This is a genomic window from Bradyrhizobium sp. USDA 4451 (assembly GCF_054822585.1).
Genome location: NZ_JBTRCH010000001.1, coordinates 2,102,971 through 2,216,682 on the forward strand (window position 1 = coordinate 2,102,971; position 113,712 = coordinate 2,216,682).

Sequence of the window (113,712 nt, forward strand, 5' to 3'; positions counted from 1 at the left end):
AATTGAATCGATTGCTGTTTGCCGTCGCGGCCGTTCTGCTGGTCGTCTGCCAGCCGGCCTTCGCCGAGAAGCGCGTCGCGCTGGTGCTCGGCAATTCGGCCTACAGGAACACCGCGCCGCTGGCAAACCCGGTTAATGATGCCTCGGTGATCGCCGCGACGCTGAAGAACGCGGGCTTCGACGTGGTTGATTTCCGCAAGGACCTGCCGGCGGTCGAAACCCGCCGCGCGCTGCGCGAATTCGCCGACCTCGCCCGCGATGCCGATATCGCGCTGGTCTACTACGCCGGCCATGGCATCGAGGTGGACGGCGCCAATTACCTGATCCCGGTCGATGCCAGGCTGGAGCGCGATACCGACGTCTATGACGAGGCGTTTTCGCTCGACCGCATCCTGGTTGCGATCGAGCCGGCGCGGAAGCTGCGGCTGGTGATCCTCGATGCCTGCCGCGACAACCCGTTTGCCAAGACCATGAAACGAACCTTGGCGACCCGGGCGATCGGGCAGGGGCTCGCCAAGGTCGAGCCGACCAGCCCGAACGTGCTGATCGCCTATTCGGCGAAGGCCGGCTCCACCGCGGCCGATGGCGACGGCAAGAACAGCCCGTTCACGCTGGCGCTGTCGAAGTTCCTGCCGACCCCCGGCCTCGATGTCCGCCGCGCCTTCGGCTATGTCCGCGACGAGGTGCTGAAGACCACCAACAACCGCCAGGAGCCGTTCGTCTATGGCTCGCTCGGCGGCGAGGATGTGCCGCTGGTGCCGGCAGCAGCGAAGCCTGCGCCCGCTGCTGCCGTGCCCGCGGTACCTGCGCCGACGCCGCAATCCGAGGCGCGCCGCGACTATGAGCTGGCGCTGCAGATCGGCAACAGGAACGCGATGAACGCGTTTCTCGCCCAATATCCGACCGGCTATTATGCCAATCTCGCGCGGCTGCAGCTCGAGAAGTTCACCGCCGAGGATGCGCGCGTCGCCGCCACCGAGAAGGCGCGTCAGGCCGAGCAGGAGCGCGCCCGGCTCGCCGCCGAGGGCGCACAGAAGGCGCAGCAGGCCAAGGCCGAGGCCGACGCCAGGGCGGCCGAAGCGGCGCGTCTTGCGGCCGAGAAGGCCAAGCAGGTCGCGCAGGAGCAGGCGGCAGCGGCCGAGCAGAAGCGGCAAGCCGATGCGGCGCTCGCCGATCGAACCGCAGCAGACAAGACGGCCTCTGATCAAGCAGCAGCGCAAGCGGCGGGCGCTCCTCCGCCGGCGCCCGAGAAGACCACGACCGTGGCGGCGCTGGCGACTGGCTCACCCGAGGTCGATGTCGTCAAATCGGTGCAGACCGAATTGCGCAGGGTCGGGTGCCTGACCGGCGCCGTCGACGGCGATTGGAACGCGGCCTCGCAGCGCTCGCTGACGCTGTTCAACCGCTATGCCGGCACCAAGCTCGAGATCAAGACCGCGAACCTCGACACGCTCGACGCCATCAAGCTGAAGCAGGCGCGCGTCTGCCCGCTGGTCTGCGAGCGCGGCTACAAGGCCGATGGCGACCGCTGCACCAGGATCGTGTGCGCCGAGGGCTCGTTCCTCAACGACGACAATGAATGCGAGAAGCGCCGCGAGCGGAAGCCGGTGGCGAAGCGCGACAGCGACGAGCGTCCGTCGCGCCGTGAGCGCGACCGTGCGTTCCGTCCGGAGCGCGAGCAGGGCAAACCGCAGGTCCCATCAGCGGCAATTCCGCGCCCGCAGAAGCGTGCAAGGGCTGAGGGCGGTGGCAGCGGCCAGATCATGTGCGACGCCTATCTATGCCGACCGGTCCGGCACGGCTGCCACCTCGAGTACCGCGGCGGCGGCGGCCCCGGCCTCGGCGTCGGCAATGTCGAGGTCTGCAACTAGGCCTGATGAGGTTAGTCGGAAGCAGGCGGCGGGCACCATTTCACCTCGCCCCGCGTGCGGGGAGAGGTCGGATTGCATCGTAGATGCAATCCGGGTGAGGAGGACTCTCCACGAGCGCAGCTGTTACCGTTTGCGCGGAGACAGCCCCTCACCCCAACCCTCTAAGAGCAAGCTTCGCTTGTCTCGACCCCGTAAGAACGGGGCGAGGGAGCACAGTGCCGTCGCGGTTGCTCTGCGATCCAATCCGATCACGTGCTAGATCGCGCTCGCCGCGATGTTCACCATCAAAGCCAGCAGCGCGGTGTTGAACACGAACGAGATGATGCCGTGCACGGTCGCGGTGCGGCGGATGATCTTGTCGGTGATGCCGACGTCGGAGACCTGCGCGGTCATCCCGATCACGAACGAGAAATAGACGAAGTCCCAGTAATCGGCATCGGCATGCGCATCGCCGCTCGGAAACTGCAATCCGCCGGGCGTCTTGCCGCGATAGAACTCATGGGCGTAATGCAGCGCGAACGCGGTATGCACCGCGGTCCATGACAGCGTGATGGTGACGATTGCCACCGCCAGCCCCGCCGGGCTGCCCTTGGAGGCGCCGAGTTCGAACACGATGGCGAGCAGGCTCGCCAGCGCGCCGAACGCGGTCAGCAGCAGGATCAGGAAACGGCCATCGTCCTGCAGGATCGCGCTGCGCTTGATATGGGCGACGCCACAGCGCAGCATCATCACATAGGCGAGCACGAGATAGAGCGCGGCGAAGGCGTCCCAGCCGGCGAGCAGGCGCGTGACGAGGCGCGTCGCACCGGGGATCAACAGCGCAACGGTGATGCCGAGTGCGAGCGAGACGAAGGTGCGCGGCCGGCCCACGACGACGCGGACCGGCATCGGCAATTTGCGGAAACGAACAAGGCGGTCGTCGAACTCCTTGTTCATTTCACGTCCAGCTAGTTCTTGCGCTCGGCGACGAAGCGCGCCGCGGCACGCAGCACGTCGCCGCGCTCGCCGAACACCGACAATGCGGCATCGGCGCGCGCCAACAGGTCGCGCACGCGCTGCTTGGCGCCATCGATGCCGAGCTGGGTGACGAAGGTGGTCTTGCCGAGCGCAGCGTCAGCGCCGGCCGGCTTGCCGAGCGCGGCGGCGTCGCCCTCGACGTCGAGCAGATCGTCGGCGATCTGGAAGGCCTCGCCGAGCGCTTTGCCGTAATCGTCGAGCGCCTGGTATTCCTTTTGCGAAGCCTGGCCGAGGATCGCGCCGGCGATGCAGCCGAAGCGCAGCAGCGCGCCGGTCTTCATCTGCTGCAGGCGTGCGACGTCGACCGGCTCGCGGTCGCCGAAGCGGCCTTCGCCTGCGAGGTCGAGGATCTGGCCGCCGGCCATGCCGCCGACGCCGGAGGCGCGCGCCAGCGCGCGGGTCAGCAGCAGTCGCACCTGGGCATCCCTGTGGATCGCATCGCGGGTGATGATGTCGAAGGCGATCGTCAGCAGTGCGTCGCCGGCGAGGATTGCGGTGGCATCGTCATAGGCCTTGTGCAGGGTCGGGCGGCCGCGGCGCAGATCGGAATTGTCCATCGCCGGCAGATCGTCGTGGATCAGCGAGTAGCAGTGGATGCATTCGAGCGCAGCGCCGACCAGCAGCGCGGACTCGCGCGGAATGCCGAACACCGCGGCGCTCTCGACCGCGAGAAACGGCCGCAACCGCTTGCCGCCGCCGAGGCTCGAATAGCGCATCGCCTCGATCAGCCGCTTCGGGCGCACGATCTCGTCGTTTTCGGTCGCATCCGACAGCAGTTTCGCGAGCAGGGCTTCGGTATCCTCCGCGGTCTGGTCCAGCCGCTTGGAAAACTCTGCAGTACCGGTCGTCATTAAGAATTGCTCCAGATCGATTTTCGGCCGGACAATCGTTGATGGCACCGGCTTCGTCAATTGCTGCCCTGCGACGGATTGCGCCTTAAAAGTGCTGGAAAAACCGTGAATTATCCCTCAGACGTCTGACGGTGCCGGCCGCATCCTGGCGGGCGGGTCCCAAAATCCCCACTGGAGACGCCCTCCCCGGAAACCCCCGTTTTGCGCATCGTCCGAATTTTATTGCTGCTTTTCCTGGCCCTGCTGTTGCTGCCCTATCTGGTGACGCCGTTCTACCGCACCGGTCAGCCAGTTTCGGCCCTGATGGCATGGCGGACCCTGCGCGGGGCCCCGGTGACCCGGCATTGGATCGAGTTCGGCGCCATGTCGCCCTATTTGCCGCGGTCCGTGGTGGCCTCCGAGGACGCCCACTTCTGCAAGCATCACGGGATCGATTGGGGGGCACTGCGCGAGGCGCTCAACGATGCCGAGGACGGCGAGGCGGCGCGCGGCGGCTCCACTATCACCCAGCAGGTGGCCAAGAACCTGTTCCTGTGGCCGGGTCGCAGCGTGATCCGCAAGGGGCTGGAACTGCCGCTGGCGCTCTGGATCGATTTCGTGCTGCCCAAGCAGCGGATCCTGGAAATCTACCTCAATATCGCGGAAATGGGCCCATCCGGGCAGTTCGGCGTTGAAGCCGGGTCCCAATATGCCTTTGGCCGGTCCGCGGCAGGGCTGTCACCCCGGGAGGCAGCGCTGTTGGCGGCGATCTTGCCGAATCCGGTCAAAAGGAACGCCCGGAGCCCGGGTCCGGGGGTGCGCAGGCTGTCCGGGACCTATATGGCTCGGGCCAACACGGTGACCCACTGCTGGCGCGAAAATCGCGGCCCCTGAGGCCGATTTCGGGCGGATTTTGCGGTCTTCAGCCCTAGCTTTACGCTGGACCTTCCTCTATAAGCGCGGCCTTACCGGCATCGCAGCTGGCGCTTTGAAGCGCTGTGCGCTCGTCCCCATTTCGGACGATGCCTCCGCAACACCCCTAGAGGACACCGTCATGGCCGTTCCCAGAAGAAAAACCTCGCCGTCGCGCCGTGGCATGCGCCGTTCGGCCGATGCGATCAAGACCCCGACCTATGTCGAGGACAAGGACTCCGGCGAGCTGCGCCGTCCGCACCACCTCGACCTGAAGACCGGCATGTACAAGGGCCGCCAGGTTCTGAAGGCCAAGAAAGAGTCCTGATCGGACCTTCGGCTGTCGCGCCGCCGAGTATGATCCGGAAAAGTGTCTAGCGATTTCCGGTCAGATCACGCTCTGGTCAAAACGGCGCTGCGCCCGAATTCGGCCAACGAGTGCGGTCAAGACGGGCGCGTCCGCGGCGAAGCCGATGAGCATCGCCGCATTGCTGGTTCTTCCTGAATAAGGCGCAAGCCCCGATGGTCGGTTTTCCGCTGCTGCTCGTTCCGCTCGCGGTCTACAACATCATCGCTTTCCTGATGCCCGGCGTGTCCTTTACGGACCCGCTGATCAGGCTGACTTTGCTGTCGGGCGAAGTGTGGCAGATCACGCTCGGCGACATGCTGCTCGCCGCCGGCGTGCTGCTGTTGCTGCTCGAGGTCATCAAGGGCGCGCGCCCCGGCGCCAAATATCTCACCGATCATCTGCTGTCGCTGATCGTGTTCGGCGCGGCTGCCGCCGAATTCGTGCTCTGGCCGAAATTCGGCAACTCGACCTATTGCCTGCTCGCGCTGCTGGCGCTGGTCGATTTCATTTCCGGAATTGCGCTGCGCACCCGTCGCCGTGCGGTGGTCGCGGCACCCGCGCCGAGCGTCAGCAAGGCGCAGCCCGAGGCGCCGCAGCCCGCGCCGGCCGTGGCACCTGCGCCGCGTGTCGAGCCCGCGCCTGTCGCCACACCGGCGTCTGCTGCGCCGCCGGCGGCCGCGCCCGTTCCTCCGGCGACATCGGTCGCGGAATCCGTGCTGCTCGATCCGTCTGCGCCGAAGCCGACGGTTGCCTCGCCGGATTTACAGCCGGGCGGCCAGCCATCGTCGGACGCCCCGCAGCGCTAGACGGTTCTCGCGGGAGAGGTCATGAGCCAGCAAGCGCCCCTTCCGATCGCCGATCAGACGACCACCCAATCGATCTTCGACTGGCTCGAACGGTTCGCCGCCTGCGTCAGGGCGGTCGACTATGCCGCCGCCCGTCCGTTCTGGCATTCCGACATCATCTCGTTCGGCACCTATCAGGAGCTGATCCACGGCCGCGCGCGCTGGACCGAGATGCAATGGGACAATGTCTGGCCCCGCACCGCGGATTTCGCCTTCGATCTCGCGCACACCGAGGTGCTGGTGAGTGCCGATGGCGGCATGGCAACGGTGATCACACCCTGGACCAGCACCGGCTTCCATCCGGACGGCAGCCGCTTCGACCGGCCGGGGCGGGCCACGATCATCCTCGCGCGGCAAGCCGACGGGCACTGGCTCGGCATTCACTCCCACATGTCGCTGCGCCGCGGCGTGCCGCAGGACAGCCACGGTAACCGGCCGGTCAAGGCCCGCTGAATTGCTGCTTAGATGATTTGCCTTGTGCGCCGCGTCACGCTGCGGCGTTCGTCGACATGCGGGCCGTAAGCGCTCTGCGCGTCGGCCAATGACCCACGCCGCAGGCCGCGCGTCTGCGGTTCGTGCGCGGCGGTTGCGATCAGGTGCGCCAGAAATGAAGGGTCGCCGTGGGGCAGCGGAATCTTGGGCGCCCAATGGGTGGTCACCGCCAGCGGCACCAGAGCCGTGCTGGTCGCCCCGGCCGCGTCGGTGAACTCGCCCTCCAAGACTTCCAATTGGATTTCCGATTGATCGATATCCAGCATCGCCTGCGACCCGTTGGAGCGTCATAGTTTGGGACGTCACGTCCCTCCGCGACAACCCTCATGGCAAGGGTCATGCCCGCCATCCCCAGTTCGTTCCCGGGCAGTCCAAAACGTGGTTTCCAGATTATTTATCAACTTCTCCTAGCGTTAGATTCACCGGAACCACTATCTTGAGGGTGTGGAGAATCACCGGGCTCCGTCCCAGATCGAGACATGTTCGATGCCGCCTGTCCCGCCAGCTGCCAGCATCCTCGCCTCGCTCGGCCAGGCGACATTCGCCTGGGACCTGGCGACCGACGCGATCGCCTGGAGCGACAATGTGGCGACGGTCTTCCCGGATATCCCTGCCGGGGCACTCGCCAGCGGTGCCGAACTCGCCAAGCTGATCGAGCCATCGCGCGGCATTCGCGCGGATGCGCTCGGCCAGTCGGCGCCGGTGCAGAGCGGGGAGGGCGTGCCCTACCGGATCGAATATGGCGTGCGCGCCGTCACCTCGGCGCCGGTGATCTGGATCGAGGAGACCGGCTGCTGGTTTGCCGGCGCTGACGGTAAGCCGGCGCGCGTGCAGGGCGTCGTCCGCGTCAACAATGAACGCCACGCCCGCGACGAGCAGCTCTTGAAACTGTCGCGGCACGATCCGCTGACCAACGAGCTCAACCGCACCCATCTGGTGGCCTCGCTCGCCGAAGCGATCGAGGAGTGCGCGCGCTTCCGCACCTCCTGCGCCTTCATGCTGATCGGCATCGATCATCTGGCGCGGGTCAACGATGCCTTCGGTTTCGATGTCGCCGACGCGGTCATCGCCGAGGTCGCGAAGCGGATCCGCGCGCGGCTGCGCAGCGGCGACATGCTCGGCCGCTTCTCCGGCAACAAGTTCGGCCTGATCCTGCGCAACTGCACCGTCGACGACACCAACGTCGCGGCCGAGCGCTTCCTCGCCGCGGTGCGCGACGAGGTGGTGCCGACCAAGTCCGGCCCGGTATCGGTGACGGCATCGATCGGTGCCGTCACCATCCCGCGCCATGCGAGGTCGGCGGAGGAGGCGGTCAATCGCGCCCAGGAGACGCTGGACGCGGCCAAGAGCCGCCGTGCCGGAACGTTCGCGCTGTGGAAGCCGAATGTCGAGCGCGATGCGCAGCGCCGCGTCAACATCCGCGTCACCGACGAGATCGTCACCGCGCTGAACGAGCGCCGCATCGTGATCGGCTTCGAGCCGGTGGTCGATGCGCGCCTGCGGCAGCCTGCGTTCTACGAGTGCCTGGTCCGCATGGAGCAGGACGACGGCCGCGCGCTGCTGGCCCCCGATATCGTGCCGGTCGCCGAGCGGCTCGGCCTGATCCGGCTGGTCGATCACCGCGTGCTGGAGCTTGCGATCGCCGAGCTCGCCGCAGCGCCGGGCGTGCAGCTCAGCCTCAACATCTCGCCCGACACCACGATGGATCCGGACTGGTGGGCGACCATCGAATCCCTGATGCGCGCGCATCCCGGCGTCGGCGAGCGGTTGATCGTCGAGATCACCGAGACGGTCGCGATCCAGGATATCGACGATGTCCGCGGCTTCGTCACGCGGCTGAAGAATTTCGGCAGCCGGATCGCGATCGACGATTTCGGCGCCGGCTACACCTCGTTCCGCAATCTGCGCAAGCTCGGCGTCGATATTGTGAAAATCGACGGCGCCTTCGTCCAGAACATCGTGCGCTCGGCCGACGATCGCGCCTTCGTGCAGACGCTGATCGATCTCGCGCGCCGCCTCGAGATCAAGACGGTCGCGGAATGGGTGCAGGACGAGGAAGCTGCCGTGATGCTGCGCGAATGGGGCTGCGACTTCATCCAGGGCCGCCTGATCGGCCTCGCCTCGCCGGACCGGCCGTGGAACGTGCCGGCGGAGAAGACCGTGCCGGCTGCGGGTTAGGTCGGCCGGTCACTCCAAGACCCGTCATCCCCGCGCAAAGGCTCCGCCTTTGTCGCTGGAGGAGCGCGAAGCGCGTCTCGAAGGATGCACGGCCCGGCAGGTGGCCGTCGACCCTTCGAGACGGCCGCTGCGCAGCCTCCTCAGGGTGACGGACACAAAGCTGAACGCACCGCGCGGAAGCGGAAACTCTACTCGTCCTTCTTCGCCGGCTGCGACATGCGCTCGAGGCGCTCCTGCATGTCCTTCATCTGGCGGCGCAGGTCGTCGATGTTGCCGTCGTCAGGCGCGGGCTCCGGCACCTTCTCGGCCTCAGTGCCGCCGCGCTGCGGCACGAACGGCTTGAACATCGAGAAGGTCTGCTGGAACAGCTCCATGTTGCGGCGGACCTGCTCTTCCAGCGGCGCAAACGGCGTCCCGCTCAGCGCGCCCGCGATCTGCTTGCGGAACTTCTCCTGCTCCTTGGTCAGCGTCTCGATCGACTGTTCGAGATATTTCGGCACCACCATCTGCATGCTGTCGCCATAGAAGCGGATCAGCTGGCGCAGGAAGGTGGTCGGCAGCAGGTTCTGCCCGGCCTTGTTCTCCTGCTCGAAGATGATTTGCGCGAGCACGGAGCGGGTAATGTCGTCGCCGGTCTTGGCGTCATAGACGAGGAAATCCTCGCCCTCCTTCACCATCGCCGCGAGATCCTCGAGCGTCACATAGGTGCTCGTACCGGTATTATAGAGCCGCCGGTTCGCGTATTTCTTGATCGTGGTCGGATGTTCAGATTTTGCCATGGGCTCTCACTTCAACACCGAAGAACCTGGAACCCCGACGGCATCGCCGCAGGGCTAAATGCAACGCATCGCAGCAAAGGTAAGCATTTTCAAAGCCGCTCGGCTACCGTTTTGTGCTTTGCGGTTAATTCCAAAGCATAGGATTTGCTCAGGAATGTGCCAAGGGCGTCGTTTTGAGTGCGTCGCGGCGCGATTTGCGCGACAGTTCGATTGACATGGCTCGATGAGCTTTACAGGATGGGCATTAAGAGACAGGCCCGCCAAACTGGCCGCCCGCCGTCGAGAAACCCAGCTACAACCCATAGGAGATGTCCATGTCAGACGATGTCGTCATCGTCAGCGCCGCCCGCACCCCCGTCGGTAGCTTCAACGGCGCCTTCGCCACCACGCCGGCCCACGACCTCGGTGCGATCGCCATCAAGGCGGCGCTGGAGCGTGCCGGCGTCGAGGGTGGCCAGGTCTCCGAAGTCATCATGGGCCAGATCCTCACCGCGGCGCAGGGCCAGAACCCGGCCCGCCAGGCCTCGATCGCAGCCGGCATCCCGGTGGAAAGTCCGGCCTGGGGCGTCAACCAGCTCTGCGGCTCGGGCCTGCGCACGGTGGCGCTGGGCTACCAGGCGCTGCTCAACGGCGATTCCTCGATCGTCGTTGCGGGAGGCCAGGAATCCATGAGCATGGCCCCGCACGCGCAATATCTGCGCGGTGGCGTCAAGATGGGTGACCTCCAGCTGATCGACACCATGATCAAGGACGGCCTGTGGGATGCCTTTAACGGCTACCACATGGGCAACACCGCCGAGAACGTCGCCAAGCAGTACCAGATCACCAGGTCGCAGCAGGACGAGTTCGCGGTCGGCTCGCAGAACAAGGCCGAGGCGGCGCAGAAGGCCGGCAAGTTCAAGGACGAGATCGTCCCGGTCACCATCAAGTCCCGCAAGGGTGACATCGTGGTCGACGCCGACGAGTATCCGCGCCACGGCGCCACGCTCGATGCGATGGCCAAGCTGCGCGCCGCATTCGAGAAGGACGGCACCGTGACCGCCGGCAACGCCTCGGGCATCAATGACGGCGCCGCCGCCGTGGTGCTGATGACCGCCAAGGAAGCCGCCAAGCAGGGCAAGAAGGTGCTGGCCCGCATCGTCTCGTGGGGCCAGGCCGGCGTCGATCCCAAGATCATGGGCACCGGTCCGATCCCCGCCTCGCGCGCGGCGCTGAAGAAGGCCGGCTGGAACATCGCCGACCTCGACCTGATCGAGGCCAACGAGGCGTTCGCGGCGCAGGCCTGCGCCGTCAACAAGGATCTCGGCTGGGATCCGGCCAAGGTCAACGTCAACGGCGGCGCGATCGCGATCGGCCATCCGGTCGGCGCATCGGGTGCGCGCGTGCTGGTGACGCTGCTGCACGAGATGCAGAAGCGCGATGCCAAGAAGGGCCTCGCGACGCTGTGCATCGGCGGCGGCATGGGCATCGCCATGTGCGTTGCACGCGACTGAACAAAAGGCAGCGGGGCCGGTTAGGTGATGAAAAGATCATCTGTCAACCGCGGCGCGAGCTGATAAATAAGATGCCCGGCTTTGCGCCGGGCATTTTGTTTCGGGAGCATGATGCGGAAAAGCGTGAAGCGGTTTTCCGAAAAGATCATGCTCAAAAGAGGGGAGCTAAAGCGCGATGACGATTCAGCCTTATCCCATCGCGCTTCGTTGAGTGAGTGCGAAGGCCGGAGTTATCCGGTTATAAAAGACGGCCAAGGAGGAAACGGACATGGCACGTGTTGCATTGGTGACGGGCGGAACGCGCGGTATTGGAGCTGCGATCAGCAAGGCGCTGAAAGCGGCCGGCTACAAGGTAGCGGCAAGCTACGCCGGCAATGACGCCGCGGCGGAGAAGTTCAAGGCGGAGAGCGGGATCCCCGTCTACAAGTGGGACGTCGCGTCGTTCGACGCCTGCGCGGCCGGCGTCAAGCAGGTCGAGGCCGATCTCGGCCCGGTCGACGTGCTCGTCAACAATGCCGGCATCACCAAGGATACTGCGTTCCACAAGATGACCGTCGAGCAGTGGAACGCGGTGATCAACACCAACCTCGGTTCGCTGTTCAACATGACGCGCCAGGTGATCGAGGGTATGCGCGCCCGCAAGTTCGGCCGCGTCATCTCGATCTCCTCGATCAACGGCCAGAAGGGCCAGTTTGGCCAGGTCAACTACTCCGCGGCGAAGGCCGGCGACATCGGCTTCACCAAGGCGCTGGCGCTCGAGAACGCCAAGGGCGGCATCACCGTGAACGTGATCTGCCCGGGCTACATCAACACCGAGATGGTGCAGGCGGTGCCGAAGGACGTGCTCGAGAAGAGCGTGATCCCGCAGATCCCGGTCAACCGGCTCGGCGAGCCGGAAGAGATTGCGCGCGCGGTGGTGTTCCTCGCCGCCGACGACGCCGGCTTCATCACCGGCTCGACGCTGACCGTGAACGGCGGCCAGTATCACGCCTGACGCCTTTACCTTCATTGCCTGCGACAAATGCAGGCGTTTGCGCGAGTGACGAAGCAATCCAGGTTCGGTATGACGCCGCATGGATTGCTTCGCAGCGCTTTTCATCAGCAAGGCTGTTGTCGGCGAGCACACCGAACTGTAATCCGTCATCCCCGCGCAAAGGCGAAGCTTTTGCGCGGGGATGACGGTGATGCAGCGATGTGCTGGCGCCGGCCAGTTGACCCGCGACGATGAGACAATGACGACCCGAACTGCCACCCTTGTCGGACTGACCGCCATCCTGATGTGGTCGCTGCTGTCGGTCATGACGGTTGCGACCGGGGCGATCCCGGCGTTCCAACTCGCTGCCATGACCTTTGCGATCGGCGCCGCGGTGGCGTTCGCGAGCTTCCTGCTGCGGCCGTCGGCGTTCGGCGCGTTGAGGCAGCCGCTGCTCGCCTGGGTGGTCGGCGTCGGCGGGCTGTTCGGCTATCACGCGCTGTACTTCCTGGCGCTGCGCTTCGCGCCGCCGGCCGAGGCCGGCCTGCTCAATTATCTCTGGCCGCTGCTGATCGTGCTGTTCTCCTCGCTGCTGCCGGGCGAGCGGCTGGCGATCCATCACGTCATCGGCGCGCTGCTCGGCCTTGCCGGCACCGTGCTGCTGTTCGCCGGCAACACCGGCGCCTTCACCCGCGAACAGACTCCAGGCTTCGCGGCGGCTTTCGTCGCGGCGTTCGTCTGGGCCGCCTATTCGGTGATGTCGCGCCGGCTCAAGGCGGTGCCGACCGATGCCGTGGCGGGCTTCTGTCTCGCGACCGCGGTGCTCGCGGCGCTGATGCACATGATGGTGGAGACCACGGTGTGGCCGGCGACGCCGCTGCAATGGCTCGCGGTTGTGGCGCTCGGCATCGGTCCGGTGGGGGCTGCGTTCTTCGCCTGGGACATCGGCATGAAGCGCGGCGACATCCGCGTGCTCGGCGCCGCCTCCTACGCCACGCCGCTGCTCTCGACCGCGTTCCTGATCCTGGCGGGCTTTGCCAAGCCGAGCGCCAACATCGCCATCGCCGCGATCCTGATCGCCGGCGGCGGCCTGATCGCGGCGAAGGACATGGTGTGGAAGCGCTGAGGGTTATCAACTCGTCATTCCGGGATGCGCCACTTGGCGCAGGCCCGGAATCCATTTCACCGCTTGCACTTGCGGCCCAATGGATTCCGGGCTCGCGCTCCGCGCGCCCCGGAATGACGAACTAAGTCGGCTCCCAGCCTTTCGGCGCCAGCTCGAACGTCGCAAATTCGAATCCCGGTGCGACGGTACAGCCGACCAGCGTCCAGTCGCCGCTGCTTTCCGCGGCTTGCCAGGCGCCAGCCGGCACGATGACCTGCGGCTGCTCGCTACCGATGACGTCAGGCCCGAGTGCGATCGCATGCTGCGGCTCGCCGTCGCGCGCGATCCGCAGCGTCAGCGGTGCGCCGGCGTAATAGTGCCACGTCTCGACGGCGTCGATGCGATGCCAGTGCGAGCGCTCGCCGCGCGCCAGCAGGAAATAGATCGCGGTCGAACGCGAACGGCCCTCGGCATCGCGGCGTTCGTCGCGAAACGTCTCGCGATAATGCCCGCCTTCGGGATGCGGCTTCAGGTCGAGCCGCGCGATGATGTCGGCAGCGGAGAGCTGGGACATCAGGATTTGTTCTTGCGCTCGCGGAGCTCGCCGAACACCTGCGCGGGGTCGGCGCCCTTCATGTGCAGCTTCGCCGCAACCGAAGGCTCGTCGGCGCGCAGGAACACGTTGGCCTTCTTCTCGTCGCCGAGCAGCACGGGAATCGTCGGCTTGTTCTCTGCACGCAGCTTTGTCACCTCCGCCGCGCGCGCCTGCAAATGCGGATTGTCAGCCTCGATGGTGAGCGCGAACTTCACATTCGCCGCGGTGTATTCATGGCCGCAATAGAGTCGGAAATCGTCCGGCAGCGAACGCAGCTTCAGAAGCGAATCCCACATCATCGGATAGCTGCCCTCGAACACCCGGCCGCAGCCGATCGAGAACAGCGTGTCGGCGGCGAACACCGCCTTCTCGCCGTCGAACACGTAGGAGATATGGTCGAGCGTATGGCCGGGGGTTTCCACCACGCGGGCCAGGAGACTGCCGACCTTGATGACGTCGGCATTGGCGGCGCGCAGGTCGACATTGGCGATCTTGGCCGAGTGGTCGTGCGGGGCGACGACGCGGCAGCCATATTTCTGCTTCAGCTCGGCGACGCCGCCGACATGGTCGCCATGGTGATGGGTGATCAGGATGTCGGTCAGCATCCAGCCTTCGCGCTCCAGCGCCTTGATGATCGGGCCGGCCTCCGGCGCGTCGATCGACGCCGTTGCCTTGGTCGCGGGATCGTGGATCAGGTAGCCGAAATTGTCGGTGAGGCAGCTGAAGGTACGAATCTCGGCGGTCATGATATCTCCACGAACAAACGGGACGAACATTTCAGAGCATGATCGTCTGGGAAAAACCGGTCGCAACTTTCCCGGGTCATGCTCTTAACGCGCCCAATATAGGTGTGAAATATGGCGTTAACGCTCCGGCGGCAACGCAATTTTCCGCGCAGCCGGCTCACTGCCGGCATGTTAGGCTGGCAACCATGGACGTCATCGACCTCCGCGACTTCTATTCGCAGCGCCTCGGCATCGTGGCGCGGCAGCTGATCAACCGCGGCATCCGCGCACGGTGGCCGAACGCGGACGGCCAGCGTGTGCTCGGGCTGGGCTATCCGACGCCCTATCTCGGCCTGTTCCGCGAGACCTGCGAGCGCTGCATTGCCTTCATGCCGGCGGCCCAGGGCGTGCTGAAGTGGCCGACCGGCCGGCCGGCGCTGGCGACCCTGATCGACGAATTCTCGATGCCGCTGCCGGATGCCGCGGTCGACCGCGTGCTGCTGGTGCACGCGCTGGAGATGTCCGACGATCCCGAGCGGCTGCTGCGCGAGGTGTGGCGGGTGCTGTCACCGTCGGGCCGGCTGATCGCGATCATCCCGAACCGGCGCGGCGTCTGGACCCGCACCGATGCCACGCCGTTCGGCCATGGCCGGCCCTATTCGCGGGCGCAGATCACCCAGCTGTTACGGCAGACCTGGTTCACGCCGGCGTCATGGGGCGAGGCGCTGTTCATGCCGCCGGTGCAGGGCAGCTGGTTCCTGCGCTCGGCGATGGCGTGGGAGCGCGTCGGCGCCGCGCTGTCGATGCCGTTCGCGGGCGTGCATATCGTGGAGGCCAGCAAGCAGGTCTATCGCGCGATTCCCGCGCGCCGCGAACGCACCCAGCTGATCCCGTCATTGCGTCCGGTGCTGGTGCCGTCCTCGACGGCAACGCGCAAATCGAGTCACTCGGAGTCGTAGGGCGCACCCGCCCCTGGAGGGGAGGGTGGCCGCATACGTACCTGCGTTACTCGTTGCCCGGATTGAAGTCGTCGCCGCTCGGCGCGGGCTGCGCCGCCATGTCGGGACGCGGGCTGTGCGGACGGCGGCGGCGGCGCGGAAACCGCTCGCTGCGTTCGCCGCGCTCTGCGCCGCCATTGTTGCCTTCATAGGCCCCGCCATTGACCTGCGGCTGCGCGCCGCCGGTGATGAACGAGGGCAAGCGATCGACGCCGCCGGCATCCGCCATTGCGGGCTGCGGCTGGTTCTGCGGTTGCGGCTGGTATTGCGGCTGCGGACGATGCTCACGCTCGCGATGTTCGCGCGGTTGGTGCTCACGCGGCTGCTGGTCCCGCTCGCGATGCTCGCGCGGCTGCTGCTGATCGCGCTGGTAGGGCTGCTGGCCGTTCTCGCGCAGGAAGGGTTGCTGCTGCTGCGGCACGAAGCCCGGCTCCTGGCCGAAGCTCGAATAGCCGTCGTCGTCGCCGTCTTCGGTTACGACCGGCTCGGCGTCGGGACGCGGCTGCTGCTGATTCTGCCGGAACTGCTCCTGCGCAGCCGCGATGATCCGGTAGTAGTGCTCGGCGTGCTGATAGTAGTTCTCGGCCGCCACCGGATCGCCGGAGGAGCGTGCATCACGCGCCAGCTGGACGTATTTCTCGGCGACGTGGGAGGCGGTGCCGCGGATCTTGATGTCGGGTCCGTTCGATTCGTACACCCGTGTCAGGGGATTCTGGCCGCGCCGGTTATTGTTGTTGTTATTGTTATTATTGTTCCGGTTGCGCATCCGCTTGTTGTTCTGACCGTTTCTCATCTGTCGCCTTTTATTCCAGCCCTGAAGTGATTGCAGTCCGTCATGTTCGATCCGTCACGTTCGATTCGGCGCGCGCCTAGGCACACGGAATCGCAATACCGTTCGAAGTGGCATCGATATCGCCGACCATCTCGTTCAGCAAAGTCGCGTGCAGCAAAGACGCGTTCCCCAACCGCCGGCAACGCCCGCCAGCGACCAAATCATACCGCCCGTTGAGACAGGCCCAGTTCTCGTGCGTAAGTCTTCAAGCGCAATAACAGGCTTTCGTTCGCTTGGCGGTCAGAGCAGCACAGCTTCGGCTATTGCGCTCAATAGACCTGCGTTCCTGGAACCTTTCGATCGGCGGGCTCTGCTGAACCCTGGTCATCACCCGTAACGATTACGGGGCCAGCACCGATGTTGTGCCCGGAACGTAGTCGTTCCCGGGGGATAATCCAAGAGGTTTTTTTGCGTTCCAATAGGACTTTATCGGGGCGGCCGGCGGGCCGAAACGGCCCTCGGAATGCCCCCGAGGTCGGCCCTCGGCGGGCCTGTTGGGGATAACCCGGACGCCGTCATCAGGGCTTCAACGTCGCCGCTTTGGCCCTCCCCGATTTCCACAACCAGAAATCCACCCGAGGCCAGAAGACCCGTAGATTGCGAAATCAGCGCGCGATAGGCGTCGAGCCCGTCGGGACCGCCGTCGAGCGCCGCGCGCGGGTCGTGCGCGCGCACCTCGATGTCGAGACCGGCGATGTCGGCCGAGGGAATATAGGGCGGGTTGGACACGATCAGGTCGAACGTGCCGGTCAGGGCGCTGGCATAGTCGCATGCGATCCATGTCGTGCGCGCGCCGAGTCCTAGCTCGGCGGCATTCCGGCTCGCCGTCTGCAATGCCTCGGCCGAGATGTCGGTGGCGTAGCCATGCGCGTTCGGCAGTTCCGAGAGCAGCGCCAGCAGGATCGCGCCGGAACCGGTGCCGAGATCGGCGATCCGCAAGGCGCGATCCTCCGCGCCGTCGCCGCGCAGCAGCTCGAGCGCACGCTCGACCACGGTCTCGGTGTCGGGGCGCGGCACCAGCGTCGCGGCGGAAAGGAGCAGCGGCAGCCCCCAAAACTCCTTGACGCCGAGAATGCGTGCGACCGGTTCGCCGGCGAGGCGGCGTCGTGCGAGGGCCTCGACACGATCCGCTTCGTCAGAGGTCAGGGTGCGCTTGGCGCCGGTGATCATGCCGGTCAGGTCTAGGCCGAGCGCGGCGCCGATCAGCAGCCGTGCATCGAGCTCGGCCGAGTCGTTGCCGGCGGCCGTAAGGCGCGTGGCGAGCGCGCGACGGGCACCCTCGACGGTCGGGTTGGCGTTTTCAGCTGACGGGCTCATCGCGCGTTGTTAGCCGATGGTCGATGCGGCGTCGATATCGCTTGCGCGGCGCGTGGCCGGCGCGCACGGTCGAAGCCTCAACCGACCGATCCGGAACGCGCGACCATGACGGGCTACGACGACCAGAACATCTTCGCCAAAATCCTGCGCGGCGAGATCCCGAGCTTCAAGATCCACGAGACCGACCGGACCTTTGCCTTTCTCGACATCATGCCGCGTTCGCCGGGGCATACGCTGGTGATTCCGAAGGCGCCGGCGCGCGGCATCCTCGACATCGCGGAGGATGACCTTGCCGCGGTGGTGCGGTCGGCCAGGCGCATCGCCATCGCCGCGATGAAGGCATTCTCCGCCGACGGCATCATCATCCAGCAGTTCAGCGAGCCCGCCAGCGGGCAGGTGGTGTTTCACCTGCACATGCATGTGATGCCGGTGAAGGCCGGCGTCGCGCTGCTGCCCGCGCAGACCGTCAAGGCGGAGATGGATGTGCTCGCCGATCATGCCAAACGCATGATCGCGGCGCTCGCGGACTGAGTTGTTGGGCTACACCCCGAGGTAGCGTTGCAGGACGTCAGGCTGCGCCTTGATCTCCTGCGCCGGCCCTTCATGGACGATGTGCCCATTGTTGATGATGTAGATGCGCTGCGCCAGCGCCAGCGTCGCGGCGAGGTTCTGCTCCACCAGCACGATGGTCTGTCCGGCCTCGGCGAGATCGCGGCAGGCCTTCATCAGGTCGCGCACAATCACCGGCGCCAGTCCCTCGAACGGCTCGTCGAGCAAGATGATCTTGGGATCGCGCACCAGGGCGCGCGCGATCGCCAGCATCTGCTGCTCGCCGCCCGACAGATCGGTGCCGCGATTGCTGCGCCGCTCGCGGAGCCGCGGAAACATCTCGTAGATGCGATCGAGCGGCCAGCGCTGCGAGGCGGTCAGGCCGGCGATCACGAGGTTCTCCTCGACGCTCAGGCTGCCGAAGATGCGGCGCTCCTCATGGACCAGCTGCATGCCGACCTGTGCGATCTTGTGGCTCTTCTTGCCGGCGATATCGATGCCGTCGAACCTCACGGAGCCGCGGCGCGGGGTGACCACGCCCATCAGGCTCTTCAGCGTCGTGCTCTTGCCGGCGCCGTTGCGACCGAGCAGCGCCACCACCTCGTTGCGTTCGACGCGCATCGAGACGTCGAACAGGATGTGGGAATCCCCGTAATAGCTGTTCAGTCCGTTGACTTCGAGCAGGCTCATGCGGCGAGCTCTCCATGCACGCCGCCAAGATAGGCTTCCTGGACGGTCGAATTGTTCTTGATCTCCTCCGGCGTTCCCTCGACCAGCACGCGGCCTTCCTGCAGCACGGTGACGCGCTCGGCGAGCTCGAACAACGCATCCATGTCGTGATCGATGATGATCATGGTGCGGCCCTGGCTGATCGACTTCAGGAGCTTCACGGTCTCTACGCGCTCGCGCGGGCTCATGCCGGCCAGCGGCTCGTCGAGCAGCAACAGGCTCGGCGAGGTCGCTAGCGCCAGTCCGATCTCGAGCCGCCGCTTCTCGCCATAAGCGAGCTCGGAGACCGGCGTATCCGGCCGCGCGGCGAGATCGACCAGCTCGAGCGTGTGCTGCACGCGCTCGGACAGGCCGGGAATGCTGTCGATGCTGCGGAACAGGTCGAGCTTGAACTTACCGCGCAGCCCCGACAGCGCCGCGATCACCAGGTTCTCGCGCACGGTCAGTCCGGCGAACAGCTGATTGACCTGGTAGCTCTTGGTCAGCCCGAGCTGGCAGACGTCGGTGACGTTCATGCCGGTGATGTCGCGGCCGTCAAACAGGATGGTGCCCGAGGTCGGGTGAACCTCGCAGGTCAGCATCTTGAAGAAGGTCGACTTGCCGGCGCCGTTCGGGCCGATGATGCCGCGCAGTTCGCCGTGATTGACGGTAAAATCGATGTCGCTGTTGGCGAGCAGGCCGCCATAGCGCTTGGTCAGGCCTCTGGCCTGGAGGATCGGTCCGGACGGACTGCCCTCGGGGCGAGGCCGCACAGGCGCCGGGGCGGCGGCCGCTGCGATGGCGGCGTGCGGCGCGGTTGCGACGGCGACTGCCTCCGGCTCGCTCTCCTCCGGCTCGCGGGCGTCGCGCTGTCCGGTGAGCAGGTCACAGAGATCGGCGAGGCCGCCGATGATGCCGCGGCGCAGGAAGCACACCAGCAGCACGAACACGACGCCGAGCACCAGCTTCCAGGCCGCGCCGAGCCCGAGCGCCGCTTGCAGGAAGTCCTGCAGCGACAGCCACACCGCGGCGCCGACCAGCGGTCCGAACAACGTGCCGCGGCCGCCGATCGCGGTCTGCATGACGAGCTGCCCCGAGGTGTCGAAGGTGAAGGCGTCGGGCGGCATGAAGGCCTGCAGGACGCCCAGGAGGCCGCCGGCAAAGCCGGCATAGGCGGCGGCGATCACGAAGGCGGTCAGCTTGTAACCGTGGATGTTGTGGCCGACCGCGGTCGCCCGCAGCGGATTGTCCCGGATGGCGCTGAACACGGCGCCGACCGGCGAGCGCACGATGCGCAGCGCGATCACGACGCCGATGAAGTAGCACAGCGCCAGGAACTGATAGAGCGACCAGCCGGTGGTGAAGTGCAGCGTGGTGAAGCCGAGATTGAAGCTCGGGGTCGGCACGCCCGGCAGCCCGTTCTCGCCGCCGGTGAAGTCCGACAGCGGATTGAACTCGACGAAGAAGAATACCTCGGCGATCGCGACCGTGATCATGGCGAAGTAGATGCCGGTGCGGCGCAGCGCGATCAGGCCGATCAGATAGCCGGTGGCGGCAGCCGCGATCATGCCGATGACGAGTGCGAGCACGACGTAGGGGAAGCCGGCGCGGGTCAACAGATAGGCGGCGACGAAGCCGCCGGTGCCGTAAAAGGCCGACTGGCCGAACGACAGCAGGCCGGTGAAGCCGAACAGGATATCGAAGCCGAGGCCGAACAGGCCCCAGACCAGGATCCGGTTCACCGTGTTGGGTGCAAAGCCGAACCACGGCAGCACGAAGGGCGCGACGATCAGGCCGGCGGCGGTCAGGAATTCGATCAGGTACGGGCGCTGTTTCAGCATCTAGATATCCGTCGTCATTCGCGGCCCTGCGTGCCGAGCAGGCCGTGTGGTCGAAGCACGAGCACGAGCGTCATCGCCGCGAACAGCATGACGTAGGCGTAGCCGGGGTTGAACATCGAGGTGATGCTGATGATCTCGCCGGCGATCAATCCGCCGAGGATGGCGCCGGGGAACGAGCCGACGCCGCCGATCACCACCACCACGAAGGTCTCGACCAGGATGTCGTCACCGACACCCGGCGTCAGCGACACCACAGGGGCGTTGATGATGCCGGCAAAGCCCGCGGCCATTGCGCCGATGCCGAACACGATCATGAAGACGCGGTAGACGTTGATGCCGAGCGAATCGACCATCACCGAATCCTCGATGCCGGCGCGCACGATCATGCCGAGCCGGGTGCGATACAGGATCAGGAACAACCCGCCGAGCGCGGCCGCGACGATGCCGACTACGGCGAGCCGGTAGGTCGGGTAGAACAGGAAGCCGAGCGAGGTGATGCCCTGCAGCAGCGCCGGCGGCGGCACCACCTGCGATTGGCTGGTGAAGATCAACCGCACGATCTCGACGAAGCAGATGCCGAGGCCGAAGGTGACCAGCAGCTGGTCCTCATGCGGGCGATGGTAGAAATGGCGGATGATGATCCGCTCCATCGCAACACCAAGCGCCATCACGAACAGCGATCCGGCGAGGACGGCGAGAATGAACGAGCCGGTGTAGGAGTAGGCCACATATCCGGCGTAGCCGCCGATCATGAACATGGCGCCGTGGGCGAGGTTGAGCACCCCGAGCGTGCCATAGATGATCGTCAGCCCGGAGCTGATCAGCGCGAGCAGCGCGCCGAGCGCCAGCCCGTTGAAAAGTTGCGAGACGAAGTTTGGCCAGTTGATCATGGCGTGCGTTCAGTTGGCCCGGTCAATGAAGGATGCGTTCTGACACAAGGCGGCGCCGCGGGTCGGGTCGCCCCGCCCACGGCGCCGAGTCGTCTCACGTCAATCAGGTGTAGTCGCCGAGATGGCAGCCGAACGCGTCCGGCTTCTGCATCAGACCGTCGCCGGGGACGATCTCGACCACCTCGTAATAGTCCTCCTTGTTCTTCATCTCCTTTTCCATCTTGCCGCGGACGATGATGACGGGGCGGACGCACTGGTGATCCTCTGGGCGATAATGCACGTCGCCGACCAGCGACGGGATGGTTTCGCCCTTCTCGTAGGCCTTGATGACGTCGGGCGGAAAGAAGCTGCCGGCCTCCTCGACCATCCGGGCCCAGTGCGCGAAGCTGACATAGGCGTTCTCGGCGCCCCACTCCGGCTTGTAGCCGTACTTCTTCTCGAAGGTCTCGTTGAACATCTTGGCCAGCGGATACTTGTCCTCGATGGTCCACCAATAATCGGTCGCGGCATAGACGCCCTGCATCAGGCCGCCGGTCTCGCGCGCGATGAACGGCACCTGGTAGGGCACCACGAGCTTCATCTTATCGAGCACGCCGAACTGCTTGGCCTGCTGCGTCGACAGCACGGCGTCGTGGCCCCAGTTGACGTTGATCAGCACGTCGGCGCCGGAATTCGCGACGTTGAGCAGGTAGGACGAATAGTCAGGCGCGCCGAGCGGCGACACCTGATTGGTGACCGTCGTCCAGCCCGCCTGGGCGAGGAAGTCCTGCATCGACTTGGTGACGGTGTGGCCGTAGGTGTAGTCGGGCGTCAGGTAGGCGGCCTTCTTGTTCTTGCCGAACTGCTTGATCAGCACAGGCGCGATCGCGGCAGCCGCGGTCTGGCCGAAGAAATTCTGGCGGAAACCGTAACGTACGCAATCCTTGCCGGTGGTGTCGTTCGATCCGGAGATGCCGCAGACGAAGATCACCTTCTCGCGCTGCGCCAGCTTGTTCAGCGCGACCGCGACCGCGCTCGAGGTGCCGCCGGTGATCATGACAGCCTTGTTCTCGGTGATGAAGCGCTGCTGCGCCTGCACCGCCTCGTTCGGCTTCGCCGCGGAATCCGCGACACCGAACTTCAGCTCCTTGCCGAGCACGCCCTTGCTGGTCTTCGGCGAGATCTTCTTGATCAGATCGTGGCCGCTGTTGATGTGCTCGATCGCGAGCTGATAACCCTTGAGTTCATCCTCGCCCTGAACCGCATAGGTGCCGGTGCGCGGCACCGAGATGCCGATGAAGACCGAGGAGCCGGACGTGCCGCCGGGATAGGTCCCGATCGCCGGCTTGTCTTCGGCGAATGCGCGCGATGCGATCGATGCCGGCAGCATGGTGCCGCCGATCAGGCCTGCACCGGCCTGCAACAGGGTGCGACGCGAGACGTTCGATGCTCTGCCCGGCCATAAATCCTTGGTGCTCATCGCTCGATATCCTCCAATTATATTGATTGTTGGCGCGCACGATCATTCGTCGCCGGATCGGGGCGATCGGCTGCGGGATGCGCCGGCTGCGATGGAGCAGCCTGTCACAGCTACAATTCCCCACCGGCATATTTAGTCAATGTCACCTTTCGTCGAATCATATCGATCTACGATAGAATTAATGTCGGTTCACGTTGTATCGAGGGTTTACCGCCCGGGTGCCGGTCCTGTAAGTGAGGGAGCGATGATCGAACAGCCTTCAAATCGCACCGCAAATGCCGCCGAGCATGCCGTGACCGAGGACGGCAGCGCCGAGCCATCGGGCGGCCTGAGCATCCGCGCGCTCAACGTGCTGAAGGAACTTTCGCTCGAGCTGCTCGACGAAGTGCCGCCGAAGCTGGGCTGGACGCCACCGGACGATCTGCTGCGGCTGCTCACTGCGCGCCATCTTGCGACCGCGCGAAATTGCGGGCGGCAAACCATGCGTGAGATCATCGATTGGGCCGCGACGCGCGGGATCTCGATCCCGTCGCCGCATCACACCGGCAAATCGTTGTCGGAGGTCTGGGGCGGTCTGGTCGAGCGTGCCTCGGCCGGGCATCTCACCAAGAGCGAGATCACCGAGGCGCTGGAGAAGTCGATCCGCCGCAGGAGCCCGCGGATCCCGGTCGCGTTCCAGATCGTCCTATTGAAGATATTGAGCTCGAGCTACGATCACTGGCCGCAGCCGTGATCTCGCCTCGCCGGGCCACTCGTCCGTCAAACCGTTGAAAACATGAGTGCAAAGAGCGCCGGCAGGATGGTCCGCCGGGCTCGGGCTTGCTAGCGTCGCGTGGCTCCTGCCGATTGGCAGAGCGAGCCAGCAATGGGACGGCGGAATGCCTCAAGCAAAGCAGCGACGAACGCAAGCCGCGACGGTCGATTACGCGGCGCTGGCCCGGTTCCGCTACCAGCTGCGCAGCTTTCTCGCGTTCAGCGAAGAGGCGGCCCAGCAGGCCGGGCTAACCCCGCAGCAGCACCAGGCGCTGCTCGCCATCAAGGGGTTCTCCGGAACCGAGCCGACCACGGTCGGCGATCTCGCGCGCTATTTGCTGATCCGCCACCACACCGCGGTCGAGCTGGTCAACCGGATGGTGAAGCTCGGGCTGCTCACGCGCACCGTCGATGCCGCTGATGGCCGGCGTGTCCAGGTGACGTTGACGGCGCAGGGCGAGCGCAAGCTGCAGGCGCTGTCGAAGATTCATCTTGAGGAACTGACCACGGCGGGCCCCGCGCTCGGCAAGATCCTGCGCCATTTCAGGCAGTCGCAGAAACGCTGATCCTCAGGCCGCGGCGCCCTGGGCGGCGAGCTGCGCGGCCTGGTGCTCGGTGGTCAGCGCATCGATCAGTTCGCTTAAGCTTTCGCCGGCGATCACCTGCGGCAGCTTATAGAGCGTCAGGTTGATGCGGTGGTCGGTGACGCGCCCTTGCGGGAAATTATAGGTGCGGATGCGCTCGGAGCGATCGCCGGAGCCGACCTTCTCCTTGCGGTCGGCGGAGCGCGCGGCTTCGACGCGCTGGCGCTCGGCGTCGTAGATGCGCGAGCGCAGGATGTTCATCGCCGACGCCCGGTTTTTGTGCTGCGAGCGGCTGTCCTGCATCATCACCACGATGCCGGTCGGCAGATGGGTGATGCGGATCGCGGACTCCGTCTTGTTGACGTGCTGACCGCCGGCGCCGCCGGCGCGCATGGTCTCGATCCTCAAGTCGGTGTCCTTGATGTCGACGTCGACGTCCTCGACCTCGGGCAGCACCGCGACGGTGGCGGCCGAGGTGTGGATGCGGCCCTGGGTCTCGGTGTCGGGCACGCGCTGCACGCGGTGCACGCCGGATTCGAATTTCAGCTTGGCGAACGCGCCGCGGCCCTGCACCTCGGCGATGATTTCCTTGAAGCCGCCGACGGTGCCTTCGCTGGCCGAGATCACCTCGACCTTCCAGCCCTGCAAGGCGGCGAAGCGCTCATACATCCGGAACAGGTCGCCGGCGAACAGCGAGGCCTCGTCGCCGCCGGTGCCGGCGCGGATTTCCAGCACCACGTTGCGGTCGTCCATCGCGTCCTTCGGCAACAGCGCGACGCGGATCTTCTGCTCGAGATCGCCGATCCGCGCCTGCAGCGTCTGAAGCTCGGCCTCCGCCATGCTGCGCATCTCGGGATCGGTACCGGCATCCGCCAGCATCGCCTCGGTGTCGCTGAGTTCGGTTCGGGCCGACCGATACGTCTTCACCGCGTCGATCAGCGGGTTGAGCTCGGCGAGCTCGCGCGTGATCGCAACATAGCGGTCGGACTTGACCTCGCCGAGCAGCTCGGCCTCGAGCGAGGCGTGATGGGCGAGCAGGACGTCGAGTTTGGCTTCGGGTAGCATGGCGGTATCTCGAATTGCAGGAGGCGCGACGGGCGGCGGAAGCGACGACAGCGTCGCTACAAGGCCAGCCCCTCGGTTTCCGCAAACTTGGTCAGCGCCTCGCGGATCGACACGCTGCCGACCGGGGCGTCCAGCAGCGGATTGATCATCGCCTCGGCCTTCTTGGCGTCGAGGTCGAGGATCAACGCCTTCACCGGGCCGTGCGCCGTCGCCGACAGCGACAGCGAGCGATAGCCGAGCGCAATCAGCGCCAGCGCGCCGATCGGCTTCGAGGCCATCTCGCCGCACAGCGAGGCGACCTTCTTCGCGGTCCTGGCCTTGCGCACGATGTCGCGCAGCGCGCGCAGGATCGGCGCCGACAGGATGTCGAACCGCTCCGAGACCTTGGCATTGCCGCGGTCGACCGCGAACAGGAATTGGAACAGGTCGTTGGAGCCGACCGAGACGAAGTCGACCTTCTTCAGCAGTTCGTCGAGCTGGTAGAGCAGCGCCGGCACCTCGACCATGGTGCCGATGTCGATTCGCTCGGGCAGCGAATGGCCGTGCTGGCGCAGATAGGTCAGCTCACGCTCGACGATCGCCTTGGCCTGGTCGAACTCGGCGATGTCGGAGATCATCGGGAACATGATCTTCAGCGCGCGGCCGCCGCCGGCGCGCAGCAGCGCGCGGATCTGGCCGCGCAGCAGGCCGGGGCGATCGAGGCCGAGCCGGATCGCGCGCCAGCCGAGCGCGGGATTTTCCTCGACCACGGTCTCCATATAGGGCAGCGCCTTGTCTCCGCCGATATCGAGCGTGCGGAAGGTGACGGGTTTTGCGCCCGCGGCGTCGAGCACGGTGCGGTACAGCGCGAGCTGGTCGCTCGAGCGCGGCAGGCTCGGGCTCACCATGAACTGCAATTCGGTCCGGAACAGGCCGATGCCGGCGCTGCCGGTGTCCTCGATATGCGGCAGGTCGATGGTCAGGCCGGCATTGATCAGGAGCTCGATCGGCTGGCCGTCTTTAGTCACGCAGGGCTTGTCGCGCAGCGCCGAATATTGTGCCTGCCGCCGCGCCCGGAACCGGACCCGCTCGGCATAGGCCGATTCGATCTCGGTGGAGGGGCGGACATAGATCTCGCCGGAAATGCCGTCGACGATGATGGCATCGCCGGGATCGGCGATGCCGGGCGCGTTCGGCACTTCGCCGACCGCGGGAATGCCGAGCGCGCGCGCCACGATCGAGACGTGGGAATTCGCAGTGCCTTCCTCCAGCACCAGGCCGCGCAGCCGCTTGCGGTCATAGTCGAGCAGCGCCGCCGGGCCCATCGCGCGGGCGATCAGGATGGCATTGTCGGGCAGCTGCTCGCGCGACGGCGCATGGTCCTGGCCGACCAATTGCCGCATCAAGCGATGGCCGAGATCCTCGAGGTCGTGCAGCCGGTCGCGCAGATAGGGGTCGGTCGAACGCAGCATGCGGGCGCGGGTGTCGGATTGCACGCGCTCGACCGCGGCCTCAGCGGTCAGGCCGGTGGCGACCGCCTCATGCAGCTTGTGCGACCAGCCCTGGTCGTTGGCGAACATGCGGTAGGCTTCCAGCACCTCGCGGTGCTCGCCGCCGTCGGCGACGTCGCCGCGCTCCAGCATGCGGTCGAGATCGGCACGCAGGTTGGCCAGCGCGGTGTCGAGGCGCTTGACCTCCTTCGGCAAATCCTCGGCGATGTAGTTGGTGATGACGACGCGCGGCTCGTGCAGCACGACATGGCCGAGCGCGATGCCGTCGGACAGCACCGCGCCGGTCTTGTGCAGCGAGTGCCGTGCGGCGGGCTCGGCGCCGGGCTGCGCCAGCGCGGCAAGCTCGCCGGAGGCGATCATCTCCGCCAGCACCATGGCGGTGGTCTGCAGCGCCTCGACCTCTTCCTCGACATAGGTGCGCTTGGCGCGGTTCTGCACCACCAGCACGCCGAGCGTATTGCCGGCGCGCAGGATCGGCACGCCGAGGAACGAGTGGTAGATCTCTTCGCCGGTCTCCGGGCGGTAGGCGAAGGCCGGATGGCTTTGCGCGTCGGACAGATTGAGCGGCGTCGCCTCGCTGGCGACGAGGCCGACCAGGCCTTCATGCGCGCTCAGCACGGTGCGGTGGACGGCGTCGCGGTTCAGACCTTCGGTGGCGTAGAGCTCGAGCGTGTTGTCGACGCGCAGCACGTAGCAGGAGCAGACCTCGGCCACCATGTTGGCCGCGATCAGCACCACGATCTTGTCGAGGCGCTCCTGGGCGGAGACTTGCTCCGCCATGGTTTCGCGGAGCCGTCTCAACAGGATGCGTGGGCCTCCCGACGCGCTCCGCATATGCTTCAGTCCCTCCCCACGAGGCCGGCGCACCTGGCCGGCCGGCCGCTGGCGCAAAACTCGTCAAAAACAACAATTTTAGTCATTCGGTGTCGCCGCTCGCGCCAGTTCCCGCCGATTCGGGATCGCTCAAACTGTGCCACAGTTTGCGACAGCCTACCTGACTGGCCGTATAGCCAATCGAGGCTGGCTTTGCCAAGCAAAACGCCTGCCAGTAGCAAATAACGTCTGCGTCAGCCCTATGCTGCGCCCGCTAAGAGAAATTCTAACTCCGGGGTGGGCGGAGGCCGGATATCCCGTGCTCTCTCCCCGTCATTCCGGGGCGCGCCCCTTGGCGCGAGCCCTGAATCCATTGGGCCGCAATCCGGGTGGTGGAATGGAGTCCGGGCTCGACGCTTCGCGCGGCCCCGGAATGACAGCGGAGGGTGTCCCGCCTGCCTGTCGGCCCTACGCCTGATCCAGCCCGTACAGCGTGTGCAGCGTGCGCACCGCCAGTTCGGTGTAGGCGGCGTCGATCAGCACCGAGAACTTGATCTCGGACGTGGTGATGGCGCGAATGTTGATGTTGCGGTCGGCCAGCGCCTTGAACGCCTTCGCCGCGACGCCGGCATGGCTGCGCATGCCGCTGCCGATCACCGAGACCTTGGCGACGTCGGTCTCGGTGTCGAGCCGGGCGAAGCCGATCTTGGCCTTGGCGGCGGTAATGGTGTCCTTGGCGCGGTTGTAGTCGGTTGCCGGCACGGTGAAGGTGAGGTCGGTGGTCTTGCCGTCCTCCGACACGTTCTGCACGATCATGTCGACATTGATGTTGGCATCCGCGAGCGGCCCGAAGATCGCCGCGGCGACGCCCGGTTTGTCCTCGATCTGGCGCACGGAAATCTGGGCTTCGTCCTTGGAGAAGGCGATGCCGGTGACGACGTGCATTTCCATGATTTCCTCCTCGCTGCAAATCAGCGTGCCCGGCGGCTGGTTGGCGTGCGGGTCGATATCCTCTGGCTTGTCGAAGCTGGAGCGCACGAAGATCGGCATGTTGTGCACCATGCCGAGTTCCACCGAGCGAACCTGCAGCACCTTGGCGCCCTGCGAGGCCAGCTCCAGCATGTCCTCGAACGCGATCTTGTCGAGCCGGCGTGCCTTCGGCACCACCCGCGGATCGGTGGTGTAGACGCCGTCGACATCGGTATAGATGTCGCAGCGGTCGGCTTTCAGCGCGGCTGCGATCGCCACCGCCGAAGTGTCCGAACCGCCGCGGCCGAGCGTGGTGATGCGGCCGGTGTCGGGGTTGATGCCCTGGAAGCCGGCGATCACGGCGACTTCCTTGCGCTCCTTGAAGCGGGTGATGATCTCGGTGCCGTCGATCTCGAGGATCCGCGCCGAGGCGTGCGCGTCCGAGGTCTTGATCGGGATCTGCCAGCCCTGCCAGGAGCGGGCCTGGATGCCGATGCCCTGCAGTACGATCGCGAGCAGGCCCGACGTGACCTGTTCGCCGGAGGCGACCACCGCGTCATATTCGCGGGCGTCGTGCATCGGCGAGGCGTCGGTGCACCAGGCCACCAGTTCGTTGGTCTTGCCGGACATCGCGGAGACGACCACGGCGACCTCGTGGCCTGCGTCGACCTCGCGCTTCACATGCTGCGCGACGTTGCGGATACGATCGATATTGGCGACGGACGTACCGCCGAATTTCATCACGAGGCGGCCCATGACGACGCGTCTATTCCTTTAAGAGGATAAGTAGGTTAACCCACGCCGAAAACCGCAAGCATGGGGACCGAAAGGCGCGTATACATAGCGCCGCGCCCGGGGGCAAGCCGGTTGGTGGGGCTCTCTTGAGGTCCTTCAGGGGTGTTTTGGCCGGTTGCGGGCGGGCTGTGGCGCAAGGGTGACTCAAGGTGAATCGCCCGGGGGTGACCGGGACGTAATGTGAAGGCGGATTGGATGGCACGTTACATCGACGATATCCTGCAGCCTGGCGAGAAGGTGCTGTATTCCACCAATGCGCACTGGATCTTCTACTGGCAGGCGATCCTGGCCTGGATCGTCGCGCTGGCGCTGCTGATCGCCTCGCGCCTGACGACGGTCGACGGCCTCACGCTGGCCTGCCTGGCGGCCGCCGCCGTGGTCGCCGTCGCGGCGCTGTACTGGACTGCCGCGGCCTGGTTCCATCGCTGGACCACGGAAACCGACGTCACCAATTTCCGCGTGGTGCACAAGAGCGGCTTCATCAAGCGGCGCACCTTCGAGATGAGCCTCGACAAGGTCGAGAGCGTCGACGTCAACCAGAGCATCATGGGACGGCTGCTCAATTATGGCGACGTCACCATCCGCGGCGTCGGCGAGGGCATCGAGATCATCAAGACGATCGCCTCGCCGCTGTCGTTCCGCAATTCGATCACCGCGCGATAGGGGCGCGCGCATCCATGGCGACACAATCAACTTTGTCCAATGCCTCCTCCGGTTCGGTCGATCCGGCCGAGGTCGCGAAATTCTCAAAGCTGTCGGATGAATGGTGGGATCCGCGCGGCAAGATGGCGCCACTGCACAAGATCAATCCGCTGCGCCTGACCTATATCCGCGACGCCGCCTGCCGCAAGTTCGAGCGCAATGCCAAGAGCCTGAATTGCCTGTCCGGCCTGCGCCTGCTCGACATCGGCTGCGGCGCCGGGCTGTTGTGCGAACCGTTCACCCGGCTCGGCGCCCAGGTGATCGGGATCGATCCGTCCGCCACCAACATCGCCGCGGCGAAGCTGCACGCCGACAAGGGCCATCTGTCGATCGACTACCGCTGCACCACGGTGGAGGAGATGGACGCGCGCGAGCGCTTCGACATCGTGCTGGCGATGGAGGTGGTCGAGCACGTCAACGACGTCGGCGCCTTCATCAAGCGCTGCGCTGTCATGCTCAAGCCCGGCGGGCTGATGGTGGTCTCGACCCTGAACCGCAACTGGAAGAGCTTCGCGCTGGCGATCGTCGGCGCCGAATACGTGCTGCGCTGGCTGCCGCGCGGTACCCATGAGTGGAGCAAGTTCGTCACCCCCGCCGAGCTCGAGCGCTATCTCGGCGACGTCAACCTCACCGTCACCGAACAGGCCGGCGTGGTCTACAATCCCCTCGCCGACAAATGGACGGTGTCGACCGACATGGACGTCAACTACATGGTGGTGGCGGAGGAGGTGTAGCCTTCACCTCGTCCTGCTAGCGTAGCCCGGAAGGAGCGCAGCGTAATCCGGGACCGGTCTGTCCGCGGTTGGGGTGGCCCGGATTGCGCTTCGCTGCATCGGGGCTACGGCAGATCGCGGTGGCAGCGCAGCCCTGTCATGCGCCGTTTTGGTTGACCGCATCATCCGCAATCGGCACGCTCGGCGTGTATCCCGCCCCGGCACGCTTTCCTCACCCGCATGTTCACCATCGCCTCGCTCTGGATCCCCTTCACCATTGTCGCTGCGTTCGGGCAGGTGGCGCGCAACGCGATGCAGCGGCATCTCACCGCGCCGCTTGGCACCTGGGGTGCGACCAACATCCGCTTCCTGTTCGGCCTGCCGTTCTCGGTGGTGTTCTTTGCGCTCGCGATCATCGCAACCGGCGATCGCGTGCCGTGGCCGGCGGCCTCGTTTTGGCCGTGGCTGGTGTCCGGCGCGCTCAGCCAAATCGTCGGCACCGGCTTCATGCTGCTCGCAATGAACGACCGCTCTTTCGTGGTGACCACCGCCTATATGAAGACCGAGGCGATCCAGACCGCGATCTTCGGCTTCATCTTCCTTGGCGACCATCTCACGGCATCAAAGGTGATCGCGATCGTGATCGCCACCATCGGGGTCGTCATCACGGCGCTGCGGCCCGGCGGGCAAAAGAGCTTTGCCGATTTGCGCCCGACCGTGCTCGGCCTCGGCGCCGCCGCGGTATTCGCGATCTCGGCGGTGAGCTTTCGCGGCGCCATCATTGCGGTGCCAGGCGTCTCGTTCGTGACGGCGGCGTCCTGCACGCTGATGTGGAGCCTGTTCGTCCAGACCCTGATCCTGTCGGTCTATCTGTTGCTGCGCGCGCCCGACGTGCTGCGGAATATCCTCGGCCTGTGGCGGCCCTCGCTGTTCGCGGGCTTCATGGGCGCGTTCTCGTCGCAATTCTGGTTCCTGGCGTTCGCGCTCACCGCCGCCGCCAATGTGCGCACGTTGGCGCTGATCGAGGTGCTGTTCGCGCAGGGCGTGGCGTATTTTTCGCTCAAGCAGCCATTCTCGCTGCGTGAGGTGTTCGGCATCATCCTGATCGTGATCGGCGTCGCGCTCTTGATCGCCGCCTAGACTCTCGGTTGACGCGTTTTCTTCAGGCGAACCGGTGCCCACTTCGCTCGAAAACGCTATCAGCCCTTGACGGCAATCAGCACCGCGCCGGCGGAGATCAGCGCGATCCCGATCCAGCCATAGGCCGACGGGCGCTCGCCGAGAAAGGCAGCGCCGAACAGCGCCACCAGCACCACGCTGAGCTTGTCGATCGGTGCGACCAGCGTCGCCGGCCCGAGCTTGAGCGCGCGGAAATAGCAGATCCACGAGGCGCCGGTGCCGAGCCCGGACAGCAGCAGGAACAGCCAGCTCCTGGCCGAGATCGGTCCGGCCTGGGTGAATTGCCCGGTCGCGAACAGGATCGCCGACAGCGTGATCAGCACGACCACGGTGCGGATCAGCGTGGCGAGGTCGGAGTTGATGCCCTCGACGCCGACCTTGGCGAAGATCGCGGTCAGCGCCGCGAACACGGCGGACAGAAACGCCCAGACCTGCCAGGAGGAGAAGGTTTCGGGGGTCATGCGAACTCCCTCCTGTCATTCCGGGGCGCGCGAAGCGCGAGCCCGGAATCCATTGGGCCACAGAACCCGCGTTGGAATGGATTCCGGGCTCGCGCCAAGGGCGCTCCCCGGAATGACGAGAGGGGAGTCAATTCCTATCTTCCGGCAGCGTCGGCAGCGGTGAGACCTCGACGCCCTCGTCGATCAGCGCGCGCGCCTCTTCGGGCGAGGCCTCGCCGTAGATCGGCCGATGCTCGATATCGCCGTAATGCATCTTGCGTGCTTCGTTGGGGAAGCGCTCGCCGACATTGTCCGCGTTCTTGACGATGTGGTCGCGCAGTTCCTTCAGCTTGCTGCGCAGCTCGCGCTCCTGCGCCATCATCAGCGAGGTCGATTCGGTGGAAGCTGCCTCGACAGGCGCGACCGGCGGCTTCTGGGCCGGCTCGCGGCCCTTCTTGCTGACGACCCGGGGCGCCATGATGGCGCGCTCGACCTTATCGGAGCCGCAGGACGGGCAATCGATCAGGTGACGCCGCTCCTGCGATTCATAGGCCGAAGAGCTCTGGAACCAGCTCTCGAACTGATGGCCCCGCTCGCAGCGCAACGTGTAGCGGATCATGCCGATCCCCGGACGAGGTGCAGATGCTCCGGGCCCGCCTTGGGGTCGGCGATGCCGAACCGCCTGCCATGCTGCAGCGAGGGAATGGTCTTGCGCGCGGTCTCGACCTTGGCGGGATCGATCTCGGCCAGGAATACGCCAGGCTCGACGCCGCCCTCGGCGAGGATCTCGCCCCAAGGGTCGATGATCAGCGAATGGCCGAAGGTCTCGCGCTTGTTCTCATGCAGGCCGGCCTGCGCGGCTGCGAACACGAAGCAGCCGGTCTCGATGGCGCGGGCGCGCAGCAGCGTGTGCCAATGCGCCTCGCCGGTCTTGCGGGTGAAGGCCGAGGGTACGGTGAGGAACGACGCGCCGGCTTCGGCCAGCGCGCGGTACAGCGCCGGGAAGCGCACGTCGTAGCAGATTGTGAGGCCAATCCGGCCCCAGGGCAGGTCGGAGATCACCGCGGTCTCGCCGGGCTGGTAATTGGCCGATTCGCGGTAGCTCTCGCCGCCGGGCAGGTCGATATCGAACATATGGATCTTGTCGTAGCTCGCGAGGACATTGCCCTCCGGCCCGATCAGGAACGAGCGATTGACCGCCTTCTCCGGCGAATAGCGCAGCGCCAACGAGCCGACATGCAGATGGATCTTCAGCTCGGCCGCCAGCGCGCGGTACGCCTTCAGCGACTTGTCGTCCTCTTCGCTCGCCAAGTGCTCAAACAGCGCCTTGCGGTTGAGCTGCATCATGTTGCTGACCTCGGGGGTCAGCACGTATTTGGCGCCCTGCGCCGCCGCTTCGCGGATCAGCCGCGTGCCCTGCTCGAGGCTCGGCTCCGGCAGCAATCCGGTGCGCATCTGCACCATCGCGGCGGTGAAAATATTGTCCGTGCTCATCAGGCGCCGCCTCCGTTGCTGAGCAGGCCGTCGAGCTTGCCTTCGCGGTCGAGCGCGTAGAGCTCGTCGCAGCCGCCGACATGGGTCTTGCCGATGAAGATCTGCGGGAAGGTCGAGCCCGCGCCGGCGCGATCGTACATTTCGTCGCGATAGGCCGGGTTGCTGGCGACGCTCAATTCGGTGAACGCCGCGTTCTTGCGCGTCAACAGCGATTTGGCCGCGGTGCAATAACCGCAGCCCGGGCGGGTGTAGATTTCAATGGCAGCGGTCATGGTGTGCTCGGTTGAACCAGAATACCGGATTATATGGGAGCGCGGTGCTGGTCGACAACCCGGGCGAACACCAGCACGTCGACCTGCGCGGCCTTGGCGCGCAACAAGGCCCGCGCGCAGGCATCCACTGTCGCGCCCGAGGTCAGGACATCGTCGACCAGGATCACGCGGCGGCCCTGGATCTCAGCCTTGCGTTCATCGGCGACCCCGAATGCGCCCTGCACATTGCTGGCGCGGTCCTTCCGCGACAGGCCGATCTGCTGCTCGGTGGCGCGGGTCCGCCGCAGCGCCTCGGAGACCATTTTGACGCCGCTCTGGCGCGCGATCACCTTGGCGAGCGCGCCGGACTGGTTGTAGCGGCGGCTCCAGCCGCGCCGCCAGTGCAGCGGAACCGGAACCAGCATGTCGGCGCCGTCTAGCAATTCCTTCCCCGCGCGGACCATCCAACGACCCATTGTCGGCGCCAGATCGGTGCGGTCCTGGTATTTTAATGCGTGCACCAGCGTGCGCGCGACGTCGTCATAGCGCACCGCGGCGCGGGCGCGCTGGTAGGCCGGCGGATTGGCGATCGCCTCCATCGACAGCAGCTCGGGCCCTGGATCGTAGACAAAGGGAATTCCGAGCCGCGGGCAGAACGGCGGCGCGATGAACGACAATTTGGCCCAGCAGTCCGCGCAGACGCCCTCGCCATGGACCGGCTCGCGGCAGGACACGCACAGCGTCGGCAGCGCGATGTCGAGTGCCAGCCGCGCGGTGTGCAGCCATGCGCCGGAGACCGCGCCGAGCGCGCGCTGAAAATGACCGGAAATCGAGCGTGTCGGGGATGCCTCGGCGTCCATCGGGCGAGGCTAGCGTTTGCGCCGCGCGGGCTCAAGGCGCATTGCCTGCGACGGCGGTCCGGCGTAACCAGCGGCATGGCAACGACCTCGCCCGCAGCCCCCATCCTGTTCGATCGCGCGCTTCTAGGCGCGCGGCTGGCACGTGCGCAGGCCGCCGGGGCGGCGACGTTCCTGCTCGAGCGCGCCACCGAGGACATGGCGGACCGCTTGCAGGCGGTGTCGCGCAGCTTTTCGGCCGCAGCCGATGTCTGGACGCCGTGCGACGGGCTCGCGGCGGCGCTGCGCGGGCGTGTCGCGGCGATCGATACGATCGGTTTCACCGAGGCGGAGGCGCTTGGCCTGCCGCCGGAATCGCTCGATCTCGCGGTCTCCGCGCTGGCCTTCCAGTTCGTCAACGATCTGCCGGGCGTGCTGGCGCAAATCCGCCGCGCGCTGAAGCCGGACGGTCTGCTGCTGGCGGCGATGCTCGGCGGCGATACGCTGACCGAGCTCAGGCAGAGCTTTGCCGCGGCGGAGGCGGAGTGCGAGGGCGGCGTCTCGCCGCGGGTCGCGCCGTTCGCCGATCTGCGCGACATCGGCGCGCTGTTGCAGCGGGCGGGCTTCGCGCTGCCGGTCACCGATGTCGACCGCGTCGTGGTGCGCTATGCAAACGCGTTCGCACTGATGGCCGACCTCAGGCGCATGGGGGCGACCAATGTGCTGCGCGAGCGCCGCCACGCTTCGACCCGCCGCACCACCATGCTGCGCATGGCGCAGATCTACGGCGAACGCTTCGCCGATGCCGACGGCCGCATCCGCGCCACCTTCGACATCGTCTGGCTGTCCGGCTGGGCACCGGATGACAGCCAGCAAAAGCCGCTCAAGCCCGGCTCGGCGAAAGCGAGTTTGGAAGCGGCAGTGAAGCAGGCGAAGCGTTAGGCGCGCACGGTGCCAGGGCTCCCTCCCCCGCAAGGGGCCGCAAGGGGGGAGGGAGCCCGTCCACCGTGCATCCCTTACCGTCGGCCACCCTTATCAGCGCGAGCAAGGGGGCGAAGGACGTTTCCACAATTTCGGAATAATGGAATTGTGCCGGTGAGTTGCCCGACGTGTCAAGTTCCCTTGGTCGTGCGCCGGCCGCCGCCGGGCTCCTTTGCATGGGGTTGTTTTCGATGTTTTTGGCGACGCGCCTCCCGGGCGGGTGGGAGCGGCAGAAGGTCACAGCAGCAGATCCATCAGATGCGGCAGCAGCGGGATATCCGCCGGCGGCATCGGGTAGTCGCGCAGTCTGCCCGCGCGCACCCAGGCGAGGTTCTGGCCCTCGCGCGCCACCGCCATGCCTTCCCAGCGGCGGCAGATGTAGAGCGGCATCAACAGATGGAAGGTCTCGTAGGCATGGCTGGCGAAGGTCAGCGGCGCGAGGCAGGGCTCGCTCACGGTGATGCCGATCTCCTCGTGCAGCTCGCGGATCAGGGTCTGCTCCGGCCGCTCGCCGGGCTCGATCTTGCCGCCGGGGAATTCCCACAGCCCCGCCAGCGCCTTGCCTGCGGGGCGCTGCGCCAGCAGCACGCGCTTGTCGGCGTCGACCAGCGCGCAGGCGACGACGAGGGTCAGCTTGATATCAGCCATGTGGCGGAAATGTCCTTCTCATCTGCAAGCTTTCATTAACCAGCAGCGCGCCTCCAGCCAAACGATTTGTGCCCGTGGGCTCTTTCTGCATTCGAGATAATCCGGCCTTAATTCGCATCCGGCAGGGTGAGGCGTCCCCTTTATGCGTCCATCATATTCTCTGCCGACATAACCCATGAGCACCTTGATCCGGACCTTCAGCCGTTTCCGCCGCGATCGCTCCGGCAATATCGCGATGACCTTCGGCCTGGCTTTGCTGCCGCTCGTCATCGCGGTCGGATGCGCGGTCGACTATTCCCGCGCCAACCAGATCCGCAGCAAGCTGATCTCCGCCGCCGACGCGGCAAGCGTCGGGTCGGTCGCCAAGCAATCGCCCGGCTTCATTGCCGCCGGTGCCATGACTTCGGACGGTGAGATCCCGGCCGGCGAGGCCGATGCGAGGCAGATCTTCAACGGCAACATCTTCAACCAGAACGGCTTCACGCTGACCAGCGTGACGCCGACGGTGACCAAGACCGGCGGCACGATCACCTCGACCGTCAAATTCACCGCCGATGTCCCGACCATGTTCCTCGGCGTGATCGGCCGGAGCAAGATGGCGGTGTCGGGCTCGTCGACCTCGACCGCGACCATGCCGCTCTATATCGACTTCTACCTGCTGCTCGACAATTCGCCGTCGATGGGCGTCGGCGCTACGCCGACGGACGTCGACAAGCTGGTCAAGGCCACCACCGGCAACAGCTTCAAGCCGAACGACCAGTGCGCCTTCGCCTGCCACGACTACAACGACCCCAACAACTATTACAATCTGGCGAAATCGCTTGGCGTGACGACGCGGATCGACGTGCTGCGCAGCGCAACCCAGCAACTGATGGACACCGCGGCGACGACCCAGACCTATTCGAGCCAGTTCCGCATGGCGATCTACGACTTCGGCGCGTCCTCGGCGACCTATGGCCTGCGCAGCCTGTTCACCCTGTCGTCGAGCCTGTCGAGTGCAAAGTCGGCGGCCGGCAACATCGATCTGATGGGCGTCTACGGCAACAACGATGCCTATACCGCGGACAAGGACAGCCAGTTCACCACGATCTTCCCGCAGATCAACAACGAGATCGGAAACCCGGGCGCCGGGACGTCGTCGGCGCCGATGAAGTATCTGTTCTTCGTCTCCGACGGCGTGGCCGACGAACCCAATTCAAGTTGCCTGAAGCCGATCACCGGCAGCAATCGCTGCCAGTCGCCGATCAATCCAGCGCTGTGTGATGTGATCAAGAAGCGCAACATCAAGATCGCGGTGCTCTACACCACCTATCTGCAGCTGCCGACCAACAACTGGTACATGACCTGGATCGACCCGTTCAACCAGGGCCCGTTCGGCCCGTCGCCGAACAGCCAGATCGCGCAGAACATGCGGGCCTGCGCCTCGCCGGGTTTCTATTTCGAGGTCAGTCCGACCCAGGGCATCGCGGACGCGATGAACGCGTTGTTCAAGAAGGCCGTCGCCGACGCGCGGATCTCGAGCTGAGGCCGCGCGTCCTATCTCTCCCGCCACCCTGAGGAGGCCGCGCAGCGGCCGTCTCGAAGGGGCGACGGCCCGGCTCTCTCCACGCGGCGCCACCCCCGGCCGTACATCCTGCGAGGCTCGCTCCGCTCACACCTCAGGATGACGGGACTAACACCGTCATTGCGAGCGAAGCGAAGCAATCCATCTATCTGCGTGCGCGGATGGATGGATTGCTTCGTCGCTTCGCTCCTCGCAATGACGGAGCTGGTGACGGCGTGCAGCGTCTACGACCGGTAATCGCCGTTGATCGCGACGTATTCCTTGGTGAGGTCACAGGTCAGGACGCGGTCTTTGGCCTTGCCGAGGCCGAGCGCGACCTTGATCTGGATCTTCGGCGCCTTCATCGCCTCCGACACCTCTTTCTCGTTGTAGGACGGATCGCGCGCGCCGCTCTTGGCGACGCGGATGCCATTGAACGAGATCGAGAGCTTGTCGCGGTTGGCGGGCTCGCCGGCCTTGCCGACCGCCATCACCACGCGGCCCCAATTGGCGTCCTCGCCGGCGATTGCGGTCTTCACCAGCGGCGAATTGGCGATCGACATCGCGATCTTGCGCGCCGACGGCTTTGTCGTCGCGCCTTCGACCACAACCTCGACCAGCTTGCGGGCGCCTTCGCCGTCGCGCGCCACTTGCTCGGAGAGATCAGCGAGGATCTGCTGGAATGCCTTGGCGAACGCCTTCAGGCGTGGGTCGCTGGCGCGCGAGATCTTCGGCGCGCCATGCGCCGCCGCAGCACCGGTCGCAAACGCCAGCAGCGTGTCCGAGGTCGAGGTGTCGCCGTCGATGGTCAGCGCGTTGAAAGTGTCCTCGACACAGGTCTTGAGCAGCGATTGCAGCACGCCGGCCGATAGCGGCGCGTCGGTGAAGATGAAGGAGAGCATGGTCGCCATGTCGGGCATGATCATGCCGGCGCCCTTGGCCATGCCGTTGATCGTCACCTTGGCCTTGCCGAGCTTGACGGTCGCGGTGGCGACCTTCGGGAAGGTGTCGGTGGTCATGATCGCCTTGGCCGCGTCCAACCAGAGATCGGGCGTCGCGGTCTGGGCGAGCTGCGCCAGCACGCCGTCGAACTTGCTGGCGTCGAGCGGCTCGCCGATCACGCCGGTGGAGGCCAGGAACACGTCCGACGTCGAACAGCCGACCGCCTTCGATGCGATCTGCGCGGTCAGCGCGGTCGAGGCCTTGCCGGTCTTGCCGGTGAAGGCGTTGGCGTTGCCGGAATTGACCACCAGCGCGCGCGCTTGTCCGCCCTTCAGCTTGGCGCGGCACCATTCGACCGGCGCCGACGGGCATTTCGACTTGGTGAAGACGCCGGCCACCGTGGTGCCCTTGTCCAGCAGCGCGAGCAGCACGTCGGTGCGCCCCTTGTAGCGGATGCCGGCGGCAGCGGTCGCAAGCCGCACCCCCGCGATCACGGGCATCTCGGGAACGTCAGGCGGGGCGAGGGGGGAGACGGCGGTGGACATCGGCAAGCTTCCGGCTACGGGGAGGGAAGCGCTGCATATCATCTCACCGGCTGAAGCGGGAGAGGGCTGTGATGCGAACGCGCTGTCATGAATTGTTCAAGCGATGTCCCGTCGCCCGGATGGAGCGAAGCGAAATCCGGGGCGGCTTTACCCGCGGATGGACCTACCCCGGATTGCGCTGCGCTCCATCCGGGCTACAACGGCATCCCAAAAAGCAAATGGCCGGGACAATGCCCGGCCACTGCAACTGCATCTATTTCGCGAAGCTTACTTCTTCGCCGGCGCCATCTTGTTGTCGGCGGGCTTCGGCGCGTCCTTGGCGGCATCGGCCGGCGCGGCTGCGTCCTTTGCGGGGTCCGTCGCGGTCTCGGCGGGCTTGTCCATGCGCTCGACCTTGGCGGCCTCGCGCAGCTTGGCGACATAGTCGGCCTGGGCCTTGCGGGTCACATAGGTCTCGATCTGGGCCTTCACCTGCTGGAAGTCCGGCGCCTTGCGGTTGCGCTTTTCCTCGACCTTGATGATGTGCCAGCCGAACTGCGACTTGACCGGGTCGGAGATCTTGCCCGGCTCGAGTGAGAAGGCGACCGCGGAGAATTCCGGCACCATCTGCTCCTTGGTGAAGAAGCCGAGGTCGCCGCCGTCGGAGGCGCCGGGGTCCTTGGACTTCTTCTTGGCGAGCTCGGCGAAATCCGCGCCCTTGTCGAGCTCGGCCTTGATCGCCTTGGCCTCGTCCTCGGTCTCGACCAGGATGTGGCGGGCGCGCACTTCCTGCTCGCCGGTGATCTGCTTGGCGGCCTCGTCGTAGACCTTCTTCATGGCATCGTCGGTGGTCGCGGCCTTGCCCTCGCTGGCGAGCAGGCTGTCCATCAACAGGCGGTTGCGGGTGAAGGCGAGCCGCTTCTTGAAGTCGTCATTGTTCTCGATCTTCTTGTCCTCGGCGGCCTTGGACACGATCTTCATGTCGATCAGGAAGGACAGCACGTTGTCCTTGCGGGTCGAGGGGTCCATCTGCTGCAGGCTCGGGCCGAGTTCCTCTTCGGCGAGCGCCACGTCGCTGGCATGGATCTCGGAACCGTTGACCTTCGCCAGCACCGGGTCGGACTCCGCGGCGCGGACCGGAAGGCCCGCAGCCAGCACTGCGACAAGACAGCCCGTGGCGGCCAGTGTGGCGAGGCCGAGGCGCAGGCCGGTCTTGGATTCCGGGGGCGAGGTGGTCATGCAAAATCCTTGGTCTAAAGGGGGGAAGCTCGAGCGGGGCGGACACTCGCCCAATCGTGTTACATTGGCAACGCGAAAGTCGTGTCAAAATGATGAATTCCTTGACATCTTGCCAGCGTTGACAACCCCCCGACCGGGCCATATCTCTGGCCGACCGTGTCGGCGGTGAGAGCGCTTATTTTGCTGCGTTTTTTGCCGTTGAACCCAGGTTGGCCTGTTTCCCACTCAATTGGCTAGGGAGCCCCGGGTCGGGGCTCGAGCCGTAGCGCGTCACGGTGAGTTGATAGGCGACCCGTTGGACCATCTCAGGCTGTAAACCAAGACCGAACTCGAGACCGAAGAACAGGAATTTCGCATGATCGGCGCGCTCGCCCGCAAGTTTTTCGGCTCCGCCAACGACCGTCGGGTCAAGGGCTATCAGTCCCGCGTCAGCGCCATCAACGCGCTGGAGCCCGAGCTCATCAAGCTCTCCGACGACGAGCTCAAGGCCCGGACCGCCGAATTCAAGCAGCAGCTCGCGAGCGGCAAGACGCTGGACGACATCCTGGTCCCGGCCTTCGCCACGGTGCGCGAAGCGGCCAAGCGGACGCTCGGCCAGCGCCATTTCGACGTTCAGCTGATCGGCGGCATGGTGCTGCATGAGGGCGACATCGCCGAGATGAAGACCGGCGAAGGCAAGACGCTGGTCGCAACGCTGGCGGTCTACCTCAACGCGCTCGCCGGCAAGGGCGTCCACGTCGTCACCGTCAACGACTACCTGGCCCGCCGCGACTCCGGCTGGATGGGCCAGATCTACGCGTTCCTCGGGCTGACCACCGGCGTGATCGTGCACGGCCTCGACGACGCCGAGCGCAAGGCCGCCTATGCCTGCGACATCACCTACGGCACCAACAACGAATACGGCTTCGACTATCTGCGCGACAACATGAAGTATCGCCTGGAGGACATGGTCCAGCGCGAGCATTTCTACGCGATCGTCGACGAAGTGGACTCGATCCTGATCGACGAAGCGCGCACGCCCTTGATCATCTCCGGCCCGCTCGACGACCGCTCGGATTTCTACAACACCATCGACACCTTCATGCCGAAGCTGGTCAAGAAGGACGACTACGAGGTCGACGAGAAGCAGCGCACGGTGACCTTGACCGAAGCCGGCATGGAGAAGCTCGAGAACCTGCTGCGCGACGCGGGCCAGCTCAAGGGCGATTCGCTGTACGACGTCGAGAACGTCTCCGTCGTGCATCACGTCAACCAGGCGCTGCGCGCCCACACGCTGTTCACCCGCGACAAGGACTACATCGTCCGCGACGACGAGGTCGTCATCATCGACGAGTTCACCGGCCGCATGATGCAGGGCCGGCGCTATTCGGAAGGGCTGCACCAGGCGCTGGAAGCCAAGGAGCACGTCACGGTCCAGCCCGAGAACCAGACGCTGGCCTCGATCACCTTCCAGAACTATTTCCGGATGTACCAGAAGCTGTCCGGCATGACCGGCACCGCGCTGACCGAAGCCGACGAGCTGTTCGACATCTACAAGCTCGAGGTGGTGGAGATCCCGACCAACCTTCCGGTGGCGCGCCTCGACGAGGACGACGAGGTCTATCGCACCCAAAACGAGAAATACGCGGCGATCCTTGCCGAGATCGAGCGCGCCAACAAGCGGCTGCAGCCGGTGCTGGTCGGTACCGCGTCGATCGAGAAGTCGGAAGTGCTGGCCGACTACCTCAAGAAGCACGGCTACAAGCAGATCGACTTTACCTCCGAATCCGGCATGGAGAAGCTCTATGCCGCGGCGCGCGCCGGCAAGCCGGCCAAGCTGTTCGCGGTGCTGAACGCGCGCTTCCACGAGCAGGAAGCCTATATCGTCGCGGAAGCCGGCGTGCCCGGCGCGATCACGATCGCGACCAACATGGCCGGCCGCGGCACCGACATCAAGCTCGGCGGCTCGCTCGAGATGCGGATCCAGCAGGAGGCCGCCGGCATCACCGACGAGGCGGAGAAGGCGAAGAAGATCGAGCAGATCAAGGCCGACATCGAGCGCTTCCGCGAGATCGTGCTGAAGGCGGAAGAGGATTTCGAGGTCGAGCCGGCCAAGGGCAACAAGCCCGCCAAGACGGTGAAGAAGCCGGGCGGCCTCTACATCATCGGCTCCGAGCGCCATGAATCCCGCCGCATCGACAACCAGCTGCGCGGCCGCTCCGGCCGTCAGGGCGATCCCGGCCGCTCGAAATTCTTCCTGTCGCTGGAAGACGACCTGATGCGCATCTTCGGCTCCGACCGGCTCGACAGCATGCTGCAACGGCTCGGCTTGCAGGAAGGCGAAGCCATCATCCATCCCTGGATCAACAAGGCGCTGGAGAAGGCGCAGCAGAAGGTCGAGGCACGCAACTTCGACATCCGCAAGAACCTGCTCAAGTTCGACAACGTCCAGAACGACCAGCGCAAGGTGATCTTCGACCAGCGCGTCGACCTGATGAAGGACGACAGCGTGGTCGAGACCGTGACCGACATGCGCCACGCCTTCGTCGAGGACGTCGTCGCCAAGCACATCCCCGAGCACGCCTATGCCGAGCAGTGGGACACTGCGGGGCTGAAGGAAGAGCTGAAGCGCGTGCTCGATGTCGACCTGCCGGTCGACGAATGGGCCAAGGAAGAGGGCATCGCCGACGAGGAGCTGCTCACCCGCATCGAGAACCATGTCGACGAGCGCATGGCGGCCAAGGTCGCGCAATGGGGCCCCGACGTGATGCGCTACGTCGAGAAGACCATCCTGCTGCAGACGCTCGACCATCTCTGGCGCGAGCATCTCATCATGCTCGACCATCTGCGCCAGGTGATCGGCCTGCGCGGCTACGGCCAGCGCGATCCGTTGCAGGAGTACAAGACCGAGGCCTTCAACCTGTTCCAGGAGATGAGCGCGCATCTGCGCGAGGCGGTCACCGCGCAACTGATGCGCGTCGAGATCGTGCCGCCCGAGGAGCCGCCGCAGCCGCTGCCGTTGATGGAGGCGCACAAGCTCGATCCCAACACCGGCGAGGACGAGTTCGCCCGCGCCAGCCTGAGCGAAGCCACCTACGCCCAGGCCTCGCTGGCGCCGGCCATGTCCGCCGCCGATCGCAATCCGAACGACCCGACGAGCTGGGGCAAGGTCGGCCGCAACGAGGACTGCCCCTGCGGCTCGGGCAAGAAGTACAAGCACTGCCACGGCCGGTACGCGTAACCGGCTGCAATCATCGCGATTGTAGGGTGGCCAAAGCGAAAGCGTGCCCACCCTATCATGCGCTGCTCTCGACGCTGGGCACGCTTCCGCCCTCGCTCTTCGAGCTACGGCGGACAAGCCGCTTTGCCGACCCTACGGTCTGCCGCGACAGGCATGCGTAAGCCGCTGCAAGCGGTGACGTGCCGCCGTCGCATCGCCGCTCACCCCGCATACGCCTTGTCGAGATCGGCGACCACGATCTTCTGCATCTTCAGCATCGCCTGCATGACGCGGTCGGCCGCCTTGCGGTCGGGGTCGCTGAGGTAGCGGCTGAGCGCGGTCGGGATCACCTGCCAGGACAGGCCGAACCGGTCCTTGAGCCAGCCACAGCGCGATTCCTGGCCGCCGTCGGTGAGCTTCTCCCAGAAGTAGTCGACCTGCTGCTGGGTCTCGACGCTGAGGAAGAACGACACCGCCTCGTTGAACTTGTGCTGCGGGCCGCCATTGAGCGCGTAGAACCGCTGCCCCTCGAGCTCGAAGCTTGCCATGAAGTCGCTGACAGTCTCGATCTCGGCGTTCGGAAACACCGATTTGTAGAACGCGACGGCATCGCGGACGTTGTTGTCGAGCCACAGGAACGGCGTGATCGATGTCATGGCGAGAGAATCCTTGTAATCGAGGGAGAGGAAAGCCGGCACCGCGCGCAAGCGCGAGCGCATCCGGAGGACGAGCAGGCGGCCGCGACCCCGACATATCGGCCAGGCTTTTTGTTGGAACCCTCGCGCTGCCGTCTGGGGGCGACAGGCCGTAGGTATTTTCGGCGCATTTGGGTTCCCGCTAACCTCGCCTAAGCCCGCCGGCGGATCCATCTGCCACCCAAAGGCGATGTTAAGCTTTCGATCAACCACTTGTTAGTGCTCTATGTCCCAATATTGCCGGGCGTGTTGGACGAGCCGTCAAGCGCATCAAGGCCTCTCTTTGGTCAAGGCTCGATCGGGGAGGCCCGCGCTTTGCAGACCGTGACGACAATGCCCGGCCGTTACTATCCGGCGATCTTCGTGCTGGCGTCGGCCACACTGGCCTATCAGATCCTGATCACCCGTTTCTTCAGCGTGATGGTGCATTACCATTTCGCTTTCGGCGCCATCGCGCTTGCGATGTTCGGGCTGACGCGCGGTGCGATGCGGGTTTATGAAGATCCCGACCGCTATGCGCCGGGGCGTGTGGGGCCGGAGTTCGCCCGCCATGCCGCGCGGTTCGCGATCAGCGGCGTCGCCGTGATGTGCGCGTTCCTGTGCGCGCCGATGGTCGCGCCCAGCAACTATGCCATGGCTGCACTCGGCGTGGTGGCGCTGGGCTTCACCATTCCGTTCGCCGAGGGCGGCATCTGCATCACGCTGCTGCTGACCCGGCTGCCCTATGTCGGCGGCTGGCTTTATGCCGCCGACCTGCTCGGCGCCGCGACCGGATGCCTCGGCATCATCTTCGTGCTGCTGGTGATCGATCCGGTCAGCGCGACGCTTTGGATCGGCGCTGGCGCCGCGGCGGCCGGCTGGTTCGTGGTCCGTCACGGCGAGGACCGAAGCAGCCTGAGCCTAAGCCGCAACACCGCGCTCGGCCTTGCCGCACTCGCCGCGCTCCACACCGCGCTTGCCGCAGCCGGCAGCAGCCATCTCGGCGTGACCTGGGCCAAAGGCACTCCGCAGACCGGAACGCTGTTCGAGCGCTGGAATACCTATTCGCGCATCCGCGTCACCGATCTCGGGCTCTCGATCCCGTTCGGCTGGAGCTTCGCGCGTCCCCCGGATGCCAAGGTCGAGCAGCTCTATCTCGACATCGATGCCGACGCGGGAACGCCGATCACCCGCTTCTCCGGCGATCTTGCCAAGGTGTCGTACCTCAAGCACGACGTCATCAACGCGCCCTATCTGGTGCAGCAACGGCCGGATGACGTCGCCGTGGTCGGCGTCGGCGGCGGCCGCGACGTGCTCTCCGCGCTCTATTTCGGCGCGCAGCGGATTCGCGGCATCGAGATCAATCCCGCGATCTTCGAGGTGCTGACGAACAAGTTCGCGGATTATTCGGGTCACCTCGATCGCTGGCCCGGCGTCTCGCTGGTCAATGCCGAAGCGCGCAGCTACATCAATCATTCGCCCGATCGCTACGACCTGATCCAGATCTCGCTGATCGATACCTGGGCCACCACCGCGGCCGGCGGGCTGACATTGACCGAGAACCGGCTCTACACGGTGGAGGCGTGGGACGATTTCTTCCGCGCGCTGAAGCCGGGCGGCATGCTCTCGGTGTCGCGCTGGTACCAGCCGACGGTCTATCGCGGCGAGTTCTATCGCCTGATTGCGATCGCAACTGAGGCGTTGCAGCGTCAGGGCGTGCCGGCGACCGAACTGTCGCAGCATGTGATTGCAGCGAATGTCGGCGACATCGTCACGGTGATGATCCGTCCCGAGGCGTTCACGGCGGCGCAGTGGCAGGGCGCGCGCGACCGGCTGGTCGCGGAGGGATTCAAGCTGCTGCTCGGGCCCGGGATCGCCTATGACACCGTCACTTCGACCCTCTTGTCCGGCAAGGCCGACCAGCGTTTCCTGGATTCATTGCCGCAAAACATCGCGGCTTCGACCGACGACAAGCCGTTCTTCTTCTATACCGTGCGGCTCGCCGATCTGTTCAGCAAAAGCGGCTTCGAGTTGCAGAACAACGCTGCGATCAGCGTCATCAAATGGGTGCTCGTGTTCCAGATCGGCATCTGCATCTGTTACATCGGCATTCCCTTCATGCGCCTGGCGCGGCGGACGCCGGTGGCGACGCTGGCGCCGCCGGTGGCTTATTTCGCCGCAATCGGCTTCGGCTTCATGCTGATCGAGATTTCGCAGATGCAACGGCTGATGGTGTTCCTCGGCCACCCCGTCTACGGGCTCAGCGTCGTGCTGTTCACGATCCTGCTGTTCGGAGGCATCGGCAGTGGCACGGTGGGCGCGACGCCGGCGCGGCCGGCGGTGCTGATCGTCCGCCTCGTGACGCTGGTCGCGACGCTAGTGGCCGTGGGCCTGCTGACGCCGTCGGTCACCGCCTGGTCGCGGTCGGCGCCGACCGAGATCCGCATCCTGGTGTCGATCGCCTTGCTGGCGCCGCCGGCTTTCTGCATGGGCATGATGTTCCCGCTGGGCCTCGGCATCTGGCGGCGGCATGAAGGGCTGCTGCCGTTCTTCTGGAGCACCAACGGCATCACCTCGATGCTCGCCTCCGTGCTCGGCATGGCGCTGTCGATCCAGTTCGGCATAACAGCGACATTCGCGGTCGGAATCGGCTGCTATGTGGTGTGCGCGATCATGATCCTCGGCAACCGTCTGAGCGATTCGATCGCTGAGACCGCCCTCAAGCCGGTCCGGACATCCGGTCTGGTGGCGCAGGACGAGGCCGCCTCGTAGCGGGCGGCCGCGATCGTCTTAGTTGGCGCTGCCGATCAGGCTTTCCAAGAGGCGCTTGAGCTCGGTGGTCGACTTGTCGCCATAGCTCTCGACGATGTGCTCCTCCTGGCTCACCGCCAGCGAGTTCAGCCGCCGGCACAGCGCCTTGCCGCGGTCGGAGACGAACATCAGCACCTTCCGGCGATCCTTCGGGTCCTGCACGCGGTAGACCAGCGCGTCCGACACCATGCGGTCGATCATCTTGGTCAGCGTCGGATGGTTGAGCAGCACGGCATCGGCAAGCTCGCCCATCGAGTGGCCGTTGCCGTCGGACAGCACTTTAAGGATGCGCCACTGCTCGACCGGCACGCCTTCCTTGGCCAATCGCGTCTCCAACTGCCGGTTGATCTCCCGGTTGGCTTGCGCGAGCAGGTAGGCGAGGTGTTCGGTGATCGGGGAATTTTCTTTCGGCGGTTTAGCCACGGCGTGAGACCTGGTTCCTGACCCGGTGAATGAATGTCCGGCAACGCTTGCCGTTTCTATATGCACTTCAATTGTTGAATATTCAATATTTTCCCCTAGGATATTCCCCCAACCAAAGGGCGGATGCCGCGACCGCCCCGCTGGCTGCGTTGCGTACTGCTTCCCAGACAGGAGTTGGCGTGCTCTCGACGGTCTCTTCCCAGGCGTATGGCGGCTTGCCCGTCCCGCCGCCGCACCTGTTTCGAACTCCGTCGTCCTGCGCGGCCGATGTCGCTTTGACCGTCAAGCCGGGCTCCTCGCGCCGCGGCGGCACCGACAGCAAGCTTCGGGTCGGCAATTTCATCACCTTTTCCGGGGCGCCCGGGATCTGGGGCCCGATCTCCGCCAACAGCGTCATGCTCGCGGTCGCCGAGATCAACCGGCGCGGCGGCATCCGCGGCCGCGAGATCGAATTGTCGATGTACGACGCCGGTGGTCCGATCGAGGAGGTGGTGCGCCGCGCCGAGCAGGCAATCGCCTTCGACGAGATCGACGTGATCATGGGCTCGCATATCTCGGCGGTCCGCCTCGCGCTGCGCAAGGTCACCGCGGGCCGCATCCCCTATATCTACACGCCGGTCTATGAGGGCGGCGAGCGGACGCCCGGCGTGATGGCGATCGGCGAGACGCCGCGCGCCGAAAGCCGACCGGCGATCCACTGGCTCACCGAAGTCAAGAAGGCGCAGCGCTGGTACCTGATCGGCAGCGACTATGTCTGGCCCTGGCAGTCACACCGCGCGGTGAAGCGCTACATCAAGGAGGCCGGCGGCCAGGTGGTGGGCGAAGAATTCGTCCCGCTCGGCGAGGACGATCACGAGCCGCATCTGGCGCGGATCCGCGCCGCCAAGCCCGACGTCGTGCTGATCACCCTGATCGGCACCGACAGCATCACCTTCAATCGGGCCTTCGCCGAGGCGGGCCTGGCCGCCACCACGCTGCGCTATGCGGGTGCGATGGACGAGACCGTGCTGCTCGGCATCGGGCCGGACGCGACCGAGAACCTGTTCTGCGCCTCCGGCTATTTCGGCTGCATCGATTCCCGCGCCAATGACGACTTCCGGACCAGCTACCGTGCGATGTTCGGAGCGCATGCGCCCCCGATCGGATCGGTCGGGCAGTCCAATTATGAGGGCATGCGGTTTCTCGAGGCGGCGGCCCACCGGGCCCGCTCGCTGTCGACGGGACCGCTGTCCGCCGCAGCCCGCAACCTGGTCTATGGTGGCGCCCGTGGCAGCGTCACACTTCGCGACGGCCGCGCCGAGATGCCGATCTATCTTGCCGAAGCCGACGGTCTCGACTTCAATGTGATCAAGACGATCTAGCTTGGCACCGTCGTCCGCAAGCGCGATGCCGCGCTCGCCCAGGGCGTACCGGTGCCAGACAGGAGCAGCTGTGCATTCGACGCGCAACGTCAGGGCCGGAAGCCTGAACGGCAGGAATGGCGGCCTCCCGTTCCCGCCATCCCTGCTTTTCAGGAATCTGGCGCCGGCCTCCGATCGGGTGTTTTCTCCGATGGACCGCAGCGGGTTCGGTCCGCGCGGTGCGCGCAACCGGCTGCGGGTCGCAGGTTTCGTCTGCTGCACCGGTTCGCCGGGCATGTGGGGGCCGGCCGCGACTTCGAGCGCGCAGCTTGCGGTCGCCGACATCAATCGTCGCGGCGGCATCCTCGGCCGCGAGGTCGAGCTCTCGGTCTATGATGCCGGCGGGCCGCTCGAGGACGTACGCGACCGCGCCGAGCAGGCGATCGCCTCCGACGACGTCGATCTCATCATGGGCATGCACACCAGCGCGGTGCGCGTCGCGTTGCGCAATCTGATCACCCGCAGCAGGATTCCCTACATCTACACGCCGGTCTACGAGGGCGGCGAACGGACGCCGGGCGTGATCGCGATCGGCGAGACACCGCGTTGGCAGATGCGGCCGTCGATCCATTGGCTGGCCGAGGCCAAGCGCGCCGCGCGCTGGTACCTGATCGGCAGCGACTATGTCTGGCCATGGCAGTCGCACCGCGCGGTGAAGCGCTACATCAAGGAAACCGGGGGGCTCGTGGTCGGCGAGGAGTTCGTGCCGGTCGGCGAGGACGATCACGAGGCGCATCTGGAGCGGATCCGCGCCGCCAAGCCCGATGTGGTGCTGATCTCGCTGATCGGCACCGACAGCGTGACCTTCAATCGCGCCTTCGCCGATGCCGGGCTCGCCGCCACCACGCTGCGCCTTGCCGGCTGCGTCGACGAAACGGTGCTGCTCGGCATCGGTGCCGACCGGACCGAGAACCTGTTCTGCGCCTCAGGCTACTTCCCCGGTGTCGGCTCGCCCGCCGGCGACGATTTCCGCGATCGCTATCGCGCGATGTTCGGTGCGTTCGCGCCGCCGGTCGGATCGTGCGGCGAGTCGGCCTATGAAGGCTTCTGCCTGCTGGAGGCCGCCGCCAACCGGGCCGGCACGCTGGACACGCGGCCGCTGCTCGCGGCGGCCGACAACCTGGTCTATCGTGGTCCGCGCGGTCCGGTCACGGTACGCAGCGGCCATGTCAGGATGCCGATGTATCTTGCCGAAGCCGACGGCCTCGACTTCAGGGTGATCAAGTCGATCTGAGCCGGGGTCCGCCAGCTTCGTCGGAAGGTCTTGCGAAATAATCCTTGAAAAGGAAAATATTTCCGTTTTCAATACAGCGGCGGGGTGGGGCGGTTCGCGCGGGGCATTGCGCGGCCGCTGCCCCGTGCCGAGGGAACATCCAAGGATCAAAAGCTTCAGGAGAGCGCCGTGACCGTCGTCCTTCCCACGCCAACGCAACTTCGTGCCGTCGCCGAGCAGTGTGGCCTGTCCCTGACCGAAGAGGACGTGGCTTCGTTCCGAGGCCTGATGCAGGGCTCGATCGAGGCCTACAACCTCGTCGCCCAGATGCCGGACGAACTCCCCGAAGTGAAATATCCGCGCACGCCCGGCACTCGCCCGGCGCCGGAGGATAACAAGCACAACGCCTGGTACTGCAAGTCGACGGTGAAGGGCGCGGCCTCCGGCAAGCTCAAGGGCAAGACGGTGGCGTTGAAGGACAATATCATGCTGGCCGGCGTGCCGATGACCAACGGCTCGTCGACGCTGGAAGGCTTTATTCCCGACTTCGACGCCACCATCGTCACCAGGATGCTGGATGCCGGCGCCGAGATCAAAGGCAAGACGCATTGCGAGCATTTCTGCCTGTCCGGCGGCAGCCACACCGGCTCCTACGGGCCGGTGCACAATCCGCACAAGATGGGCTATTCGGCCGGCGGCTCGTCGTCGGGCTCGGGTGTCGTGGTGGCGCTCGGCGAGGTCGACATGGCGATCGGTGGCGACCAGGGCGGCTCGATCCGCATGCCGTCCTCGTTCTGCGGCACCTACGGCATGAAGCCGACCTGGGGCCTCGTGCCCTACACCGGCATCATGCCGATCGAGATCTATGTCGACCATACCGGCCCGATGACCGCGAGCGTGGAAGACAACGCGCTGCTGCTCGAAGTGCTGGCCGGCGACGACGGCTATGATCCGCGCATCAAGGCGCCGAAAGTCGAGGAGTACACCAAGGCACTCGGCAAGGGCGTCAAGGGCATGAAGATCGGCATCCTCAAGGAAGGCTTCGAGCAGCCGACCGCGGAAGCCGCCGTCAACGAAAGCGTGCGCGAGGCGGCGAAGCGCTTCAAGGATCTCGGCGCCAGCGTCGAGACGGTGTCGATTCCGATGCACATGGCGGGCGGCGCGATCTGGACCCCGATCGGCACCGAAGGCCTGACCCAGACCATGATGTTCGGCGACGGCTACGGCCTCAGCCGCGGCGATCTCTATTCGACCGCGCTGATGGATCACCATCGCGGCTGGCGCCGGCAGGCGGATTCGCTGTCCGAGACCACCAAACTGTTCATGATGCTCGGCACCTACATCAACAACAATTTCGGCCCGCGCTTCTACGGCAAGGCACTCAACATCTCCCGCCGCCTCGCCGCGGCCTACGACAAGGCGTTCAAGGATTACGATCTCCTGCTGATGCCGACCACGCCGATGAAGGCGACCAAGTTGCCCGAGGCCAATGCGAGCCGCGAGGAATATGTCGCCCGCGCGCTGGAGATGATCTCCAACACCGCGCCGTTCGACATCACCCATCATCCGGCGATGTCGCTGCCCTGCGGCATGGTCGATGGCCTGCCGGTCGGGCTGATGCTGGTCGGGCGGATGTTCGAGGAGAGCACCATCTACCGCGCCGCGCATGCCTTCGAGCAGGCCGGCGACTGGAAGAAGATGTGAGGCGCCGCTTGTCGCAGACGCAACGTCGACGGATGGGGCACCATGGCTAGCATCTTTGCCGCGGTGTTCGAGATCGTGAGCTTCGGCGCCATCATCGTGCTGGTGGTGCTCGGGCTCGGCATCATCGCCAGCATGATGGGCATCTTCAACTTCGCGCAGGGCGAATTCGTCCTGCTCGGGGCCTATGTCACCTATCTGGCCTACGCCCATGGCGCGCCGGTCTGGGTCGGCATGGTCGCCGCGCCGTTCGTGGTCGGCGCACTCGGCTTCGTGCTGGAGGCGCTGATCATCCGGCGCTTCTACGCGGCGCCGATCGTGGCGATGCTCGGCACCTATGCGCTCGGCCTGATCATCCGCGAGAGCGTGCGCGGCCTGATCGGCGGCTTCTATCTCACGGTGCCGGAGCCGATCGGCGGTTCGATCGACCTCGGCTCGGTCCACATCTCGGCCTGGCGCTTCACCATCATCGTGATCACGCTGTTGGTGATGGGCGCCTGCTATCTCTTGCTGGCGCGCACCTCGTTCGGGCTGCGGGTCCGCGCCACGCTGGAGAACCCGGCGCTGGCGCGCGCATCAGGCATCTCGACGCCCTTGATCTACGGCGCGACCTTCGCATTCGGCGCGGCGCTGGCCGGGCTTGCCGGCGCGCTGATCGTGCCGGTGTTCAGCCTGTTTGCCGATCTCGGCATCCGTTTCCTGATCCAGGGCTTCGTCGCCGTGATGGTCGGCGGGGTCGGCTCCTTCATCGGTCCGGTCGCCGGCGCCGGCGTGATCGGCACGCTCAGTGCGGCGCTGCCATGGGTCATGTCACCGGTCGTCGCCGACGTGCTCGTCTTCGTGCTCGCCATCGCCTTCATCAAATTCCGGCCGCAAGGCCTCATTGCTGGGAAAGGGGTCTAATCACCATGTCGATCGAACGCATGAATCTGACGCGCCGCCGCTTCATGAGCAATTTCGCCTTCGCGACCGGCGCGCTCGCGACCGGGGTCGGCAGCTGGGTCGTCAGGCCCGACTGGGCCAACGCCGCCGAAGGCCCGATCAAGGTCGGCATCGCGACCGACCTGACCGGCCCGATCGCCTATGCCGGCAATGCCGACGCCAACGTCGCCAAGATGGTGATCAAGGAGATCAACGCCGGCGGCGGCCTGCTCGGCCGCCCGCTCGAGCTCTATATCGAGGACACCGCCTCGAACGAATCGGTCGCGGTCGGCAATGTCCGCAAGCTGATCCAGCGCGACAAGGTCGACATGGTGCTGGGCGGCATCACCTCCTCGATGCGCAACGCCATCAAGGACCCGATCGTGGCGCGCGGCAAGACGCTCTACATCTATCCGCAGCTCTACGAGGGCAAGGAGTGCACGCCCTATCTGTTCTGCACCGGCCCGACGCCGGCGCAGCAATGCGACACCTTCATTCCCTGGCTGATCAAGAACGGCGGCAAGAAGTTCGCGCTGCCGAGCGCCAACTATGTCTGGCCGCACACGCTCAACGTCTATGCCCGCAAGGTGATCGAGGACAATGGCGGCGAGGTCGTGTTCGAGGAGTATTACCCGCTCGACCAGGTCGACTTCTCGTCGACCGTCAACCGCATCATCTCCAACAAGGTCGACGTCGTCTTCAACACCGTCATCCCGCCCGGCGTCGGCCCGTTCTTCAAGCAGCTCTATGAAGCGGGCTTCCTCAAGAACGGTGGCCGGCTCGCCTGCGTCTACTATGACGAGAACACCCTCAACATCAATCAGGCCAACGAGATCGAGGGGCTGGCAAGCTGCCTCGACTATTTCAAGGTGCTGACCAAGGAGGATCCGTTCGACGCCAAGCTGCAGGCAGCGTATGAAAAGGACTTCCCAGGCAACTTCCTGTTCGCGGCCGGCAGCGCCGCCACCGGAACCTATCGCGGTCTCAAGCTGTGGGAGGCGGCGGTCAAGGAAGCCGGCAAGGTCGACCGCGACTCGGTTGCCGCCGCGCTCGATCACGCCAAGATCGCCGAAGGGCCCGGCGGACCGGCCGAAATGGTTCCGGGCAAGCGTCACTGCAAGATGAAGATGTACACCGCTGTTGCCAAAGGCGGGAACTATGAGATCGTGGCGCGCAGCGACGGTCTTGTTGATCCCAAGGAATGCTGAGCGATCGATGAGTGGAGCAAGAGAGGCCGTCGCACGCATCAGCGAGGATGTCGTGACGGGTGAGGGTACACCGGCCGCAAGCGCGCCGGCGGGACAGGCATCGGCAGGATGGAAGGTCCTGCCGATCGTGGAAGGACTGGTGCTCTTGATCGCACTGGTCCTGCCATGGGTTCTGCAGGACTATCTGACGGTGTTCGCGACCCGCGTAGTGATCCTCGCGCTGTTCGCGCTGTCGTTCGACCTGGTGTGGGGTTATGCCGGCATCATGAGCTTCGGCCAGGCGCTGTTCTTCGGCGCCGCCGGCTACGGCGTGGCGCTGCTGGCGCGCGATCTCAACGTCACCTCGATCCTCTTGATCCTGCCCGCCGGCACCTTGATCGGCCTTGCCGCGGCGCTGCTGCTCGGCGGCTTCCTGCTGCTCGGGCGCTATCCCTCCAGCGTGATCTTCGTCTCGCTCGGCACGCTCACCGGATCCTATGCCGCGGATCGGCTGGCGCGGGGCTGGTACTATCTCGGCGGCCAGAACGGCATCCCGTCGATCCCGCCGCTCACCCTCGGCAGCTACGAGCTCGAGGAAGGGCCGATCTACTATTACATGGTGCTCGGTATCCTCGTGGTGGTCTACCTGCTGTGCCGCTTCCTGGTCCGCTCGCAATTCGGCCTGGCGCTCGCGGGCTTGCGCGAGAACGAGCAGCGCATCGCCTTCTTCGGCTACAAGGCGCAGCATCTGAAGGCGATCATCTTCGCGATCGGCGGCACCATCGCCGGTCTTGCCGGCAGCCTCTATGCCTTCCACGAAGGCTTCGTCTGGCCCAACATGCTGGGCGTCGTGTTCTCGACCCAGGTCGTGCTCTACGTCCTGTTCGGCGGCTCCGGCACGCTGATCGGCGCCGTGATCGGCACCGTGATCATCGAGGGCGTCTCGTTCTGGCTGTCGGACAATTACCGCGACATCTGGCCGATCATTCTCGGCGTGCTGCTTTTGCTCGTGATCATGTTCCGTCCGCTCGGGCTGATCTCCTTCGTGCTCGGCGAGCGCGAGCGGGTCGGCAGCTTCGGCAAAGCACCAAAAAAGGAGACCGGCAATGCCGCTCCTTGAGGCCTCAGGGATCAGCAAGGTGTTCGGCAAGCTCACCGCGCTCGACGGTGCGGCGCTGACTGTCGGCGAGAACGAGTTTCACGGCCTGATCGGCCCCAACGGCTCGGGCAAGAGCACGCTGATGAAATGCGTCGCCGGCGCAGAAGTCCCCACGACAGGCAAGGTCTCCTTCGTCAACACCGACATCACGGCGTTCACGCCGACCGAGCGCGCCCGCGCCGGCATGAGCCTGAAATTCCAGATCACCTCGGTGCTGCCGACGCTGACGCTGTACGACAACATCCTGCTGGCGTTGCAGGCGCACTGCTCGCTGTTCGACCTCGTGCTGTCGCGCACCCGCAAGAAATTGCACGATCAGGTGATGACGATGCTGACCCAGTTCCGCCTCGCCGATCGGGCGCATGACGCGGCGGCGGCGCTGTCGCACGGCCAGCAGCAATGGCTCGAGATCGCGATGGCGCTGGCCGGGAAGCCGCGGCTTCTGCTGCTGGACGAGCCGACCGGCGGCATGAGCCTCGAGGAGCGCCGCGTCACCGGCGAATTGTTGCAGCCGATCAAAGAGCATTGCTCGCTCGTCATCGTCGAACATGATCTCGATTTCATCCGCGACATCTGCGACCGCCTCACCGTGCTCGACCAGGGCAAGGTGCTGGCGTCGGGGACGGTCGCGGAAATCCAGGCCAACAGAAACGTCCAGGAGATTTATCTTCGCCGTGCCTGAGCAAACCTTCCTCGATATCAGGCATCTCGATGCCGGATATGGCCGCAGCCAGGTCCTGTTCGATGTCAACATCGGCATTCCCTGGCGCGGCGGCGTTGCCGTGCTCGGCCGCAACGGTGCCGGCAAGACCACGCTGATGAAGACCATCGTCGGTGAGCTCGCAAGCTCGCAGGGCGAGCTGTTCTTCGACGGTCGCGACATCACCCGGCGCCGCACCGAGGAACGGGTGCGCTCCGGCATCGGCTATGTGCCGCAGGAGCATTCGGTGTTCGCCCGCCTGTCGGTGCGCGACAACCTTGCGGTCGGCTCGCTGGTCAATTCGGACGCCGGTGCGGTCGATCGCGTGATGGAGATCTTCCCGAAGCTCGGCCAGCGCCTCGACCAGCCGGCCGGCACGCTGTCCGGCGGCGAGCGCAAGATGCTGGCGATCAGCCGCGCCATGCTCGGCAATCCAAAGCTGCTGCTGCTGGACGAGCCGACCGAGGGGGTCTGGATCGGCGTGATCGAGGAGATCACCGAGCGGCTGATCGAGCTTGCCAAGAGCATCTCGGTCGTGATCGTCGAGCAGCATCTCGACCTCGCGCTGCGCGTCGCCGACTACGCCTATGTGCTGGACCGGGGCCGCGTCGCGCTCCAGGGCGGCGCAAGCGAGGTGCGCAACGATCCGGAATTGCTGCGGTATCTGGCGCCGTAGATTGCCGTCGAATCGAGGGTTCCCCAGGAACGAAGCGCCGCCGCCGCCGTTGGGCAGCGGGAGGAATTCACGATGCGCTATTCTTCGATTGCGGTAATTTGTGCCGTCGCCGTGATGAACAGCGGTGCCGCAGTGGCCCAGCACGCCGGCACCAAGTCGGAACAATCCGCGTGCTCGCGCGATGCACAGCGTTTCTGCCGCAAGGACCTCGGCAATGACGGCGCCGTGCAGAACTGCCTTCAGACCAATCGCGATAGCCTGAGCCGAAGTTGCAAGAAGGTGTTCGAGAGCCACGGCATGTAGCCGTCGCGGCGTTCGCCGTTGCATCGGTGCAGCCGACCATCGAGCACCGCGTCCGGGCGGTGGATTCCGGCTGGCGATACGAAATCGCTCGCCTGGGGGCAGAGCTTATCGCTCGTTGCCGACGAACAACCGCCATGCACCGTCAAACAGAACCAAGAGGATGGACAGCGTCGACGAGCAGAGCAGAATGCCTGTCGCGAGGTGGTGATACGATGTGCCTTCAGTGAGCAGGAATCCGATCAGCGATGCGCCGATCAGGCTCATCCAGCCGGCCAGCACGCGCCATGACCTGCGGATCAAGCCGGATATTTCGTCCGTCATTGTGAACCTCTCCGGGCCGGACGGGCTGCTGCCTGGTCGTTTGTAGCCAACCCGTCCTGAATCACGTCCGCCTATCCTGCGCCGCACAAAACCATCATCCCGGGACACTCGTGCGGATGACGGCGGGAGTTCCGGCCGGCAAGTGTTCGAGATGGTTCAGTGCTGCCTGGAGCTGGGTGTCCCGGTCCGTCCCGATCAACTGCTCCTTGATGGGCGGTGAAGCTGCTTCTGAAGGTGCGCCGTTGGTATCCGGCGTTGCGCCGGGATTTGGCCGCATCCCGGGATTGGCGAACGCGCCGTGGAGTTGGGCTTCGCGCCAAACCAGGGAGTTCGCAACTTGTTCGTCCTTGGCCGCCTTGACGATGACGTCGGGTGTAATCCCGTCGCCCTGAATCGAGCGGCCCGAGGGGGTGTAGTAGAGCGCGCTGGTCAGTCGCAAGGCACCATGATCCTTGATCGGGATGATGGTCTGGACGGATCCCTTGCCGAAGCTCTGCGTCCCCATCACGGTAGCGCGATGGCGATCCTGCAATGCGCCCGCGACGATTTCGGACGCCGATGCGGAGGCGCCGTTGACGAGAACGACCATCGGAGTGTCCGGCAGCAAGGCACCCGTTGCAGGAGCCGTGAACGATTGGTCGTCGTTTCCGTTGCGTCCGCGGATCGAGACGACGGTGCCGCCGTTGAGGAAATCGCTGGACACATCAACCGCTGCGGAGAGCAGGCCTCCGGGATCGTTTCTCAGGTCGAGGACAAGGCCGGCCAACTTGCCGCCCGCTTCGCGCGTCAGCGTCGAGATTGCCTGGTGCAGTTCGGTCGGTGTCTGCTCGCCGAATTCGCTGACCCGCAGATAGCCGATGCCGTTCGCCTCGAGCCGGGATTTGACGCTGTGGACTTCGATGACTTGCCGGGTGAGCGGCACCTCGAAGCGCGGCTGGTCGCCGCGCTGGAGTGTCAATCTCACGATCGTCCCCGGCTGCCCGCGAATTTTCCTGATCACCTCCATCAGGTCCACGCCGCGTGTGCTTTGGCCGTCGACCGAAACGATCGCGTCGCCCGGCTGCAAGCCGGCACCGGCACCCGGCGTATCGTCGATCGGCGAAAGAACGGTCGGTAACCCGTCGTGCTCCATGATCTTGAGGCCGACGCCGCCGAACTTTCCGCTCATGTCCTCTCGGGCCTCGCGGAATTCCGGTTCGGTCATGTAGGAGGAGTGCGGGTCGAGACGCGACAGCATTCCTTTCAACGCCGCATCGGTAAGCTCGCCCGAGTCGACCGGATGCACGTAGTCCTGCTGCACGAGCTGGATCACACTCGCGAGAAGGGCGAGGTCGGCCCTGGAAGGGCCGGCGGCGATTTCTGACGCAAGTGCCAGGCCGGCGAGGGCGGTCGATGCTGCACAGACGATTCCGATCGTGCGCAAATGGGATATCTTCATTGCTTAACCGTGCGGTGAGTGGTTGAACGCATAAGCGCGCCGCGCTGGCTGCTGCGGCGTACCTGACAACGAGCCCCGCCGTCGCGCCTGGACAACACGCGACGGCAGCTCAGTGTCATGCCTAACCGATCGGCATGGCGACGAAGTGGGTGTTGTCCGACGTCTTTACGTGCATCAGGACATCATGCTTGCCTTCGGACTTCGCATCCGAGAGCGCGTTGCGCAGGTCCGCCGCAGAACTGACGCTCTTGCCGGCCACGTCGAGGATGACATCGCCGGACTGCAGTCCGTGCTCGGCGGCCGGACCATCCGGCTCGATCGCCGTGACCACGACACCCTTGTTGCCGGCGCCGCCGACATCGCCTGCCGGGGCAACCGCCAGACCGAGGTGAGGAATGCCCTTTGAGCCTTGCTCGGACTCGTCGGCCCGGGCCACTTTCCTTGTCTCGTTTGGCATCTTGGCGAGCGTCACCGTGAACGTCTTCGTCTCACCCTTGCGAACGATGTCGAGCTTCGCCGAGCTGCCCGGAGCCATCGCTGAAATCTCTCGCGCGAGTGTGCCCGAGTCCTTGATCGCGTTGCCGTTGACTGACGTGATGACGTCGCCCGGCCGAATTCCGGCCTGTGCCGCCGGCGTGTCCGCCTGGGCCTCGTCGACCAGTGCACCCTGGGCCTGCTTCAGGCCGAGGCTTTCGGCGATGCCGCTCGTGACCGGCTGCACCTGCACGCCGAGCCAGCCGCGCGTCACCGTGCCGTGTTCCTTGAGCTGGGCGACGATCATCTTCACGGTCGTCGCCGGCACGTCGAAGCCGATGCCGACTGAGCCGCCGGACGGCGAATAGATCGCGGTATTGACGCCGATGACGTTGCCATTGGTGTCGAATGTCGGCCCTCCCGAGTTGCCTTTGTTGATCGGCGCGTCGATCTGGATGTAGTTGTCGTAGGGCCCGGAACCGATATCGCGTCCTTCGGCCGAGATGATGCCGGCGGTCACGGTGCCGCCGAGGCCATAGGGATTGCCGACCGCCACGACCCAGTCGCCGACACGCGGAACCTGATTTTCGAGATTGGCATAGCTGAAGTCCGTCTTGCCATCGACCTTGATGAGCGCGAGATCCGTCTTCGGATCGGTGCCGATCACCTTCGCGGTATAGATCGTGCCGTCATCCGTCGTGACCTGCACGGACCTGGCATGATCGACGACATGGTTGTTGGTCACGGCATAGCCGTCGGCGGAGATGAAGAAGCCGGAGCCGACGCCGGTGATGACCTGATGGCGCTGCAGCTTGCCGCCCTGCATGCCGTCGCCGAACTGGCGGAAGAATTTTTCGAACGGCGTGCCTTGCAGGGACGGAGGGAGGTTCTCTACGTCCGGACCGGATGTGTTGGCGTTGCTCTCTTCGTCCAGCTTCACGCGTACCGAAATGACGGCGGGCTTGACCTTCGCGACCAGGTCGGCGAAGCCTGCGGGGCCTTGCGTCTGCGACGTCGGAGTTGCGGCGAAGGCTTGCTCGACAAATTGGTAATGTCCCAGCGGCCCAGCCAGGGCGATGGTCGCACCGATCATCGCAACGGAGCCAAGCATTGCGACGCGCCGGGCCGACAGGGGCCTGCGCTGTTGAGTGTTGTTGTCCTTTGGCATGATGTTTCTCCTGAATTGGCTGCCCCATACCGATGCTAAAAACCTATCGCTGCCGCATTACGGGCGCCTGTCCGAGGCATTAATTCGAGGGATAGGTAGCTAAATTCGCGGTAACGCTCGGCGGACATGCCAATGCATTTGCGGACCGCGCCAACAGGCGTGGCCCGTAAGGACGAGCAGACAACGTCTCGGCGCAGGCGACGACGCTCCGATGGATGGTCGCGCTTGCGCGGAACTAGGTTGTGCCGATGCGTTCGACGAGATGGGCGCGCGAGGGCGAAGGCTCAAACCGGTCCGCGAAATACTGCGTTTCGTGGACCACCTGTCCGTCGCGGAATTCCATGATGCTCACCGTGTGGAACGGAACGCCGTCGTAGGTCAGCACGAACTCGGTGATCCAGAGATCGCCGCCGCCAATCATGCGCCGGATCGTGAAGCGTTTCTTGTTCGGCTGAACCGTTCGGCTCTCCTGGATGCTGCGCCGACCTCGGATCCGCTCGCCCGATTGCGGATAGTCGAGCACGGCATCCGCGGCGTAGATTTCATGCTCGCGCTCGAAATCGCTCGCGTCCGAAGCGTCCCAATGGCGCTCCAGCGCCATGCGCATGGTGTGATCGTCCATCGCAATCTCCCGGCTTTGCCTGCACGCAGCATCTCACGACCATCCAGGTGCATTTGGCAAGAGTTCGTATCAGTCCCCGGTGCGCAACTGCGCGGCGGGAACGATGGAGGGAAGAGGCGGGGCGCTTACATCCGAGTTACCCTTCGGGTCATTTTGTCGAGCGGCGTCGCGTGCGGCGTGCTACAGCTTCGGGATCAACAGGGGCATCGCATGACATCGACCGTCGACCTCGCGAAATTGCAAATTGATGACTTCACGCCGCATCAGGACATGGAGTTCGAGATGCAGGCGGCGGATCGCGTCGTGGTGCTGAAGCTCGCCAAGGTCGAGCCCGCCGGAAACAGCGGCCGGCCGGGCGGTGCGTTCTCGCTGCTGTTTGCCGGACCGAAGGGCGCGTGGTTGCCGCAGGCGATCTATCCGGTGCGGCATCCGGCATTAGGCGTGATCGAGATGTTCCTGGTACCGATCGGGCCGCTCGCCGACGGCAACGGCTATCAGGCGATTTTCACCTGATGGCCGGACGTTTCCGCCGCGCGCCAGCGCATCAGGTCGTAGACGCCCTTGTCTTCCTCGGCGACGAAGCCGAGTCGGCGATAAAGCCGCATCGCGGGATTGAACTTCTCGACATGGATTGACATGGCCTTGCCGGCCGCGGCGGCCTCATCGAGCAGGTCGCGCATCAGCGCGCTGCCGAGACCCGAGCCGCGATGCTCCGGCAGGAGGGCAATATCGATGACGCAATGCTCGCTCGGCCAGCGGTCAACATAAAGGCGCCCGATGTCCTCGCCGCCACGCATTGCCACCAGCCAGTCGGCGGTCGGATAGTATCGCTGGTAATGCGCGTGCTGCGCCTGGAACTGCATGGCGAGGAACGCGGCTTTCTGCTCCGCGCTCCATGGCGTCACCGCCAGCTCCTCGGCGCGGGTCGAGGCGTAGAGCCGCGCCAGGAAGGGCAGGTCGGCATCAGTGATCCGACGGAACGTGAGGCCGGCCTCCGCGGCGCGTATCCATCCGAACGCCGCGGCGGCCGTATCGGTGCTCAAACCATTCGTCATGGCCGGTTCAGCTGCGCGGCGGGAAAATTCCCCGCAATGCGATGCAGAAGTTCAAGGTGAGGTAGGGCATCAGGTTGTTGTGGGGTTGGCTGCCGCCGGTCGGCAAGATCGAGCTGGTGGCCGAGAACTGCGAGATATTGGTCGGCGTGTCGCTATACGCCTGACCCGGGTTTGCACGCGCCAGAGATCGCGTCGGGCTGGGCGTGGCGAGCTCGGACTGATTGATGTTGCCGAGAACCCCGTGGTTGTGCTGGGCCATCTCGGTTTGCAGCAGCGTCACCGTCGTCGTGCCGCCCGCCTGTCCGAGATAATACAAGCTCCCGAAACTTTGCCCCGGATTCATCGGTGCGCTGCCTTGTTGCAGGTCGGGCAACGCAAAGGTGCTCTTGCCGTCACCGCCATAGGTGGTGCCGAGCAGCGAGAAAAGCGCGGTGTTCTGCGAGATCGGCATCAATTGGCCGTTGCATATCGCCCATCCCACCGGTGCGAAGTTGAACGGGAAAATGCGGATCTCCGCTACGAATTGATCAGACATTGGTCCCGTCCTAGTTTTGGCTCGGATAAATGCCGTACAACGAGATGATGAAATTGATGCAGAGGTAAGGCTGCATGTTGTTGTGCGGTTGGTTGCCGCCCATGAACGTGCAGGCCTGATTCGCCATCAGCGATGCGGCCGCGACCTCGCGGTAAATCTGGGTCGCTCCCACGGCACCCACGACATTGCCGGTCACGGTGCTGCCGGTCGCGGGGTTCAGGGATGCCGCCATCGGGTGCGAGTGGGTCGGCAGTTGCTGTGTGGTCAGCGTCACCTGCTCGACGCCGCCGATCTGGCCCAGGCTGAAGGTGCTGCCTTGTTGCAGCGGCAGGCGGCCTTGCAGGTTCGGCAGATCGAAGGTTTCCTGGCCGTCGCCGCCATATGTGGTTCCGATCAGGTTGTACAATGTCTCGTACTGGGAGATCGCCAGGGTTTGTCCCAGGCAGAACATCCAGCCGTTCGGCGCAAAATTTCCGCCGAACATACGAATCTCGCCGATGTAAGGCTGGCCCATGGCAGGATTCCTTCAGTTCGGGGAGGGGAAGACGCCTTGCAAGGCGATGCAGAAGCTGAGCGTGAGATAGGGCTGCATGTTCTCGTGCGGTTGCGAGCTCCCGGCGTAGCCGACGGTGCTGGGGTCCAGCGTCGTCAGATTGGCCGCGGCCGTATAAAGGTTGGCTGAGGTCGCCATCAGATTTCCGGTGACCGCGGCGCTGTCGGCATTGTTGGTCGTGCCCTGAAACGTATGCGGGTGCTGCGGCATCTCGGAAATCGTCAGCGTGTGGGACGTTTCACCACCGGTCTGCCCCAGCGTGAAGCCCGAGCCCATATGCAGCGGTACCTTTCCTCGCAAGTCGGGCAGCGCGAAATTCGTCGTGCCGTTTCCGCCATAGGTCGTGCCAACCAGCGAGAACAGTGCCTGGTTCTGATTGATCGGCAGCACCTGGCCGTTGCAAAGGGCCCAGCCTCTCGGCGCGTAGATGAACGACATCATCCTGATTTCCGAGAGATACGGTTCAGACATCGGTCCCTCCGCCCAAACGATTCCGTCTCGTCAGAGACTCGATTCATGAAAATGCAAGGTAAATGGCGTCACGCAATAACCGGGTGCACGATAGCGTGTTTTACGCCAAGTGCAACCTCAACGATTGTTTTGCCTTCGCAATTTTTCGAGCCGCCGACGCGGAAATGTCGTCGCGCTGACCCGGCGCTTGGCCAACAGGATCGGTGCGGACACGATCCGATTGTAGCGCCTGCCGGATCGTTCGGGCAGGCGCCGTTCGCTCCGTCGCAACGTTCGATCAAATCACCAGATCGTGGTGGGTCTGGAGATGATCGGTCGGCGTGCCTCCCATCGCGGCGTACACCGCCTCGTGGCCGACCCACCACGGGGTCGCGGCATTCGACTGCCCGCTGAACAGATCGGACAAGGTCTGAGTGTTCGCGGTCAGGTCCGGATGGCTCGTGTTGGTCTGCGACGATGTCTGGGTCAATGACGAGAAGTCGAAGCTGTCGTGGTTGGTCAGGTTGACAGTCGAGGTCGTGGTGCCCTGCGTCGGCATCACCTTCTGCAATGCCAGGTTGGACTGAGCGACATCGGTCGCCGTTGGCAGCCGGCGCTCGCCGTCGGCAAGGCCGATATACATCAGATCGCTGGCATCGGACGATGAAATGGTATCGGGAAGGCCGAGCACGTGGCCGAGTTCATGCACCACGGTGGTCAAGAGATCGAGATGACCGGCCGCGGCCGTCGACGGGTCGGTAAGGAGATCGGTGCCGGCGGCGTTGACGGCGTGCGTGAACTCGAAATTGTCCGCCGGGGTCGGATCGATGAACCAGCCATGGCCGGCCGCATTGGTATCGATCGTGATATGCCCGCCGCCCTCCTGACCGACAATCTGGCCGGAGAGGTCGGCGACGCTGAAGGTCGCGGCATGCAGGAGGGCGAGCTGTGCCGAACTGGCGCCCGCATTGGCCCATTCGGTGATCGCCGCCGACACCACCGAGTTGAGCTCGGCCTGCGTCAGGTGCATCTCGCCCGTGGTCGGCGTCGACGCCTGCACGCCACCCGCTTCGGCGAGCAGTGGCGCGACCACCGCGGGAAGCGCCGGCACCGTGGAGACCAACGTCGTCGTGCCATTACCGCCGGTGGTGTCGACGGTGATGCCGCCGGTGGTGCTGCTGTTGTCGTCGGTGATCACGCCCGCAGGCGTGCCCGACGGCGAACCGTTCTTCGAAAGGTTCAGATGGGTGCTGCTGCTGAAGTTGCTCAGCTCGACATCGGTGGCGTAGCTGGAACTGTGGTTGAGCGTGTTCTTGCTGCCGGTGCCGCCGGCGCCCATACCGATGAGGACATTGGTCGTGCTGGTGTCGCTGCCCGTTGCGCCGTTCTCGACGTCGAGCGCGGCAAACGGGCTGGCGGAGGTCGGAGACGACACCGAGTTGCCGTACAGTGTGGCGTTCAGGGTCGAGCTGCCATCGTTGTTCTGCAGCGCGATACCGGCATCGCCGACGCCGGTGATGGTGTTGTTCTGGATCAGGGTGGTCAGGCTGCCGGCGCCGGCGTCGCGGACGAAGATGCCGTCGGAATTCGAGCCCACCTTCGCCGGCCCGATCTGATTGCTGGCGATGGTGCCGGACATGGTGCCGTTGTCCTGGCCCTTGGCAACGAAGATACCGACGGTGTCGAACGCGTTGGCGCCGCCGTCGGTCAGGATGTTGTGCGAGATGTCGAACGTGGTGGTCGCGGCGGAGGCGAAGCCGCCGGAGCCGCTGCGGATATCGACTGCAGTTCCGCCGCCCGGGATGATCGTCTCGCCGTTGTGGAAGGTGTTGCTGCGGACCACCGCGTCCATCGACGAATTGTTGTTCGCCACGAATGCGATGAAGTCGGCCCGCGTGCCGGCGAACGTGCTGTTGGTCAGCGTGTAGTTGGCGGTCGCCGAGTTGTAGACCTGTCCGCGGACGTTATCATTGCCGCTCGAGCCGATCAGGCCGAACGTATCGTTGTCCATCGTCAGGCGGTTCAGCGTGCCGCTGGTATTGTAGAGATCGATGTTCTCGTCAAAGCCGCCGGAGATGCTGGATCCCGTGATCGAGGCGGTGCCGAGCAGATTGTCGAACCGGATGCTGCTCTCTTCCTGATTCCCCGCATTGTTGGTGCCATTGCTGCCGCTGATGGTGCCGTTGGCGAAGCTGAACCCGGTGACGTTATTGCCGTAGATCGCGAAGTTGCTGAAATCGTGCAACGACATGTCGGTCAGCGACACGTTCGACGTGTTGTGCAGGTAGATGCCGGTGCCGCCCGTTCCCGATGTCGTCTGTCCGCCGGCGTCGGTACCGGAGAGGATATCGCCACCGGTCTTGTTGGCGATCGTGCCGCCGGAGCCGGCGGTGCCGTTGCCCGTGATCGTGAGCCCTCCGGCCGTTCCCGTCGTATCGAGGACGATGCCGGCACTGCCCGACGAGCCTGTCGTAGAAATGCTCTTGAAGGTCAGGTTGCCCGAACCGATGTTGGTGTGCTCGACATCGAGCGCGGTACCGGTCGTGGACGTGATGGTGTTGTTGCTGCCGGTGACGGTGAGGGTGCCGCCATGGGTGAAGCTCAGGCCGGCGCCGCTGGCGGTCTTCACCGTGATGTCGGACATCGTGACGGTGCCGACATTGTTGCCGTCGTCGCTGATGCCGATGCCGGAGCCGGCCGAGGTGTCGATGCTGACGCCGGTGATGGTGTGGCCCGTCGTGCCGAGCAGGTCGATGCCGTTGTCGGCGCCGGTCACATGGATCACCGGATCGGCGCCGGACCCGACATTGGCGGTGACCACCGCGCCGGTCACCGGATTGGTGAACTGCAGGGAATGGCTGCCGCCGATCAGGTTGACGCCGTTGGCGAGATTGATGCCGTTGGCCTCGCTGTAGGTGCCGGTGCCGTGCTCGAGCACGACGTAGTCGCCGGAGCTAGCCGGATTCGCCGCGTTGAAGGCCGCGATCGAGGTGTACGGGTCGGCCTGGGTGCCGAGGTTGTGGCTCGTGGTTGCCGAATTGTCGATATAGAACACCTGGGGCACGACGCCGACATGGAAGCTCTGCGCGCCCGACGAGAGCGGGCCGCCGGTGCCGGTGTGACCGTTGTCGTTGATGTTCAGCGAGATGGTGTCCGTCCCGGTGAAGCCGTCGTCGCTATTGTAGGTCAACGTCGCCAGCGCGGTATTGATCTGTGCGATCGTGCCGGTGAGCGTGACCGTGTGGCTGCCGTTGTTGGTGAAGCTCGCGAGGCCCGTGGTGTCGAAGTTCAGCGCGCCGTGGCCGGAGCTGATTGTTGCGGTTTCATTGCCGCCCGCGGAATCGATGTCGGCGACCGAAAGCCCCGATATCGCGAGGTTGGTGTGCGAGAATGCCGTTCCGACCGACGAATCCGATGGCACCGTCGCCGTGGGCGGATCGTCGATCGCGGTGACGGTCTGGCTCGCACTCGCCGAACCGGTGTCGTTGCCGCCGTTGGCGGTGCCGCCATCGTCGACTGCGGTCACGGTGTAGGATCGCGCGGTGGTGTCCGGCGGCTCGCCGGTGTTGTTGAACTGGACCAGGTCGAGCACGGCATTGTAATGCGCGATCGTGTCGGTGCCGGTCAGGGTGACCGTCTCGGTGGTGGCCGTGCTGGAGATGTCGAAGTGGATGTTGCCGATGTCGCCGCTCGTGCCGGCATGGCCTGCGATCGAGAGCGCATCCGACGGCTTGAGATCGTTCAGCACAAAGGTCGCGCTGATCAAATTGCTGCTGTCGACGTCGGTGATCGTGAGATTGGGCGCGATCGTGACCGGGACCGAATCCGTCGTCGGCGTGCCGACCGGCGGTTCGCTGAAACCGGTGATCGCGCCGAACGTCACCACCGGCGGGTTGTTGACTGGCGTCACATCGATGGTGTCGGTCGCAGGCGTGCCGTCCAGCGTGCCGTCGTTGGCGATGATGGTCACCGTGCGGGCCAGGGCGGACGGATTGTTGCTGGTGTTGAAGTAAGTGATCGAATCCAGCGCGCTCTGGAAGTCCGCGACCGTGGAGCCGGCGGTGCCGGTCAGGGTCATTTCACCGTGCACGGCGTCCCATGTGCCGGTGACGTGCGCGGTGTTGACGAAGCCCAGGACATCCTCGCCGCTGACGTAGTTGCCGGTGATCTGCACAGTCACGTGATCGAGCGTCGGGCTGTCGGAGTCCGTGACCGTGAGCGCCGGGTCGAACGCGGTGGCGGCCTGCCCTTCGACATAGTTCAGGGTGTGGCCGCCGGTCACGACGGGCGGTGCGTCCGGAGGAGCCACGGTTTCGGTGTTCGAGGTGCCGGTAATGGCGGCGCTGACCGTGTCGGTCGCGGTGATGGTCTGGCTGCCCGCGGTCTCGAAGGTCTCGCTGAAGGTGCCGACGCCGTTGGTCAGCGTCATGTCGCCGGGCAGCACGGCACTGCCGTCGCTCGAGGTGAAGTGCACCGTTCCTGTGTAGCCGGTGGCGACGTTGCCGTGGTCATCTAGCGCGGTGACGGTAACCGAACCTGGGATGTTCGCTCTGCCGTTGGCTGGAATGCTGACCACGAAGTGCGTGGCAGCACCCGGCGCCACGGTCTCGGCGTTCGAGGTGCCGGTGATGGCGGCGCTGATCGTGTCGGTCGCCGTGATGGTCTGGCTACCGGCGGTATCGAGGGTTTCGCTGAAGCTGCCGACCCCGTTGGTCAACGTCATGTCGGCGGGCAGCACGGCGGCGCCGTCGCTCGACGTGAAGTGGACTGTGCCGGTATAGCCGGTGACGACATTGCCGAAGGGATCGAGCGCGGTCACCGTGCCCGAACCGGCCGTGCCTGCCGTTCCGTTGGCCGGAATGCTTACGGCAAAATGCGTGACGGCGGCGGCGGTCACCGTCTCGGCGTTCGAGGTGCCGGTGATGGCCGAGCTGACCGTGTCGGTCGCGGTGATGGTCTGGCTGCCGGCGGTCTCGAGCGTCTCGCTGAACGTCGCGGTGCCGTTGGTCAACGTCATGTCGGCAGGCAGCACGGCGTGGCCGTCGGTCGATGTGAAATGGACCGTGCCCGTATAGCCGGTGGCGACGTTGCCGAAGGCGTCATACGCGGTGATCGTGGCCGAATCGGCGGAACCCGCCGTTCCGCCGGCCGGGAGGGTGACCACGAAGTGCGTGGCCGGGCCGGGTGCGACGGTTTCGGCGTTCGAGGTGCCGGAGATACCGGCGCTGACCGTGTCGGTCGCGGTGATGGTCTGGCTGCCGACGGTCTCGAACGTTTCGCTGAAGCTGCCGACACCATTGGTCAGCGTCATGTCGCCCGGCAGCACCGCGTGGCCGTCGGTCGAGGTGAAGTGCACGGTTCCTGTGTAGCCGGTGGCGACGTTGCCGAAGGCGTCGAGCGCGGTGACGGTGATCGTACCCGGCGTGCCAGCAGCGCCGTTGCCGGGAATGCTGACCACAAGAAACGTGGCGGCAGCTCCCGCCACGGTCTCGGCATTCGAGGTGCCGGTGATGGCGGCGTTGGCCGTGTCGGTCGCGGTGATGGTCTGGCTGCCGGCGGTGTCGAGGGTTTCGCTGAAGCTGCCGACCCCGTTGGTCAACGTCATGTCGGCGGGCAGCACGGCGGCGCCGTCGCTCGACGTGAAGTGCACGGTTCCCGTGTAACCGGTGACGACATTGCCGAACGCGTCGAGCGCGGTCACCGTGCCTGAGCCAGCCGCGCCTGCCGTTCCGTTGGCCGGGATGCTCACGGCAAAATGCGTGACGGCGGCGGCCGTCACCGTCTCGGGGTTCGATGTGCCGGTGATGGCGCTGCTGACCGTGTGTCGGTCGCGGTGATGGTCTGGCTGCCGGCGGTGTCGAGGGTCTCGCTGAACGTGGCGGTGCCGTTGCTCAGCGTCATGTCGGCAGGCAGCACGGCATGACCGTCGCTTGACGTGAAGTGCACCGTGCCTGCGTAGCCGGTGGCGATGTTGCCGAAGGCATCATACGCGGTGATCGTGGCCGAGCCAGCGACACCCGCCGTTTCGCTGGCCGGAAGGGTGACCACGAAGTGCGTGGCCGGACCCGGCGCGACGGTTTCGGCGTTCGAGGTGCCGGTAATGCCGGCGCTGACCGTGTCGGTCGCGGTGATGGTCTGGCTGCCGACGGTCTCGAACGTCTCGCTGAAGCTGCCGACACCGTTGGTCAGCGTCATGTTGGCCGGCAGCACGGCATGGCCGTCGGTCGATGTGAAGTGCACGGTGCCCGTGTAGCCGGTGGCGACATTGCCGAACGCGTCGAGCGCGGTGACGGTGACCGTGCCCGGCGTCCCCGCCGCGCCATTGGCCGCGATGCTGACCACGAGATGGGTGGCGGCGCCGCCCGTCACGGTCTCGGCATTCGAGGTGCCGGTAATGGCGGCGTTGGCCGTATCGGTCGCGGTGATGGTCTGGTGGCCGGCGGTATCGAAGGTGTCGCTGAAGGTGCCGGTGCCGTGGGTCAGCGTCATGTCGGCGGGCAGCACGGCGCTGCCGTCGGTCGACGTGAAGTGGACGGTGCCCGTATAGCCGGTCGCGACATTGCCGAAGGCATCGAGCGCGGTGACGATCACCGAACCCGGCGTCCCGGCCGTGCCGTTGGCGGGAAGGCTGACGGAAAAATGCGTGGCGACGCCCGGCGTCACGATTTCGGCATTCGATGTCCCTTTGACCGCGCTGTTGGCCGTATCGGTGGCGGTGATGGTCTGGCTGCCGGCGGTATCGAGCGTCTCGCTGAAGCTGCCGGTGCCGTTGGTCAATGTCACGTCGGCGGGCAGCACGGCGTGGCCGTCGGTCGACGTGAAATGAACCGTGCCCGTATAGTTGGTGACGACGTGGTTCAACGCATCGAGCGCGGTGACGGTGACCGTGCCGGGCGTGCCCGCCGCGCCATTGGCCGGGATGCTCACCGCAAAGTGCGTGGCGGCCCCCAGCGTCACCGCGATGGTGAAGCTCTGCGAGCTGGACAGGGTGCCGTCGCTCGCCGTTGCGGTGACGGTGTAGGCGTGTCCGGGTGCGGTCGTGTAGTCGATCTTGCTGGGATCGGCGACGCTGATGACACCGGTATTGGGATCGATCTTGAAGCCGCCGCCGGAGCTGTCGCCGGTCAGCGTATAGGTCACGGCATTCATGTCGGCCGCGGATGCGGTGATGCCGACCAGCGTGCCGACGGCGGAGCCTTCCGCGACCTTGTTGGGTGCCGCATTGGTGTCGACCGGCGTCGACGGCGCGACGTCGGTGACGTCGATGGTGAAGCTCTGCGAGCTCGTCGCCATCCCGTCACTGGCCTGAACGGTGATGGTGTAGGCGTGACCGGGACTGGTCACGTAATTGACCTTGGTGGGATCGGCGACCGACACCACGCCGGTGTTCGGATCGATCTTGAAGCCGCCATTCGAGCTGTCGGCGGTCAGCGAATAGGTGACGGCATGGCCGCTGCTGCTGGTGGCTTGCGCGGTGATGTTGACGAGCGTGTTGACCGCGGCGCCCTCGGCGACGGTGTTGTTGCCCGAATTGGCATCGACCGGTGTCGACAGCGAGTCGGTGACGGGGGGCCAGGGCGTGCCGGGAGGGCAGCCGAGGTAGAGATATTGCAGACCATACGTGTCGGCGAACGCCTGCGCGGCCGAATCGAGGACGATATGACCGGTCGAATCAAGCTGAAGTTCCGGACGGGTTAAACCACCGATTGTATAAGCAGGTATGGTCGTCATGAGCACTCCTGCGACCGGCATGGAAGCCGGTCAATAATTACATTTGTTGGATACGAGGACGTGTGATGTCGTTCACACGTTGAGGTTGATCATCGGCGATCGGGGTTTGCGCCAAGCTGACTGCAATACGGCACAACCGCGATGTCCGCGGAGCCGTGACATTAGCAAGATCAAATGCGCTTGCCATTTCCGTCGTCGCCTTCACACACTCGCGCCGCGACAAAACATATGAATGTTCGAGAAAAACGCGGCCGGCCAACAAAATTCATGCTTTGGCAACCATGACCGTATTGGCGATACTTCCGGGTGTCAATGTGTGTCCCGATGACAACCGCGCCGTTAACTACGATTCTGCCGTGCAGCGGGAGGTAGAGTGATGGAACTCGGCCGGTCTTGCCGTCTGCAGAACTGGTGGTTGTTGCGCCAAAAGTCGAATCGGCGGCGCTGTGACGAATTTGTGAAGCGCGCTCGCGTTGTGATTGATTTGAGGCTAACCGGTCCACGACCTCGCAGCTCGATAGGCCAGCCAAACTGCCCCTTTTCGTCGTCACGGTTTCGCGATCGCGTCGTAAGGCTTTCAGACTACGCAACTATTTGCTTGATCCGGCGGCCATCTTGAACAGACTGGATGGCGGCTACATCTGTGACGTCCGCTGCCGCGGCATCGCCGTGGTCCATCCGCGCAAAATCACGGCAATTTCAATTGCGACTTTGGTAGCCCTGCTTGGTCGTCGTGCTTTCGTTGTTCTGGGGGAGAAGGAATTGGGTTCGATTGACAAAGCGGAGCGTGTGGCTCCGGCGACCGGCGTCGAGCGTCATTCGTTCCGTCGCCAGCGATTCATTAGGGCTTGCCGGCTCGGCCTCGCGCCGATCGGGCTGTTGGCCGCGCTGACGCTCGGCGGCTGCGACGACAAGAGCACGCAATCGCAGGCCGCGCCGCCGGCACCGCCGGTGACCGTTGCGCAGCCGGTCAAGCGCACCGTCACCGACTGGGACGAGTTCACCGGCCGCTTCGAGGCGATCGAGGAGGTGCAAGTCCGCGCCCGCGTCGGCGGCTTCGTCAACAGCGTCGAGTTCAAGGACGGTGCGATCGTCCACGCCGGCGATCTGCTCTACGTCATCGACCCGCGGCCGTTCGAGGCGGTGGTGCTGCAGGCCGAGGGCCAGCTCGCCGACGCGCGCGCCAAGGGCGAGCTTGCCAAGCGCGATCTCGAGCGCGGGCTGAACCTGGTGCAGACCAGCGCGGTCTCGGAGCAAGTCGTCGACCAGCGCCGTCAGGCGTTGCAGGCGGCGCGTGCCGCCGAGACCCAGGCCGAGGGCTCGCTGAAGGCAGCGCAGCTCAACGTCGAATTCACCCACGTGCTGGCGCCGATCACCGGCCGCGTCAGCCGGCACCTGGTCACCCCCGGCAATCTCGTGCAGGGCAGCGAGGGCGGCGCGACACTGCTGACCTCGATCGTGTCGCTCGATCCGATCTACATCTATTTCGACGTCGACGAGGCGACCTACCAGCGCAACAGCAAGCTGTGGTTCGAAGGGAGGCGGCCGAGCTCGCGCGACACCGCGAACCCGGTGCAGGTGACGCTGACCGGCGAGACCAAGCCCTCGCATGAAGGCAAGATGGACTTCCTCGACAACCGCCTCGATGTCTCGACCGCGACGCTGCGCAGCCGCGCGGTGATTCCGAACAAGGATCTGTCGATTCTGCCCGGCCAGTTCGGCCGCGTCCGCCTGATCGGCTCCTCGCCCTATGAGGCGCTGCTGATCCCGGACACCGCTGTCGCCACCGACCAGTCGCGCAAGATCGTGTTCGTGGTCAAGGACGACAACACGGTGGAAGCCCGCGCGGTCGCGCTCGGGCCGCTGGATGAAGGCCTGCGCGTGATCCGCGAGGGCCTCAAGCCGGAAGACCATGTGATCGTCGACGGGCTGCAGCGCGCCCGCGTCGGCGCCAAGGTGACGCCGAAAATGGCGCAGGCTCCGGCGGGCGACAAAGCCCTGGCGGGTGACAAAGCTCCGGCAGCAGCCACGCCGGCGGCAGGCGACAAGCCCGCGGCAGGTGCCAAGCCATGAATCTCGGCAGGCTCTCCATCAACCAGCCCATCCTCGCGATGGTGCTGTCGATCGTGCTGCTGATCGTCGGCGCGATCGCCTATCCGACGCTGCCGGTCTCGGAATATCCGCAGGTCGTGCCGCCGACCGTCACCGTCACCACGCAGTATCCGGGCGCCTCGGCGCAGACCGTGTCCGACACCGTCGCGGCTCCGATCGAGCAGGAGATCAACGGCGTCGAGGACATGCTGTATCTCTACAGCCAGGCGACCTCGAACGGCCAGCTCACCATCACGGCGACCTTCAAGCTCGGCACCGACCTCGACAAGGCGCAGGTGCTGGTGCAGAACCGCGTCGCCATCGCGCAGCCGCGGCTGCCCGAGGAGGTGCAGCGCAACGGCGTCGTCACCCGCAAGAACTCGCCCGACATCCTGATGGTCGTTTTCATGCTGTCGCCCGACGACACCTTCGACCAGCTCTACATCTCCAACTACGCGCTGCTGCAGGTCCGCGACCAGCTGCTGCGGCTCGACGGCGTCGGCGACATCCAGATGTTCGGCGCGCGCGACTACTCGATGCGGCTGTGGCTCGATCCCGATAGAATCGCCAATCTCGGCCTGACCTCGACCGAGGTGCTGGCGGCGATCCGGGCGCAGAATTTGCAGATCGCCGGCGGCCAAATCGCGGAGCCGCCGATCGCCGATCGCGCCTTCCAGCCAAACCTCGTGTTCACCGGCCGCCTCAAGGATATCAGGCAGTTCGAGGACATCGTGGTCAAGGCCGGCTCCGACGGCCGCACGGTGCGGCTGCGCGACGTCGCCCGCGTCGAGCTCGGCGCGCTGTCCTATGCCACCAACAGCTTCCTGCTGCGCAAATCCGCGGTCGCGCTGTTGGTGACGCAACGGCCCGGATCGAACGCACTTGCGACCGCCAAGAGCATCTCCGACACCATGGAGCGGATGAAGGCGACGTTCCCGAAGGGGCTCGACTACAACATCGGCTACAACCCGACCGAGTTCATCGCCCAATCGGTGCATGAGCTGATCAAGACGATCTACGAGGCGATGGCGCTCGTGGTCATCGTGGTGCTGGTGTTTTTGCAGGGCTGGCGGCCTGCGATCATCCCGATCATCGCGATCCCGGTGTCGCTGGTCGGCACCTTCGCGGTGATGGCCGCGCTCGGCTTCTCGATCAACAATCTGACGCTGTTCGGCCTGGTGCTCGCGGTCGGCATCGTGGTCGACGACGCCATCGTGGTGGTCGAGAATGTCGAGCGGCATCTTGAGCACGGTATGAGTAGGCGCGACGCCGCACTCAAGACCATGGAGGAGGTCGGCGGTGCGCTGGTTTCGATCGCGCTGGTGCTGTGCGCGGTGTTCGTGCCGACCGCCTTCCTCGGCGGCATCTCCGGCCAGTTCTTCCAGCAATTCGCCGTGACCATTGCGGTCGCGACCGCGATCTCCTGCTTCTGCTCGCTGACGCTGTCGCCGGCGCTGGCCTCGCAGATCCTGGTCCCGCATGAGGACAAGCGGCCGCCGGCGCGCTGGAATATCATCGCCCGCGGCTGGGACAGCTTCACCGCGTTGTTCAACCGCGTGTTCGACCGGCTGGCGCACGGCTATGCTGGTGTCGCCGACTTCGTGATCCGGCACACCGTGGTGATGGTCGTGATCTATCTCGCGCTGATCGGCAGCGCCGGCTGGCTGCTCGCGACCACCTCGCAGGGCTTCATTCCGGCGCAGGACCGCGGCTACGTCATCATCTCGGCGCAGCTGCCGGGCGCCGCGTCGCTGGCGCGGACCACGGCCGTGGTGCGTGAGATCGAACGAATCGCGCTGGATACGCCGGGCATCGTTCGCGTCGCGGCCTTCGCCGGCTTCTCCGGCGCGACGCGCACCCAGGCAGGCAACGCCGCGGCGCTGTTCCCGGTGTTCGACGAGCCGGAGGCACGGCTGAAGAAAGGGCTGACGGCAAACGCGATCACCGCCGAACTGCGCAAGCGGCTGTCGGTGATCCAGGGCGCCTTCATCATCGTGATTCCGCCGCCGGCCGTGCCCGGCATCGGCACCGGTGGCGGCTTCACCATCCGCGTCCAGGACCGCCAGGGGCGTGGACCCGAACTGTTGGCCGCCGCGACCGACGAACTGGTGCAGGCCGCGCGCAAATCGCCGAGCCTCACATCGATGTTCTCGCCGTACTCCGCGAACACGCCGCAGCTGTTCGTCGATATCGATCGCGTCAAGGCGCAGAAGCTCGGCGTTCCCATCGCCAACATCACCGACACGATCGAGACCTATTTCGGTTCGACCTATGTCAACGACTTCAACCTGTTCGGGCGCACCTACCACGTCACCGCGCAGGCCGACCTGCCGTTCCGCAAGGAGACCACCGACCTTTCGCGGCTGCGGACCCGTAACGCCAATGGCGACATGGTGATGCTCGGCAGCATCGTGGACTTCAAGGACATCTCGGGCCCCGACCGCGTCGCGCGCTACAATCTCTACTCGGCGTCGGAACTGCAAGGTGAGCCGGCACCGGGCGTCAGCTCGACCACGGCGCTCAACACCATCAAGAAAATCGCCGACGACACCCTGCCGAGCGGCTTCTCGTTCGAATGGACCGACCTGTCCTATCAGCAGGTCAACGGTGCCAATGCCGGCCTCTATGTGTTTCCGATCTGCGTGCTGTTCGTCTACCTGGTGCTGGCCGCGCAATATGGCAGCTGGACCTTGCCGTTCGCGGTGATCCTGATCGTGCCGATGTGTCTGTTCGCGGCCACCATCGGTGTGCGCATCATGGGCCAGGACGTCAACATCCTGACCCAGATCGGCTTCGTGGTGCTGGTGGGCCTCGCCGCCAAGAACGCGATCCTGATCGTCGAGTTCGCCCGCGACATCGAGCTCGAGGGCCGGCCACGGCTGGAAGCGGTGATCGAGGCGTGTCGTCTGCGGCTACGGCCGATCCTGATGACGTCGTTCGCCTTCATCCTCGGCGTGCTGCCGCTGGTGGTGTCGACCGGCTCGGGCTCGGAGATGCGGCAGGCGGTCGGCGTCGCCGTGTTCTTCGGCATGCTCGGCGTCACGCTGTTCGGCCTGGTCTTCACGCCGATCTTCTACATGGTGGTGCGCAACCTCGCGGAAGGAAAGAACGAGGGCAAGCCGGCGGAGCCTGCGGCGACCGTGGCGGGGTGAGCGTGGACCTCTCCGTCGTCATGCCCAGGTGCGCAATTGCGCACCTGAGGGCGTCGCGAAGCGGCGAGCCCGAAATGACGAGGTCAAGCCCATACTTTTGGCTGAGCGGAAATCGATGGGCAGAGACGGGGTTATAAAATAATGTCGCGCCGATTTTTCCTGATAGAAACTGCTGGGAGAGCTTAAAAATGAAGTCGGGATTCTTGGCCGCGGTCGCGGCTTGCAGCCTGATGCTTGCGACGCCGGCGATGGCCCAGGGCGTCAAGATCGGCATCCTGAACGACCAGTCCGGCGTCTACGCGGATTACGGCGGCAAGTATTCGGTCGAAGCAGCCAAAATGGCGATCGAGGATTTCGGTGGCGAGGTGCTCGGCCAGAAGGTCGAGATGATCACCGCCGATCACCAGAACAAGCCCGATCTCGCGGCCTCGATCGCGCGGCGCTGGTATGACGCCGAGGGCGTCGACATGATCACCGAGCTGACCACATCGTCGGTGGCGCTTGCGGTGCAGGAACTCTCCAACGAAAAGAAGAAGATCGATATCGTGGTGGGCGCTGCGACCTCGCGCATCACGGGCGATGCGTGTACGCCCTACGGCTTCCACTGGGCCTTCGACACCCGCGCGCTCGCGGTCGGCACCGGGGGCGCGCTGGTGAAGACGGGCGGCGACAGCTGGTTCTTCCTCACCGCCGACTACGCGTTCGGCTACGCGCTGGAAAAGGACACCAGCGAGATCGTCACCCATGCGGGCGGCAAGGTGATCGGCTCGGTCCGCGTGCCCTTGAACTCGTCGGACTTCTCCTCCTTCCTGCTGCAGGCGCAGAGCTCGAAGGCGAAAGTCATCGGCCTCGCCAATGCCGGTCAGGACACCACCAACTCGATCAAGCAGGCAGCCGAATTCGGCATCGTCAGGGGCGGGCAGAAGCTCGCCGGCCTGCTGATGACGCTCGCCGAGGTCAACGGCCTCGGGCTGGACGCGGCGCAGGGCCTGGTGCTGACCGAAGGTTTCTACTGGGACCATGATGACCAGAGCCGCGCCTTCTCCGAGCGCTTCTTCAAGCGCACCGGGAGGATGCCGAGCATGATCCATGCCGGCACCTATTCGGCGACGCTGAGCTACCTGAAGGCGGTGAAGGCCGCCGGCACCAAGGACTCGGACGCGGTTGCCAAGAAGCTGAAGGAACTGCCGGTCGACGACGCCTTCGCCAAGGGCAAGGTGCTGGCGAACGGCCGCATGGTGCACGACATGTACCTGTTCGAGGTCAAGAAGCCGTCGGAATCGAAGAAGCCCTGGGACTATTACAAGCAGCTCGCCGTGGTGCCCGGCGACCAAGCGTTCTTCACCGCCAAGGAAAGCGGCTGCCCGCTGACGAAGTGACGCGGCATCAAAGGTAGCGTCGTCCTGGCAAAACGCCAGGACGACGGCAGTGGCTGTGGCGCGATCGCGCTTTCAATGCACCAGCCGCCACACCGCGCCGCCGATCGCGCCGACCCACAGGACGATCGAGGCCATGGCCTGGATGGCAAATCCGGGGCTGCGTTTCGCTACCGCCTCGCGATAGCCGATGAAGTAGACGATGCGGCCGATCACCCAGATCGCACCGATCACGGCGGCCGCGGCATCGCCGATGTAAATCGCGAACAGCCAGAGCGAAGGCAGGAAGATCGGCATCCATTCCAGCGTGTTCATCTGGATGCGGAAGATGCGCTCGAAATCCGGATGACCTGAGATCGCCGGCAGCTTGACGCCATAGGCGACGCGGGCCCGCGCGACCTGCGTCGAGGTGAAGAAGTAGAACGCGACTGCAAGGCAGGTGACGATGGCCGTGTCATGGTACATGGCAGACGTTTCCTCTCGTTCCGTTGGTCCCGATGCATGACGGGGCTACAACGACCGGTGTGACTGGTCGGTTGATTTTTCTGCGTCGGTCTTCCGCCGACCTCTAGACTGGCTAGTACCCGGTCAGCTCAAGATAGCCGATTCCGGCGTGGCTGCCCGCAAAGCGGATCGGGCCTTCCCAATAAGGGAAGCTGGTTCCCATCCAGGCCTTCGGATTGAGCGGCGCAGTCTCGATGGCGAGCCCGCGCGCGGGCAGGGTGACGCGCCATGATGTCGGCAGCTTGCGGCCGTCGATTTCGGTGGTTGCGATCGGCGCGATGCTGTTGCCGCTGGCTGCGATCTCGGTCGTGCGGCCGTCCGGCGTGATCCAGTTGCCGAACAGGTTCTCGCGGCCGTCCTTCTGGCGCAGCCGGTACAGCATCAGCTTCTCGTCGCCGGGCAGATGCAGGGAGAACCAGTCCCAGCCGGTCTGGTCCGATGCCAACGGCTGGCTGCTCCATTCGCGGTCCATCCAGGCCGTGCCGGTGACGTCGGCCGGCCTGCCGTCGATCACGATGCGGCCGGATGCCTTATAGAACGGCTGGCTGTAATAATAAGAGGCCTGTCCGCGGTCCGACTTGCGGCTGTAGCCGCGGTCGCCTTGCAGCGCCAGCGGACGGTCGGCAGCGAGAAGCAGCGTGGTGCTGAAGTCGGCCGCGGCGGCCTTCAGCTCGAGCGGCGCGATGCGTTGCGCGTCGAACGGATCGAGTCCGCGGAGCTCCCAGGCATCGATCCAGGCATGGAAGGGCGTAGCCTCGACGCCGGCCCTGCCCAACGCCGCCGCGCGCAAAGGTCTCGCTGAAGCGATGCGTGGTCGCGCTGGTCACCGCGGCATGACCCATCCAGACCTGCTGGTTGGCCCAGCCCTCGATCGGGCCGCCCGGCGTCATCGCCTGGCGGAACAGCGTCCATTGCGCGCCATAGGCGGCACCATTCGCGTCGGCGAGATTCGCGGTGACGTACCACCACTCGATCCGGAATTCCGGATGCGGGCCGTGATCGGCGGGGAAAACGAATGGCTTGCCCGGAGTGACGGCGGCAAAACCTTCGGCGCTCTCGCCGAGCCCTGCGAAGCCCTGCGCAAACGTCTTGCCGCCGAGCGCCAGCGCCAGCGTGCCGCCAGTGAAGACGCGCCGCGTGATGGTGCGGCTAGCGCTCATTGACGAAGGTCCGGATCAGGGTGGCTGGCTGCATGCGTGCCAGTCTGGCGACCGGCAGCGCCGCGGCACAGAGCGCGGCGGCCATTGCCACGGCAAGCAGCTCGATCAACTGCAACGGGAAGACATGGAACGGCAGCCGCCAGCCAAAGGCTTTGACGTTGACGATTGCGAGCAGGCACCACGCCACCAGCAGGCCGAGCGGCAGCGCGAGCAGCGCGGTGATCAGCGCCACCGCCATGGTCTTCAACAGCTCGAGCGCCGCGAGCCGGCGCCGCGTGAGCCCAATCGCCCACAGCGGCGCAAGCTGCGGCAGCCGCGAATTGGCCAGCGTCAGCAGGCTGGTCAACAGCGCGATGCCGGCGACGCCGAGCGTGAACGCGTTGAGCGCTGCCGTCACCGAGAAGGTGCGGTTGAACACCCGCTTCGATTCCCGCTTCATCGTCGCCTGGTCGGCGACGTTGCGGTCGTCGAGGCCGAATTTCGCCTGCAACGCCGCGATCAGCGGCGCGATCTGGTCGGGCGCAACCCGCAGCCCGAGCCGGGTCTGCGGCGTCTGCGGGAAGCGCCGCGTCAGCGCGGCGAAATTGACCGCGATCTGGCCCTTGGGGTTGCCGTAATCGGCATAAATGCCGACGATCTCGAGCGGCCAGTTGCCGCCGGGGGCGGGCACCTCGATATGATCGCCGATCGCGAGATTCATCCGCCGCGACAGCTGCTCGCTGACGAGGCAGGTGTCGCCGGGGCGCAATCTGATCCACGCATTCGCGCTGCTTTCCAGCAACGGCCAGTTGTCGCGATAGGTCGCGTGGTCGGGCAGGCCGAGCACCTCGATCGGCGCGCCGCCGAGCTGGGTGTCTGCGCGGCCGCCGGGCAGAATCGCCTGAACCTCCGGCCGGTCGCGCAGCCAGGTCTTGATCTCCTTTGCCTGCGCATCGCTCGCGGCGCTGATATAGACATCGGCGGCGAGTCGTCCGTCGAGCCAGACCAGGAAAGTGCGGCTGAAACTCTCCACCATGGTGCCGACGCCGACATTGACGGCGAGCGCGAGCAGCAGCGCCATCAGCGCCAGCGACAGGCCGGAGAGCTGCTGGCGGCTGTCGGCCCAGAACCAGATGCCGACAGGGGCGCGCGCGCTGCGCTGGCCGAATGCGAGCGCGATCTGCAGCACCATCGGCAGGATCAAGGCCGCGCCGAGCATCAGCGCGGCCAGCACGGCAAAGCCCGCGATCAGCGAATCGCCGAACTGGATGAGCGCTGCTGCGATCGCGAACACCGCCAGCGCCGCCGCGCTCTGCAGCATCAGCCAGCGGCGCTGCGCCTGCTGCCAGGCCTGCGGCTGCGCCGTCGCCAGCACCGGCATCCGGATCGCCTTGGTGAGGCTCGCGGCGGCCGCGGCAAGCGCGCCCAGGATGCTGATCGCAATGCCGGCGAACCACCAGACCGGCTTCAGCGAAAGCTGGCCGGGGATCTGCGCGCCATAAAGCCCGCGCAGCGAGGCCGCGACGTCGGGCAGCAACGCTGCCGCGATGAAGTAGCCGCAGACCAGGCCGATCAGTCCGGCGACCAGCGCCAGCGACACCAATTCGATGACCAGCACGGTGTTGAGCATCCGCGCCGAGACGCCGCAGGCGCGCAGCGTGCGCAGCATCGGCAGCCGCTGCTCGAAGGCGAGCCCGATCGCGGAGTTGACGATGAACAGGCCGACGAAGAACGACAGCAGGCCGAACGCGGTGAGGTTGAGATGGAAGCTGTCGGTCAGGCGTTCGAGATCGCTTTCGGCGCTCGGCTCGACCAGTCGGAGCTTGTCGCCAGCCACGCTCTCTAGCGTTGTGTGCGGTGCCTTGGTTCTGCCGACCAGCAGGCGCGAGACTTGATCCGGCATTTTCAGGATATCCTGCGCGATGCCGATATCGACGATCAGCGCGCCCGGCGCGAGCTCCGCCTGCACGCGCAGCGGGGGCAAGTTGATGCCGTTGGCCCGCGGCCGCTCGCCGTCCTTGAGACCGAGATCGCGCAGCGTCTCAGGCGCCACCAGCATTTGGCCTGGCGGCGTGACGAAGGCTTGCAGGCTGCCGCGCCCGACCGCCGGCGCATTGCCGACCTCGGACGGCAGCGTCACCGGCTCGACGCCGAGCAGCCGGAAGCTGCGTCCGTCGATCTGGACGCGGCCCTCCAGCATCGGCGACACCGGCCAGCCGGCGCGGCGCAGATCGACGAATAGTTGTTGCGGGAAGGTCGCGCTGTCCTTGCCGACCAGCATTGCGGTGCGTGAACCACCGAAGGTCGCGGCGGCGCGGTCATAGGCGATGCGGGCCTGCTGATTCAGCGCCTGTACGCCGCTCCACAGCGCGGTCGCCGAGATCAGCCCGATCAGCAGTGTCGCAAGCTGCATCGGATGCCGCCGCCAGTGGCTCAGCAGCACGGTGAGGATCCACAACGGGCGCCTCACGCCACCACTCCGGCATGCAAGGTGACCTGACGATCGAGCGTTGCGGCCAGCCGCACGCTGTGGGTGACCATCAGGAAGCCGCAGCCGGTGCGGGTCACGAGATCGCGCGCAAGCCGCAGCACCTCGTCGGCGGTGTCCTCGTCGAGATTGCCGGTCGGCTCGTCGGCGAGCAGCAATAGCGGCTTCGGCGCCAGTGCCCGGCCGATCGCAACGCGCTGCTGCTGGCCGCCGGACAATTGCTCGGGATAGCGCTTCAGCAGGTTTTTCAGTCCGAGCCGTTCGACAAGTTCGTCGTGCCACGCCGCATCGTGCCGGCCGGCGATGCGCGACTGGAACACGAGATTGTCCGCGACCGAGAGACTCGGGATCAGGTTGAACTGCTGGAACACGAGGCCAAGCCGGTCACGACGCAATTCGGCGCGGCGGGCATCGTTGAGTCCGGAGACGATGATATCGGCAAGCGCGATCTCGCCGCTATCGGCGGCATCGAGCCCCGCGATCAGATGCAGCAGCGTGCTCTTGCCGCTGCCGGATTCACCGGTCAGCGCCACGCTCTCGCCGGTTGCAACGGCGAGGTCGACGCCGCGCAGCACCGCGACGTCTTCACCGGCAGAGCGGTAACTCTTGGTCAGGCCGGTGACGCGAAGCACCGCGGCGGTCTGGTCAGATGAAGCGATGGCCGTGCCTCATTCAAGGCTTCTGGTATTTCAGGACGAACTCGTCGATCGGCACCGGCGCCTTGAAGACGGGAATGTCCCTGGGGTCCTCCGCATGATGCAGGAAATCGCCCTCGGCGACCAGCTTGAAACCGGCGGCCTCGATCTCCTGCTTCAGGGTGCTCTCCTCGATCCGGTGCAGCGTCTTGGCGACGCTGGTGCCTTCGCCCGGCTTGGCCGAGTGGTCCGCGATCACGAGATAGCCGCCGGGCTTGAGCGCGGCGAACATCTTCTTGTTCATCGCGGCGCGATCGACCGGCAGATAGCTGATGTCGTGATAAAAAAAGAAGAAGGTGATCATGTCGAGGTCCTTGACGTCGGGCGGGATCGGATCGTCATAGTCCCGCACCACATGGACGACGTTCTTCATCGCAGGCGATTTTGCGCGGTCGTCGAACTTGTCCTTGACGAAGCGCTCGAGCACGCTGGCCGAATCCTGCGCGTAGACCTTGCCTGACGGGGCTACGGTGCGCGCCAGGAGTTCGGTGCTGTAGCCGGCGCTTGCCGCCATGTCGAGGATGGTCATGCCCGGCTTGACGCCGGCAAAGGCCAGCATCTTGGCCGGCTCGCGGCGCTTGTCGACCTGGCGATCCGCGTCGCTGCGATCGGGAGCGGCGACGATCGTCGCGTAATCGGGACTGGCGGCGTCTTCCGCGCGGACTGTGGGCATTGTGAGCAGCGTAGCGGACGCGAGCGCAGCGCAGGCGGCTGCGCGGAGGATCAATCTGTTCATGAAATAACCCCGGTTTTTCGTTGGCCCAGAACATAGCAGGGCGGCCGTGACAGTTCACCGCTTCAACGACGGCGACGACGTGATCGTGATCGGCCGTTAGCAGCGCGTCGCGTCGCCGGGCCCCGAGGAAATGCGCTGTTGCGTTGCACGGCGAGCCGTGGCTAGCATCGTTAGTTAGGGCCGAACTCACGAAGCCGAAATACGAAACGACGGGGAGCCAGATATGACGACGCAACCGACGCCAAAAGGGATGTCAAAGGGGACGCCCAAAGGCGCGTGGACCATCACCTTCCTCCTGTTCCTGTTCATGGTGGTGAACTTTGCGGACAAGATCGTGGTTGGGCTGGCCGGCGTGCCGATCAGGAAGGAGATGGGCCTCACCCCGGAGCAGTTCGGCGATCTCGGCTCGTCCTTCTTCTATTTGTTCTCGATCTCGGCGATCGTGGTCGGTTTCATCGTCAACCGCATTGATACGCGCTGGGTGCTCTTGATTCTGGCGGTGATCTGGTCGCTCGCGCAATTTCCGATGATCGGCACCGTCAGCCTCACGACGCTCACGATCTGCCGAATCATCCTCGGCGCCGGCGAGGGGCCGGCCTTCTCGGTGGCCGCCCATGCCATCTACAAGTGGTTTCCGGACGAGAAGCGCACGCTGCCGACCGCGATCCTGTCGCAGGGCTCGGCGTTCGGCGTGATCCTCGCGGTGCCGGCGCTGAACTGGATCATCGTCAATCACAGCTGGCATCATGCCTTCGGCGCGCTCGGCATCGTCGGCCTGCTCTGGACCGTCGCCTGGTTCGTGCTCGGCAAAGAAGGGCCGTTGGTGTCGACGGCTGCCGTGGTCGCCGACGAGCAACGGATTCCCTACTGGAAGCTCTTGACGTCGCGCACCTTCATCGGCTGCGTGGTCGCGACCTTCGGCGCTTACTGGGCGCTATCGCTCGGGCTGACCTGGTTCACGTCCTTCATCATCGAGGGGCTTGGCTTCTCGCAGCAGCAGGCCGGCTTCGTCTCGATCCTGCCCTGGATCTTCGGCGCGACCATCGTGATCCTGACCGGCTGGATCTCGCAGCTGATGCTGGCGCGCGGCTTCACCACCCGTGGCGCGCGCGGCGTGCTCGGCGCAGCGCCGCTGGTCGCCGGCGGCTGCATTCTCGCAACGCTGCCCTATGCGCCCCAGGGCGGCCTGATGATCGCGCTGCTGGTGATCGGCTCCGGCCTTTGCGGCTCGATCTATGTGGTGTGCCCGCCGATGCTAGGCGAGTTCACGCCGGTATCGCAGCGCGGCGCCATCATTGCGATCTACGGCGCGCTGTACACGATCTCGGGTATCCTGGCGCCGATGGTGATGGGCAGTGTGATCCAGCGTGCGGCCACGCCGATGGCCGGTTACATGTCGGGCTTCACCATCAACGCTGCGATCATGGTGGGATCGGGGGTGCTGGGCTTGCTGCTACTGTGGCCGAACACCGAGCGCGCGCGCCTGACCGGAACGTCGCAGCCCGCACGGGTCATCAAGGGCGCGATGTCGCCGACGTAGAGGGGCGCTTCCACCCTCCAGGGGAGGGGGAAGCGGCCGCATCAAGATCGAGTGCTTGTAGCCCGGATGAAGGGCAGCGTAATCCGGGGCCGCGCTATCCGCGGATGGAGCTGTCCCGGATTGCGCTTCGCTGCATCCGGGTTACGGCTATGCGCTCAATTCAAACCCTGCGCGCCGCGCACCAGCCGGCCTGGGCGCGCACCGGTGGCTTTGCCTGCGCGCTGGGTCACGACGCCGGAGACGATGGTGGCGTCGTAGCCGTCGACCTGCTGCAACAGGCGGCGGCCGCCGACCGGCAGGTCGTAATGCACCTTCGGCGGATGCAGATGCAGCCGGTCGTAATCGATCACGTTGACGTCGGCCTTGAAGCCCGGCGCGATCACCCCCCGGTCGGTGAGGCCGACCGACAGTGCGGTCTTGCGCGACTGTGCCGCGATCACGAACGGGATCGAGAGCTTGTCGCCGCGGCTGCGGTCGCGCGTCCAGTGCGTCAGCAGATAGGTCGGGAAGCTGGCATCGCAGATGATGCCGCAATGCGCGCCGCCATCGGACAGGCCGGGCACGGCGCTCGGCTCGCGCAGCATCTCATGCACGGCATCGAGATTGCCGTCGGCATAATTCAGGAACGGCACGTAGAGCATGCCGCGGCCCTCGTCGGTCAGCATCGCGTCATAGGCGAGCTCTTCCGGCTGCCGGCCCTGGCGCCGCGCCTGCGGGCCGAGCGCGTTCTCCGGCGGCTGTTCATAGTCCGGCGGATTGCCCAAGAGGTACATCTTGTCGTAGTTCGGCCGGAAGAACAGCGGATCGTCGGTCGCCGTTGCGTTCTCGCTGAGGATCGCCGCGCGCACCTCGGGCCGCCGCAGATGTGCGAGCCGCTCGGCCAGCGGCAGCTTGGCGATCTCGCGGTAGCTCGGATGGGTCTGGAATGGGTTGCGCGACAATTCCAGCCCGAGCAACAGCCCGACCGGGCGCGCCGCGATCTGGGTCGTGATCGATAGACCTCGGGCGGCGGCTTCATTGATGGTGTCCATGGTCTGCCGCCAGCGCCGCGGCGCCTTGTCGGCCTGCGCGACCGAGAACGAGATCGGGCATTTGGTGTTCTCGGCGACCCGCAGCATCATCGGCAGGTCTTCGTGCACCGTGCTCTGGTCGAGCACGAATTGCAGCACGCTGCGGCCGACGCCATGCATCGCGCCGGCGATCGCGGTCAATTCGTCCTCGCCCGCCTTCAGCGTCGGCGTGTAGTCGCCGGTCGAGGTGCGGTGGTTGAGCGTGCGCGAGGTCGAGAAACCCAGCGCGCCCGCGCGCACCGCATCACCGGCGAGCGCCGCCATCTGCTGGTTGTCTTCAGCCGTTGCCGGATCGCGGCGCGCGCCGCGCTCGCCCATCACATAGACCCGCAGCGCCGCGTGCGGCAGCTGCGCGCCGATATCCATGTCGAAGCTGCGCTTCGACAGCCACTCCATGTAGTCGGGGAAGCTCTCCCACGCCCAGGGAATGCCGGCCGAAAGCACCGGCTCCGGAATATCCTCGACGCCTTCCATCAGCTGGATCAGCCTGTTGTGGTCGCTCGGCCGGCACGGCGCGAAGCCGACACCGCAATTGCCCATGATCGCCGTGGTGACGCCGTTCTGCGACGACGGCGTGATGTCCTGGCTCCAGGTCACCTGGCCATCGTAATGGGTGTGGACGTCGACGAAGCCGGGCGCGACGAGCTTGCCCTTGGCGTCGATCTCTTCCTTGCCTTTCGCCGTGACCTTGCCGACTTCGGTGATCTTGCCGCCGGAGATCGCGACATCGGCCTCATAGAGATCGCCGCCTTTGCCGTCGGCGATAGTGCCGCCGCGGATCACGAGGTCTGGGGTCGAGGTCATGGCGTTTCATCCCGAGGCTGTTCTTGGTTATGCGGCATCATCGGTGAGTCCTTGATGCTGTCAACCATCGCCGGTGAAGCTCTGGGATGCGCTGGCAGCGATTTTGCCAGCGAGAACGGGCGTTGCGCCCGGCGGAAATTTGTTCCGCCGGGCAAGCTGGCTGTACACCTATCGCGTGCCGAAGAAGGCGGTCTTTTGGGTCTCCTCGGCCTGCAGCCTGGCGCGCACCCGCATCAAATCCTTCCAGCCGATATAGCCGACCAGGCGCTGATCTTCGCGCGAGATCACAGGCAGATGCGAGACGTTGACCTGCATCAGGCGGTCGGCGAGCCGGTCGAGATATTCATCCGGGTAGGCGACGGTGATCTTGCTCCCCGCCAACAGCTGGCTGAGCGTCGCGGTGCGATGCTTGCCGGCGCGGCGCCAGCGCAGCACCGACGGCGGGTCGATTACGCCGAGCACGTGATGGTTGGCATCGACGACCGGGAAACTCGGATGACTGGTCTTCGGGCTGGTCAGGAAGGCTGCCGCGCCGTGCAGTGTCATGGTGTCGGCGACGCTCTCGACCGCCTTGGTCATGACGTCACGCACCCGCGTCAGCGCGAAGGGATCGACCCGGTACTCGCGCACCAGATGATGGCCGCGCCGCGCCACCTTCTCGGTCAGGATCGAGCGCCGCATCAAGAGCACCGTGACGCCATGCGCGCTGCAACAGGCCGCGATCAGCGGCAGCAGCACATGGGTATTGCCGGTGAGCTCGACCGCGAAGAAGGTCGCGGTCAACGGCGAACGCATCGTGCCGCCCATCGTCGCCGCCATCGCCAGCAGCGCCCAGAAGCCCGGGCTCGCGGCAGGAAGGTAGCCGCTCAGCGCGGTGCCCATCGCGCCGCCCATGATCAGCAGCGGCGCCAGCACACCGCCCGACGTGCCGGAGCCGAGCGCGACCGACCAGATGATCGCCTTGACTACGAGCAGCAGCAGCGCGGCTTTCAGCACCAGGTCGCCGTGCAGCATCGACGCGAGGTTATCGTAGCCGACACCGAGTGCCTGCGGCTCGATCAAGCCGCCAAGACCGACCACGAGGCCGCCGATCAGCGGCCACCACATCCAGTGGATCGGCAGCTTGAGGAAAAGATCCTCGCAGCCATAGACCAGCTGGGTGAGCACGCCCGACAGCAGACCGGACAGGATTCCGATCAGCATCCAGGCGCCGAGTTGCAGCACCGAGATGTCGACACCGCCGGTGAACGGGAATAGCGGCGCCGGCATGTGCAGGAAGGTGCGCCCGACCGCCGCCACCACGGCGGCGACGGTGACGGGAATGAAGCTGCGTGGGGTCCATTCGAACAGCAAGAGTTCGACCGCGAGCATGATCGCCGCGATCGGCGTTCCGAATACCGTGGTCATCCCCGCGGCGGCGCCCGCCACCAGCAGGGTCTTGCGCTCGTTGTCGGTGACGGGGAGCATCTGCGCGATCAGCGAGCCGATCGCGCCGCCGGTCATGATGATCGGGCCCTCGGCGCCGAACGGGCCGCCGGTGCCGATCGAGATCGCCGACGACAACGGTTTGAGGATCGCCACCTTGGGATCGAGCCGTGAGCGGCCCAGCAAAATGGCTTCGATGGCTTCCGGAATGCCGTGGCCGCGGATCTTCTCGCTGCCGAAGCGCGCCATCAGGCCGATGATCAGCGATCCCGCGACCGGGACCAGCACGGTCCACAGGCCAAGCGGCGAATCCTGCAATTTCAGGTCGGCAAAGCTGAACTTGCCGAAATAGGCGATGTTGGTGGCGAGCTTGATCAATTGCAGCAGGCCGGCACCGGCCAGCACGCCGGCGGCGGCGACGAACACGGCAATCGCCGAGATCACCACGACGCGCGGATCGGTCGTGAAATCGCTCAGCAGGTGGCTGGCCTTGTCGCTAATCTTGGTGCCGGTTTTGGCCGAGGCGCTCGATTTGGTGGAAATGACGCTCATTGGTGGCGTAAGGCTCGGGTGAAGTGGGATGCCGGCGTAATATCGCATTGCGATATAATTACAAGCGGGAGGGATCGAATGGCAGCGTTGAAAAGACCGCTAAAATCGCCGGCCGAGGCCCTGAACAAGACCCGGAGCAAGCCCCGAAAACGGGTTCCTAGCCAGGCCGATTACGAGGCGCTCTCGCAATTTCGCTATCTGATCCGCCGTTTTCTGGAGTTCAGCCAGGATGCCGCAAAGGCCGAGGGCCTGACGCCAAGGCAGCATCAGGCCTTGCTGGCGATCCGGGGCTATCCGGGTGGCGGCCCCGTCACGATCGGCGATCTGGCCGAGCGGCTGCGGCTTCGCCACCACACCACGGTCGAACTGGTCGATCGGCTCTCCGAGGCCGAACTGGTCGAACGCATGCTCGACCCCGCCGACCAGCGCCGCGTGCTGCTCAAATTGACCGCACGCGCGGCCGAGCATCTCGCTGAATTGTCAGCGGTTCATCTCGATGAGCTGTCGCGGATCGAGCCGCTGCTGAAGCAGGTGCTGTCGCGACGATCGGAATGAACGCACGAAACATTTCGCGCGCGAAGCAGTATTCGCTCTCGGCTGGCGCGGTCCGCTCACGTACAACTTCGCCGCGCGGATTTGGGCTACAAAGCCTGCCCAATGCACGCTGCCGCACAAAGGATGCCGCTTGTCTTTGTCGTAAAACCTTCATACACCGCACTGGGGGCGATATCATTGAATGAGCGGCAACCGGTCGTGATCGATGCGGGCACTGCCATTGCCGTCGGGCATGGCGATCAGGCGGAAGTCGAGCTCAAGCTGCTTGCGCCGCAAGGAAGCCTCGAAAAGCTGCGCGAGGCACCCTGCATCGTGCAGCATGCGCGCAATCGCGGCGCGTTTCACCGGCTCGAGACGGTGTATTACGACACGGCGGAACGGCTGCTGTTTCAGCACGGCATGTCGCTGCGCGTGCGGCATAGCGGCAAGACCTTCATCCAGACGCTGAAGCTTCCGCCCAATGCCGCGCAGCCTTTGATGCGCCGCCAATGGGAGGTGCAGGTTGAAGGCATCGTCCCCGATCTGAGGCGGTTTCCGGCCGACGAGGTCGGCGATCCCGTGGCGACGCTCGGCAACGACGCGCTGGTGCCGGTTTTCGCGACGAAAGTGCGCCGCCACGCCCGGCAGCTCGATCTGCCCGATGCATCGGTTGAAGTCGCATTCGACGAGGGAACCATCGAGGCCGATGCCCGCCAGGAGGTTCTGTCGGAAATCGAGCTTGAACTGAAGAGCGGCAATGCCGGCGTCCTGTTCGATTTGGGAACGCAGCTGCTCGACGCGGCGCCGCTGCAGATCGGCACGCGTAGCAAGGCGGAACGCGGCTATGCGCTCGCGTTTGATGTCGCGCCGTCGGCGGCGAAAGCCGAGTCGTCAGGCATCACCGCTGATCTTGTGGTCGACGACGTGATCGCGCGGCTGGTTGGCTCCTGCTGGCATCATCTCTTGAAGAATCATGCGGTGGCCGAGCAGGGGACGGATCCCGAAGGCGTGCACCAGATGCGGGTGGCGTTGCGGCGTCTACGGACGATCTGTGCGCTGTTCCGGCGCGATATTCCATCGCCGGCATTTCTGGCGCTCAACAGCGAAGCAAGATGGCTGATGCGGCAACTCGGCAAGGCCCGGGATTGGGACGTATTCGCCGAAACGACGATCACCCGCCTGGTCAGCGCGGTTCCGGATATCGACCTCGATGGCCTCCGCAAGGCGGTCGAGCAGCGGCAGAAGTCGAGCTACGGCGCCTTGCATGGCGTTCTGGCCGACCCCCGTTGCAGCCGCTTCCTGCTCTCGCTCGGGCAGCTGGTGGAGCGCCGCAGCTGGCGCAACGAGATCGACAGCGAAGCGCTGGCGATCCTGTCGCAACCGATGCCGGTGCTTGCCGATCGGATTCTGCAACGCTTGCATCGCAAGACGCTGAAGCGCGGTGCGGGCTTCCGGCAGCTCGACATCCATGCGCAGCACAATCTGCGGATCAACCTCAAGAAGTTGCGCTATGCGGCGGAGTTCTTCCTGCCGCTTTATGCCGCTCATGCTCCGGCGAAGCGCTACGTGAAGCGGCTCGCCCGGCTGCAGAACAGCCTCGGGCGGCTGTGCGACATCGGCAGCACGCGCGTGCTGCTCCACACCATCGCGCAGGACGACCAGCCTGCGCTTCATCTCGGCATCGGCGCGATGGCCGGCTGGCTGGCGCGCGATCAGATCGCGGTGACAAAAGCGCTGCGCAAGAGTTGGCGGCGCTTCAAGGCGACGCCGGTGTTCTGGGGGCGGTGAATTCTAACGAGACTGCGCCTGGACCGCCATCGGAGAGGCCTGCGGCTTGCGCTCGGTGACCAGCGCGAGCAGCACGGTCAGCACCATGAAGCCGACCGAGGCGCCGAACACCCAATGCGGCATGTGCTGGTCCATGATCCAGCCGAACAAGAGCGGACTGACGATGCCGCCGAAGTTGAAGCCGGTGGAGACGATGCCGAAGGCGCGGCCGGCGGCGCCGGGCGGTGCCGCGTTGCGCACCATCATGTCGCGCGAGGGCGCGATTACGCCGCCGAGGAATCCGGCGAGCCCCATCGCCAGCGTCAGCGCCACCGGCGGCAGGTTCACCAGCGCGATCAGCAGCACCAGCACGGCATTGACCGCGAAGCAGGCCGCGGCGAGCTGGCTGTGGCGATGGGTCCAGTCGGCGAGATAGCCGCCGGCGAGCACGCCCGCTGCGCTGGCGCCGAGGAACGCGGTCAGTGCGATGTTGGCGGTCGAGAACGATGCGTCGTAGCCGCCCATCAGTGCGACCACGCCGAAATTGTTGATGCCCGAGGTCGACAGGCTGAGCAGCGTAAAGAATGCGGTCAGCACCAGCAGTGCCGGCGTGATCACGCTGGCTTTCGGCGCCGCATCGTCCTTTGACTTGTTCTTGTTGGCGCCGGCATCGGGAATGCCGAGCACGATCAGGAACAGCGCCACCAGCGGGCCGACCGCGCCGGCGACGATCAGCGCGCCGAGGCCGCCCATCGAGGCGACCAGGGCCGCCATGATCGCAGGCGCCACTGCGCCGCCGAGGAAGCCGGCAAAGGTGTGGATCGAGAAGGCGCGGCCCATCCGCGCCTCGTCCATGTGGGCCGAGAGGATGGCGTAGTCGGCCGGATGGTAGACGCTGTTGGCAAGCCCGAGCAGCACCGCGCAAACGATCAGCGAGCTATAGCTGAGATGCAGGCCGAGCCCGATCAGCGCACAGCCGCCGACCGTCAATCCGATGAGCAGGATCTTGCGCGCGCCGATATGGTCGGCGAGATAGCCGATCGGCGCCTGGGTCAGGCCCGAGACCACCGCGAACACCGTCAGCGCCAGGCCGAGTTCGACATAGCCGACGCCGAGCTGCTGCTTCAGGAACGGGAACAGCATCGGCAGCACGAAGATGTGGAAATGACTGACCCAATGGGCGACCGAGATCCCGGTCAGCGTGCGCAGCGCGCTGTCGGCTTTCGCTTGCTGCGGTGCGGCCAGAATGTCGACCATATCAGTGACAACCCACTTTTTCCAAAGCCCGGCAGGGCCGGCCGAAAATAGAGGCTGGCCGCTAATTGTCCATGAACGCGGGCGCATGGCTGCCCCCGGCGCAGGCGTGCCGGATCGACACATGCGGCATTAAAGGCGGCGACAAAGTGCAGTGGCGCGGTGATGATCGGCCATGATCGACACCAAAAAACCGCTCCGCGTGCTGGTGTCGGAGGGCTCCAGCACCTCCGGCCGCGAGGCGATCACGATCCTGGGGCTGGCCGGCCATCATGTCGAGGTCTGCGATCCCTCGCGCTGGTGCCTGGCGCGCTATTCCCGCTTTGTCCGCAAATATCACCATTGTCCGCCGCTGCGGTCGGATCCGGCCGGCTATCTCGGCTTCGTCGAGCGCCTGTTGGCGTCGCAACATTTCGACGTGCTGCTGCCGACCCATGAACAGGGTTTTCTGTTCGCCCGCGCCGCGCCGCGGCTGACGTCGCATACCGGTCTCGCGCTGCCGGACTTCACCAGCTATCGCGCCGTGCACAGCAAGGCCGGCTTCAGCCGCCTGCTCGATCAGCTCGGCCTGCCGCAGCCGCCGACCCGGATTGTGAACTCGGCCGACGAGCTGCGCGACGGCCTGCGGTTTCCCTCCGTGGTCAAGACGTCGGTCGGCACGGCGAGCCGTGGCATCTGGTTCGTGCGCGACACCGGTGATCTCAACCGCGCGCTCTACGATCTCGACTCCGCCGGCGACTTTGCCGGCGAGGTGCTGGCGCAGGATCTCATCACCGGCACGGTCGAGAAGGCGCAGTCGGTCTTCTCGGGCGGTACGCTGATCGGCTTCCACGCTTACCGGCAGATCGCGGCCGGTGTCGGCGGCGGCGAGGCGATCAAGGAGAGCGTGAGCCGGCCGGCAATCCGCGCCGCGCTCGAGACCATCGGAGCGCATCTCGGCTGGCATGGCGCGCTCTCGGTCGACATCATCATGCCGCTCGACAGCGCGACGCCGCTGTTGATCGATTGCAATCCGCGGCTGGTCGAGCCTGTGAATGCGTACCGGTCGGGCACCGATCTGGTCGACCTGCTGCTGCGCGTCTCTCTCGATGAAGCGCCGACGCCGCTGGCCGAGAGCCGCGCCGGGGTGCGGACGCATCTGGCCATGCAGGCGCTGCTCGGCAGCGCATCGCGCGACGGCACGCGGCGCGACCTGATCCGGGAGTGCAGCCGCATCGCCGCGGGCGGAGGCCTCTACCGGGCAAGCACCGAGGAATTGACGCCGGTGCGGCTCGATTGGCTCAGCGCCGTGCCGCTGGCGATGACGACCGCGCTGCTGCTGGCCTCGCCGCCGATCGCCTCATCGCTGGCGCGCGGCGGCTTCGGCGCGCATCTGCTCGATCGCGGGAGTATTGCAAAGATCGAGAGCGAGGATTTCGGTTAGCTCCATCCCACGTCGTCCCGGGCAAGCGAAGCGCGACCCGGGACCCATAACCACCAGCGGTGATTGTTACGACGTGCCGGGACTACAGCGCGCTTCAACAATTCAATCCTGTGGTTGGGTCCCGGCTTTCGCCGGACGACGACGACATATATCGCTTATCCCTCACAACGGCTCGTCATCATTGCCGTAGCGGTCGAGTTTCGGCGTGGCGATGTCGCCATCCTCGTAATACTCGTCGTCCTGCTTTGATGCAGGCGGCGGAGGCACCTTAACCTTGTCGTCGGTCTTCTCGTTGATCTTGGCGCCGCCCTTACTCGTCTTTCCGGCCTTGGCCATGCGTTTCCCCTGCACGGGTCAAATCAGCTGCGGCAATTCTACTCCAGTTTGCGAGCGCTCGTCATGTGAGCAGACGACGTGACGGGGTCACATCCCGCCACACCCTCTCTTGTTTAAGCATGATCTTTTCGGAAAACCTGTCCTCACTTTTCCGGATCGTGCTCTCAAAACGTCGCGCCGGCCTTGACCATGTAGGTTCGGCCGGGCAGCGGATAGGCCGAGAAGCGGCCTTCCGTGAACGAGCTCGCGATGGCGTAGTCGTAGTACAGCGCGTTGAACAGGTTGTTGACGCTCAGCGACCAGAACAAGCGGTCGACTTGTCCGCTCAGCTTGATATCGGCAGTGGCGTTGCCGGGGATTTTGCTTTGGGTGTTGGCCTGGTCGTTGTCCATGATGCGCGAGCTCCAGGCCCGCGCGGTGGCATCGAACACCAGATAGTTCTGCCAGATGTTCCAGGTCACGCCGAGATTGCCGGTGCTGCGCGACACCAGCGGCACGTCGTTGCCGGCCCATATGCCTTCGCGAAATACCGCGCGGGTGATCGCCATGCCGCCGCGCAGGGTGACGGTGTCGCTGATCTTCAGCGAAGCACTGGTCTCGGAGCCGTAGCGGCGGGTGGGATCGAGGTTAACATTGTAGAACAGCACCGGATTGAAATGGATCTCGTTCTCGAGATCCATCAGATAGACGCTGGTCTGGATCTGGAAGCGAGCGGTCTTGACCCGGAAACCGCCCTCGACGTCCTGCGAGGTCTGGGTCTTGAGCTGAAAATTCTGCGGAATCGGGGCGAATGTCAGCGGATCGAAGGCCGGCCCCGATGCGACGCGCTCGTCGACATCGGGCGTGCGGAAGGCGCGCGCGGCGCGACCGAACGCCGAGAAGGTGTCGGTGAAACGATGCTCGACACCGACATGCAATGCGTACTGTGTCTCGTTGCTGTCGAGCGGTGCCGCCTGCGTGTCGAAAGCGAACGGCGCATTCGGATCGTAGCGATCGCGCGCCGAGACGTGGGTGTTCTGCACCCGCGCGCCGTAGGAGAAGTCGATGGTCGGCAGCAAGCCGAACGTGTGCTGCCAATAGCCGGCCACGCTCTGCTGCTCGATGTTGTAGACGTGGGTGGGATCGACGCCCTGATAGGCGCCGCGTGCCTCACGGAAGGTCGAATCGTAATAGTCGATGCCGGTCAGGATCGTGGATGGCATCCCCAGCATGACATTCTTGACGCTGAGCCGCGGCGTCAGAGACCAGGTGTGCAGCGCGGCGTCATTGTAGGTCGAGGCGAAGCTAATGGTCGGCACGGTGCCGAAGAAGCCGCTCTGCGTCTCGCGCTGCCGCCAGCCGCCGTCGACGATCAGGTCGACGCCGTTCACCAGCGTTCTGGTGAAGCCGGTGGTGACGCTCGCGGTCTGCTGGTTGGCATAGTCGAACGGCGTCGCCGCACCGCGACGATCACTCAGCAACTCGTTGACGCCGATCGACGGATCGACCAGCCGTCCGCCGGGCAGGCCGAGCTTCTGGTCGCTGCCGGTGACGGTGACGAAGGCGGTGAGATCCGGCGTGGTGTAGTTGACGTTGCCGACGGCGTTGCGCTGGTCGAGCGCATTGTTGACGCGGTAGCCGTCGGATTTGATGCCGTTGCCATGGAACGAGGTCGACCACGGTCCCGAATCCAGCGCGGCGGAGACCGCGGCCATCCGGGTGTTGAACGAGCCAACTCCGGCCTCGGTGCGCATCGTGGCCGGCGGACCGCCGGCGCCGGCCTTGGTGATGATATTGACCACGCCGCCCACCGCGTTGTCGCCGTACAGCACCGCGCCGCTGTTGCCTCTGACGATCTCGATCCGTTCGATCGAATCGAGCGGGATCGTGGTGAGATCGAAGCCGGCTTTGTCGACGTCGTTGAGGCGGCGGCCGTTGAGCAGGAACAGGGTGTTGTCGGTCGCGAATGCGCCGAAGCCACGCAGGTCGACCGAGGTCTTGGCGCCGTTCGGCCCGCCATAGAGCGATTGCAGCTGCACGCCCGGCACCTGCGCCAGGATTTCCGGCAGCGACTGCGACGGCGAATGCGCGATGTCGTCGGCGGTGATCACGGTCGAGGAGGAGCCGACGACCCCGGCAAACTGGCGGCCGCCGCTGCTGCCGCCGGTCCCCGTGGCCGAGCCGGCTCCAGCCGAGTTCGATCCGGCGCCGCTGCCCGCGTTGCTGCTCTGCGTGGTGCCCGGCGCCGGGCGGCGTGGGGCCGGGGTCTCGTCAGCGGGCGGTTTGGCGCGGGTAACGTTCTGGTCGCCGGATCGGCTGACTTCGATCGTGGGCAGCTGATCGGGAGCGGGCGCCTGCTGCGCCCGCGCAGTTGAGAGGACGATCGTCGGCAAGATGATCGTCGACGCGAGCAGAAGCGCGCGGTGCCGGTCGGGTGGGAAGGAAAACATAGGCGAGACCTCGGTAACGTCAGTGGCACGTCACCGCGAAGCAGTCTCACCATGTGCTTGCAGCATCAGGTGAAGCTCATGCCTGTACTCCCCGACCGGCATCCTCGCGTGTGACCACGGCTGACGGCAGGTCTCCTGGCTCGCGGGTCGTTACCCTTCGTCGCCTTCCCAGGACCGAGATTCCCAGTGGCCTGTGACGAAGGATTCACCGCATACAGTTGCGGGGGCAGCCGCGGCGTTGGGGAAGTTTCCCCGCACCGCATTCCCTTTTCATCTCATGAAAGAACCGTCATGGTCATCTAGGGTTCGGCCGGGCAGCAAAGTCAATCCGGCGGAAGTCGGGCAATGGCCGCACGGCCACGGTTTTTGTCGGGTGTCGCTTGTCTGCCACGGCGATGGCTGTAAGAGCATGGATGAGATGAGCGTGCAGGATTTTGCCTTGGCGGCCGAGATCGCGGCGCGGCGGCGGTGGAGTGCCACCGCGGCGCTATTCGCGCTCGTGGTTCTGCTGTGCGTGCTCTCGCTCGGCATCGGGCCGGTGCGGCTGTCGCCGCTCGCGGTGATCGAGGCGCTGTTCGGTGGCGGCAGCGACGTCGCGCAGGTCATCGTGCGCGAGATCCGGCTGCCGCGCACCATCCTGGCATTCGCGATCGGCGGCATTCTCGGGCTGTCGGGCGCGGCGCTGCAAGGCCTGCTGCGCAATCCGCTGGCTTCGCCGTCGCTGTTCGGCGCGCCGCAATCGGCGGCATTCGGCGCGGTGCTGGTGATCGCGCTCGGCCTCGCCGATGTGCGGTCCTACGCGCTGCCGGCAGTGGCGATTATCGCCGCGTTCGGCTCGGTGTTCGCATTGCTCGCGATCGCCGGTCGCAATGCCGGGCTGCTGATCCTGATCCTCGCAGGGCTTGCGATCTCGAGCTTTGCGGGTGCCGCGACCGCGCTGGTGATGAACCTCTCCAGCAATCCGTTCGTGGTGCTGGAGATCGCGTTCTGGCTGCTCGGCTCGCTGGAGGACCGCAGCTTCGAGCATGTGGCGCTGGCGCTGCCCTTTATCGTCGCCGGCGCGGCCATCCTGCTCAGCCAGGCGAGCGCCTTTCGTGTGCTGACGCTCGGCGAGGAGGCGGCGCAGAGCCTCGGCGTCGATGTCGGGCGGCTGCGGCTCTTCGTCATCACGGGCGTCGCGCTCGGCGTCGGCGGCGCGGTCGCGGTGACCGGCACGATCGGCTTCATCGGCCTCGTCGCGCCGCATCTGATGCGCCCGGTGATCGGTCATGATCCGCGCACGGCTGCTGGTACCGAGCGCGCTGACCGGCTCGGCGCTGCTGCTTGCCGCAGATATCGCGGTGCGCATCATCCCCTCGACCTCGGACATCAAGGTCGGCGTGCTGACCTCGATCATCGGCGTGCCGTTCTTTCTTTACCTCATCATGCGCGAGCGCCGCGCGCTCGGCGGAGGCGTGGCATGACGCTGCTCTCCGCCACAGCGCTCAACGCCTCGCTCGGCAGCCGCAAGGTGCTGCACGATGTCTCGCTGTCGCTCGCGGCCGGTCACCTAGTCGCGCTGGTCGGACCGAATGGCGCCGGCAAGACCACGCTGTTGCGCGCGCTGGCTGGCCTGATCCCGTCTGACGGCGAGATCAGGATTGGCGGCGAGGCTCTGGCGTCATTGCCGCTGCGCGAGCGTGCGAAACGTTTTGCGTATCTGCCGCAGGGGCACATGGTGCACTGGCCGCTGCCGGCACGCGATATCGTGGCGCTCGGCCGCTATCCACATGGCGCGACCGATCCGGCGCGGCTGTCGCCCAGGGATATGGAGGCGGTGCTGCGGGCGATGCAGGCCGTCGATGTCACCGAGTTCCGCGATCGCCGCGTCACCGAGCTGTCCGGAGGCGAGCGCAGCCGTGTCGCGCTGGCCCGGGTGCTCGCGGTCGAGGCGCCGGTGATCCTCGCCGACGAGCCGACCGCCTCGCTCGATCCGCGCCATCAGATCGACGTGATGCAGAAGCTGTGCAACGTCGCCGACACCGGCGTGCTGGTGATCGTCGTGACGCATGACCTCGGCCTCGCCGCGCGCTTCGCCGATCATGTGCTGGTGCTGTCGGAGGGGCGGCTGGCGGCGCAGGGCGCGCCTGATGAGGCACTGTCGGAAGCAGTTCTCGCCAGCGTATTCCGCGTCAGCGCCTACCGCGCTGAATTCCAGCGCGAGGCGGTCATCGTGCCATGGGCGGACGTCTGATGCGCGCGTGGCGTCTCGCAGCCTTGGCCGCGGCGGCATGGATCACGTCGCTTGGTGCCGCGTCCGCCGCCGGCCCACGCATCGTCTCGATGAATGTCTGCAGCGACCAGCTCGTGCTGTCGCTCGCCGACCCGGATCAGATCCTCGGCCTCAGCCGCTTTTCGCGCGATGCCTGGCAATCCTGGGCAGCCGAGAAAGCGCGAAACTTTCCGCGCCTGTCGGGCGAGGCCGAGGACGTGCTGCTGCTCAAGCCAGACATCGTCGTGGTCAGCCTGTTCGACAAGCGCGCGACGCGTGACCTGCTGAAGGGCCAGGGGCTGCACCTCGTCGAATTCACGGTACCGCGCACGCTGGACGAGGTGAGGGATCAAATCCGCGCCATGGGCGATGTGGTGCAGCATCCGGATCGCGCCGAGCTGGAGATCGCGCGGCTCGATGCGGCGATCGCACGGGCGCGTGCGGTGGCGAGCGCGCATCATTACCGCGTGCTGCCGCTGGAGCGGCGCGGCTTCGTGCCGGGAGGTAACAGCCTGATCAACTCGCTGCTGGCGGCAACCGGCCTGACCAATGCGGCCGGTGAGCTCGGCCTCGGCCCGGGCGGGTTTGCCTCGCTCGAGGCCATCGTGAAGTTGCGGCCGGATTTCATCCTGGTATCGGAGGCCGGCGATCGCGCCGAGGATGAGGGCCGCGCCTTCCTGCTGCATCCGGCGCTGGAGCGCTTCTATCCGGAGCCCAAGCGCATCGTGCTGCCCGAGCGGCTCACAGTGTGCGGCGGCGTGATGCTGGCGGATGCGCTGGACCGGCTGACGGAAGAATTGCAGCGCGTGACGCGGTAGTTGATGTGCCCCGCATCTAAGTCCCGTCATCCTGAGGAGCGCGTAGCGCGTCTCGAAGGATGCACGGCCCGGATCTCTCCAAATGTTCGCGGACGCGGCGTGGCCGTCGACCCTTCGAGACGCCGCTTCGCGGCTCCTCAGGGTGACGGTGATGGTCATACGCGCGCAGTTGGCTCGACTATCCCATCACGACTGGCCCGCCGGCCTTCTTCCAGGCGTCGATGCCACCCTCGATATGCGCGGTGTTGGCTAGCCCCGCCTTCTTCGCGGCGGCCACCGCCATCGCCGAGCGCTCGCCGAATGCGCAGAAGAACACGACGCGGCGGCCGGTCGCGGCCGCCACTTCGCGCAGCATGCCGCCGGGCAGCAGGCCGGCGCCGATTCCCGGATAGGGCGCATGCAGCGCGCCGGCGAGCGTGCCGTGCTTGGCGCGCTCAGCTGTTTCGCGCAAATCGACCAACAGGACATCGGGCCGGCCGAGGCTTGCGATCGCATCGCGCGCGTTGAGCGAGAGACCTTCTTTTGCGAGTTCGTCCTGGTGCAGGCCGACATGCATGTTGGCGGGCACCACGACATCCATCAGCTTCGGGTTCGGCAGATTGAGGTTGTTCATCAGCTCGACATAGTCGTCGATCGATTTGACCTGCAGCCGCGGATTGTAGCGCTTCTCCTCGCCGATGGTGGAGACGGTGTCGCCCTTGTAGTCATGCGCGGGGAACACCATCGTCTCCTCGGGCAGCTTGAGCAGGCGGTTGAAGATCGAATCGTACTGCGCCCGCGCGCTACCGTTCTGGAAATCGGTGCGGCCGGTGCCGCGGATCAGCAGCGTGTCACCGGTGAACACGCGGTCGCCCATCAGATAGCTGTAGGAATCGTCGGTGTGGCCGGGCGTGTACATCGCCTCCAGGCAAAGGCCCTCGATCGTTACTTTGTCGCCGTCGGCAACGCGCATCGAGACCACGTCGGCCTTGCTCTGCTCGCCCATGATGGTGATGCACTGGGTGCGGTCGCGCAGCTCGCCGAGGCCGGTGACGTGATCGGCGTGCAGATGGGTATCGACGGCCTTGACCAGCCGGAGGTCGAGTTCCCTTAGCAGCCTGCAGTAGCGGTCGGCCTTCTCCAGCACCGGATCGAGGATCAGCGCCTCGCCGCCGGCGCGGCTGGCGAGCAGATAGCTGTAGGTGCCGGACACGCTGTCGAAGAGCTGGCGAAAGATCATGACGGCTTACCTATTCTCCGGGACGAGTCGTGGAGAGGATATTATTTCATAGAGAGGGTCCATTCAAAGCAAATCCATCCCTGAACAGAAATGACCCCTCACCTCTGAGGAGCCGCGCAGCGGCGTCTCGAAGGGGCGATGGCCGGAAAATGCGCGTTGAAGCATGAGGGCCGTGCATCCTTCGAGACGCCCGCTGCGCGGGCCCTCAAGATGACGGTTGTTGTGCGAATGGGGCGGCGAGGAATTACGGCCTCACCAGCGTGTAGCCGTTCTCGGTCAATAGCAAAATCTGCGCGACACCGACCTGCACGGGGGTTGCGGCGGCGATGTAGTCCGGCCGCTTGCCGGAGTCGCGCTCGATGGTGTCGACGGTATTGAGGCAGATGTCGACCCGCGCGCCCTGCGCGACCAGGCTCTCGACCAGCTTGCGGTTCGGGTTGTCGGGCTTGAGCAACTCGATGCCGGGGCCGAAGGCGACGATCTCGACCGCGACCTTGTCGGGGTCGTAGTGCTTCATCAGGTTGTTGGCGACGCTGAGGACGAGGCCCTGCTTCTTCGGGTCGTTGTCGGAGAGCTGCAGCACGACCTTATGCTCGGCGAACGGCTTGTCCTGCAACGGTGCGAGCTGGGCACGGGCGAGCGGCGTTGCAAGTACGATCGCCGCAAGGCCAAAGGCCGAGATGAGCGCACGCCGCATCATCCGTGCCTCGCAATGCCCAGATTGTCGTCGACGCCTTTCAGCGTCACGCCGGGCTCGTCGCGGTTCGGCGGCCGGCCGGCGCGCAGATGCCTGGCCACCACATCCCAGATCGGCGCGCCATTCTGCTGGTTGACCGAGGCCCAGCCTGCGACCTTGTAATGCTTGCCGGCTTCGAGATGCTTGCCGTTGCCGAGCTTCAGCTCGGAGATGCGCTTGCCGACGCTCTCGGCGGGCGTGCAGGTGTAGGCGAGGCCGCCGACGCGGACCATGTCGCCGCCCTGCTGATAATAGGGATCGGCGTTGAACAGATTGTCGCAGACGTCTTCCAGCACATCCTTGATCTGGCTGCCGGTCATGCCAACGACGTAGGTCTCGGGATAGGTGATCGCGGTCTCCGACAGCACGTCTTCCATGGTAATCGGCTGGCTCGCGAGCGTGGTAAGGCCCCAGCGGAAGCCGGGCGACAGCGCGATCTCGGCATTGAGCTCGTTGAGCAGCGCATCGCAGATCAGTTGGTCGACGGTGCCGGAGAAATTACCGCGGCGGTAGAGCAGGCGATCGGCGGTACCCAGCTTGTCGCTCCATTCGTCGACATGCGGGTCGCGCATCTTGTCGATCAGTGCCTGCATCGCGGGATCGGGCTTCAACAGCTCGGCGAACACAGGCAGCAGGCGGTAGCGGACATTGGCGACCTTGCCCTTGGCGAGATCGAGATCGAGCACGCCGATGAACTTGCCGTTGGAGCCGGCATTGGTAACCAGCGTGACGCCGCCGGCATTGGTCACCGTGATCGGGATCGGGATCGCGTCATGGGTATGGCCGCCGAGGATGACGTCGATGCCGGTGACGCGGCTCGCGAGCTTGAGGTCGACATCCATGCCGTTATGCGACAGCAGGACCACCGCTTCGACCTTGTCGTTGTTGCGGTGGCCGTCGACGAGCTTTTGCAGCTCGTCGTCGCGGATGCCGAACTTCCAGTCCGGCGTGAAGCGCTTGGGATGGGCGATCGGCACATAGGGGAAGGCCTGGCCGATGATCGCTATGCGATGGCCGCCGATCTCCTTGATGATCGACGGCTTGAACACCCGCCCCGAGGCCGGATCGAACGCCTTGGCGTCGTTGAACGCGGCTTCCTCGGTCAGGAACACGTTCTGCGCCAGGAACTCGCCCTTGAAGCGGGAGAGATTGTCGCGCAGCACCTGCTCGCCATAGGTGAATTCCCAATGCCCGGTCATCGCCTCGACGCCGAGCAGATTGGCGGCCTCCACCATATCGGCGCCGTTCATGGCCTTGGCGAGGCCCGTGCCCTGCCACAGGTCGCCGCCGTCGAGCAGGATCGCGCGCTTGTCGCCGACGTCGGCGCGCAGCTTGTCGACCAGCGTCTTCAGATGGGCGAAGCCGCCGAGGCGGCCGAAGCGGCCGGCGGCCTTCTCGAACTCGACGCAGGTGAAGGCATAGGCGTCGGCGCTGTCGGGCCGGATGCCGAAGCGGTCGAGGAACGCCTTGCCGACCAGGTGCGGCGGCTGGCCGGCCATCGCGCCGACGCCGATATTGACGCTGGATTCGCGAAAGAACACCGGCTTCAGCTGCGCATGGGTGTCGGTCAGGTGCAGGATGCGGGCGTTGCCGAAGCGTTCGAGGTCGTAGACGCTCGCGGTATCCGCGCCGTGCGCAAGGCGGGGCAAGCCGGCCACAAGCGTCGCGGCGGCTGAGCCTCTCAAGAAATCCCGGCGGCGGATGATCATCACTCTCTCCGCGCGGCCCCTGGCCAGCGCGCCCTTAACGAACTTCCATGTCCTTCCAGCGTTCCTTTTCGCTGGTAGCCTGGAAGATCGATGCCTTTGCCAGCGCCTCGGCCTCCTTGGCCTGGGCGACGGCGGTGTCGAAATCACCAGCCTCGCCGGCCTTTTTTGCGGCGGCGAGTGTCGAGGCGGTCGTGGTCCACTGGTTGCGCAGCAGGCCTGCTTCCTTGTTGGCGGCTTCGGCTGCGGCATAGGCCGCCTTGTAGTCGGCCTCGGAGGCGGCGAGCGCCGTGGTCGCAGTTGCGATCAGCAGGGCGGAGGCGGCGAAAATCGCCTTCATGGCCGTGCTCCCGGACCCGAGATCGGCAGCCCATTGCTGACATAGGACAGATAGTATTCGAGGTTGCGGTACTCGTCGTCCTGCGGATTGAGCGGCACGCCGCGGATCTGGCTGTTGCAGGTGGTGAAGCGGCGGCTGGTGGTGCCCATGCCCGACCATTCCGAGCGGTAGATCGGCATCGCATTCAGGATGCCGAGCGCCGGTGCCAGCACCTCGGCGCGGATCCGCTCGCCCGGGCTCTGGATGTGGCAGGTAGCGCAGGAGAAATTGAGCTGGCCGCGGCGGGTGTAGAAATACTCCTTGCCCTTCTGATAGGCCTCCAGCGCGCGCGGATCGTTCGGGATCTTGATGTCCATCGGCTTGCCGCGCGAGGTGAAGGCCATGTAGGCGGTGAGCGCCGCCATGTCGTCCTTCACATAGGAGAACGGCGCCTCGCCATTGGCCTCGCGGCAACGGTTGAGCGCGAGCTCCAGCGTGACGACCTTGCCTTCCTTCTCGTCGAAATAGGGATAGTTCTGGCGGATGCCGATACCCTTGTTCGGGAAGCAGTCGGCGTAGGTCTTGCCGTTCTTGAACGGCGTCGAGAACATCTCCTTGCCGGCCTCGAGCGAGAACTCGTAGGGCGGAAACTGTTCCTTCTCTTCCCACTGCTTGTGCAGGTCCTCATTCATCGAATAGGGACCGTTGACGAAATCCTCGAGCTTCAGCTTGGGGAATTTGGTAGTGAAGAATTTCTGGAACGCGGCCTTGTCGGCCGCAGGGTCGACGCTGTCGGCCGCACGCGCCGGTGCGCAAGCCAGCACGCCGAGTGCGAGCATGGCCGTTGCTGCGCGGATTGCGAGGCGCCGCATCATTGAATCTTCGCCATGGTGGTGTCGGTCGCGCCCTTGTTGTCGATCCAGCTAACCTTCAGATCGTCGCCCTTCTTGCCGCCCTTGAAGGCGAACTTGACGTAAGGGTCCTTCGACACGCCGCCGCCCCAGTCGGCGACGAACACCGGCTTGCCGTCGTATTCGAAGGTCAGCACCTGGATGAAATGCGGCGGGATGATCTCGCCCTTGGCGTCCTTGACGAAGCCGGAATCCATCGGATGCTGGATCAGCGCCTGCACCTCGGTGGTGTCGCCGTTTGAGGTGGCGCGCACGCGAATGCTCGATGCCATCTGATTTATCCCTTGATTGACTCAGCCGCCGCAGCCGCCGACGGTGACCTTGATTTCCTTGCTCGCGCTGTAGAGCTTGCCGCCGGCCTCGACGATCACGGTGACGTTGCTGGTCTTGGCCATCTTGATGCGGTTGGCGACGCTCGGCAGCGTGCCGGCCGGGATCTTGTAGGAGGCGATCAGCGAGATCGGGTTCTCGCTCACCAGGAACGAGATCGAGGTGACGTCCGATAGCGTCGTGGTGGCGGAGATCGGCACCACGGCGCCGTTCTCGGCGATCTCCGGCGCGTCCATCTTGACCTTGTCCGACGGCTCGGCGGTCTTGCCGTAGAGCGCCTTGATCGCGTCGGCCTCGTTCTTCTGCTTGAACGCCTCTTCCGGATATTTGTCGTTGGCGGCGGCGAGCGCCTGCGGCACGTAGAACGGAATGACGCCGAGGCCGATCAGTGCAGCGACGCCCGCGCCCTTCAGCAACAGGCGGCGCGTTCCGGAAAATTCGCTGGTCGTGATGTTCATCGAAAAACTCTCCTCACGCGGTGCGGCATCACAGGGTCTGCAGGAAGTCCACCACCGCGCTGATTTCCTTCTCGCTCAAAATCCGGTTTCGGCCGAATGGCGGCATCACGGTCTGCGGGTTGCGCTTGGTCTCGTCGGTCACGATCGCGATCAGCTCGTCGCGGCTGTACTTCGCCTTCAGGCCGGTCAGCTCGGGGCCGATCGTGCCGGGCAGGTCGCCGCCCTTGATGACATGGCAGGTCAGGCAGTTGCCCTTGCCGCGGTCGAAGGCGAGCTTCTGCCCCTCGGCGGCGGATTGGGCCCCCGCGGGCGCGGCCATGGCAATGCCTGCCAGCAGCGCCAGGACGAAGGCTGGCTTGAAGAAAGTGGCGATCAAGGACGTTTCCCGGGCTTCAATCTCGATGATCCCATCGCAATATTAATAGTGGAAAGCACAAAGGCCATCGGCTGGCAACACGGAGAATAGGCGTGTTGCGACGGGGTCAATGTGCTTGGGCAGGAAATCTCCGTCACCCTGAAGAGGCCGCATGGCTGCCGTCTCGAAGGGTCGACGGCCCGACTGTGGCCGTGCATCCTTCGAGACGCCCGCAAGCGCGGGCTCCTCAGGATGACGGGTTAAGCAGCATGTTGCGCTGGTTCCGCTCTTGCCGTTGGCATGTGCACGGTTCACAACCGGTCGAGGCGTGAGGAGAAGCGTAGTGGCGGAGTTTGTGGTGGAGTTCGGCAAGGACGGCAGGCCCGTCGAGGCGGACGGGCGGCTCGACGCGGCGGCATTCCATCGCAATCACCAGCCGATCTGGGCGGTGCTGAAGAATTACCTCTCAGGCCCATCCGGCGACGTGCTGGAGGCCGGCAGCGGCACCGGCCAGCATGTCGTCTATTTCGCCGGCCAGACGCCCGAGATCATCTGGTGGCCGAGCGATCTCCATGCAGCGCATTTGCGCAGCATCGAGGCCTGGCGCGGGCATGCCGGGCTTGCCAACATCCAGCCGCCGCAGTCGATCGATCTCTCGGATCCGGACTGGTCGCCGGCGCCCTCGGACGGCAACGGTCCGGACAAACTGCTCGCGATCTTCTGCGCCAATGTCATCCACATCGCGCCGTGGCGCGTCGCCGAGGGGCTGTTCGCCGGTGCCTCCAGGCATCTGCGCGCCGATGGCCGGCTGTTCCTCTACGGCCCGTTCAAGCGCGACGGCAAGCACACCGCGCTCAGCAATGCCGTGTTCGATACATCCTTGCGCGAACGCGATGCCGAATGGGGCGTGCGCGATATTGCCGATGTCGAGGCGCTGGCGGAGCGCGTCGGGTTGAAGCTCGGCGGCAGCTTCGAGATGCCGGCCAACAACATGATCCTGATGTTCGTGCGATCGTAGATCGTAGGGTGGATCAGCGAAGCGTAATCCACCGTCTTGCGATCTCCGGAGAGAGCATCGGCGGGGGTTACGCTGACGCTACCCCGCCCTACGTTGTTGTGCGATTTGACACACCGAGGTGTGTGAAATAGCATACGTCAACGACGGAGGCCAGAATGAAGAGACGGCTTTATCCGGCCGTGCTGGAGCGCGGTCCGCGCGGCGCGTTCGGGGCATGGTTTCCGGATTTTCCCGGCTGCGTCGCCGCGGGGCGATCGCAGGAGGAGGCGATCGAGCGCGCCGAGCAGGCGCTGGCACAGGCGGTCGACGGTTGGGTCGAGCAGGGCAAGGCACTGCCGGAGCCGACGCCGATCGAACGCATCGTGCCGCCGAAGGGCTCGGACGTCGCCGCTTTCTTCATGGTCGGCGTCGATCCGCCGGATCCGTCCGAACGCGTCAATGTCTATCTGCCGAAAAGCCTGATCGCGCGGATCGACAAGCGTGCGGCCGAGCTCGGCATGAGCCGTTCGAGCTTCTTCGGCTTTGCCAGCTCACTCGCGCTCGAATGGCCGGGCGGCTATCCGCGCGGCGCCCCGATCGCGCCGCGCTCCAAGGTCCACAAGACCGGCGCGCTGCGCGCCGAGAAGCGGCCGGGCAAGAAGTCGGCGCGGTGAGGGACGCCCGCTCCACTCGTCATTCCGGGGCGCGCCTCTTGGCGCGAGCCCGGAATCCATTGCTCCGCACGCTTCGTGGATGAATGGATTCCGGGCTCTCGCTTCGCGAGCCCCGGAATGACGAGATAGGGTGCTAGCTGCTCTTTATTTCGAAAGGCGCTGCTACCCTCGTGCGCCTCCCGCATGGCCTACGTCCGTTTGCGCCGGTTGCTCGGCCTCGACCCGCTCTCCATAGTGCCGGCGATTGGAGGCTCCCGCCGGGGCTTCAGTGCGGGAATGCCGATGATCGACGTGACAGCTGCGGATGAGACGAGCGACGACGCGCGGGCGCGCAGCAATGTGTGGCGGCTTGCGGCGGCGCAGGCGCTGACCGGCGCCAACTCGGCCGTGATCTTCGCCACCGGCTCGATCGTCGGCGCGACACTGGCGCCGAACGTCTCGCTCGCCACCGTGCCGCTCTCGATGTATGTGCTCGGCCTTGCCGCCGGCACGCTGCCGACCGGCGCGATCTCGCGGGCCTATGGACGGCGCGTCGCCTTCATCGTAGGCACCTTCTGCGGCACGCTCACCGGCGCGCTCGGCGCCTGGGCGATCCTGCATTCATCGTTCTGGCTGTTCTGCGGCGCGACCTTCCTCGGCGGGCTCTACGGCGCCGTCGCACAGTCCTATCGCTTCGGGGCGGCCGATGGCGCCAGCGTCGCGTTCCGGCCCAAGGCGGTGTCCTGGGTGATGGCCGGCGGTGTGTTCGCCGGCGTGCTCGGGCCGCAGCTCGTGCAATGGACCATGGACATCTGGCCCCCCTATCTGTTCGCATTCTCGTTCGTGATGCAGGCGCTGGTCGCGCTGGTGGCGATGGCGGTGCTGTCGGGCGTCGACGCGCCGAAGCCCGCGGCAGCGGACCTGCATGGTGGTCGCCCCCTGCTCGAGATCGCCAAACAACCGCGCTTCATTGCCGCAGCGCTGTGCGGCGTGATCGCCTATCCGATGATGAACCTGGTGATGACCTCGGCGCCGCTCGCCATGAAGATGTGCGGGCTCACGGTCAGCGATTCCAATTTCGGCATCCAGTGGCACATCGTGGCGATGTACGGCCCGAGCTTCTTCACCGGCTCGCTGATCGCTCGCTTCGGCGCGCCTCGCATCGTCGCGCTCGGGCTCGTGCTCGAGGCGGTCGCCGCGATGATCGGGCTGTCCGGCATCACCGCGCCGCACTTCTGGGCGACGCTGTTCGTGCTCGGGATCGGTTGGAATTTTGCGTTCGTCGGCGCCTCCGCGCTGGTGCTGGAAACGCACCGGCCGCAGGAACGCAACAAGGTGCAGGCGTTCAACGATTTCCTGGTGTTCGGCATGATGGCGGTCGGCTCGTTCTCGTCCGGCCAGCTGCTCGCGCATTATGGCTGGAACGCGGTCAACATGGTGGTGTTTCCGCCGGTGCTGCTCGGGCTTGCCGTGCTGTCGCTGGCGTCGTTCGCCAGGCGGCGGGCGAAATTGCGCGCGGTGGAAGAAATCCCGGACCCGAGCATCTAGGCATGTTCCGGAAAAGTGTGGCGCGGTTTTCCGGAAGAGCACGCCCAAAAGAGCTTCCTGCTGCCAGATGCTGACACTTCGATCCGTTTCGAAATGACCGGCTTGCACGGCTCCTTACATCGTGAGAACGGATCGATCCGGCCCTGACGATGTGAGAAGCAAGAGCAAGAAATGGACGCATCCTCGCCCACGCAAGCAGACGAATCCTCACTTGGTTATGAGGGCTGGCGCATCGTCGTGGTCTGCTTTCTGCTTGCGACCTTCGGCTGGGGATTGGGCTTCTACGGCCAGAGCGTCTATGTCGCCGAACTGCAGCGGCTGCACGGCTGGCCGGCGTCGCTGATCTCGTCGGGCACCACCTTCTTCTATCTGTTCGGCGCCGCGCTGGTTGCCTTCGTCAGCGAGGCGATCAAGGCGTTCGGCGCGCGCAGCTGCCTGATCGCCGGCACCTTGGCGATGGCGGTCGCGGCGGTCGCGATCGGCGAGGTGCGCGCGCCCTGGCAGCTCTATCTCGCCGACGCGCTGCTGGCGTTCGGCTGGGCCGGCACCAGCCTCGGCATCATCACCAACACGCTCGGACTGTGGTTCGACAAGAAGCGCGGCATGGCGATCAGCCTGGCCCTGAACGGCGCGAGCTTCGGCGGTATCGTCGGCGTGCCGCTATTGGTTGCCGGGATCGGCGCGTTCGGTTTCTCGGGCGCGATGATCGCGGCAGCTGGGCTGCTGATCGTGGTGATGGTACCGGTCATCCTGATCTTCGTCGGCCAGCCGCCGGCGCATCTGCACGCGGTGACGTCGGCGGGCGCCGATGCGCCGTCGGCGAGCCAGGTGCGCGGCAACGCGCTGCGCGACGTCCGCTTCCTCACGGTCTCGATCGCGTTTGCGCTGGTGCTGTTCGCCCAGGTCGGCTTTATCGTTCATCTGATCGCCTATCTCGATCAGGTGATCGGCCGCGAGCGCGCGACGGTGGCGATGGCGCTATTGACCGCGATGGCCGTGGTCGGCCGCGTCTCGTTTTCCTTCGTGATCGACCGGCTCAATCAGCGGCTGGCGTCGGCGCTGTCGTTTGTCAGCCAGGCGATCGCGCTCGCGCTCATCATCAACGTGCAGAATGATTTGGTGCAGATCGCCGCCTGCGCGCTGTTCGGCTTCTCGGTCGGCAATCTGATCACGCTGCCGGCGCTGATCGTGCAGTGCGAATTCGATCCGCGCGCATTCGGCGTGCTGGTCAGCCTGATCACCGCGATCAATCAGATCACCTACGCCTTCGGCCCCGGCGTGGTCGGGCTGCTGCACGACCTCTCCGGCAGCTACACGTTGCCGTTCTATGGCTGTATCGGGCTGGAGCTGATCGCCGCGGCGACGATCATGACTCGCGGAAAAACGTAGCCCGGATGAAGCGCAGCGCAATCCGGGACCGCTCGCTCGATTGGCGAGAAAGCCCCGGATTTCGCTGCGCTGCATCCGGGCTACGAATTCCTTCCGCATTGCGGAATTACGCCACGCGCTGCTTCAAGAGATCCTCCAGATCCAGCCGCCGCGTGAACATCGAGAGCTTGCCGTCGGCGCCGCGCGGCCATTCGGCTTCGGGCCGGTCCCAATACAGCTCTACGCCGTTCTCGTCGGGATCGCGCAAATAGAGCGCCTGGCTGACGCCGTGGTCGCTGGCGCCGTCGAGCTGGATGCCGGCCGAGATCACCCGGTGCAGCGCGTCGGCGAGCGCGGGGCGGGTCGGATAGAGGATGGCGGTGTGGAAAAGGCCGGTGGTGCCGGGCGGCGGCGGGCGGCCGTCCTTGCTCTCCCAGGTGTTGAGGCCGATGTGGTGGTGATAGCCGCCGGCCGAGATGAAGGCTGCGTCGCCGCCCATGCGCTGCTGCAGCTCGAAGCCGAGCACCCCGCAATAGAAGCCGAGCGCGCGCTCGAGATCGGCCACCTTGAGGTGGACATGCCCGATCCGCGTGCCCGCGACGATGGGGGGATTTTCCGGCATGGCTTGGCTCCGTTGGCAACAGTGCCTTGCCGTCAGGGGCAAGACTTCAGGGGCGAGGCTTCAGGGGCAAGGCTTCGCCCGCCTGATATAATCCGGATTTGCCGCGGCCGGAGCGATCCATCCGGAAACCCAGCGTTTCCGAAAGGCGCCACGGTCCGCCTGATCTAGCAGAGCTCCGACAGCTCGCCGCCGGGCAGCTGGAACTCGAACGTGTTCAGCGTCATCGACACCATGGTGTAGTAGCCGCAGAGGCCGATCACCTCGACCAGGCCGCGTTGGCTCAGCACCTCGATCGCCTCGTCATACAGCGCCTTCGGCAGGCCGTGACCTTCATGCAGCGCCCTGGCCACGTCGTAGATCACCCTGGCCTTGGGATCGTCGAAGGTTGGCGTCCGGCGCACGCGGATGTCCTCGATGATCTTCGGATCGAGGCCGCCCTTCAGCGCGAGGCGCTTGTGGGCGTACCATTCGTAATGCGCGGTCCAGTGCCGCGCGGTGACGAGGATCGCGATCTCCGACAGTTTTGGCGGAAAGATCGTGTCGAAGCGCAGCACCTCGCCGAGCCGTGTGGCGTGCCGTGCCATCTCCGGGCTGTTGAGCCAGGCCATCATCGGGGCCGGTGGCGCGCCGCGCTTGCCGGCGATCGACTCGTCGTAGGTTTCTTTCTGGGCGGCGTTCATTTCGCTAGGCGAAAGCAGTTTCAGCCGCATGTCCGTTTCCTCTTGTTTTTCAATCGTTACCCCATCCCGGCGATACACCCGATCGCGCAAGCTGAGTAGCGACGCCAGAGCATGGCGCGGCCGCGAGGCATATTGAATTCGGCGGCGGCGTAGGTCTAAGGTCGAATCCAATTCGTCGAATTTGACTGGAAACGCACCCATGGCTGACCTCGAGAAATTCCGCGCAGAGACCCGCGCCTGGCTGGAGCAGAACTGCCCGGCGGACATGCGCAAGCCGATGACCTCGGATGGCGACACCTTCTGGGGTGGCCGCAACGCGAAATTCTCCTCCGAAGCGCAGCGGGTCTGGTTCGAGCGGATGCGCGACAAGGGCTGGACCGTGCCGCATTGGCCGAAGGAATATGGCGGCGGCGGCCTCGACGGCGAGGAGGCCAAGATCGTGCGCCAGGAGATGGCCGCGATCGGCGCGCGTCAGCCGCTGACCTCGTTCGGCATCTCGATGCTCGGACCGGCGCTTTTGAAATACGGCACCGAGGAGCAGAAGAAGGAGCATCTGCCCAAGATCACCGCGGGCTTGATCCGCTGGTGCCAGGGCTATTCCGAGCCGAATGCCGGCTCCGACCTCGCCTCGCTGCAGACCCGCGCGGTCAGCGACGGCGACGACTACATCATCAACGGCCAGAAGATCTGGACCTCCTACGCCAACTATGCCGACTGGATCTTCTGCCTGGTGCGCACCGATCCCGCGGCCAAGAAGCATGACGGCATCAGCTTCATTCTCTTCGACATGACTTCGAAGGGTGTCTCGACAAAGCCGATCCTGCTGATCTCGGGCTACTCGCCGTTCTGCGAAACCTTCTTCGACAATGTCCGCGTGCCGAAGTCGCATGTCGTCGGCACTGTCAATCGAGGCTGGGATGTCGCGAAATATCTCTTGCAGCACGAGCGCGCGATGATCTCGGGCATGGGTGAGCGCGGCGTCGGCCGTCCGCTTGGCCAGATCGCAGCCGACTCGGTCGGTGCGGACGCGCAAGGCAGGCTCGACGACGCGCAGCTGCGCAGCCAGATCGCGAATTTCGAGGTCGATGAGGCCGCGCTCGCCGCCGCCGCCGAGCGCGCGGTCGATCTCGCCAAGGCCGGGCAGTCGCATCCGGCGTTCTCGTCGGCGATGAAATATTACGGCACCGAGCTCAACAAGCGCCGCTACGAGATCCTGATGTCGGCCGGCGGCATTGACGCGCTGGAATGGGAAAGCGACCGCTCCCGGGGCGGCGCCCGCCCGCGCGCCTGGCTGCGCACCAAGGCCAACTCGATCGAGGGCGGCACCTCGGAGGTGATGCTCGGCATCGTCGCCAAGCGCATCCTCGATCTGCCGGGGGCGTGATGCGGTCTCTCCACCCGTCATTCCGGGGCGCGACGCAGTCGCGAACCCGGAATCCATAACCCCAGATCGTGGTTATGGATTCCGGGCCTGTCCCTTCGGGCCATCCCGGAATGACGAACTTAGACATTTCTGCTTCGAACGTTAAAACGGATTCTCCATGGCCCTCGTCCTCACCGAAGAACAATCCATGCTGCGCGACAGTGCGCGCGGTCTCATCAGCGACAAGGCGCCGGTGGCGCATCTGCGGTCCTTGCGCGATGCCAAGGACGCCACCGGCTTCTCGCGCGAACTGTGGAAGACGTTTGCCGAGATGGGCTTCTCCGGCCTGTTGGTGCCGGATCAGTTCGGCGGCAGCGGGCTTGGCTGCGTCGAGGCCGGCATCGTCATGGAGGAGATCGGCCGCACCTTGATGCCGTCGCCGTTCCTTGCGACCTCGGTGCTCGCCGCCTCGGCGCTGTCGCGCGGCGGCAGCGAGGCGCAGAAGGCGCAGCATCTGCCCAAAATTGCCGACGGCTCGCTGCTGGCGGCGCTCGCGATCGATGAGGGCGCCAAGCACCGTCCGTTGCAAACCAAATTGCTGGCCACGCGCGCCGGCAACGGCTTCAAGCT

The 113,712-nt window shown here is 65.4% G+C and carries 99 protein-coding genes, 2 pseudogenes and 1 riboswitch (2 of these 102 cut by a window edge); of the genes and pseudogenes, 46 read left to right on the forward strand and 55 right to left on the reverse strand.

The features are described from left to right. Positions 1-1,871, forward strand: partial view of a caspase family protein gene (locus ACVMB0_RS09670; protein WP_461346068.1) — the 3' portion only. 22 nt of this gene lie to the left of the window's left edge; 1,871 of the gene's 1,893 nt are visible here — the last part of the coding sequence; the start codon falls outside the window, past its left edge; it ends in the stop codon at positions 1,869-1,871. Positions 1,872-2,126: 255 nt separating this feature from the next. Here the strand turns inward: ACVMB0_RS09670 and ACVMB0_RS09675 are convergent, their stop codons facing one another. Both ACVMB0_RS09675 and ACVMB0_RS09680 read right to left on the reverse strand, forming a co-directional pair. Next, positions 2,127-2,807 carry a DUF1345 domain-containing protein gene (locus tag ACVMB0_RS09675; RefSeq protein ID WP_461346069.1) on the reverse strand — a complete coding sequence of 227 codons (681 nt, stop codon included), beginning with the start codon at positions 2,805-2,807 and terminating at the stop codon, positions 2,127-2,129. Positions 2,808-2,818: 11 nt separating this feature from the next. Continuing rightward, positions 2,819-3,739 (reverse strand): polyprenyl synthetase family protein, encoded by a 921-nt coding sequence (locus ACVMB0_RS09680; protein ID WP_461346070.1) that lies wholly within the window; start codon positions 3,737-3,739, stop codon positions 2,819-2,821. 201 nt (positions 3,740-3,940) lie between these two features. On the opposite strand from ACVMB0_RS09680, the gene mtgA reads away from it, so the two are divergent. The 4 genes from mtgA to ACVMB0_RS09700 all read left to right on the forward strand — a co-directional run bounded on the left by mtgA (position 3,941) and on the right by ACVMB0_RS09700 (position 6,277). Then, on the forward strand, positions 3,941-4,612 hold the full coding sequence (mtgA, locus tag ACVMB0_RS09685; protein WP_461346071.1) for a monofunctional biosynthetic peptidoglycan transglycosylase: 672 nt from the start codon (positions 3,941-3,943) through the stop codon (positions 4,610-4,612). A gap of 160 nt (positions 4,613-4,772) precedes the next feature. Beyond that, complete coding sequence (gene rpmF / locus ACVMB0_RS09690) at positions 4,773-4,958, forward strand: 50S ribosomal protein L32 (RefSeq protein ID WP_021077536.1); 186 nt, start codon at positions 4,773-4,775, stop codon at positions 4,956-4,958. A 194-nt stretch (positions 4,959-5,152) separates the two neighbouring features. Beyond that, on the forward strand, positions 5,153-5,785 hold the full coding sequence (locus tag ACVMB0_RS09695; protein ID WP_461346072.1) for a hypothetical protein: 633 nt from the start codon (positions 5,153-5,155) through the stop codon (positions 5,783-5,785). A 21-nt stretch (positions 5,786-5,806) separates the two neighbouring features. After that, a complete protein-coding gene (locus tag ACVMB0_RS09700) occupies positions 5,807-6,277 on the forward strand; it encodes a YybH family protein (protein WP_461346073.1) in 471 nt (156 codons plus the stop codon). 8 nt (positions 6,278-6,285) lie between these two features. Here the strand turns inward: ACVMB0_RS09700 and ACVMB0_RS09705 are convergent, their stop codons facing one another. Further along, positions 6,286-6,582: a hypothetical protein gene (locus ACVMB0_RS09705; RefSeq protein WP_461346074.1), complete on the reverse strand. Its 297-nt coding sequence runs from the start codon at positions 6,580-6,582 to the stop codon at positions 6,286-6,288. A gap of 220 nt (positions 6,583-6,802) precedes the next feature. Between ACVMB0_RS09705 and ACVMB0_RS09710 the strand changes: the two genes are divergently transcribed. Then, the gene (locus ACVMB0_RS09710) at positions 6,803-8,494 is read left to right on the forward strand and encodes a putative bifunctional diguanylate cyclase/phosphodiesterase (protein WP_461346075.1); all 1,692 of its coding nucleotides are present in this window, start codon (positions 6,803-6,805) and stop codon (positions 8,492-8,494) included. A 188-nt stretch (positions 8,495-8,682) separates the two neighbouring features. Here ACVMB0_RS09710 and phaR read toward each other — a convergent pair whose 3' ends face one another. Then, entirely contained in the window at positions 8,683-9,273 is a 591-nt protein-coding gene (gene phaR, locus ACVMB0_RS09715; RefSeq protein ID WP_456751014.1) for a polyhydroxyalkanoate synthesis repressor PhaR, read from the reverse strand. A gap of 314 nt (positions 9,274-9,587) precedes the next feature. Between phaR and ACVMB0_RS09720 the strand changes: the two genes are divergently transcribed. The 3 genes from ACVMB0_RS09720 to yddG all read left to right on the forward strand — a co-directional run bounded on the left by ACVMB0_RS09720 (position 9,588) and on the right by yddG (position 12,865). After that, on the forward strand, positions 9,588-10,766 hold the full coding sequence (locus ACVMB0_RS09720; protein WP_456751013.1) for an acetyl-CoA C-acetyltransferase: 1,179 nt from the start codon (positions 9,588-9,590) through the stop codon (positions 10,764-10,766). 268 nt (positions 10,767-11,034) lie between these two features. Beyond that, positions 11,035-11,760 carry an acetoacetyl-CoA reductase gene (gene phbB, locus ACVMB0_RS09725; RefSeq protein ID WP_456751012.1) on the forward strand — a complete coding sequence of 242 codons (726 nt, stop codon included), beginning with the start codon at positions 11,035-11,037 and terminating at the stop codon, positions 11,758-11,760. A gap of 238 nt (positions 11,761-11,998) precedes the next feature. Further along, positions 11,999-12,865, forward strand: coding sequence for an aromatic amino acid exporter YddG (gene yddG / locus ACVMB0_RS09730; RefSeq protein WP_461346076.1), 867 nt, complete (start codon positions 11,999-12,001; stop codon positions 12,863-12,865). Between the two features lie 121 nt (positions 12,866-12,986). On the opposite strand, the gene ACVMB0_RS09735 is transcribed toward yddG, so the two are convergent. Together ACVMB0_RS09735 and gloB are read right to left on the reverse strand one after the other, a co-directional pair. Then, positions 12,987-13,418 (reverse strand): cupin domain-containing protein, encoded by a 432-nt coding sequence (locus ACVMB0_RS09735; protein ID WP_461346077.1) that lies wholly within the window; start codon positions 13,416-13,418, stop codon positions 12,987-12,989. Further along, the gene (gloB, locus tag ACVMB0_RS09740; protein ID WP_461346078.1) at positions 13,418-14,185 is read right to left on the reverse strand and encodes a hydroxyacylglutathione hydrolase; all 768 of its coding nucleotides are present in this window, start codon (positions 14,183-14,185) and stop codon (positions 13,418-13,420) included. Before gloB ends, ACVMB0_RS09735 begins: the two co-directional genes overlap by 1 nt. Before the next feature lie 185 nt (positions 14,186-14,370). Between gloB and ACVMB0_RS09745 the strand changes: the two genes are divergently transcribed. Further along, a complete protein-coding gene (locus ACVMB0_RS09745) occupies positions 14,371-15,123 on the forward strand; it encodes a class I SAM-dependent methyltransferase (RefSeq protein WP_461346079.1) in 753 nt (250 codons plus the stop codon). A gap of 46 nt (positions 15,124-15,169) precedes the next feature. Here ACVMB0_RS09745 and ACVMB0_RS09750 read toward each other — a convergent pair whose 3' ends face one another. Together ACVMB0_RS09750 and prmC are read right to left on the reverse strand one after the other, a co-directional pair. Continuing rightward, positions 15,170-15,955: a DUF4167 domain-containing protein gene (locus ACVMB0_RS09750; RefSeq protein WP_456751007.1), complete on the reverse strand. Its 786-nt coding sequence runs from the start codon at positions 15,953-15,955 to the stop codon at positions 15,170-15,172. A 465-nt stretch (positions 15,956-16,420) separates the two neighbouring features. Further along, on the reverse strand, positions 16,421-17,311 hold the full coding sequence (prmC, locus tag ACVMB0_RS09755; protein WP_461346080.1) for a peptide chain release factor N(5)-glutamine methyltransferase: 891 nt from the start codon (positions 17,309-17,311) through the stop codon (positions 16,421-16,423). Positions 17,312-17,416: 105 nt separating this feature from the next. Between prmC and ACVMB0_RS09760 the strand changes: the two genes are divergently transcribed. Further along, the gene (locus ACVMB0_RS09760; RefSeq protein ID WP_461346081.1) at positions 17,417-17,842 is read left to right on the forward strand and encodes an HIT family protein; all 426 of its coding nucleotides are present in this window, start codon (positions 17,417-17,419) and stop codon (positions 17,840-17,842) included. Positions 17,843-17,851: 9 nt separating this feature from the next. On the opposite strand, the gene ACVMB0_RS09765 is transcribed toward ACVMB0_RS09760, so the two are convergent. From ACVMB0_RS09765 to ACVMB0_RS09780, 4 genes are all read right to left on the reverse strand, one after another. Further along, on the reverse strand, positions 17,852-18,550 hold the full coding sequence (locus tag ACVMB0_RS09765) for an ABC transporter ATP-binding protein (protein WP_461346082.1): 699 nt from the start codon (positions 18,548-18,550) through the stop codon (positions 17,852-17,854). Further along, complete coding sequence (locus ACVMB0_RS09770) at positions 18,547-20,409, reverse strand: branched-chain amino acid ABC transporter ATP-binding protein/permease (protein WP_461346083.1); 1,863 nt, start codon at positions 20,407-20,409, stop codon at positions 18,547-18,549. Before ACVMB0_RS09770 ends, ACVMB0_RS09765 begins: the two co-directional genes overlap by 4 nt. A 14-nt stretch (positions 20,410-20,423) precedes the next feature. Next, a complete protein-coding gene (locus ACVMB0_RS09775; RefSeq protein WP_461346084.1) occupies positions 20,424-21,299 on the reverse strand; it encodes a branched-chain amino acid ABC transporter permease in 876 nt (291 codons plus the stop codon). A 103-nt stretch (positions 21,300-21,402) separates the two neighbouring features. Next, the gene (locus tag ACVMB0_RS09780) at positions 21,403-22,758 is read right to left on the reverse strand and encodes a substrate-binding protein (protein ID WP_456751001.1); all 1,356 of its coding nucleotides are present in this window, start codon (positions 22,756-22,758) and stop codon (positions 21,403-21,405) included. Between the two features lie 244 nt (positions 22,759-23,002). Between ACVMB0_RS09780 and ACVMB0_RS09785 the strand changes: the two genes are divergently transcribed. Next, positions 23,003-23,491 carry a hypothetical protein gene (locus ACVMB0_RS09785; protein WP_461346085.1) on the forward strand — a complete coding sequence of 163 codons (489 nt, stop codon included), beginning with the start codon at positions 23,003-23,005 and terminating at the stop codon, positions 23,489-23,491. A gap of 145 nt (positions 23,492-23,636) precedes the next feature. Further along, positions 23,637-24,077 carry a MarR family winged helix-turn-helix transcriptional regulator gene (locus ACVMB0_RS09790; protein ID WP_456750999.1) on the forward strand — a complete coding sequence of 147 codons (441 nt, stop codon included), beginning with the start codon at positions 23,637-23,639 and terminating at the stop codon, positions 24,075-24,077. Positions 24,078-24,080: 3 nt separating this feature from the next. Here the strand turns inward: ACVMB0_RS09790 and prfA are convergent, their stop codons facing one another. From prfA to ACVMB0_RS09805, 3 genes are all read right to left on the reverse strand, one after another. Further along, positions 24,081-25,160 carry a peptide chain release factor 1 gene (gene prfA, locus ACVMB0_RS09795; RefSeq protein WP_461346086.1) on the reverse strand — a complete coding sequence of 360 codons (1,080 nt, stop codon included), beginning with the start codon at positions 25,158-25,160 and terminating at the stop codon, positions 24,081-24,083. A gap of 56 nt (positions 25,161-25,216) precedes the next feature. After that, positions 25,217-27,484, reverse strand: coding sequence for a phosphoenolpyruvate--protein phosphotransferase (gene ptsP / locus ACVMB0_RS09800; protein ID WP_456750997.1), 2,268 nt, complete (start codon positions 27,482-27,484; stop codon positions 25,217-25,219). 447 nt (positions 27,485-27,931) lie between these two features. Further along, positions 27,932-29,188 carry an aspartate kinase gene (locus tag ACVMB0_RS09805; RefSeq protein WP_456750996.1) on the reverse strand — a complete coding sequence of 419 codons (1,257 nt, stop codon included), beginning with the start codon at positions 29,186-29,188 and terminating at the stop codon, positions 27,932-27,934. Between the two features lie 234 nt (positions 29,189-29,422). On the opposite strand from ACVMB0_RS09805, the gene ACVMB0_RS09810 reads away from it, so the two are divergent. The 3 genes from ACVMB0_RS09810 to ACVMB0_RS09820 all read left to right on the forward strand — a co-directional run bounded on the left by ACVMB0_RS09810 (position 29,423) and on the right by ACVMB0_RS09820 (position 31,782). Next, on the forward strand, positions 29,423-29,890 hold the full coding sequence (locus tag ACVMB0_RS09810; RefSeq protein ID WP_456750995.1) for a PH domain-containing protein: 468 nt from the start codon (positions 29,423-29,425) through the stop codon (positions 29,888-29,890). Between the two features lie 14 nt (positions 29,891-29,904). Further along, entirely contained in the window at positions 29,905-30,663 is a 759-nt protein-coding gene (ubiG, locus tag ACVMB0_RS09815) for a bifunctional 2-polyprenyl-6-hydroxyphenol methylase/3-demethylubiquinol 3-O-methyltransferase UbiG (protein ID WP_456750994.1), read from the forward strand. Between the two features lie 219 nt (positions 30,664-30,882). Next, positions 30,883-31,782 carry an EamA family transporter gene (locus tag ACVMB0_RS09820; RefSeq protein WP_461346087.1) on the forward strand — a complete coding sequence of 300 codons (900 nt, stop codon included), beginning with the start codon at positions 30,883-30,885 and terminating at the stop codon, positions 31,780-31,782. 59 nt (positions 31,783-31,841) lie between these two features. On the opposite strand, the gene ACVMB0_RS09825 is transcribed toward ACVMB0_RS09820, so the two are convergent. The 5 genes from ACVMB0_RS09825 to ACVMB0_RS09845 all read right to left on the reverse strand — a co-directional run bounded on the left by ACVMB0_RS09825 (position 31,842) and on the right by ACVMB0_RS09845 (position 34,866). Continuing rightward, complete coding sequence (locus ACVMB0_RS09825; protein ID WP_461346088.1) at positions 31,842-32,282, reverse strand: EamA family transporter; 441 nt, start codon at positions 32,280-32,282, stop codon at positions 31,842-31,844. Between the two features lie 127 nt (positions 32,283-32,409). Next, positions 32,410-32,880, reverse strand: coding sequence for a DUF1178 family protein (locus ACVMB0_RS09830; RefSeq protein WP_461346089.1), 471 nt, complete (start codon positions 32,878-32,880; stop codon positions 32,410-32,412). Next, complete coding sequence (locus ACVMB0_RS09835; protein WP_456750990.1) at positions 32,877-33,755, reverse strand: carbon-nitrogen hydrolase family protein; 879 nt, start codon at positions 33,753-33,755, stop codon at positions 32,877-32,879. Before ACVMB0_RS09835 ends, ACVMB0_RS09830 begins: the two co-directional genes overlap by 4 nt. Next, on the reverse strand, positions 33,755-34,027 hold the full coding sequence (grxC, locus tag ACVMB0_RS09840) for a glutaredoxin 3 (RefSeq protein WP_456750989.1): 273 nt from the start codon (positions 34,025-34,027) through the stop codon (positions 33,755-33,757). The genes ACVMB0_RS09835 and grxC overlap by 1 nt, the downstream gene beginning before the upstream one ends. Before the next feature lie 29 nt (positions 34,028-34,056). After that, complete coding sequence (locus tag ACVMB0_RS09845) at positions 34,057-34,866, reverse strand: ComF family protein (protein ID WP_461346090.1); 810 nt, start codon at positions 34,864-34,866, stop codon at positions 34,057-34,059. A 75-nt stretch (positions 34,867-34,941) separates the two neighbouring features. Between ACVMB0_RS09845 and ACVMB0_RS09850 the strand changes: the two genes are divergently transcribed. Then, the gene (locus ACVMB0_RS09850; RefSeq protein WP_461346091.1) at positions 34,942-35,784 is read left to right on the forward strand and encodes a methyltransferase domain-containing protein; all 843 of its coding nucleotides are present in this window, start codon (positions 34,942-34,944) and stop codon (positions 35,782-35,784) included. 276 nt (positions 35,785-36,060) lie between these two features. Here the strand turns inward: ACVMB0_RS09850 and ACVMB0_RS09855 are convergent, their stop codons facing one another. Further along, entirely contained in the window at positions 36,061-36,471 is a 411-nt protein-coding gene (locus ACVMB0_RS09855) for a (deoxy)nucleoside triphosphate pyrophosphohydrolase (RefSeq protein WP_456750986.1), read from the reverse strand. 175 nt (positions 36,472-36,646) lie between these two features. On the opposite strand from ACVMB0_RS09855, the gene ACVMB0_RS09860 reads away from it, so the two are divergent. Beyond that, positions 36,647-37,996 (forward strand): TadE/TadG family type IV pilus assembly protein, encoded by a 1,350-nt coding sequence (locus tag ACVMB0_RS09860; protein WP_461346092.1) that lies wholly within the window; start codon positions 36,647-36,649, stop codon positions 37,994-37,996. A gap of 263 nt (positions 37,997-38,259) precedes the next feature. Here the strand turns inward: ACVMB0_RS09860 and argJ are convergent, their stop codons facing one another. Continuing rightward, the gene (argJ, locus tag ACVMB0_RS09865) at positions 38,260-39,501 is read right to left on the reverse strand and encodes a bifunctional glutamate N-acetyltransferase/amino-acid acetyltransferase ArgJ (RefSeq protein WP_461346093.1); all 1,242 of its coding nucleotides are present in this window, start codon (positions 39,499-39,501) and stop codon (positions 38,260-38,262) included. 267 nt (positions 39,502-39,768) lie between these two features. Further along, positions 39,769-40,719: a peptidylprolyl isomerase gene (locus ACVMB0_RS09870; RefSeq protein ID WP_456796826.1), complete on the reverse strand. Its 951-nt coding sequence runs from the start codon at positions 40,717-40,719 to the stop codon at positions 39,769-39,771. Between the two features lie 355 nt (positions 40,720-41,074). On the opposite strand from ACVMB0_RS09870, the gene secA reads away from it, so the two are divergent. After that, complete coding sequence (gene secA / locus ACVMB0_RS09875) at positions 41,075-43,939, forward strand: preprotein translocase subunit SecA (protein WP_461346094.1); 2,865 nt, start codon at positions 41,075-41,077, stop codon at positions 43,937-43,939. Between the two features lie 200 nt (positions 43,940-44,139). On the opposite strand, the gene ACVMB0_RS09880 is transcribed toward secA, so the two are convergent. Continuing rightward, complete coding sequence (locus tag ACVMB0_RS09880) at positions 44,140-44,574, reverse strand: VOC family protein (protein WP_461346095.1); 435 nt, start codon at positions 44,572-44,574, stop codon at positions 44,140-44,142. 372 nt (positions 44,575-44,946) lie between these two features. Between ACVMB0_RS09880 and ACVMB0_RS09885 the strand changes: the two genes are divergently transcribed. Next, positions 44,947-47,364 (forward strand): spermidine synthase family protein, encoded by a 2,418-nt coding sequence (locus tag ACVMB0_RS09885; protein ID WP_456750980.1) that lies wholly within the window; start codon positions 44,947-44,949, stop codon positions 47,362-47,364. A gap of 18 nt (positions 47,365-47,382) precedes the next feature. On the opposite strand, the gene ACVMB0_RS09890 is transcribed toward ACVMB0_RS09885, so the two are convergent. Continuing rightward, positions 47,383-47,826 (reverse strand): MarR family winged helix-turn-helix transcriptional regulator, encoded by a 444-nt coding sequence (locus tag ACVMB0_RS09890; RefSeq protein WP_016847408.1) that lies wholly within the window; start codon positions 47,824-47,826, stop codon positions 47,383-47,385. Positions 47,827-48,005: 179 nt separating this feature from the next. On the opposite strand from ACVMB0_RS09890, the gene ACVMB0_RS09895 reads away from it, so the two are divergent. The 9 genes from ACVMB0_RS09895 to ACVMB0_RS09935 all read left to right on the forward strand — a co-directional run bounded on the left by ACVMB0_RS09895 (position 48,006) and on the right by ACVMB0_RS09935 (position 57,086). After that, positions 48,006-49,187, forward strand: coding sequence for a substrate-binding domain-containing protein (locus ACVMB0_RS09895; RefSeq protein ID WP_456750979.1), 1,182 nt, complete (start codon positions 48,006-48,008; stop codon positions 49,185-49,187). A gap of 70 nt (positions 49,188-49,257) precedes the next feature. Beyond that, complete coding sequence (locus ACVMB0_RS09900; protein ID WP_456750978.1) at positions 49,258-50,460, forward strand: substrate-binding domain-containing protein; 1,203 nt, start codon at positions 49,258-49,260, stop codon at positions 50,458-50,460. A 168-nt stretch (positions 50,461-50,628) separates the two neighbouring features. Beyond that, positions 50,629-52,143 (forward strand): amidase, encoded by a 1,515-nt coding sequence (locus ACVMB0_RS09905; protein ID WP_456750977.1) that lies wholly within the window; start codon positions 50,629-50,631, stop codon positions 52,141-52,143. Positions 52,144-52,185: 42 nt separating this feature from the next. Further along, the gene (locus ACVMB0_RS09910; RefSeq protein ID WP_461346096.1) at positions 52,186-53,043 is read left to right on the forward strand and encodes a branched-chain amino acid ABC transporter permease; all 858 of its coding nucleotides are present in this window, start codon (positions 52,186-52,188) and stop codon (positions 53,041-53,043) included. Positions 53,044-53,048: 5 nt separating this feature from the next. Continuing rightward, entirely contained in the window at positions 53,049-54,269 is a 1,221-nt protein-coding gene (locus ACVMB0_RS09915; RefSeq protein WP_461346097.1) for a substrate-binding protein, read from the forward strand. 7 nt (positions 54,270-54,276) lie between these two features. Beyond that, positions 54,277-55,368 (forward strand): branched-chain amino acid ABC transporter permease, encoded by a 1,092-nt coding sequence (locus ACVMB0_RS09920; protein WP_456750974.1) that lies wholly within the window; start codon positions 54,277-54,279, stop codon positions 55,366-55,368. Further along, positions 55,355-56,089, forward strand: a complete 735-nt coding sequence (locus ACVMB0_RS09925; protein ID WP_456750973.1) for an ABC transporter ATP-binding protein — start codon at positions 55,355-55,357, stop codon at positions 56,087-56,089. The genes ACVMB0_RS09920 and ACVMB0_RS09925 overlap by 14 nt, the downstream gene beginning before the upstream one ends. Further along, entirely contained in the window at positions 56,082-56,783 is a 702-nt protein-coding gene (locus ACVMB0_RS09930; protein WP_456750972.1) for a branched-chain amino acid ABC transporter ATP-binding protein, read from the forward strand. Before ACVMB0_RS09925 ends, ACVMB0_RS09930 begins: the two co-directional genes overlap by 8 nt. Positions 56,784-56,897: 114 nt before the next feature. Beyond that, complete coding sequence (locus ACVMB0_RS09935) at positions 56,898-57,086, forward strand: cysteine rich repeat-containing protein (protein ID WP_456756350.1); 189 nt, start codon at positions 56,898-56,900, stop codon at positions 57,084-57,086. A gap of 105 nt (positions 57,087-57,191) precedes the next feature. On the opposite strand, the gene ACVMB0_RS09940 is transcribed toward ACVMB0_RS09935, so the two are convergent. The 4 genes from ACVMB0_RS09940 to ACVMB0_RS09955 all read right to left on the reverse strand — a co-directional run bounded on the left by ACVMB0_RS09940 (position 57,192) and on the right by ACVMB0_RS09955 (position 61,109). Next, positions 57,192-57,407, reverse strand: coding sequence for a hypothetical protein (locus tag ACVMB0_RS09940; protein ID WP_456750971.1), 216 nt, complete (start codon positions 57,405-57,407; stop codon positions 57,192-57,194). A 94-nt stretch (positions 57,408-57,501) separates the two neighbouring features. Next, complete coding sequence (locus tag ACVMB0_RS09945; protein ID WP_461346098.1) at positions 57,502-58,845, reverse strand: S41 family peptidase; 1,344 nt, start codon at positions 58,843-58,845, stop codon at positions 57,502-57,504. A gap of 121 nt (positions 58,846-58,966) precedes the next feature. Continuing rightward, a complete protein-coding gene (locus ACVMB0_RS09950) occupies positions 58,967-60,487 on the reverse strand; it encodes a Do family serine endopeptidase (protein ID WP_461346099.1) in 1,521 nt (506 codons plus the stop codon). A 235-nt stretch (positions 60,488-60,722) separates the two neighbouring features. Beyond that, the gene (locus tag ACVMB0_RS09955; protein ID WP_461346100.1) at positions 60,723-61,109 is read right to left on the reverse strand and encodes a nuclear transport factor 2 family protein; all 387 of its coding nucleotides are present in this window, start codon (positions 61,107-61,109) and stop codon (positions 60,723-60,725) included. A gap of 210 nt (positions 61,110-61,319) precedes the next feature. Between ACVMB0_RS09955 and ACVMB0_RS09960 the strand changes: the two genes are divergently transcribed. Next, entirely contained in the window at positions 61,320-61,622 is a 303-nt protein-coding gene (locus ACVMB0_RS09960) for a DUF6916 family protein (RefSeq protein ID WP_461346101.1), read from the forward strand. On the opposite strand, the gene ACVMB0_RS09965 is transcribed toward ACVMB0_RS09960, so the two are convergent. The 6 genes from ACVMB0_RS09965 to ACVMB0_RS09990 form a co-directional block, all read right to left on the reverse strand. Next, the gene (locus tag ACVMB0_RS09965; RefSeq protein ID WP_461346102.1) at positions 61,604-62,164 is read right to left on the reverse strand and encodes a GNAT family N-acetyltransferase; all 561 of its coding nucleotides are present in this window, start codon (positions 62,162-62,164) and stop codon (positions 61,604-61,606) included. The genes ACVMB0_RS09960 and ACVMB0_RS09965 overlap by 19 nt on opposite strands. A 7-nt stretch (positions 62,165-62,171) precedes the next feature. Next, positions 62,172-62,699 (reverse strand): phage tail protein, encoded by a 528-nt coding sequence (locus tag ACVMB0_RS09970; protein ID WP_461346103.1) that lies wholly within the window; start codon positions 62,697-62,699, stop codon positions 62,172-62,174. A gap of 10 nt (positions 62,700-62,709) precedes the next feature. Continuing rightward, entirely contained in the window at positions 62,710-63,213 is a 504-nt protein-coding gene (locus tag ACVMB0_RS09975) for a phage tail protein (RefSeq protein ID WP_461346104.1), read from the reverse strand. A 12-nt stretch (positions 63,214-63,225) separates the two neighbouring features. Then, on the reverse strand, positions 63,226-63,693 hold the full coding sequence (locus ACVMB0_RS09980) for a phage tail protein (RefSeq protein WP_461346105.1): 468 nt from the start codon (positions 63,691-63,693) through the stop codon (positions 63,226-63,228). A gap of 307 nt (positions 63,694-64,000) precedes the next feature. Then, positions 64,001-69,481 carry a beta strand repeat-containing protein gene (locus ACVMB0_RS09985; RefSeq protein ID WP_461346106.1) on the reverse strand — a complete coding sequence of 1,827 codons (5,481 nt, stop codon included), beginning with the start codon at positions 69,479-69,481 and terminating at the stop codon, positions 64,001-64,003. After that, complete coding sequence (locus ACVMB0_RS09990; protein ID WP_461346107.1) at positions 69,478-71,433, reverse strand: cadherin domain-containing protein; 1,956 nt, start codon at positions 71,431-71,433, stop codon at positions 69,478-69,480. The genes ACVMB0_RS09985 and ACVMB0_RS09990 overlap by 4 nt, the downstream gene beginning before the upstream one ends. Before the next feature lie 840 nt (positions 71,434-72,273). Here ACVMB0_RS09990 and ACVMB0_RS09995 point away from each other — a divergent pair. The 3 genes from ACVMB0_RS09995 (at position 72,274) to ACVMB0_RS10005 (ending at position 78,055) form a co-directional block, all read left to right on the forward strand. Further along, positions 72,274-73,506, forward strand: coding sequence for an efflux RND transporter periplasmic adaptor subunit (locus ACVMB0_RS09995; protein WP_461349627.1), 1,233 nt, complete (start codon positions 72,274-72,276; stop codon positions 73,504-73,506). Further along, the gene (locus tag ACVMB0_RS10000) at positions 73,503-76,676 is read left to right on the forward strand and encodes an efflux RND transporter permease subunit (RefSeq protein ID WP_461346108.1); all 3,174 of its coding nucleotides are present in this window, start codon (positions 73,503-73,505) and stop codon (positions 76,674-76,676) included. The genes ACVMB0_RS09995 and ACVMB0_RS10000 overlap by 4 nt, the downstream gene beginning before the upstream one ends. A 188-nt stretch (positions 76,677-76,864) precedes the next feature. Continuing rightward, positions 76,865-78,055, forward strand: coding sequence for an ABC transporter substrate-binding protein (locus tag ACVMB0_RS10005; protein WP_461346109.1), 1,191 nt, complete (start codon positions 76,865-76,867; stop codon positions 78,053-78,055). 72 nt (positions 78,056-78,127) lie between these two features. Here the strand turns inward: ACVMB0_RS10005 and ACVMB0_RS10010 are convergent, their stop codons facing one another. From ACVMB0_RS10010 to ACVMB0_RS10030, 5 genes and pseudogenes are all read right to left on the reverse strand, one after another. Beyond that, a complete protein-coding gene (locus ACVMB0_RS10010) occupies positions 78,128-78,517 on the reverse strand; it encodes an MAPEG family protein (RefSeq protein ID WP_456750959.1) in 390 nt (129 codons plus the stop codon). 112 nt (positions 78,518-78,629) lie between these two features. Beyond that, positions 78,630-79,716 (reverse strand): annotated as a pseudogene (locus tag ACVMB0_RS10015) (lipocalin-like domain-containing protein). After that, the gene (locus ACVMB0_RS10020; RefSeq protein WP_461346110.1) at positions 79,706-82,165 is read right to left on the reverse strand and encodes an FtsX-like permease family protein; all 2,460 of its coding nucleotides are present in this window, start codon (positions 82,163-82,165) and stop codon (positions 79,706-79,708) included. The pseudogene ACVMB0_RS10015 and the gene ACVMB0_RS10020 overlap by 11 nt, the downstream one beginning before the upstream one ends. Then, positions 82,162-82,815 carry an ABC transporter ATP-binding protein gene (locus ACVMB0_RS10025; protein WP_461346111.1) on the reverse strand — a complete coding sequence of 218 codons (654 nt, stop codon included), beginning with the start codon at positions 82,813-82,815 and terminating at the stop codon, positions 82,162-82,164. The genes ACVMB0_RS10020 and ACVMB0_RS10025 overlap by 4 nt, the downstream gene beginning before the upstream one ends. A 40-nt stretch (positions 82,816-82,855) precedes the next feature. After that, complete coding sequence (locus ACVMB0_RS10030) at positions 82,856-83,551, reverse strand: class I SAM-dependent methyltransferase (protein WP_461346112.1); 696 nt, start codon at positions 83,549-83,551, stop codon at positions 82,856-82,858. 286 nt (positions 83,552-83,837) lie between these two features. Here ACVMB0_RS10030 and ACVMB0_RS10035 point away from each other — a divergent pair, with 286 nt between their 5' ends. Next, the gene (locus tag ACVMB0_RS10035) at positions 83,838-85,154 is read left to right on the forward strand and encodes an MFS transporter (protein WP_456750954.1); all 1,317 of its coding nucleotides are present in this window, start codon (positions 83,838-83,840) and stop codon (positions 85,152-85,154) included. Between the two features lie 155 nt (positions 85,155-85,309). Here the strand turns inward: ACVMB0_RS10035 and ACVMB0_RS10040 are convergent, their stop codons facing one another. Together ACVMB0_RS10040 and ACVMB0_RS10045 are read right to left on the reverse strand one after the other, a co-directional pair. After that, positions 85,310-87,028: an N-acyl-D-amino-acid deacylase family protein gene (locus ACVMB0_RS10040; protein WP_461346113.1), complete on the reverse strand. Its 1,719-nt coding sequence runs from the start codon at positions 87,026-87,028 to the stop codon at positions 85,310-85,312. A gap of 168 nt (positions 87,029-87,196) precedes the next feature. Further along, positions 87,197-89,005 (reverse strand): chloride channel protein, encoded by a 1,809-nt coding sequence (locus tag ACVMB0_RS10045; RefSeq protein WP_461346114.1) that lies wholly within the window; start codon positions 89,003-89,005, stop codon positions 87,197-87,199. A gap of 78 nt (positions 89,006-89,083) precedes the next feature. On the opposite strand from ACVMB0_RS10045, the gene ACVMB0_RS10050 reads away from it, so the two are divergent. Both ACVMB0_RS10050 and ACVMB0_RS10055 read left to right on the forward strand, forming a co-directional pair. Further along, positions 89,084-89,560, forward strand: a complete 477-nt coding sequence (locus tag ACVMB0_RS10050; protein ID WP_461346115.1) for a MarR family winged helix-turn-helix transcriptional regulator — start codon at positions 89,084-89,086, stop codon at positions 89,558-89,560. Positions 89,561-89,737: 177 nt separating this feature from the next. Beyond that, positions 89,738-91,327, forward strand: a complete 1,590-nt coding sequence (locus ACVMB0_RS10055) for a CYTH and CHAD domain-containing protein (protein WP_461346116.1) — start codon at positions 89,738-89,740, stop codon at positions 91,325-91,327. A 3-nt stretch (positions 91,328-91,330) separates the two neighbouring features. Here the strand turns inward: ACVMB0_RS10055 and ACVMB0_RS10060 are convergent, their stop codons facing one another. Then, positions 91,331-92,563 carry an MFS transporter gene (locus tag ACVMB0_RS10060; RefSeq protein WP_461346117.1) on the reverse strand — a complete coding sequence of 411 codons (1,233 nt, stop codon included), beginning with the start codon at positions 92,561-92,563 and terminating at the stop codon, positions 91,331-91,333. 172 nt (positions 92,564-92,735) lie between these two features. On the opposite strand from ACVMB0_RS10060, the gene ACVMB0_RS10065 reads away from it, so the two are divergent. After that, complete coding sequence (locus ACVMB0_RS10065; protein WP_461346118.1) at positions 92,736-93,983, forward strand: hypothetical protein; 1,248 nt, start codon at positions 92,736-92,738, stop codon at positions 93,981-93,983. A gap of 162 nt (positions 93,984-94,145) precedes the next feature. Here ACVMB0_RS10065 and ACVMB0_RS10070 read toward each other — a convergent pair whose 3' ends face one another. Both ACVMB0_RS10070 and ACVMB0_RS10075 read right to left on the reverse strand, forming a co-directional pair. Continuing rightward, positions 94,146-94,319 carry a hypothetical protein gene (locus ACVMB0_RS10070; RefSeq protein WP_456750949.1) on the reverse strand — a complete coding sequence of 58 codons (174 nt, stop codon included), beginning with the start codon at positions 94,317-94,319 and terminating at the stop codon, positions 94,146-94,148. A gap of 164 nt (positions 94,320-94,483) precedes the next feature. Then, on the reverse strand, positions 94,484-96,748 hold the full coding sequence (locus ACVMB0_RS10075) for a TonB-dependent receptor (RefSeq protein WP_461346119.1): 2,265 nt from the start codon (positions 96,746-96,748) through the stop codon (positions 94,484-94,486). Between the two features lie 108 nt (positions 96,749-96,856). Then, a riboswitch (cobalamin riboswitch) is annotated at positions 96,857-97,054 on the reverse strand. A gap of 112 nt (positions 97,055-97,166) precedes the next feature. On the opposite strand from ACVMB0_RS10075, the pseudogene ACVMB0_RS10080 reads away from it, so the two are divergent. From ACVMB0_RS10080 to ACVMB0_RS10090, 3 genes and pseudogenes are all read left to right on the forward strand, one after another. Next, positions 97,167-98,211 (forward strand): annotated as a pseudogene (locus ACVMB0_RS10080) (FecCD family ABC transporter permease). After that, entirely contained in the window at positions 98,208-98,981 is a 774-nt protein-coding gene (locus tag ACVMB0_RS10085) for an ABC transporter ATP-binding protein (RefSeq protein WP_461346120.1), read from the forward strand. The pseudogene ACVMB0_RS10080 and the gene ACVMB0_RS10085 overlap by 4 nt, the downstream one beginning before the upstream one ends. After that, a complete protein-coding gene (locus ACVMB0_RS10090; protein WP_461346121.1) occupies positions 98,981-99,817 on the forward strand; it encodes an ABC transporter substrate-binding protein in 837 nt (278 codons plus the stop codon). Before ACVMB0_RS10085 ends, ACVMB0_RS10090 begins: the two co-directional genes overlap by 1 nt. A 178-nt stretch (positions 99,818-99,995) precedes the next feature. Here ACVMB0_RS10090 and ACVMB0_RS10095 read toward each other — a convergent pair whose 3' ends face one another. From ACVMB0_RS10095 to soxX, 8 genes are all read right to left on the reverse strand, one after another. Beyond that, entirely contained in the window at positions 99,996-101,036 is a 1,041-nt protein-coding gene (locus tag ACVMB0_RS10095; protein WP_456750944.1) for an MBL fold metallo-hydrolase, read from the reverse strand. A 244-nt stretch (positions 101,037-101,280) separates the two neighbouring features. Further along, on the reverse strand, positions 101,281-101,736 hold the full coding sequence (locus tag ACVMB0_RS10100) for a DsrE family protein (RefSeq protein WP_461346122.1): 456 nt from the start codon (positions 101,734-101,736) through the stop codon (positions 101,281-101,283). Beyond that, positions 101,733-103,481 (reverse strand): thiosulfohydrolase SoxB, encoded by a 1,749-nt coding sequence (gene soxB, locus ACVMB0_RS10105; protein ID WP_461346123.1) that lies wholly within the window; start codon positions 103,479-103,481, stop codon positions 101,733-101,735. The genes ACVMB0_RS10100 and soxB overlap by 4 nt, the downstream gene beginning before the upstream one ends. 34 nt (positions 103,482-103,515) lie before the next feature. Beyond that, positions 103,516-103,818: a hypothetical protein gene (locus ACVMB0_RS10110; RefSeq protein WP_456750941.1), complete on the reverse strand. Its 303-nt coding sequence runs from the start codon at positions 103,816-103,818 to the stop codon at positions 103,516-103,518. Beyond that, positions 103,815-104,672 carry a sulfur oxidation c-type cytochrome SoxA gene (gene soxA, locus ACVMB0_RS10115; RefSeq protein WP_461346124.1) on the reverse strand — a complete coding sequence of 286 codons (858 nt, stop codon included), beginning with the start codon at positions 104,670-104,672 and terminating at the stop codon, positions 103,815-103,817. Before soxA ends, ACVMB0_RS10110 begins: the two co-directional genes overlap by 4 nt. Then, positions 104,669-104,980, reverse strand: coding sequence for a thiosulfate oxidation carrier complex protein SoxZ (gene soxZ, locus ACVMB0_RS10120; RefSeq protein WP_461346125.1), 312 nt, complete (start codon positions 104,978-104,980; stop codon positions 104,669-104,671). The genes soxA and soxZ overlap by 4 nt, the downstream gene beginning before the upstream one ends. A gap of 21 nt (positions 104,981-105,001) precedes the next feature. Continuing rightward, on the reverse strand, positions 105,002-105,496 hold the full coding sequence (gene soxY / locus ACVMB0_RS10125) for a thiosulfate oxidation carrier protein SoxY (RefSeq protein WP_461346126.1): 495 nt from the start codon (positions 105,494-105,496) through the stop codon (positions 105,002-105,004). Positions 105,497-105,524: 28 nt separating this feature from the next. Beyond that, positions 105,525-105,815, reverse strand: a complete 291-nt coding sequence (soxX, locus tag ACVMB0_RS10130) for a sulfur oxidation c-type cytochrome SoxX (protein ID WP_456756346.1) — start codon at positions 105,813-105,815, stop codon at positions 105,525-105,527. A gap of 379 nt (positions 105,816-106,194) precedes the next feature. Here soxX and ACVMB0_RS10135 point away from each other — a divergent pair, with 379 nt between their 5' ends. From ACVMB0_RS10135 to ACVMB0_RS10150, 4 genes are all read left to right on the forward strand, one after another. After that, entirely contained in the window at positions 106,195-106,869 is a 675-nt protein-coding gene (locus tag ACVMB0_RS10135) for a DUF938 domain-containing protein (protein ID WP_461346127.1), read from the forward strand. 155 nt (positions 106,870-107,024) lie between these two features. Continuing rightward, positions 107,025-107,522: a type II toxin-antitoxin system HicB family antitoxin gene (locus ACVMB0_RS10140; protein ID WP_456750937.1), complete on the forward strand. Its 498-nt coding sequence runs from the start codon at positions 107,025-107,027 to the stop codon at positions 107,520-107,522. A gap of 282 nt (positions 107,523-107,804) precedes the next feature. Continuing rightward, on the forward strand, positions 107,805-109,049 hold the full coding sequence (locus ACVMB0_RS10145) for an MFS transporter (RefSeq protein WP_461346128.1): 1,245 nt from the start codon (positions 107,805-107,807) through the stop codon (positions 109,047-109,049). A 171-nt stretch (positions 109,050-109,220) separates the two neighbouring features. After that, positions 109,221-110,438: an MFS transporter gene (locus ACVMB0_RS10150; protein ID WP_461346129.1), complete on the forward strand. Its 1,218-nt coding sequence runs from the start codon at positions 109,221-109,223 to the stop codon at positions 110,436-110,438. 106 nt (positions 110,439-110,544) lie between these two features. Here the strand turns inward: ACVMB0_RS10150 and ACVMB0_RS10155 are convergent, their stop codons facing one another. Together ACVMB0_RS10155 and ACVMB0_RS10160 are read right to left on the reverse strand one after the other, a co-directional pair. Then, positions 110,545-111,039, reverse strand: coding sequence for a VOC family protein (locus tag ACVMB0_RS10155; RefSeq protein WP_461346130.1), 495 nt, complete (start codon positions 111,037-111,039; stop codon positions 110,545-110,547). A gap of 164 nt (positions 111,040-111,203) precedes the next feature. Then, on the reverse strand, positions 111,204-111,749 hold the full coding sequence (locus ACVMB0_RS10160) for a carboxymuconolactone decarboxylase family protein (RefSeq protein WP_016848053.1): 546 nt from the start codon (positions 111,747-111,749) through the stop codon (positions 111,204-111,206). 169 nt (positions 111,750-111,918) lie between these two features. Here ACVMB0_RS10160 and ACVMB0_RS10165 point away from each other — a divergent pair, with 169 nt between their 5' ends. Together ACVMB0_RS10165 and ACVMB0_RS10170 are read left to right on the forward strand one after the other, a co-directional pair. Then, the gene (locus ACVMB0_RS10165) at positions 111,919-113,103 is read left to right on the forward strand and encodes an acyl-CoA dehydrogenase family protein (protein ID WP_461346131.1); all 1,185 of its coding nucleotides are present in this window, start codon (positions 111,919-111,921) and stop codon (positions 113,101-113,103) included. Between the two features lie 157 nt (positions 113,104-113,260). Beyond that, positions 113,261-113,712, forward strand: the 5' portion of a protein-coding gene (locus ACVMB0_RS10170; protein WP_461346132.1) for an acyl-CoA dehydrogenase family protein. Its footprint extends 688 nt past the window's final position; 452 of the gene's 1,140 nt are visible here — the first part of the coding sequence; the start codon lies at positions 113,261-113,263; its stop codon lies beyond the right edge, outside the window.

Coding starts and splice junctions, on each gene's coding strand:
- ACVMB0_RS09675 (WP_461346069.1), bottom strand. CDS start 2,807: ATGAACAAGGAGTTCGACGACCGCCTTGTTCGTTTCCGCAAATTGCCG.
- ACVMB0_RS09680 (WP_461346070.1), bottom strand. CDS start 3,739: ATGACGACCGGTACTGCAGAGTTTTCCAAGCGGCTGGACCAGACCGCG.
- rpmF (WP_021077536.1), top strand. CDS start 4,773: ATGGCCGTTCCCAGAAGAAAAACCTCGCCGTCGCGCCGTGGCATGCGC.
- ACVMB0_RS09695 (WP_461346072.1), top strand. CDS start 5,153: ATGGTCGGTTTTCCGCTGCTGCTCGTTCCGCTCGCGGTCTACAACATC.
- ACVMB0_RS09700 (WP_461346073.1), top strand. CDS start 5,807: ATGAGCCAGCAAGCGCCCCTTCCGATCGCCGATCAGACGACCACCCAA.
- ACVMB0_RS09705 (WP_461346074.1), bottom strand. CDS start 6,582: ATGCTGGATATCGATCAATCGGAAATCCAATTGGAAGTCTTGGAGGGC.
- ACVMB0_RS09710 (WP_461346075.1), top strand. CDS start 6,803: ATGCCGCCTGTCCCGCCAGCTGCCAGCATCCTCGCCTCGCTCGGCCAG.
- phaR (WP_456751014.1), bottom strand. CDS start 9,273: ATGGCAAAATCTGAACATCCGACCACGATCAAGAAATACGCGAACCGG.
- ACVMB0_RS09720 (WP_456751013.1), top strand. CDS start 9,588: ATGTCAGACGATGTCGTCATCGTCAGCGCCGCCCGCACCCCCGTCGGT.
- phbB (WP_456751012.1), top strand. CDS start 11,035: ATGGCACGTGTTGCATTGGTGACGGGCGGAACGCGCGGTATTGGAGCT.
- yddG (WP_461346076.1), top strand. CDS start 11,999: ATGACGACCCGAACTGCCACCCTTGTCGGACTGACCGCCATCCTGATG.
- ACVMB0_RS09735 (WP_461346077.1), bottom strand. CDS start 13,418: ATGTCCCAGCTCTCCGCTGCCGACATCATCGCGCGGCTCGACCTGAAG.
- gloB (WP_461346078.1), bottom strand. CDS start 14,185: ATGACCGCCGAGATTCGTACCTTCAGCTGCCTCACCGACAATTTCGGC.
- ACVMB0_RS09745 (WP_461346079.1), top strand. CDS start 14,371: ATGGACGTCATCGACCTCCGCGACTTCTATTCGCAGCGCCTCGGCATC.
- ACVMB0_RS09750 (WP_456751007.1), bottom strand. CDS start 15,955: ATGAGAAACGGTCAGAACAACAAGCGGATGCGCAACCGGAACAATAAT.
- prmC (WP_461346080.1), bottom strand. CDS start 17,311: ATGAGCCCGTCAGCTGAAAACGCCAACCCGACCGTCGAGGGTGCCCGT.
- ACVMB0_RS09760 (WP_461346081.1), top strand. CDS start 17,417: ATGACGGGCTACGACGACCAGAACATCTTCGCCAAAATCCTGCGCGGC.
- ACVMB0_RS09765 (WP_461346082.1), bottom strand. CDS start 18,550: ATGAGCCTGCTCGAAGTCAACGGACTGAACAGCTATTACGGGGATTCC.
- ACVMB0_RS09770 (WP_461346083.1), bottom strand. CDS start 20,409: ATGCTGAAACAGCGCCCGTACCTGATCGAATTCCTGACCGCCGCCGGC.
- ACVMB0_RS09775 (WP_461346084.1), bottom strand. CDS start 21,299: ATGATCAACTGGCCAAACTTCGTCTCGCAACTTTTCAACGGGCTGGCG.
- ACVMB0_RS09780 (WP_456751001.1), bottom strand. CDS start 22,758: ATGAGCACCAAGGATTTATGGCCGGGCAGAGCATCGAACGTCTCGCGT.
- ACVMB0_RS09785 (WP_461346085.1), top strand. CDS start 23,003: ATGATCGAACAGCCTTCAAATCGCACCGCAAATGCCGCCGAGCATGCC.
- ACVMB0_RS09790 (WP_456750999.1), top strand. CDS start 23,637: ATGCCTCAAGCAAAGCAGCGACGAACGCAAGCCGCGACGGTCGATTAC.
- prfA (WP_461346086.1), bottom strand. CDS start 25,160: ATGCTACCCGAAGCCAAACTCGACGTCCTGCTCGCCCATCACGCCTCG.
- ptsP (WP_456750997.1), bottom strand. CDS start 27,484: ATGCGGAGCGCGTCGGGAGGCCCACGCATCCTGTTGAGACGGCTCCGC.
- ACVMB0_RS09805 (WP_456750996.1), bottom strand. CDS start 29,188: ATGGGCCGCCTCGTGATGAAATTCGGCGGTACGTCCGTCGCCAATATC.
- ACVMB0_RS09810 (WP_456750995.1), top strand. CDS start 29,423: ATGGCACGTTACATCGACGATATCCTGCAGCCTGGCGAGAAGGTGCTG.
- ubiG (WP_456750994.1), top strand. CDS start 29,905: ATGGCGACACAATCAACTTTGTCCAATGCCTCCTCCGGTTCGGTCGAT.
- ACVMB0_RS09820 (WP_461346087.1), top strand. CDS start 30,883: ATGTTCACCATCGCCTCGCTCTGGATCCCCTTCACCATTGTCGCTGCG.
- ACVMB0_RS09825 (WP_461346088.1), bottom strand. CDS start 32,282: ATGACCCCCGAAACCTTCTCCTCCTGGCAGGTCTGGGCGTTTCTGTCC.
- ACVMB0_RS09830 (WP_461346089.1), bottom strand. CDS start 32,880: ATGATCCGCTACACGTTGCGCTGCGAGCGGGGCCATCAGTTCGAGAGC.
- ACVMB0_RS09835 (WP_456750990.1), bottom strand. CDS start 33,755: ATGAGCACGGACAATATTTTCACCGCCGCGATGGTGCAGATGCGCACC.
- grxC (WP_456750989.1), bottom strand. CDS start 34,027: ATGACCGCTGCCATTGAAATCTACACCCGCCCGGGCTGCGGTTATTGC.
- ACVMB0_RS09845 (WP_461346090.1), bottom strand. CDS start 34,866: ATGGACGCCGAGGCATCCCCGACACGCTCGATTTCCGGTCATTTTCAG.
- ACVMB0_RS09850 (WP_461346091.1), top strand. CDS start 34,942: ATGGCAACGACCTCGCCCGCAGCCCCCATCCTGTTCGATCGCGCGCTT.
- ACVMB0_RS09855 (WP_456750986.1), bottom strand. CDS start 36,471: ATGGCTGATATCAAGCTGACCCTCGTCGTCGCCTGCGCGCTGGTCGAC.
- ACVMB0_RS09860 (WP_461346092.1), top strand. CDS start 36,647: ATGAGCACCTTGATCCGGACCTTCAGCCGTTTCCGCCGCGATCGCTCC.
- argJ (WP_461346093.1), bottom strand. CDS start 39,501: ATGTCCACCGCCGTCTCCCCCCTCGCCCCGCCTGACGTTCCCGAGATG.
- ACVMB0_RS09870 (WP_456796826.1), bottom strand. CDS start 40,719: ATGACCACCTCGCCCCCGGAATCCAAGACCGGCCTGCGCCTCGGCCTC.
- secA (WP_461346094.1), top strand. CDS start 41,075: ATGATCGGCGCGCTCGCCCGCAAGTTTTTCGGCTCCGCCAACGACCGT.
- ACVMB0_RS09880 (WP_461346095.1), bottom strand. CDS start 44,574: ATGACATCGATCACGCCGTTCCTGTGGCTCGACAACAACGTCCGCGAT.
- ACVMB0_RS09885 (WP_456750980.1), top strand. CDS start 44,947: ATGCCCGGCCGTTACTATCCGGCGATCTTCGTGCTGGCGTCGGCCACA.
- ACVMB0_RS09910 (WP_461346096.1), top strand. CDS start 52,186: ATGGCTAGCATCTTTGCCGCGGTGTTCGAGATCGTGAGCTTCGGCGCC.
- ACVMB0_RS09915 (WP_461346097.1), top strand. CDS start 53,049: ATGTCGATCGAACGCATGAATCTGACGCGCCGCCGCTTCATGAGCAAT.
- ACVMB0_RS09920 (WP_456750974.1), top strand. CDS start 54,277: ATGAGTGGAGCAAGAGAGGCCGTCGCACGCATCAGCGAGGATGTCGTG.
- ACVMB0_RS09925 (WP_456750973.1), top strand. CDS start 55,355: ATGCCGCTCCTTGAGGCCTCAGGGATCAGCAAGGTGTTCGGCAAGCTC.
- ACVMB0_RS09935 (WP_456756350.1), top strand. CDS start 56,898: ATGAACAGCGGTGCCGCAGTGGCCCAGCACGCCGGCACCAAGTCGGAA.
- ACVMB0_RS09940 (WP_456750971.1), bottom strand. CDS start 57,407: ATGACGGACGAAATATCCGGCTTGATCCGCAGGTCATGGCGCGTGCTG.
- ACVMB0_RS09945 (WP_461346098.1), bottom strand. CDS start 58,845: ATGAAGATATCCCATTTGCGCACGATCGGAATCGTCTGTGCAGCATCG.
- ACVMB0_RS09950 (WP_461346099.1), bottom strand. CDS start 60,487: ATGCCAAAGGACAACAACACTCAACAGCGCAGGCCCCTGTCGGCCCGG.
- ACVMB0_RS09955 (WP_461346100.1), bottom strand. CDS start 61,109: ATGGACGATCACACCATGCGCATGGCGCTGGAGCGCCATTGGGACGCT.
- ACVMB0_RS09960 (WP_461346101.1), top strand. CDS start 61,320: ATGACATCGACCGTCGACCTCGCGAAATTGCAAATTGATGACTTCACG.
- ACVMB0_RS09965 (WP_461346102.1), bottom strand. CDS start 62,164: ATGACGAATGGTTTGAGCACCGATACGGCCGCCGCGGCGTTCGGATGG.
- ACVMB0_RS09970 (WP_461346103.1), bottom strand. CDS start 62,699: ATGTCTGATCAATTCGTAGCGGAGATCCGCATTTTCCCGTTCAACTTC.
- ACVMB0_RS09975 (WP_461346104.1), bottom strand. CDS start 63,213: ATGGGCCAGCCTTACATCGGCGAGATTCGTATGTTCGGCGGAAATTTT.
- ACVMB0_RS09980 (WP_461346105.1), bottom strand. CDS start 63,693: ATGATGTCGTTCATCTACGCGCCGAGAGGCTGGGCCCTTTGCAACGGC.
- ACVMB0_RS09990 (WP_461346107.1), bottom strand. CDS start 71,433: ATGACGACCATACCTGCTTATACAATCGGTGGTTTAACCCGTCCGGAA.
- ACVMB0_RS10000 (WP_461346108.1), top strand. CDS start 73,503: ATGAATCTCGGCAGGCTCTCCATCAACCAGCCCATCCTCGCGATGGTG.
- ACVMB0_RS10005 (WP_461346109.1), top strand. CDS start 76,865: ATGAAGTCGGGATTCTTGGCCGCGGTCGCGGCTTGCAGCCTGATGCTT.
- ACVMB0_RS10010 (WP_456750959.1), bottom strand. CDS start 78,517: ATGTACCATGACACGGCCATCGTCACCTGCCTTGCAGTCGCGTTCTAC.
- ACVMB0_RS10030 (WP_461346112.1), bottom strand. CDS start 83,551: ATGCCCACAGTCCGCGCGGAAGACGCCGCCAGTCCCGATTACGCGACG.
- ACVMB0_RS10035 (WP_456750954.1), top strand. CDS start 83,838: ATGACGACGCAACCGACGCCAAAAGGGATGTCAAAGGGGACGCCCAAA.
- ACVMB0_RS10040 (WP_461346113.1), bottom strand. CDS start 87,028: ATGACCTCGACCCCAGACCTCGTGATCCGCGGCGGCACTATCGCCGAC.
- ACVMB0_RS10045 (WP_461346114.1), bottom strand. CDS start 89,005: ATGAGCGTCATTTCCACCAAATCGAGCGCCTCGGCCAAAACCGGCACC.
- ACVMB0_RS10050 (WP_461346115.1), top strand. CDS start 89,084: ATGGCAGCGTTGAAAAGACCGCTAAAATCGCCGGCCGAGGCCCTGAAC.
- ACVMB0_RS10060 (WP_461346117.1), bottom strand. CDS start 92,563: ATGGTCGACATTCTGGCCGCACCGCAGCAAGCGAAAGCCGACAGCGCG.
- ACVMB0_RS10065 (WP_461346118.1), top strand. CDS start 92,736: ATGATCGACACCAAAAAACCGCTCCGCGTGCTGGTGTCGGAGGGCTCC.
- ACVMB0_RS10070 (WP_456750949.1), bottom strand. CDS start 94,319: ATGGCCAAGGCCGGAAAGACGAGTAAGGGCGGCGCCAAGATCAACGAG.
- ACVMB0_RS10075 (WP_461346119.1), bottom strand. CDS start 96,748: ATGTTTTCCTTCCCACCCGACCGGCACCGCGCGCTTCTGCTCGCGTCG.
- ACVMB0_RS10085 (WP_461346120.1), top strand. CDS start 98,208: ATGACGCTGCTCTCCGCCACAGCGCTCAACGCCTCGCTCGGCAGCCGC.
- ACVMB0_RS10090 (WP_461346121.1), top strand. CDS start 98,981: ATGCGCGCGTGGCGTCTCGCAGCCTTGGCCGCGGCGGCATGGATCACG.
- ACVMB0_RS10095 (WP_456750944.1), bottom strand. CDS start 101,036: ATGATCTTTCGCCAGCTCTTCGACAGCGTGTCCGGCACCTACAGCTAT.
- ACVMB0_RS10100 (WP_461346122.1), bottom strand. CDS start 101,736: ATGATGCGGCGTGCGCTCATCTCGGCCTTTGGCCTTGCGGCGATCGTA.
- soxB (WP_461346123.1), bottom strand. CDS start 103,481: ATGATCATCCGCCGCCGGGATTTCTTGAGAGGCTCAGCCGCCGCGACG.
- ACVMB0_RS10110 (WP_456750941.1), bottom strand. CDS start 103,818: ATGAAGGCGATTTTCGCCGCCTCCGCCCTGCTGATCGCAACTGCGACC.
- soxA (WP_461346124.1), bottom strand. CDS start 104,672: ATGATGCGGCGCCTCGCAATCCGCGCAGCAACGGCCATGCTCGCACTC.
- soxZ (WP_461346125.1), bottom strand. CDS start 104,980: ATGGCATCGAGCATTCGCGTGCGCGCCACCTCAAACGGCGACACCACC.
- soxY (WP_461346126.1), bottom strand. CDS start 105,496: ATGAACATCACGACCAGCGAATTTTCCGGAACGCGCCGCCTGTTGCTG.
- soxX (WP_456756346.1), bottom strand. CDS start 105,815: ATGGCCGCGCCCGCGGGGGCCCAATCCGCCGCCGAGGGGCAGAAGCTC.
- ACVMB0_RS10140 (WP_456750937.1), top strand. CDS start 107,025: ATGAAGAGACGGCTTTATCCGGCCGTGCTGGAGCGCGGTCCGCGCGGC.
- ACVMB0_RS10145 (WP_461346128.1), top strand. CDS start 107,805: ATGATCGACGTGACAGCTGCGGATGAGACGAGCGACGACGCGCGGGCG.
- ACVMB0_RS10150 (WP_461346129.1), top strand. CDS start 109,221: ATGGACGCATCCTCGCCCACGCAAGCAGACGAATCCTCACTTGGTTAT.
- ACVMB0_RS10155 (WP_461346130.1), bottom strand. CDS start 111,039: ATGCCGGAAAATCCCCCCATCGTCGCGGGCACGCGGATCGGGCATGTC.
- ACVMB0_RS10160 (WP_016848053.1), bottom strand. CDS start 111,749: ATGCGGCTGAAACTGCTTTCGCCTAGCGAAATGAACGCCGCCCAGAAA.
- ACVMB0_RS10165 (WP_461346131.1), top strand. CDS start 111,919: ATGGCTGACCTCGAGAAATTCCGCGCAGAGACCCGCGCCTGGCTGGAG.